This is a genomic window from Thiohalospira halophila DSM 15071, from assembly GCF_900112605.1.
Classification (GTDB): Bacteria; Pseudomonadota; Gammaproteobacteria; order Thiohalospirales; family Thiohalospiraceae; genus Thiohalospira; species Thiohalospira halophila.
The window spans coordinates 108,705-207,177 of record NZ_FOMJ01000006.1; the positions used below are offsets into that span (position 1 = coordinate 108,705).

Annotated in this window: 102 protein-coding genes, 2 tRNA genes and 1 CRISPR repeat array (1 of these 105 running past the window's edge); of the genes, 52 read left to right on the plus strand and 52 right to left on the minus strand. The window is 70.3% G+C overall.

Going from position 1 to position 98,473, the window contains the following annotated elements; all coding sequences use genetic code 11:
* The 4 genes from BM272_RS09345 to soxA form a co-directional block, all read left to right on the plus strand.
* Positions 1-1,116, plus strand: the 3' portion of a protein-coding gene (locus BM272_RS09345; RefSeq protein ID WP_093428522.1) for a sigma-54-dependent transcriptional regulator. 240 nt of this gene lie to the left of the window's left edge; only the last 1,116 of its 1,356 coding nucleotides appear in the window; its start codon lies beyond the left edge, outside the window; it ends in the stop codon at positions 1,114-1,116.
* A 151-nt stretch (positions 1,117-1,267) separates the two neighbouring features.
* On the plus strand, positions 1,268-1,732 hold the full coding sequence (gene soxY, locus BM272_RS09350; protein WP_093428523.1) for a thiosulfate oxidation carrier protein SoxY: 465 nt from the start codon (positions 1,268-1,270) through the stop codon (positions 1,730-1,732).
* Between the two features lie 42 nt (positions 1,733-1,774).
* Positions 1,775-2,098, plus strand: a complete 324-nt coding sequence (gene soxZ / locus BM272_RS09355; protein ID WP_317622790.1) for a thiosulfate oxidation carrier complex protein SoxZ — start codon at positions 1,775-1,777, stop codon at positions 2,096-2,098.
* A gap of 30 nt (positions 2,099-2,128) precedes the next feature.
* A complete protein-coding gene (gene soxA, locus BM272_RS09360; RefSeq protein WP_093428524.1) occupies positions 2,129-2,977 on the plus strand; it encodes a sulfur oxidation c-type cytochrome SoxA in 849 nt (282 codons plus the stop codon).
* A 106-nt stretch (positions 2,978-3,083) separates the two neighbouring features.
* On the opposite strand, the gene BM272_RS09365 is transcribed toward soxA, so the two are convergent.
* Positions 3,084-4,868: a GGDEF domain-containing protein gene (locus BM272_RS09365; RefSeq protein ID WP_093428525.1), complete on the minus strand. Its 1,785-nt coding sequence runs from the start codon at positions 4,866-4,868 to the stop codon at positions 3,084-3,086.
* Between the two features lie 161 nt (positions 4,869-5,029).
* Here BM272_RS09365 and BM272_RS09370 point away from each other — a divergent pair, with 161 nt between their 5' ends.
* The gene (locus BM272_RS09370; protein ID WP_093428526.1) at positions 5,030-6,922 is read left to right on the plus strand and encodes an SLC13 family permease; all 1,893 of its coding nucleotides are present in this window, start codon (positions 5,030-5,032) and stop codon (positions 6,920-6,922) included.
* Between the two features lie 90 nt (positions 6,923-7,012).
* Here BM272_RS09370 and BM272_RS09375 read toward each other — a convergent pair whose 3' ends face one another.
* From BM272_RS09375 to BM272_RS09450, 16 genes are all read right to left on the minus strand, one after another.
* Positions 7,013-8,146, minus strand: a complete 1,134-nt coding sequence (locus BM272_RS09375; protein WP_093428527.1) for an ATP-binding cassette domain-containing protein — start codon at positions 8,144-8,146, stop codon at positions 7,013-7,015.
* On the minus strand, positions 8,143-8,829 hold the full coding sequence (modB, locus tag BM272_RS09380; protein ID WP_093428528.1) for a molybdate ABC transporter permease subunit: 687 nt from the start codon (positions 8,827-8,829) through the stop codon (positions 8,143-8,145). Before modB ends, BM272_RS09375 begins: the two co-directional genes overlap by 4 nt.
* Positions 8,830-8,832: 3 nt before the next feature.
* On the minus strand, positions 8,833-9,570 hold the full coding sequence (gene modA, locus BM272_RS09385) for a molybdate ABC transporter substrate-binding protein (RefSeq protein WP_093428529.1): 738 nt from the start codon (positions 9,568-9,570) through the stop codon (positions 8,833-8,835).
* A gap of 85 nt (positions 9,571-9,655) precedes the next feature.
* Positions 9,656-10,180: a molybdenum cofactor biosynthesis protein B gene (gene moaB, locus BM272_RS09390; RefSeq protein ID WP_093428530.1), complete on the minus strand. Its 525-nt coding sequence runs from the start codon at positions 10,178-10,180 to the stop codon at positions 9,656-9,658.
* Positions 10,181-10,424: 244 nt separating this feature from the next.
* Positions 10,425-11,363 carry a sulfurtransferase gene (locus BM272_RS09395; RefSeq protein WP_093428531.1) on the minus strand — a complete coding sequence of 313 codons (939 nt, stop codon included), beginning with the start codon at positions 11,361-11,363 and terminating at the stop codon, positions 10,425-10,427.
* 72 nt (positions 11,364-11,435) lie between these two features.
* Positions 11,436-12,533: a porin gene (locus BM272_RS09400; protein WP_159433058.1), complete on the minus strand. Its 1,098-nt coding sequence runs from the start codon at positions 12,531-12,533 to the stop codon at positions 11,436-11,438.
* Positions 12,534-12,712: 179 nt separating this feature from the next.
* Positions 12,713-14,047 carry a sigma-54-dependent transcriptional regulator gene (locus BM272_RS09405; protein ID WP_093428533.1) on the minus strand — a complete coding sequence of 445 codons (1,335 nt, stop codon included), beginning with the start codon at positions 14,045-14,047 and terminating at the stop codon, positions 12,713-12,715.
* The gene (locus BM272_RS14185) at positions 14,044-15,426 is read right to left on the minus strand and encodes a sensor histidine kinase (protein WP_093428534.1); all 1,383 of its coding nucleotides are present in this window, start codon (positions 15,424-15,426) and stop codon (positions 14,044-14,046) included. The genes BM272_RS09405 and BM272_RS14185 overlap by 4 nt, the downstream gene beginning before the upstream one ends.
* Positions 15,423-16,289 carry a PhnD/SsuA/transferrin family substrate-binding protein gene (locus tag BM272_RS09415; RefSeq protein WP_093428535.1) on the minus strand — a complete coding sequence of 289 codons (867 nt, stop codon included), beginning with the start codon at positions 16,287-16,289 and terminating at the stop codon, positions 15,423-15,425. Before BM272_RS09415 ends, BM272_RS14185 begins: the two co-directional genes overlap by 4 nt.
* Before the next feature lie 4 nt (positions 16,290-16,293).
* Entirely contained in the window at positions 16,294-17,247 is a 954-nt protein-coding gene (locus BM272_RS09420; RefSeq protein WP_093428536.1) for an MBL fold metallo-hydrolase, read from the minus strand.
* A 25-nt stretch (positions 17,248-17,272) separates the two neighbouring features.
* On the minus strand, positions 17,273-17,506 hold the full coding sequence (locus tag BM272_RS09425; RefSeq protein WP_093428537.1) for a thioredoxin family protein: 234 nt from the start codon (positions 17,504-17,506) through the stop codon (positions 17,273-17,275).
* Positions 17,507-17,533: 27 nt separating this feature from the next.
* Positions 17,534-17,887: a hypothetical protein gene (locus tag BM272_RS09430; RefSeq protein ID WP_093428538.1), complete on the minus strand. Its 354-nt coding sequence runs from the start codon at positions 17,885-17,887 to the stop codon at positions 17,534-17,536.
* A gap of 29 nt (positions 17,888-17,916) precedes the next feature.
* Positions 17,917-18,870: a permease gene (locus tag BM272_RS09435; protein WP_093428539.1), complete on the minus strand. Its 954-nt coding sequence runs from the start codon at positions 18,868-18,870 to the stop codon at positions 17,917-17,919.
* A 2-nt stretch (positions 18,871-18,872) separates the two neighbouring features.
* Positions 18,873-19,307, minus strand: a complete 435-nt coding sequence (locus tag BM272_RS09440) for an arsenate reductase ArsC (RefSeq protein WP_093428540.1) — start codon at positions 19,305-19,307, stop codon at positions 18,873-18,875.
* Positions 19,304-20,383: an ACR3 family arsenite efflux transporter gene (gene arsB, locus BM272_RS09445; protein WP_205407789.1), complete on the minus strand. Its 1,080-nt coding sequence runs from the start codon at positions 20,381-20,383 to the stop codon at positions 19,304-19,306. Before arsB ends, BM272_RS09440 begins: the two co-directional genes overlap by 4 nt.
* Before the next feature lie 28 nt (positions 20,384-20,411).
* Positions 20,412-20,849: an ArsI/CadI family heavy metal resistance metalloenzyme gene (locus BM272_RS09450; RefSeq protein ID WP_093428541.1), complete on the minus strand. Its 438-nt coding sequence runs from the start codon at positions 20,847-20,849 to the stop codon at positions 20,412-20,414.
* Positions 20,850-20,968: 119 nt separating this feature from the next.
* Here BM272_RS09450 and BM272_RS09455 point away from each other — a divergent pair, with 119 nt between their 5' ends.
* Positions 20,969-21,403 carry an arsenate reductase ArsC gene (locus tag BM272_RS09455; RefSeq protein WP_093428542.1) on the plus strand — a complete coding sequence of 145 codons (435 nt, stop codon included), beginning with the start codon at positions 20,969-20,971 and terminating at the stop codon, positions 21,401-21,403.
* Positions 21,404-21,421: 18 nt separating this feature from the next.
* On the opposite strand, the gene BM272_RS09460 is transcribed toward BM272_RS09455, so the two are convergent.
* Positions 21,422-21,850: a hypothetical protein gene (locus BM272_RS09460; RefSeq protein WP_093428543.1), complete on the minus strand. Its 429-nt coding sequence runs from the start codon at positions 21,848-21,850 to the stop codon at positions 21,422-21,424.
* A 4-nt stretch (positions 21,851-21,854) separates the two neighbouring features.
* Positions 21,855-22,202, minus strand: a complete 348-nt coding sequence (locus tag BM272_RS09465) for a metalloregulator ArsR/SmtB family transcription factor (protein ID WP_093428544.1) — start codon at positions 22,200-22,202, stop codon at positions 21,855-21,857.
* 135 nt (positions 22,203-22,337) lie between these two features.
* Here BM272_RS09465 and BM272_RS09470 point away from each other — a divergent pair, with 135 nt between their 5' ends.
* On the plus strand, positions 22,338-23,633 hold the full coding sequence (locus BM272_RS09470; protein ID WP_240308084.1) for a sensor domain-containing diguanylate cyclase: 1,296 nt from the start codon (positions 22,338-22,340) through the stop codon (positions 23,631-23,633).
* Positions 23,634-23,701: 68 nt separating this feature from the next.
* Here BM272_RS09470 and BM272_RS09475 read toward each other — a convergent pair whose 3' ends face one another.
* Complete coding sequence (locus BM272_RS09475) at positions 23,702-25,297, minus strand: BCCT family transporter (protein ID WP_093428545.1); 1,596 nt, start codon at positions 25,295-25,297, stop codon at positions 23,702-23,704.
* Positions 25,298-25,430: 133 nt separating this feature from the next.
* Between BM272_RS09475 and BM272_RS09480 the strand changes: the two genes are divergently transcribed.
* The 3 genes from BM272_RS09480 (at position 25,431) to BM272_RS14305 (ending at position 28,272) form a co-directional block, all read left to right on the plus strand.
* Positions 25,431-26,027, plus strand: coding sequence for an SCO family protein (locus tag BM272_RS09480; protein WP_159433059.1), 597 nt, complete (start codon positions 25,431-25,433; stop codon positions 26,025-26,027).
* A 122-nt stretch (positions 26,028-26,149) separates the two neighbouring features.
* Positions 26,150-26,743 (plus strand): SCO family protein, encoded by a 594-nt coding sequence (locus tag BM272_RS09485; RefSeq protein WP_159433060.1) that lies wholly within the window; start codon positions 26,150-26,152, stop codon positions 26,741-26,743.
* The gene (locus BM272_RS14305) at positions 26,740-28,272 is read left to right on the plus strand and encodes a methyl-accepting chemotaxis protein (RefSeq protein ID WP_093428548.1); all 1,533 of its coding nucleotides are present in this window, start codon (positions 26,740-26,742) and stop codon (positions 28,270-28,272) included. Before BM272_RS09485 ends, BM272_RS14305 begins: the two co-directional genes overlap by 4 nt.
* A 13-nt stretch (positions 28,273-28,285) precedes the next feature.
* On the opposite strand, the gene BM272_RS09495 is transcribed toward BM272_RS14305, so the two are convergent.
* The 12 genes from BM272_RS09495 to BM272_RS09550 all read right to left on the minus strand — a co-directional run bounded on the left by BM272_RS09495 (position 28,286) and on the right by BM272_RS09550 (position 38,565).
* On the minus strand, positions 28,286-28,993 hold the full coding sequence (locus BM272_RS09495) for a polysaccharide deacetylase family protein (RefSeq protein WP_093428549.1): 708 nt from the start codon (positions 28,991-28,993) through the stop codon (positions 28,286-28,288).
* On the minus strand, positions 28,990-30,114 hold the full coding sequence (locus BM272_RS09500) for a glycosyltransferase (RefSeq protein WP_093428550.1): 1,125 nt from the start codon (positions 30,112-30,114) through the stop codon (positions 28,990-28,992). Before BM272_RS09500 ends, BM272_RS09495 begins: the two co-directional genes overlap by 4 nt.
* Positions 30,111-31,289 carry a sulfotransferase gene (locus tag BM272_RS14195; RefSeq protein WP_093428551.1) on the minus strand — a complete coding sequence of 393 codons (1,179 nt, stop codon included), beginning with the start codon at positions 31,287-31,289 and terminating at the stop codon, positions 30,111-30,113. The genes BM272_RS09500 and BM272_RS14195 overlap by 4 nt, the downstream gene beginning before the upstream one ends.
* 332 nt (positions 31,290-31,621) lie before the next feature.
* Positions 31,622-31,698, minus strand: a tRNA-Met gene (locus tag BM272_RS09510).
* A gap of 60 nt (positions 31,699-31,758) precedes the next feature.
* Complete coding sequence (ychF, locus tag BM272_RS09515; protein WP_093428552.1) at positions 31,759-32,850, minus strand: redox-regulated ATPase YchF; 1,092 nt, start codon at positions 32,848-32,850, stop codon at positions 31,759-31,761.
* 21 nt (positions 32,851-32,871) lie between these two features.
* Positions 32,872-33,444, minus strand: a complete 573-nt coding sequence (pth, locus tag BM272_RS09520; protein WP_093428553.1) for an aminoacyl-tRNA hydrolase — start codon at positions 33,442-33,444, stop codon at positions 32,872-32,874.
* Positions 33,445-33,456: 12 nt separating this feature from the next.
* The gene (locus tag BM272_RS09525) at positions 33,457-34,128 is read right to left on the minus strand and encodes a 50S ribosomal protein L25/general stress protein Ctc (protein ID WP_093428554.1); all 672 of its coding nucleotides are present in this window, start codon (positions 34,126-34,128) and stop codon (positions 33,457-33,459) included.
* A gap of 117 nt (positions 34,129-34,245) precedes the next feature.
* Entirely contained in the window at positions 34,246-35,184 is a 939-nt protein-coding gene (locus BM272_RS09530; RefSeq protein ID WP_205407791.1) for a ribose-phosphate diphosphokinase, read from the minus strand.
* A 76-nt stretch (positions 35,185-35,260) separates the two neighbouring features.
* Positions 35,261-35,335: transfer RNA gene (locus BM272_RS09535), tRNA-Gln, on the minus strand.
* Positions 35,315-36,178 (minus strand): 4-(cytidine 5'-diphospho)-2-C-methyl-D-erythritol kinase, encoded by an 864-nt coding sequence (gene ispE / locus BM272_RS09540; RefSeq protein ID WP_093428556.1) that lies wholly within the window; start codon positions 36,176-36,178, stop codon positions 35,315-35,317. The genes BM272_RS09535 and ispE overlap by 21 nt, the downstream gene beginning before the upstream one ends.
* Positions 36,165-36,800, minus strand: coding sequence for a lipoprotein insertase outer membrane protein LolB (gene lolB / locus BM272_RS09545; protein WP_159433061.1), 636 nt, complete (start codon positions 36,798-36,800; stop codon positions 36,165-36,167). Before lolB ends, ispE begins: the two co-directional genes overlap by 14 nt.
* Positions 36,801-36,804: 4 nt before the next feature.
* On the minus strand, positions 36,805-38,565 hold the full coding sequence (locus BM272_RS09550) for a tetratricopeptide repeat protein (protein ID WP_093428558.1): 1,761 nt from the start codon (positions 38,563-38,565) through the stop codon (positions 36,805-36,807).
* A gap of 170 nt (positions 38,566-38,735) precedes the next feature.
* Here BM272_RS09550 and hemA point away from each other — a divergent pair, with 170 nt between their 5' ends.
* From hemA to BM272_RS09580, 6 genes are all read left to right on the plus strand, one after another.
* Positions 38,736-40,004, plus strand: coding sequence for a glutamyl-tRNA reductase (hemA, locus tag BM272_RS09555; protein ID WP_093428559.1), 1,269 nt, complete (start codon positions 38,736-38,738; stop codon positions 40,002-40,004).
* Complete coding sequence (prfA, locus tag BM272_RS09560; RefSeq protein ID WP_093428560.1) at positions 40,001-41,092, plus strand: peptide chain release factor 1; 1,092 nt, start codon at positions 40,001-40,003, stop codon at positions 41,090-41,092. The genes hemA and prfA overlap by 4 nt, the downstream gene beginning before the upstream one ends.
* The gene (gene prmC, locus BM272_RS09565) at positions 41,089-41,928 is read left to right on the plus strand and encodes a peptide chain release factor N(5)-glutamine methyltransferase (protein ID WP_093428561.1); all 840 of its coding nucleotides are present in this window, start codon (positions 41,089-41,091) and stop codon (positions 41,926-41,928) included. Before prfA ends, prmC begins: the two co-directional genes overlap by 4 nt.
* A gap of 61 nt (positions 41,929-41,989) precedes the next feature.
* Positions 41,990-42,391 (plus strand): hypothetical protein, encoded by a 402-nt coding sequence (locus tag BM272_RS09570; protein ID WP_093428562.1) that lies wholly within the window; start codon positions 41,990-41,992, stop codon positions 42,389-42,391.
* A 43-nt stretch (positions 42,392-42,434) separates the two neighbouring features.
* Positions 42,435-43,187: a HesA/MoeB/ThiF family protein gene (locus BM272_RS09575; protein ID WP_093428563.1), complete on the plus strand. Its 753-nt coding sequence runs from the start codon at positions 42,435-42,437 to the stop codon at positions 43,185-43,187.
* The gene (locus BM272_RS09580; RefSeq protein WP_093428564.1) at positions 43,174-43,599 is read left to right on the plus strand and encodes a M67 family metallopeptidase; all 426 of its coding nucleotides are present in this window, start codon (positions 43,174-43,176) and stop codon (positions 43,597-43,599) included. Before BM272_RS09575 ends, BM272_RS09580 begins: the two co-directional genes overlap by 14 nt.
* On the opposite strand, the gene hslO is transcribed toward BM272_RS09580, so the two are convergent.
* The 4 genes from hslO to gatC are packed head-to-tail and all read right to left on the minus strand — an operon-like array spanning position 43,582 to position 47,691.
* Positions 43,582-44,460, minus strand: coding sequence for an Hsp33 family molecular chaperone HslO (hslO, locus tag BM272_RS09585; RefSeq protein ID WP_093428565.1), 879 nt, complete (start codon positions 44,458-44,460; stop codon positions 43,582-43,584). The two genes, BM272_RS09580 and hslO, sit on opposite strands and share 18 nt — an antisense overlap.
* A 27-nt stretch (positions 44,461-44,487) precedes the next feature.
* Positions 44,488-45,927 carry an Asp-tRNA(Asn)/Glu-tRNA(Gln) amidotransferase subunit GatB gene (gene gatB, locus BM272_RS09590; protein ID WP_093428566.1) on the minus strand — a complete coding sequence of 480 codons (1,440 nt, stop codon included), beginning with the start codon at positions 45,925-45,927 and terminating at the stop codon, positions 44,488-44,490.
* A 2-nt stretch (positions 45,928-45,929) separates the two neighbouring features.
* Positions 45,930-47,369, minus strand: a complete 1,440-nt coding sequence (gene gatA / locus BM272_RS09595) for an Asp-tRNA(Asn)/Glu-tRNA(Gln) amidotransferase subunit GatA (protein ID WP_399349512.1) — start codon at positions 47,367-47,369, stop codon at positions 45,930-45,932.
* 34 nt (positions 47,370-47,403) lie between these two features.
* Positions 47,404-47,691: an Asp-tRNA(Asn)/Glu-tRNA(Gln) amidotransferase subunit GatC gene (gatC, locus tag BM272_RS09600; protein WP_093428568.1), complete on the minus strand. Its 288-nt coding sequence runs from the start codon at positions 47,689-47,691 to the stop codon at positions 47,404-47,406.
* A 170-nt stretch (positions 47,692-47,861) separates the two neighbouring features.
* Here gatC and BM272_RS09605 point away from each other — a divergent pair, with 170 nt between their 5' ends.
* From BM272_RS09605 to BM272_RS09665, 13 genes are all read left to right on the plus strand, one after another.
* Positions 47,862-48,908, plus strand: a complete 1,047-nt coding sequence (locus tag BM272_RS09605) for a rod shape-determining protein (protein WP_093428569.1) — start codon at positions 47,862-47,864, stop codon at positions 48,906-48,908.
* A gap of 85 nt (positions 48,909-48,993) precedes the next feature.
* Entirely contained in the window at positions 48,994-49,881 is an 888-nt protein-coding gene (mreC, locus tag BM272_RS09610) for a rod shape-determining protein MreC (protein ID WP_093428570.1), read from the plus strand.
* The gene (mreD, locus tag BM272_RS09615; protein WP_093428571.1) at positions 49,878-50,363 is read left to right on the plus strand and encodes a rod shape-determining protein MreD; all 486 of its coding nucleotides are present in this window, start codon (positions 49,878-49,880) and stop codon (positions 50,361-50,363) included. The genes mreC and mreD overlap by 4 nt, the downstream gene beginning before the upstream one ends.
* 1 nt (position 50,364) lies before the next feature.
* On the plus strand, positions 50,365-52,218 hold the full coding sequence (mrdA, locus tag BM272_RS09620) for a penicillin-binding protein 2 (protein WP_093428572.1): 1,854 nt from the start codon (positions 50,365-50,367) through the stop codon (positions 52,216-52,218).
* The gene (rodA, locus tag BM272_RS09625) at positions 52,215-53,336 is read left to right on the plus strand and encodes a rod shape-determining protein RodA (RefSeq protein ID WP_093428573.1); all 1,122 of its coding nucleotides are present in this window, start codon (positions 52,215-52,217) and stop codon (positions 53,334-53,336) included. Before mrdA ends, rodA begins: the two co-directional genes overlap by 4 nt.
* Before the next feature lie 137 nt (positions 53,337-53,473).
* Positions 53,474-54,445, plus strand: coding sequence for a lytic murein transglycosylase B (gene mltB, locus BM272_RS09630; RefSeq protein ID WP_093428574.1), 972 nt, complete (start codon positions 53,474-53,476; stop codon positions 54,443-54,445).
* The gene (locus BM272_RS09635; RefSeq protein ID WP_093428575.1) at positions 54,442-55,293 is read left to right on the plus strand and encodes a septal ring lytic transglycosylase RlpA family protein; all 852 of its coding nucleotides are present in this window, start codon (positions 54,442-54,444) and stop codon (positions 55,291-55,293) included. Before mltB ends, BM272_RS09635 begins: the two co-directional genes overlap by 4 nt.
* An 85-nt stretch (positions 55,294-55,378) precedes the next feature.
* Positions 55,379-56,536, plus strand: a complete 1,158-nt coding sequence (locus BM272_RS09640; RefSeq protein WP_093428628.1) for a D-alanyl-D-alanine carboxypeptidase family protein — start codon at positions 55,379-55,381, stop codon at positions 56,534-56,536.
* A gap of 2 nt (positions 56,537-56,538) precedes the next feature.
* Positions 56,539-57,405, plus strand: coding sequence for a D-amino acid aminotransferase (locus tag BM272_RS09645; protein WP_093428576.1), 867 nt, complete (start codon positions 56,539-56,541; stop codon positions 57,403-57,405).
* A 9-nt stretch (positions 57,406-57,414) separates the two neighbouring features.
* A complete protein-coding gene (locus BM272_RS09650; protein WP_093428577.1) occupies positions 57,415-57,681 on the plus strand; it encodes a YbeD family protein in 267 nt (88 codons plus the stop codon).
* Positions 57,678-58,343, plus strand: a complete 666-nt coding sequence (gene lipB / locus BM272_RS09655) for a lipoyl(octanoyl) transferase LipB (protein ID WP_275886933.1) — start codon at positions 57,678-57,680, stop codon at positions 58,341-58,343. Before BM272_RS09650 ends, lipB begins: the two co-directional genes overlap by 4 nt.
* On the plus strand, positions 58,333-59,301 hold the full coding sequence (gene lipA, locus BM272_RS09660; RefSeq protein ID WP_093428578.1) for a lipoyl synthase: 969 nt from the start codon (positions 58,333-58,335) through the stop codon (positions 59,299-59,301). The genes lipB and lipA overlap by 11 nt, the downstream gene beginning before the upstream one ends.
* A 21-nt stretch (positions 59,302-59,322) precedes the next feature.
* Positions 59,323-60,069, plus strand: coding sequence for a YdcF family protein (locus tag BM272_RS09665; RefSeq protein ID WP_093428579.1), 747 nt, complete (start codon positions 59,323-59,325; stop codon positions 60,067-60,069).
* A gap of 21 nt (positions 60,070-60,090) precedes the next feature.
* On the opposite strand, the gene BM272_RS09670 is transcribed toward BM272_RS09665, so the two are convergent.
* From BM272_RS09670 to BM272_RS09690, 5 genes are all read right to left on the minus strand, one after another.
* Entirely contained in the window at positions 60,091-61,434 is a 1,344-nt protein-coding gene (locus BM272_RS09670) for a L,D-transpeptidase Cds6 family protein (protein WP_093428580.1), read from the minus strand.
* Positions 61,431-62,504, minus strand: a complete 1,074-nt coding sequence (locus BM272_RS09675; protein ID WP_093428581.1) for a tetratricopeptide repeat protein — start codon at positions 62,502-62,504, stop codon at positions 61,431-61,433. The genes BM272_RS09670 and BM272_RS09675 overlap by 4 nt, the downstream gene beginning before the upstream one ends.
* 74 nt (positions 62,505-62,578) lie before the next feature.
* Positions 62,579-63,040, minus strand: coding sequence for a hypothetical protein (locus tag BM272_RS09680; protein ID WP_093428582.1), 462 nt, complete (start codon positions 63,038-63,040; stop codon positions 62,579-62,581).
* Positions 63,027-63,713: an N-acetylmuramate alpha-1-phosphate uridylyltransferase MurU gene (gene murU / locus BM272_RS09685; RefSeq protein ID WP_093428583.1), complete on the minus strand. Its 687-nt coding sequence runs from the start codon at positions 63,711-63,713 to the stop codon at positions 63,027-63,029. Before murU ends, BM272_RS09680 begins: the two co-directional genes overlap by 14 nt.
* The gene (locus BM272_RS09690) at positions 63,710-64,723 is read right to left on the minus strand and encodes an aminoglycoside phosphotransferase family protein (RefSeq protein ID WP_093428584.1); all 1,014 of its coding nucleotides are present in this window, start codon (positions 64,721-64,723) and stop codon (positions 63,710-63,712) included. Before BM272_RS09690 ends, murU begins: the two co-directional genes overlap by 4 nt.
* Positions 64,724-64,895: 172 nt before the next feature.
* On the opposite strand from BM272_RS09690, the gene BM272_RS09695 reads away from it, so the two are divergent.
* The 9 genes from BM272_RS09695 to BM272_RS09735 all read left to right on the plus strand — a co-directional run bounded on the left by BM272_RS09695 (position 64,896) and on the right by BM272_RS09735 (position 73,500).
* On the plus strand, positions 64,896-67,181 hold the full coding sequence (locus BM272_RS09695; RefSeq protein WP_093428585.1) for an LPS-assembly protein LptD: 2,286 nt from the start codon (positions 64,896-64,898) through the stop codon (positions 67,179-67,181).
* 43 nt (positions 67,182-67,224) lie between these two features.
* Positions 67,225-68,460 (plus strand): peptidylprolyl isomerase, encoded by a 1,236-nt coding sequence (locus BM272_RS09700; RefSeq protein WP_317622792.1) that lies wholly within the window; start codon positions 67,225-67,227, stop codon positions 68,458-68,460.
* Entirely contained in the window at positions 68,457-69,443 is a 987-nt protein-coding gene (pdxA, locus tag BM272_RS09705; protein ID WP_093428587.1) for a 4-hydroxythreonine-4-phosphate dehydrogenase PdxA, read from the plus strand. The genes BM272_RS09700 and pdxA overlap by 4 nt, the downstream gene beginning before the upstream one ends.
* Positions 69,440-70,234 (plus strand): 16S rRNA (adenine(1518)-N(6)/adenine(1519)-N(6))-dimethyltransferase RsmA, encoded by a 795-nt coding sequence (gene rsmA / locus BM272_RS09710; protein WP_093428588.1) that lies wholly within the window; start codon positions 69,440-69,442, stop codon positions 70,232-70,234. The genes pdxA and rsmA overlap by 4 nt, the downstream gene beginning before the upstream one ends.
* A 235-nt stretch (positions 70,235-70,469) precedes the next feature.
* The gene (locus BM272_RS09715; RefSeq protein WP_093428589.1) at positions 70,470-70,961 is read left to right on the plus strand and encodes a hypothetical protein; all 492 of its coding nucleotides are present in this window, start codon (positions 70,470-70,472) and stop codon (positions 70,959-70,961) included.
* Between the two features lie 35 nt (positions 70,962-70,996).
* A complete protein-coding gene (gene apaG / locus BM272_RS09720) occupies positions 70,997-71,389 on the plus strand; it encodes a Co2+/Mg2+ efflux protein ApaG (protein WP_093428590.1) in 393 nt (130 codons plus the stop codon).
* Positions 71,389-71,991, plus strand: coding sequence for a class I SAM-dependent methyltransferase (locus BM272_RS09725; protein ID WP_093428591.1), 603 nt, complete (start codon positions 71,389-71,391; stop codon positions 71,989-71,991). The genes apaG and BM272_RS09725 overlap by 1 nt, the downstream gene beginning before the upstream one ends.
* 22 nt (positions 71,992-72,013) lie before the next feature.
* On the plus strand, positions 72,014-72,850 hold the full coding sequence (locus BM272_RS09730) for a symmetrical bis(5'-nucleosyl)-tetraphosphatase (RefSeq protein ID WP_093428592.1): 837 nt from the start codon (positions 72,014-72,016) through the stop codon (positions 72,848-72,850).
* Between the two features lie 77 nt (positions 72,851-72,927).
* Complete coding sequence (locus BM272_RS09735; protein WP_093428593.1) at positions 72,928-73,500, plus strand: YceI family protein; 573 nt, start codon at positions 72,928-72,930, stop codon at positions 73,498-73,500.
* Between the two features lie 265 nt (positions 73,501-73,765).
* On the opposite strand, the gene BM272_RS09740 is transcribed toward BM272_RS09735, so the two are convergent.
* The 7 genes from BM272_RS09740 to BM272_RS09770 form a co-directional block, all read right to left on the minus strand.
* Positions 73,766-74,266 carry a dihydrofolate reductase gene (locus BM272_RS09740; protein ID WP_240308090.1) on the minus strand — a complete coding sequence of 167 codons (501 nt, stop codon included), beginning with the start codon at positions 74,264-74,266 and terminating at the stop codon, positions 73,766-73,768.
* On the minus strand, positions 74,263-75,222 hold the full coding sequence (locus tag BM272_RS09745; RefSeq protein ID WP_093428594.1) for an OmpA/MotB family protein: 960 nt from the start codon (positions 75,220-75,222) through the stop codon (positions 74,263-74,265). Before BM272_RS09745 ends, BM272_RS09740 begins: the two co-directional genes overlap by 4 nt.
* Complete coding sequence (locus tag BM272_RS09750) at positions 75,223-76,065, minus strand: motility protein A (RefSeq protein WP_093428595.1); 843 nt, start codon at positions 76,063-76,065, stop codon at positions 75,223-75,225. It lies immediately after the preceding gene.
* 97 nt (positions 76,066-76,162) lie between these two features.
* The gene (locus tag BM272_RS09755; RefSeq protein WP_093428596.1) at positions 76,163-76,957 is read right to left on the minus strand and encodes a thymidylate synthase; all 795 of its coding nucleotides are present in this window, start codon (positions 76,955-76,957) and stop codon (positions 76,163-76,165) included.
* Between the two features lie 48 nt (positions 76,958-77,005).
* Positions 77,006-77,797, minus strand: coding sequence for a prolipoprotein diacylglyceryl transferase (gene lgt, locus BM272_RS09760; protein WP_093428597.1), 792 nt, complete (start codon positions 77,795-77,797; stop codon positions 77,006-77,008).
* A 9-nt stretch (positions 77,798-77,806) separates the two neighbouring features.
* Positions 77,807-79,003, minus strand: coding sequence for a class I SAM-dependent rRNA methyltransferase (locus BM272_RS09765; RefSeq protein WP_093428631.1), 1,197 nt, complete (start codon positions 79,001-79,003; stop codon positions 77,807-77,809).
* Between the two features lie 242 nt (positions 79,004-79,245).
* Positions 79,246-80,328: an EAL domain-containing protein gene (locus BM272_RS09770; RefSeq protein WP_093428598.1), complete on the minus strand. Its 1,083-nt coding sequence runs from the start codon at positions 80,326-80,328 to the stop codon at positions 79,246-79,248.
* A 137-nt stretch (positions 80,329-80,465) separates the two neighbouring features.
* Here BM272_RS09770 and BM272_RS09775 point away from each other — a divergent pair, with 137 nt between their 5' ends.
* Together BM272_RS09775 and BM272_RS09780 are read left to right on the plus strand one after the other, a co-directional pair.
* The gene (locus BM272_RS09775) at positions 80,466-82,514 is read left to right on the plus strand and encodes a thioredoxin domain-containing protein (RefSeq protein ID WP_093428599.1); all 2,049 of its coding nucleotides are present in this window, start codon (positions 80,466-80,468) and stop codon (positions 82,512-82,514) included.
* 118 nt (positions 82,515-82,632) lie between these two features.
* Positions 82,633-83,022: a rhodanese-like domain-containing protein gene (locus tag BM272_RS09780; protein ID WP_093428600.1), complete on the plus strand. Its 390-nt coding sequence runs from the start codon at positions 82,633-82,635 to the stop codon at positions 83,020-83,022.
* Positions 83,023-83,062: 40 nt separating this feature from the next.
* Here BM272_RS09780 and BM272_RS09785 read toward each other — a convergent pair whose 3' ends face one another.
* Entirely contained in the window at positions 83,063-83,974 is a 912-nt protein-coding gene (locus BM272_RS09785; RefSeq protein ID WP_205407790.1) for a LysR family transcriptional regulator, read from the minus strand.
* Between the two features lie 119 nt (positions 83,975-84,093).
* Between BM272_RS09785 and BM272_RS09790 the strand changes: the two genes are divergently transcribed.
* The 6 genes from BM272_RS09790 to BM272_RS09815 all read left to right on the plus strand — a co-directional run bounded on the left by BM272_RS09790 (position 84,094) and on the right by BM272_RS09815 (position 88,569).
* Complete coding sequence (locus BM272_RS09790) at positions 84,094-84,636, plus strand: cytochrome b (RefSeq protein ID WP_093428601.1); 543 nt, start codon at positions 84,094-84,096, stop codon at positions 84,634-84,636.
* Between the two features lie 72 nt (positions 84,637-84,708).
* Positions 84,709-85,326, plus strand: a complete 618-nt coding sequence (locus BM272_RS09795; RefSeq protein ID WP_093428602.1) for a YceI family protein — start codon at positions 84,709-84,711, stop codon at positions 85,324-85,326.
* 8 nt (positions 85,327-85,334) lie between these two features.
* Positions 85,335-86,204, plus strand: coding sequence for a pirin family protein (locus BM272_RS09800; protein ID WP_093428603.1), 870 nt, complete (start codon positions 85,335-85,337; stop codon positions 86,202-86,204).
* 41 nt (positions 86,205-86,245) lie between these two features.
* Complete coding sequence (locus tag BM272_RS09805; protein WP_093428604.1) at positions 86,246-86,839, plus strand: SAM-dependent methyltransferase; 594 nt, start codon at positions 86,246-86,248, stop codon at positions 86,837-86,839.
* Positions 86,840-86,932: 93 nt separating this feature from the next.
* Positions 86,933-88,135 (plus strand): cation:proton antiporter, encoded by a 1,203-nt coding sequence (locus BM272_RS09810; protein WP_093428605.1) that lies wholly within the window; start codon positions 86,933-86,935, stop codon positions 88,133-88,135.
* Positions 88,136-88,137: 2 nt separating this feature from the next.
* Positions 88,138-88,569, plus strand: coding sequence for a CBS domain-containing protein (locus BM272_RS09815; protein WP_093428606.1), 432 nt, complete (start codon positions 88,138-88,140; stop codon positions 88,567-88,569).
* Positions 88,570-88,579: 10 nt separating this feature from the next.
* Here BM272_RS09815 and BM272_RS09820 read toward each other — a convergent pair whose 3' ends face one another.
* The 3 genes from BM272_RS09820 to BM272_RS09830 form a co-directional block, all read right to left on the minus strand.
* Entirely contained in the window at positions 88,580-89,683 is a 1,104-nt protein-coding gene (locus tag BM272_RS09820) for an alkene reductase (protein WP_093428607.1), read from the minus strand.
* A 100-nt stretch (positions 89,684-89,783) separates the two neighbouring features.
* Positions 89,784-91,382: a BCCT family transporter gene (locus BM272_RS09825; protein ID WP_093428608.1), complete on the minus strand. Its 1,599-nt coding sequence runs from the start codon at positions 91,380-91,382 to the stop codon at positions 89,784-89,786.
* Positions 91,375-91,857 (minus strand): YbhB/YbcL family Raf kinase inhibitor-like protein, encoded by a 483-nt coding sequence (locus BM272_RS09830; RefSeq protein WP_093428609.1) that lies wholly within the window; start codon positions 91,855-91,857, stop codon positions 91,375-91,377. The genes BM272_RS09825 and BM272_RS09830 overlap by 8 nt, the downstream gene beginning before the upstream one ends.
* Positions 91,858-92,044: 187 nt before the next feature.
* Between BM272_RS09830 and BM272_RS09835 the strand changes: the two genes are divergently transcribed.
* The 6 genes from BM272_RS09835 to BM272_RS09860 all read left to right on the plus strand — a co-directional run bounded on the left by BM272_RS09835 (position 92,045) and on the right by BM272_RS09860 (position 97,850).
* Complete coding sequence (locus BM272_RS09835; RefSeq protein WP_093428610.1) at positions 92,045-94,429, plus strand: EAL domain-containing protein; 2,385 nt, start codon at positions 92,045-92,047, stop codon at positions 94,427-94,429.
* Between the two features lie 51 nt (positions 94,430-94,480).
* A complete protein-coding gene (locus tag BM272_RS09840) occupies positions 94,481-94,732 on the plus strand; it encodes a hypothetical protein (protein WP_093428611.1) in 252 nt (83 codons plus the stop codon).
* Between the two features lie 105 nt (positions 94,733-94,837).
* Positions 94,838-95,395, plus strand: a complete 558-nt coding sequence (locus tag BM272_RS09845; RefSeq protein ID WP_093428612.1) for an LPP20 family lipoprotein — start codon at positions 94,838-94,840, stop codon at positions 95,393-95,395.
* Complete coding sequence (locus BM272_RS09850) at positions 95,395-95,580, plus strand: hypothetical protein (RefSeq protein WP_093428613.1); 186 nt, start codon at positions 95,395-95,397, stop codon at positions 95,578-95,580. Before BM272_RS09845 ends, BM272_RS09850 begins: the two co-directional genes overlap by 1 nt.
* Before the next feature lie 4 nt (positions 95,581-95,584).
* Positions 95,585-97,555, plus strand: a complete 1,971-nt coding sequence (locus BM272_RS09855; protein ID WP_093428614.1) for a PEGA domain-containing protein — start codon at positions 95,585-95,587, stop codon at positions 97,553-97,555.
* Between the two features lie 16 nt (positions 97,556-97,571).
* Positions 97,572-97,850: a DUF2845 domain-containing protein gene (locus tag BM272_RS09860; RefSeq protein ID WP_093428615.1), complete on the plus strand. Its 279-nt coding sequence runs from the start codon at positions 97,572-97,574 to the stop codon at positions 97,848-97,850.
* 227 nt (positions 97,851-98,077) lie between these two features.
* Positions 98,078-98,472: a CRISPR direct-repeat array (repeat unit 29 nt; unit sequence CGGTTCAGCCCCGCGGGCGCGGGGAACAC).
* Position 98,473: the final 1 nt, after the last annotated feature.

Genomic DNA, 98,473 nt, shown 5'->3' on the forward strand with positions numbered 1-98,473 from the left:
ATCCTCCTCACCGGTTACTCCAGCGTCGATTCCGCGGTGGAGGCCCTGCGCCTGGGGGCCAGCGACTTCCTCAAGAAGCCCTTCGACATGGACGAGCTGCGCGCCCAGGTGGAGCGGACCCTGGAGCACCGCCGCCTGGAGCGGGAGAACCAGCAACTGCGCCAGGCCCTGGCCGAGCGCGAACAGCGCCACGGCATGGTGGGCCACTCCGAGGCGGTGGCGGCGGTCCACCGGATCATCGACAAGATCGCCGACATCCGCTGCAACGTCCTCATCGAGGGGGAGTCGGGCACCGGCAAGGAGCTGGCCGCCCGGGCGCTGCACGACCACTCCGACTACGTCGAGACCCCCTTCGTGGTCATCGACTGCGGGGCGCTTACCGACACCCTGCTGGAATCGGAGCTCTTCGGCCACGAGAAGGGCGCCTTTACCGGCGCGGTGAGTGCCAAGCAGGGGCTGCTGGAGACGGCCAGCGGCGGGACGGTCTTCCTGGACGAGATCGGCAACATCTCCGACGCCATGCAGATCAAGCTGCTGCGCGTGGTCCAGGAGCAGCAGCTCACCCCGGTGGGCGGCGTCACCCCGCGCCCCATCGACGTCCGCTTCATCGCCGCCAGCAACCAGCCCCTGGAACAGCGGGTGGCCGAGGGCACCTTCCGCGCCGACCTCTACCACCGGCTCAACGTGGTCAACCTGCGCATGCCGGCCCTGCGCGAGCGGCGCGAGGACATCCCCGCCCTGGTGGAGCACTTCGTGGCCGAGTTCGCTCACCGCTACGGCCGCGAGGTCACCGGCTTCGACCCCGCTTCCCTGGAGCGGCTCACCGCCGCCGACTGGCCCGGCAACATCCGGGAGCTGCGCAACACCGTGGAGCGCTGCGTGGCACTGGCCGACGGGCCGACCCTCCACTACGAGCCGGCCCCCGCCGCGCCGACGGGCGCCGGGGAGGCCATCGACGCCGACCGGCCCACCCTGGCGGAACTGGAGCGGCGCTACATCGAGAAGACCCTGGCCCGCTTCGACGGCAATCGCGAACGCACCGCCGCCGCCCTGGGGATCAACAAGACCACCCTCTGGCGGCGGCTGCAGCGCTACGAGGAGGGGGGAGAGGAATGAGCACGATGCAGATTGCACCGACGACCGTTGCAGAATGCACCGACCGGCCCGCGGGGCGTGTTATAAGTCACTGATTAGTGGAGCTCCGGGTTTGGCACGCAACTTGTAACTCGATGGGCGAACCTGACCACACCGCAACGGAGAAACGACCATGAACCGTCGCATTTTCCTCAAGGGCACCCTGGCCGGCTCGGCCATGGCCGCCGCCGTCGGCGCCGGCCTCGTCACCCCCGGCCGCGTCCTCGCCGCCTGGCCCAAGGAGGCCTTCGAGGCCGAGTCCGTCGATAACGCCCTCGACAACCTCTTCGGCGATACCTCCATGGAGGCCGCCGACAACATCAACATCAAGGCCCCCGACATCGCCGAGAACGGCGCCGTGGTCCCGATCACCGTCGATACCGACATGGACGGCGTCGAGTCCATCGCCATCATCTCGGAGAAGAACCCCACACCCCTGACCAGTAACTTCAAGCTGGCCGACAACACCCACGGGTTCGTCTCCACCCGCATCAAGATGGGCGAGACCTCCGACGTCATCGCCCTGGTTCGCGCCAACGGCACCAGCTACACCGCCCGCAAGGAGGTGAAGGTGACCATCGGCGGCTGCGGCGGCTAAACACACAGCCCGCGCAGACCCACCAGCAACCGAACGAGGTACATGACCATGGCCAGCAACACCATCCGTGCCCGCGCCTCCGTCCAGGGCGGCACCGCCAACGTCAAGACGCTGATCTCCCACCCCATGGAGACCGGCCAGCGCACCGACTCCTCCACCGGCGAGAAGATCCCCGCCCACTACATCGAGGAGGTGACCGTCACCCATAACGGCAACCAGGTCCTGGTCGCCCAGATGGGCTCCGCCGTCTCCAAGAACCCCTACCTCTCCTTCCGGTTCGATGGCGCCTCCTCCGGCGACACCATCTCCATCAGCTGGAACGACAACAAGGGCGAATCCGACTCCATGGAAACCTCCATCGGCTAGTCGTCGCCACGCAAGCGGGAGAACAAGATTATGCGTAAGATCATCGTTGCCGCCGCTGCCGCCGGCCTGCTCGCCGGCCCCTTCGCCGCGGCTACCGCCAGCCCCCAGGAAGACCTCAAGGACTTCCGGGCCTATTTCCAGCAGAAGTTCCCGGACACGCCCTTCGCGGACTTCAAGAACGGCGTCTACTCCGTGAACGAATCCCGGCGCATGGAGTGGCAGTCCATGGAGCAGTTCCCTCCCTACATGGCCGGTGTCGACAAGGGCGAAGAGCTCTACAACCAGCATGCCGACGTCTATCGCCAGTGTTTCGGTGAGGATGCCCCGGGCGTGAAGGCCGACTTCCCGCACTGGGACGAGGAGAACGAGCGCGTGCTCACGCTGGAACTCGCCATCAACGAATGCCGCGAGGACGCCGGCCTGGAGCCCTACGGCTGGAAGAAGGGCAAGCTCGCCGCGGTTTCCGCCTACATGGGCTACGAGTCCCGCGGTGACACCATCGACGTGGAGATCCCCAACGCCGCGGCCGAGGCGGCCTACGAGGACGGCAAGCAGTTCTTCTACGCCAAGCGCGGTCAGCTCAACCTCGCCTGCGCCAACTGCCACATGGACTCCGCCGGCCAGCAGATCCGGGCCGACATCCTCAGCCCCGCCCTGGGCCACCCCACCCACTTCCCGGTCTACCGCAAGAAGTGGGAGGCCCGCGGTGACGGCGACCTCGCCGGCTTCGGTACCATGCACCGCCGGTATGGCGGCTGTAACCGGAACATCCGGGCCAAGCCGTTCGCCGCCCAGAGCGAGGAGTATCGCAACCTCGAATACTTCCAGAACTACATGAGTAACGGCCTGGAAGTGAACGCGCCCGGCATTCGCCAGTAAGCGTATCCGGACCGGGCCCCTGGCCCGGCTCCTGGAGGGCCGCTCCCCGCGCTGCGGGGGCGGCCTTTTTTGATCCTTCCTGTACCGGGGATCGGCTACTCGGGGTTCAGGCGCTGTGAGCGGGCCGTTCGGACCGAGCCGACTCCGGGTCCGGACCTCCCCGCCGCCGATCGCGAAAGAGGCTGTTCCCGGGTTGTCGCTTGGCCTGGTGCTTGGCCTCTGAGGCCAGCGCGGCGACGTCGTGATGGGAGTCGCAACGCTCCGGGTCGGGATGGGCCACGCCGATAGAGAGGCTGAGCAGGGGAAAGAAGGTCTCGTTGCCGGCGCGGTCCTCGCACCGGATCCCGCCCTGCCTTCGATCCTCGTCGGAATAGAGCCGCCCCACCTCCCCCGCGAAGGCGTCGAGAAGCGCGCGACAGCGCTCCTCCCAGTCGGTGCCCCGCAGGATGATAATGAAGTCGTCGCCACCGATGTGACCCACGAAATCCAGCCGATCGTCCATGTGCTCCACCAGCAGGGCCGCCACCGTCTTGATGACCTCGTCCCCCTGGCTGTAGCCGTAGACGTCGTTGAAGGGCTTGAAGTGGTCGAGGTCGCAGTAGGCGATATGGAAATCGGCCCGTCGGCCCAGCAGGTCATCGATGAAGTCGTAGATGGGGACGTTGCCCGGAAGCTGGGTCAGGGGATTGGCATAGCGGGCGTTGCGGATCTGCAGGTCGGTGATCTTGCGCAGCAGATCCATGACGGCCCCCATGCCGAGATAGGCGCCGTTGCGCGCGATGATGAAGTCGTGCTCGCCCCCGCCGCCGTCGGTGATCTGCTGGGAGACCGCCTCCACCGGGGTATCGTGCTCCACCACCAGGGCCGGCTCTGCCAGGCTGCGAACCGGCTTCCGTCCATGGAGGTCGCGACCGTAGGGCGAGAGGAAGACATCCATGAAGCGGGACCGGCGGATGACCCCTGTCGGGGCCCCGACCTGGTCCACCACGGGGATGGTATCCAGCCCGCCGGCGTTGCGGAACATCTCGCCCACTGCCTCCACCCGGGTCTCCGACCCCACGGCAGGCGCCTCCCGCAGCAGGCTCGTCACCGCGTCGGACAGACGGAAGCGCGGTCCACTGGCCCCGTTGGTTCCGCCATGCAGCAGCTCCGGCGGGACATGGCGCGAGGGCGCCGAGGCCGGGGCACCGAAGAGATACCCCTGCCCCACGGCGATATCCAGGGAGCGGATGGCGCGCATCTCGCCCTCGGTCTCCACCCCCTCGGCGATACTCACGCAGCCCAGGCCGGTGGCGATCTCCTGAATGGAGCGGACGAACTCCCGCTTCACCAGGTCCTGTTCGATGCCGCGGATGAAGTGCTTGTCGATCTTCACGTAGTCCGGACGGAGTTCCGACCAGAGGCGCAGGCCGGCGTAGCCGGCACCGAGGTCATCGATGGCAATGGAGAACCCCATGGACCGGTAGTGGTTCGTGGCGCGGCGCAGCACGTCGTAATCGGGGTTGGGGAAGTGCTCGGTGAGCTCCACTACCACCCGCTCGGCCGGAACCCCGACACGGCGCATGAGTTCGCGCGTTATTCCCGGTCGGAAATCCTCCTGCAGGAGGGTATCCGGGGTCACGTTCACGAACAGCTTGCCGGGAAGGTCCTGGGCCGAGAAGGCCTCGATGGCGCGCCGCCGGCACAGGGTCTCCAGTTCCACCAGCCGGCCCTGCTCGGTCGCCGCATCGAACAGCACCAGCGGGTTGTGCAGGGGTGAATCGGCCGGCCCCCGGGAGAGCGCCTCGTAGCCGAGGATCCGCCCGGCGCGCAGGTCTACCAGGGGTTGCAGGACCGTCTCGACCTGCTCCCGGCGGAGTACGTCATCAATGGTCGGTAGATTGGAGAACATGCCTCATTCCCTGGGGATCGAATGCACTGCTCAGTGTTTCACCAGCACATGACGTCTTGGTTACATCGCGGATTACCGCGCTCAGCGTTTTGAGACAGGGCCCGCCCGTGGGATAATCCCGGGTTGATTTTCCGCCCATTGGCGAGAGGGGAGCGAGGAGAATGACCGAGACACTGACACTGACCCCCGAGATGATGCTTGTCCTCGGGATCCTGGCGGTAACGATCTTCCTGTTCGTTGCCGAAATCGTCCGCGTCGACGTGGTTGCCATCATCGTCATGGTCTCCCTGCCGCTGCTGGGGCTGGCCATCTTCCCGGACCAGGTGGCCCGAACCGCGGAGCGAGCGGAGGGGGACCTCTTCATCGCCTTCGACCAGGCCTTCTCGGGCTTCTCGTCCAATGCGGTCATCTCCATCATTGCGGTGATCATCATCGGCGCTGCGCTGGACAAGACCGGGGTCATGAACAAGGTCGCCCGGCCGATCATCCGCATCGCCGGTAACAGCGAATCCCGGCTCATTACCGGCATCGCCGGCACCGTGGGCGTCATCTCCGGCTTCATGCAGAACATCGGCGCCGCGGCCCTCTTCCTCCCGGCGGTGACCCGGATCGCCAAGCAGACCAACATCCCCATCTCGCGACTGCTCATGCCCATGGGCTTCTGCGCCATCCTCGGCGGCACCGTGACCCTGGTCGGTTCCAGCCCCGTCATCCTGCTCAACGACCTCATGCATACCAGTGGCGTGGAGCAGTCCTGGAATCTCTTCGACGTCACCCCCATCGGCCTGGCCCTCATCGCCACCGGCATCCTCTACTTCATCATCGCCGGCCGCTGGGTCCTGCCCTCCAACACCGATACCACCGAGACCCTGGCCACCGACTCCAGCGAGCTGGCCGAGACCTACGGCCTGCCCACCGAGACCTTCGAGGTGGAGGTCCCGCGGGGCAGCAACCTGGTGGGGATGGACCACGAGTCCGCCGCCTGGCGCACCGAGTACGGCGTCAGTGTCGTCGCCCTGGAACGCAATGGCGAGAAGGTCTATGCGCCGAGCCGGCGCACCGTCTTCGGCGCCGGTGACATCCTGGCCATGGTAGGCACTCAGGAAGATGTCCGCCGCGCCGTTGAGGCCTACGGCCTGCAGCAGCGCGACGACCTCACCGCCTTCGCCGACGACCTGAGCCCCTCCAATGCCGGCCTCGCCGAGGTCGTCATCGCGCCCCGTTCCCGGCTTATCGGCAAGACCATGCGGGAGCTCCAGTTCCGCGAGAAGTACAACGTCGACATCGTCGGAATTGCCCGGGGCCAGGAGGTCTTCCGCTCCGGCCTCTCGGACCGGCCCTTCCAGCCCGGCGATGCCCTCCTGGTCCACGGCCTCAACGAGAAGATCGGCTTCCTCCAGAAGGAGAGCCGGGACTTCCTCGTGACGACGCCGGTGGAGGTCGAGGAGATGCGCGAGCACAAGGCCCCCTGGGCCATCGGCTTCTTCCTGGTGGCCATCTCCATGATCCTCTTCACCGACATCCAGCTCTCGGTGGCCCTGATGACCGGGGCACTGGGCGTCATCCTCTCCGGGGTGCTGACCATCGACGAGGCCTACGATGCCGTGGACTGGCGTACCGTCTTCCTCCTGGCGGGACTGATACCGCTGGGAATCGTCATGGAACAGACCAGCACGGCGGCCTGGGTCGCCCAGGAGACACTGAGCATGCTCGGGGACGTGGAGCCCATTGTCCTGATGGCGACCATCGCCGTGCTGGCCACCATCTTCTCCCTGGTGATGTCCAACGTCGGCGCCACGGTGCTGCTGGTCCCCCTGGCCATCGCCATGGCGCGGGGGGCCGGCGGCGCCGAGGCCGGGGCCGATCCCATGGTCTTCGCCCTGGTGGTGGCGCTGGCGACCTCCAACTCCTTCATCATCCCCACGCACCAGGTCAATGCCCTCATCATGGGTCCGGGTGGCTACCGCAACGCGGACTACATGCGCGCCGGCGGGATCATGACCGTCCTCTTCCTGGTGGTCCTGATCACCATGCTCTACTTCTTCTACCAGTAGGGGTGGTCCGGGGTGTTGTGACACCCCGACACAGAAAGGGCCGGCCCCCGCGGGGGCCGGCCCTTTCTGATCGGCTGGACACTCCGGATTTCAATCCTTGATGGCTTCCTCGCCTCCTTCCTCCGAGAGTCGCTGGCTCTCCGCCTCCAGGAAGGCCTCCAGCCGTTGCTGGAGCTCGCGGTAGCTGGCCACGGCCCGCTCCCCGGCGGCGGTGAGCGCCGCACCGCCCCCACCCTTGCCACCGGCCTCGGTGGTCACCAGGGGGTCATCGGCGAACCGGTTCATGGCCTCTACCAGGTTCCAGGCGCGGCGGTAGGACATGCCCATGTGGCGGGCGGCGGCGCTGATGGAGCCCTTCTCGGCGATGGCCTCAAGCAATGCCACCCGGCCCTCGCCGAGCTGGACATCGTCGCCGCCGGAAAGCCACAACCGGGCACCGGCACGGACACCGGGGGACTCCTCTTCACTCATGCCGAGATCCTGCAGGGCTGTTAGGGACGACCCTACTATAGCACCCTCGCCCGCCACTTCGATGGTGGGCGCCTCGCCTGCATCCCCGCTCCAGTCGGCAACCGGCCGCGGTTCCGCGACCCATCCGCCGTCGACGGCCACCACCCGGTCGGCCAGCCGCTCCACCTCCCCGGCCTGATGGGAGACGAAGAGCATGGGCACGCCGGTCTCGTCCCGGAGCCGCTCCAGGTACGCGAGGATGGTCTCGCGCGCCGCCTGGTCCAGCGAGGCCAGGGGCTCGTCCAGCAGCAACAGCTCCGGCGCCGCGAGCAGGGCGCGGCCCAGGGCCACCCGCTGGCGCTGCCCGCCGGAGAGGGTCGTTGGCCAACGGTCGGCCAGGGGCCCGAGGTCGAGGAGTTCCATCACGGTCCCGGTATCCGGCGCGGCAACGCCGGTCGGCAGCCGGCGCCGACCGTACTCCAGGTTGGCAAGCACGCGCCGATGGGAGAAGAGCGCCGCCTCCTGAAAGACATACCCCAGGCGGCGGCGATGGACCGGCACGAAGGTAGCCGTCGCATCGTCCTGCCACACGGTCCCGCCGAGGGCGACCCGACCCCGGGCGCGTGTCAGCCCGGCGATGGCCCGCAGGAGCGTGGTCTTGCCGGATCCGGAGGGGCCGAACAGCGCCGTCACCCCGCTGGCCGGGAGCCGTAGGTCGGCCGCCAGCGAGAAGCCGGAGTAGGCCTGCGCCAGCCGTACCTCGAGGGCGGTCACAGAGTGGCCTCCGGGCGACGCCCCCAGCCGTAGACCGCCAGCAGCACCAGGAAGGAGAAGGCGAGCAGGCCGGCCGAGAGGACATGGGCACTGGCGTAATCCAGTACCTCCACGTGGTCATAGATGGCGATGGAGAGGACCCGGGTCTCGCCGGGGATGTTGCCGCCGATCATGAGGACCACGCCGAACTCCCCCACGGTATGGGCGAAGGCGAGCGTGGTCGCCACCAGGTAGCCCCGCCGGGAGAGGGGCAGGATCACACTGAAGAAGCGGTCCAGGGGCCCGGCGCCCAGGGTCTCCGCCGCCTCCAGCGGCCGTCGCGGGAGCTGCTCGAAGGCGTGCATCAGGGGCTGCACGGCAAAGGGCAGGGAATAGAGGACCGAGCCGATGACCAGACCGGTGAAGGTAAAGGTCAGCCGCTCTCCGCCGGCGCCCTCCCAGAGGGCGCCCACCGGCCCGTGGGGCCCCAGCATCACCAGGAGATAGAAGCCCAGCACCGTGGGCGGCAGGACCAGCGGGAGCGCAACAACCGCCTCTACCATCCCGCGCCAGCGCCGCTGGGTCCGCGCCAGCCACCACGCCAGCGGCGTACCCAGGATCAGCAGGATCACCGTGGTCACCGCCGCCATCTGCAGAGTGATGAAGATGGGCCCCGTCTCCACGGGGATGCCGAAGACGGTCATGCGCTACTCCGGAACCGAGTAGCCGAAGTCGCGGATGATGGCCGCCCCCTCCTCGCCGCGCAGGAAGGTCAGGAAGGCAGCCACCGCCTCGTTGTCTTCTCCGGACGGGAGGGTCACCGCCTGTTGCCGGATGGGCTCGTGGAGATCGCCGGGGATGGTCCACTGGCTGCCTCCGGCCTCGATGACCTGGGACAGGGCCACGACCCCGGCCTCGACATTCCCCGACTGGACGAAGTGCTGGGTCTGGCCGATGTTCTCGCCCCGGATGAGCCGGGGCTCCCAGGTGGACCAGACACCCAGGTTGGTCAGCGCCTGCTTCGCCGCCAGGCCGTAGGGGGCCAGCTCCGGGTTGGCGATGGCCAGGCGCTGGAAGGTGCCGGATTCGAGGGCATTGCGCCCGTCCTCAAAGGCCTCGGGATCGGGGCTGTAGAGGACGACCCGCCCCTGGGCGTAGGTGAAGCGCGAGCCCGCCACGGCGTGGCCCTTCTCCTCCAGCAGCCGCGGCCGGCGGCTGTCGGCGGCAAAGAAGAGATCGAAGGGAGCGCCGTTGCGGATCTGAGCGTAGTGCTTCCCGGTGGAGCCAGTACTCACCCGCACCTCGTGGTCACTGCCCGCCTCGAAGGCGGAGGACAGCTCCTCCAGGGTGCCGGCGAAATTCGAGGCCACCGCCACCCGCACCGTTTCCGCCGCCGCCGGCAGGCTCGCCAGGGCCAGCACCAGGCCCGGAATGATTGCTCGCATTCGAAACTCCCTCCTCCGTGAACGAGGGCCTACCCTAGCAAGGGCCGTCGTTATGCACAACCATGCACAACGACGGCAGCCGAGGTCACTCCTCGGTCAGGCGGGGGATGAGCTCGGCGAAGTTGCAGGGGCGGGTGCGATTATCCAGGGCGCGCTCCAGGATCTGGTCCCAGGCGGTGCGGCAGGCGCCGGTGGAGCCGGGCAGGCAGAAGACGAAGGTGCCGTTGGCCACCCCGCCCAGGGCGCGGGAGGCCAGGGTGGAGGTGCCGATCTCCTGCCAGGAGAGCCAGCGGAAGAGTTCGCCGAAGCCGTCGATGGTCCGGTCCAGCAGGGGCTCGATGGCCTCCGGGGTCCCGTCCCGACCGGTGACGCCGGTGCCGCCGTCGGTGATGACCACATCCACCGCCGGGTCGGCGATCCAGCGGCTCACCTCCCGGCGCAGGAGATAGATGTCATCGGCGACGATATCCCGCTCCGCCAGCCGGTGGCCGGCGGCGGTGAGCCGCTCCTCCAGGGCATCGCCGGAGGTGTCGTTCTCCCGGGTGCGGCTGTCGGAGACTGTGAGCACGGCGATATTCAGGGACTTGAAGGGGGTCTCGTCGGCGGACATGGCGGCGCTCCAGTGAGGGGATCTCCGCCGGATTCTACCTCGTTAGGCACACACGAATATAGCGGAAGCCGGGAAACGGCCCCTTCCGACCATCGCCCCGGCTATCGCTCCTTCAGGCAGTGTACGACCGGCGCGCAAAAAAACAGGGTGTCGGCCGAGCCGGCACCCTGGAAAGGGGAACGGGAGATGGGTGTGTTCCCCGGAGGGACCCCGAAGGGTCAAAATCGACCGTGACGGCCGAATGCTAGAGGTCGAAGGTATCGTCGAAAGGCTCGCCCCCCTCCACCACCGGGAGCGACAGCGCCCGCCCCCAGTGGGACCAGCCGCCGTCGTAGAGGCGGACATCCTCGAAGCCCAGGGCCTTGAGCTGCATGAAGGCCAGGGTCATGCGGAAGCCATCGTGGCAGTAGACGTAGACGGTCTTCTCCCGGGGCAGGTCGTCGTAGAGGGCCTCCAGCTCCTGCAGATCGTGCCAGGTCTGGGTCTGGCCATCGGTACCATCGAGGCTGACGATGTTCACCGCCCCGGGGATATGCCCACCCCGCGGGGCGCCAGCGACGGTCTCGCCGCTGTAGTGGTCCTCGGGCCGGGCGTCCAGGAGCACGATGTCCTCGTCCCGGCGGGAGACGACATCGTCGTAGACATCCGTCCACTCCACCACCAGGGACTCGTCCCGGGAATCCAGGGTGACACCCCCCGGCTCCACCTCGGGGGCCTCCTGGCTCAGGCTGTTGAAGACCGTCCACTCCACCGTCCCGCCCTCGAGCATCTTCACCTGCTCCATGTCGAAACCGTAGAGTTCCAGGAGGTAGTAGAGCCGCGAGGCCAGGGCCGTCCGCGAGTCGTCGTAGAGGACCACGGTGGAGTCGTCGTCCACGCCCCACTCCCGCAGGCTTGCCTGGAAGGCCGCCCGGGAGGGGAGATGCATGAGCGGCAGGCCACTGTTGTCCCCCAGGTCCTTGAAGCGCTGGACCTGTACCGCCCCGGGGATGTGGCCCACGGTGTAGTAGCGATGGGGGTGGTAGCGGACCTCCAGGAGGACCGTATTCGGATCGTCGATATGCTGCTCCAGCCAGCCGGCATCGACGATGAAGTCCGGCTTGGCCGCGAAGGCCGGGCCGACCAGCCCCAGGCAAAGGGCAGCCGGCAGGACCTTGTTCAACAGATGTCTCCAGGGCGCCATGGGGCACTCCTCTTCCGCAGGTGACTCCCTGCGGCCCCCGCAGGGACCGCATTACTCCGACGACAGGACGGACTAGAACTTCACGCGGAAGCCGCCACCGATGCCGGTATAGTCGTCCAGGTCCTTGGAGGTGGAGCGGATGACGCCGCCATGGAAGCGGGCCTTGCTGGAGAAGTGGTGCTTCCAGGCCAGGGCGGAGTAGGTGCCGCTGGCATCCGTATTGTTGTCATAGGTGTCGTCGTTGCCGGCGAGGCTGAGGATGACCTCGTTGCGATCGCTGAAGGCCCAGGTGGCGCTGGTATAGACGAAGTCCGCGGCGTTGTCGTAATTGGTGGCGAAATTCTCGGTGGACTCGTATTGCCCCACGAGGGTCAGGCTGCCGCTCTGGTGGCGCACAGCCACCTTGGCGCTGCTCGCCCCCTCGCCGGCGAAGTCCATATTGTCCCCCAGGTCCTGGTAGCCGATGGCCAGGTCGGTGCCGTCGGCCAGCGGGATGGTGGTGCCAAAGGAGTAGCCGTGCTCGCCGTTGGCCTCCCCGGCATTATCCGGATCTTCGCTCTCGTCCATGGTCATGGAGACCTTCACCTTGGCCCCACCAAAATTGTTGCCGTAGGCGATGGTATTGGGCAGGTAGGAGTTCTGGGCGCGGCTCATGCCGCCCTGCCCGCGGGCCTGCATGAAGGTCCCCTTGAGGGGGTCCCACTTCACGGTGGTGGACTTGTAGGGGGAGGACATGGTGCCGATGGTCACGGAGCCGAACGGGCCCTTGATACCGGCGAAGGCATCACGACCACTGAAGAGGCTGTCGTTGTTGGCGCCGGACGTTTCGGGCGAGGGCCCCTGGGGATCGCCGGTGTCGGAGAGGTACTTCGAGCCCTTGTTGAAGCCCCAGTTGCCGGGCCGCACCTTGAGCCGCGCCCGGGCAATGGCCGAGTAGCCGTTCCCGAGGTCGTGGCTCCCCTTGACCCCCAGCCAGGTCTCGTTACCGCCGTACTTGCCATCCCGGCGCATGGCATCGGTGACCATGAGACCTTCGTTTCCCCCGTAACCGTCGCCACTTACGCTGGCGACCTCGGCGTTGACCACGCCGCCCCAACTGATTTCGGCGGCGGCGGCGGGGGCGGCGGCGAAGGCCAGGAGGCAACCGGTGGCGATGACGTGTTTCTGCATGTTTGGACTCCTCTCATCCCTTGTATCGTTATCCGCGGAAACCGCGGTCGCCCTTCCCCGAGCGAAGAACATGCCAGGATCCGCATACGCGTAACTAGTTGATTCAAGGTCCCCGCCCAACCGACCGGCGGCAGTCCGGGCCTAGCGATCTGCAAGACCCTGGCAGGATGCAAGGGTTCTCAGGTGGGGACCGGGTCGTCGCCGAGGGAGCGGAGCTTGCGATGGAGAGTGGAGGGGTCAATGTCCAGCCGCCGGGCGGCCTCGCTCTTGTTACCACCGCAGCGCTCCAGGGTCTGGCGGATCCAGAAGGCCTCCACCTCCGCCAGGGTGGCATCCTCGGCGGGGAGAGCCGGAGCAGCCGATCGCGGCGCACCTGCCCCCACCGTCTCGGGCAGGGCCCCGACCGCCACGGCACCCTCGCGGGTGAGGACGGCCGCCCGACGGACGGCATTCTCCAGTTCGCGGACATTCCCCGGCCAGGCGTGGGCCTGAAGCCGCTCCATGGCGTCGGGGGTGAAGCCGATGAAGGCGCGCCCCAACTCCTGGCCGGCGGCGCGGAGGAAGCCCTCGGCCAGGGGGAGGATATCCTCCCGCCGCTGGCGCAACGGCGGGATGGTGACCGGGAAGACATTGAGCCGGTAATAGAGGTCGGCGCGGAAGGCGCCGTCGGCGACGACATCGCTGAGGGGGCGATTGGTGGCAGCGACGATGCGGGTGTCCACCTCCACCGCCCGACTGCCGCCCACGCGCCGCACCCGCCGGTGCTGCAGGAAGTCCAGCAGCCCGGTCTGGACCTCGGCGGCGGCGCTGTTGATCTCGTCCAGCATCAGAGTGCCACCGGCAGCCGCCTCCAACAGGCCGCGGCGCCCCTCCCCGGCGCCGGTGAAGGCGCCCTTTTCATGGCCGAAGAGCTCGCTGGTCACCAGGCTGTCGGCGATGCCGGCGCAGTTCACCGCCTCGAAGGGCCCCTGTGCACGGGCGCTGCGCTGGTGGAGCCACTGCGCCGCCACGCCCTTGCCGGTACCGGTCTCCCCTTCCAGGAGAACGGGGATCTCGGTCTCCGCCGCCTTCTCCAGCAGTTCGCGCACCGGGGCTAGCCCCGGCGTCTCCAGTCCCTCCGGGCGAGCATCGTCGGCGGCCATGCGCTCGTGGTGGCCCAACTCGGCGGCGAGGTTGGCCAGCCGGGCACGCAGGTCTCCGGCGTCGAAGGGCTTGGTGATGATGTCCCGCACACCACCCCGGAAGGCCTGGATGGCGCTCTCCGCGGTAGCGTAACCAGTGATCATCATCACCGGGAGGTCGGGTCGGGCGGCCCGGATCCGCTCCAGCAGCCCCATGCCGTCGCCCCCCGGCATGCAGAGGTCGGTGGCCACCGCATCGGTCTCGGCGAGGTGGGCCCGGGCGGCGGCCCCGTCGGCCACCAGGGTGACTGCAAAGCCGGCCTGCTCGGCCAGCCGGGCCAGCATCCGCCCCATGTCGGCATCGTCCTCGGCAATGAGCAGGCGCGGTGTCATCTCTCCTCCGGGGTGCAGGCGGTGGTCGGTGCCCCCCGTGGCAGGATCAGGCGAAACCGGGTCCCCGACGATGAAGTGGCCGCCAGCTCCAGGCGGCCGCCCAGGCTATCGGCAAGATTGCGGCTGACGTAGAGGCCCAGGCCGGTCCCCTCGCCGGCGCGCTTGGTGGTGGCGAAGGGATCGAAGAGGCGCTCCCGGAGCCCCTCCGGTATCCCCGGACCGTCGTCGATCACGGCGATGGCCACCTCCGCCTCGTCGGCCTCGTCGACGGCCACGCGCACCCGGCTCGCCCCGGCATCCTCGGCGTTGGAGACCAGGTTGAAGAGGATGTGCTCCAGGGCCGCCGTATCCACGGTGATCGCACCGGTGCCCTCGCCCGCGACCTCGACACTGGCCCCGCCCTGGCGACGGGCCACCGGCCCCAGCATGCCGGCCAGCCCCTCCAGCCACCCCCCCAGCTCCACTTCCCGGGCCTCACCCTCAGGATGAGCCATGGTCATGAGGTTCTCCACCACGCCGGCACAGAGTCCCGCCTGGCGCTCGATGACATCCAGGGCCTCGAGCCGTTCCGCCTCGCCCCCCTCCCGCGCCATCTGGGCATAGCCACGGATATTGCCCAGGGGGGTGTTGAGACCGTGGGCCAGGCCGGCGGCGAGCTGCCCCACGGCCGCCAGCCGTTGCTCCTGGCAGGCCCGCGCGGTGGCCCGCTCGGTCCGGGCATTGGCCCGGGAGAGGGCCGTGAGCTGGCTGCGGACCTCGGTGGTCATCTCCGCCAGCCGGTTGCGGATGAGGGCCACCTCCCGTGGCACCCGGCCTTCGGGCAGGGGCGGCGGAGGCGTGGTGGGATTCATGTGGCCCACCAGTTCCCCCACCGGCCGGATGAGCCGATGGCGGAAGAGGCGGCGCAGGAGGAGGAACAGCCCCCCCGAGAGCAGTGCCATGCCGCCCAGGCCGATGAGCAGCGAAGTCAGCAGGACGGGCGTCAGCGCCGGCGGGGCGTGGGCCAACTCCACCTCGCCGTAGTCCCGGCCCAGGAGGCGGATGGGCTCGGTCACCTCCACCGCCGCCTCCGGCCAATCGCCGGCAGCGGCCAGCTCCCGCCCCGCGGCGTCCCGGATACGGACGGCCGGGATACTCTCCTCGGCGACCAGGTCCCGGGCCAGGCGCTCCACGGTACCGTAATCGTGGATCATCACGGCATCCAGAGTCACGCTGGCAGTCTGGCGGGCGAGCATGCGCGCATGGTCGCGCAGGGTCTCCGCCTGGAGACCAGCCACCACCTGAAAGAAGACCAACCCCACCAACAGGACCAGGACCAGCATGCCCCCGCCGGCGTAGACGGTGACCATGGAGGAGAGGGTCCGCGGATAGGGGATCACGGTTCACCCTCCCCCGAACAGGGCCGTTCCACCGCTCGCAGGTGGTCACGCCCCACTTCCATGAGGTCCGCGTCCGGCGCCCGGAAGTGGGGGACGTAGGCGGGAATCCGGCCGCCGGCCAGAGGCTCCCGCAGGAGGCGGGCCACACGCTCGGCCTGCCCCCGGGACAGGGCCGGACCGGCCACCACCGCCGGCGGGGGTAGCGGCCCCGACTCCGCCAGGACCCGCAGCTCACCCCCCTCTTCAGTGAAACGCGCCGCCAGGGCCGCGTTTACGGCGCCAGCGGCGTAGTCACCGTGGATCACTGAGCGAGCCACCCTCCCCTGGCGATGGAGGAACTCGTAATCGGCGAGGTCGGCCAGGTGTACACCCGCGTCCGCCAGCAGGCGGCGCGGGGCGTAGTGGCTGGAGAGCGAGCGATAGGCGCCGAAGGCGAAGGTCTCATCCCCGAGGTCGGTGAGTGCCTCGTGAGGGCTGTCCCGCCGGACCACGACGGCCGCCCGGTAACCGGCCTCGGCCGCCAGTGGGCGGAATCCGCCACCATCCGGATACCGCCGCTCCAGCCGGATGAGGCCGGTGGCCCCCAGGTAGGCCAGGTCCGCTCGCCCCTCGGCCAGCATGCGCAGGGGCTCGGCGTAGTCGCGGCTGACGTGGAGCTCCACCCGCCGCCCCAGCCCCGCCTCCAGATAGGCCGCCAGGGGCTGGAAGCGCTGGGCGATGCGGCTCGGCGAGGTGTAGGGCAGGACGGCGAAGGTCAGCGGCGGCTCCGCCCCCGCGGACTCGGCAACCGGCGCCTCCTCCCCCCGACAACCGACCAGCGCCAGTGTCAGGCACAGCGCCGCGAACCATCCGCGCCGGTCCATGGGGTCACCCCTCGAACTGGAGATAGGTCCGGTTCATGTTGGTGGGGTGCCAGTCGTCGAAGTGGCGCAGGTGCTCGAAGGCCGGGGCCTCGCGGTAGCGGTCCATGACCTCGTTGATGGGGTCCCACGCCCGGGCGTCCGCACCGACGTTCTCCACCAGGAAGTCGAGGTAGTCGCCGGTCTCGGCGCGGACCTTGGCCGGATCGCTGACGCCGCCGTGGCCGGGGACGATGGTCTTCGGTGCCAGGGTCTCCATGGCCTCGTGATAGGCCTCCTGCCAGGCAGCGACATCGCTCCAGGGGTGGACGCCCAGGAGGCGGTCGACGTAAACCATGTCCCCGGTGAAGAGCACCTCCTCCTCCGGCAGCCAGACCACGGCATCGCCGGGGAAGTGGGCATCGCCGAAGTAGCGCAGCTCCAGGGTGCGCCCACCCAGCTCCACCCGGTGGCGGTCGCCGCTGGCGGGTTCATCGGCGTGGACCGGCTCGATGGCCGCGGCGGCCTCTTCGCCCAGGACCCGCTCCAGCCGCGGCAGGTGACGGTCGGCGAAGTCCTGCTGGGTCGCCACGGTCTGCTCCAGGGCGATGATCTCGGCCCCGCGCTCGGCGAAGTAGCCGTTGCCCAGCCAGCGGTGGTCCTGGCTACCGGTATTGATGACCCACTTCACCGGCTCGTCGGTGACCGCCCGCACGGCGCGGTGCAGGGTCTCGGCGGCCACCGGGGCGGCCCCGCTGTCGATGAGGACGGCACCCGCGTCGGTGACCACCACCCCGTAGTTGGCGTTGAGGGCGAGATTCTCCTCGGTGCGCGGCTCAGTGGGGCCGATGAGGGCGTAGACGCCGTCACCTGCCGCCTCGATGTTCAGCGGCCCCACCTGCTCGGGCGTGTCGCGTTCGGGGGCGGCACAGGCGGCCATCGTCAGGGCCACTCCGGCCAGTACCAGGTTTCTCGGGGACATACTGGATACCTCGCGTTATCGGGGTTCAGGAGAGCCAGCCGGCCACCGTCTTGTGGTCGGGCACGCCGCCGCTGTGGACGACCTGGCCGTCCACCACCACGCCGGGCGTGGACATCACCCCCCAGCTCATGATGTCGCCGATGTCCTCGACCTTCTCCAGCTCGATCGCCGCCCCCTGCTCGCCGGCGACCTTCTCGATGAGTTCCGCGGTGCGCTGGCAGTTGGCGCAGCCGGTACCCAGTACCTTGATGTTCTTCATGGTCCGTTACCTCCGTAAAAGATGAGTTCAGCAGCAGGACTGGCCACTGGCGGTGGTACCGCAGCAGCCGCCCTCGCTATCTGCGGCCGGCTCGGGCTCCGGTTCGGCGGGACCGCAACAACCGCCGGCCTCGGAGCCGGTCGTGGCCTCGGCCGCCGGGGTGCCGGCCTCGGCATCGAAGGCGGCATCCAGCTTGTCGCCGGCCTCGTCCCGGATGTGGCGGGCCACCTCGATGACGGTGTCGATCTGGTGCTCCGGGATCCCCAGCTCGCGCAGCTTGGATACCTGGCACAGCCCCATGGAGGGGTGGTTGGCGGCGATGGAGGCCCCCAGGGACACCATGGAGACGATGGAGGGGTGGAGATTCGGCTTGTCGGTCATGCGGTCCTCCTCGGGTTCGAAACGCCGTTTCAGGCGAAGAGATTGAACAGCCAGCCCACCAGCATGAAGGCCACCGCCAGCACGGCGGCGTAGAGGGCCAGGGCCTTCCAGTGGATGACCTTGCGCAGGATGAGCATCTCCGGCAGGGAGAGGGCGGCGATGGACATCATCAGGGCCAGTACCGTACCCACGGCCACGCCCTTGCCCAGCATGGCCTCGGCCACGGGGATGACGCCGGTGGCGTTGGCGTAGAGGGGCACGCCCAGCAGCACGGCCCCGGGGACGGTCCACCACTGGCCGCCGGCGAGGTAGGTGGTCACCCACTGCTCGGGGACGAAGCCGTGGAAGGCGGCCCCCAGGGCGATACCGGCGACCACCCACTTCCAGATCCGGCCGACGATCTCGCGCACCTCGCCCACGGCGAAGCGGTGGCGACCGGCCAGGCTGGTATCGGCCTCGGGTTCGGCGGTCTCGCCCATCTGGATCTTCCAGACGTAGTCCTCCACCCAGCGCTCGGGGCGGAAGCGCTCCATGACCCAGCCGCCCACGTAGGCGACCACCAGGCCGGCGGCCACGTACATGGCGGTGAGCTCCCAGCCGAGGATCCCCACCAGCAGGACCACCGCCACCTCGTTGATCATGGGGCTGGCGATGAGGAAGGAGAAGGTCACCCCCAGCGGGATCCCCGCCTCCACGAAGCCGATGAACAGCGGCACCGAGGAGCAGGAGCAGAAGGGCGTCACCGCCCCCAGACCCACCGCGGAGGTGCGCGCCGCCCACTTGGGCTTGCCGCTGACGTAGTTGCGCACCCGTTCCGGGCTGATCATCGCCCGGAGCAGGCCCATGATGTAGATGACCACCACCAGCATCACGAAGATCTTGGTGGTATCCATGACGAAGAACTGGACCGCCGGGCCCAGGGAGCCCTCGGCGGCGAGCCCCAGCAGGTCGTAGGCGAACCAGTCGCCCAGCGCCTTGAACATGATCAGCCTCCCGTTGCGTCGTTGGTTGCGGTCAGTCGGGCCACCAGCGCCCGGACCCGCTCCTCCACCTCGTCCCGGGTGGCGCGGAAGGTCGCCATGATCGCCTCCTCGCTGCCGGTGGCCCGGGCCGGATCCTCCAGGGGCCAGTGCTCCCGTTCCGTTCCCGGCGGCAGGACGGGGCAGTTCTCGTCGGCGTGGCCGCAGACGGTGACCACCCGGTCCGCCCAGTCCAGGAGGGCACTGCTCAGGCGGGTGGAGTGCTGGTCGCGGATGTCCATCCCGGCCTCCTCCATGACGGCGATGGCGCGCGGGTTCTGGCCGTGGGCCTCGATGCCGGCGGAGTCGAAGGCCAGGCCGGGGTTCGCCAGGTGTCGCCCCCAGCCCTCCGCCATCTGGCTGCGACAGGAGTTGCCGGTGCAGAGAAAGAGGATGTTCATGGCTGTTGTGCCTCCGGGAAGCGGCCTCGGGTACGGTTGGCGATCTTCACCAGCGCGAGCATCAGCGGGACCTCCACCAGGACGCCCACCACCGTGGCCAGCGCCGCGCCCGACTGCAGGCCGAACAGGGCGATGGCGGCGGCCACCGCCAGCTCGAAGAAGTTGCTGGCGCCGATGAGCGCCCCCGGGGCGGCCACCGCATGGGGCACCCGCCAGGCGTACGCCCAGCCGTAGGCGATGAAGAAGATCAGGAAGGTCTGGAGGATGAGCGGCACCGCGATGAGCGCGATGTGCAGCGGGTGATTGAGGATCACCTCGCCCTGGAAGGCGAAGAGCAGCACCAGGGTGAGGATGAGCCCGGCGGGCGTGATGTGGCCCAGCCGCGGCAGGAAGGTGTGCTCGAACCAGGCCTGGCCCTTGCGCCGGATGAGGGCGACCCGGGTGACATAGCCGGCGGCCAGCGGAATGACGATGTAGAGCACCACCGACAGGGCCACCGTATCCCAGGGGACGGTGATGTCCGAGATCCCCAGCAGGAAGACGACGATGGGGGCGAAGGCGACCAGCAGGATGAGGTCGTTGAGCGAGACCTGCACCAGGGTATAGGCCGGATCCCCCCGGGTGAGATAGCTCCAGACGAAGACCATCGCCGTGCACGGCGCCGCCCCCAGCAGGATGGCCCCGGCCAGGTACTCCCGCGCCAGGTCGGCGGGGATGAGCGGGGCGAAGATCACGATAAGGAAGAGCCAGGCGATGGCGAACATGGTGAAGGGCTTGATGAGCCAGTTCACCGCGGTGGTAATGACCAGGCCCCGGGGCTGTCGCCGCACCCCCAGGATGGAGGCAAAGTCGATCTGGACCATCATGGGGAAGATCATCGCCCAGATGAGGAGGGCCACCGGGATCGATACCTGGGCATACTCCAGGCGCGAGAGCGCCTCGGGCACCGCCGGGGCGAGCTGGCCCAGGGCCACGCCGGCAACGATGGCCAGGGCCACCCAGAGGGAGAGGTAGCGCTCGAAGGGGCCCATGCCTTCGGCGACATCGGGCACCGCGGTGGTCGAATCGTGGCGCATGGTCCGGTCCTCGCGGAGGGATCGGGAGTCAGCCGCAGCAGCCGGTGCTCGCCGGCTCTTCCGCGGCCGGTGTGCAGCAGCTGCTGGCGGGGTCGTGAAAGAGCTGTGCCTCGCCCAGGGAGTGGAAGGTCTCCCACGCCACCCCTGCCGGATCCGTGGCCCAGTACTTGTCGGAGACAGCATAGCAGCAGGTGGTCCCGACCTCGGCGAGGCCGGCGGCATCGGCGGTCCGGGCCCGCTCGGCCAGGTGGGTCTGCTCCGCTTCATCCGCCGCCTGGAAGCCGAGATGGTCGACCCCCGGCTCGCGCCCCCGGGCCGAGATGGCGAAGTTCACCGCCGGGTCGGTGAGCTCCCACTTGGCGTAGTCCTCCTTCTGCACGGAGGGCTCGGTACCGAAGAGGGCGTTGTAGAACGCGATCCCCTCGCCGAGATCGGCGACGGCGACATGGACGTGGAAACGGCTCATGGGTTCCTCCTTCCCGTCACGGGATTGTCATCACTCCTGTGGGAGCCTTTTATATTCGGTTAACCCGATATGTCGAAGAGTGTATATTCGCTAACCCATATACGCAAACGGAGTCCTCCATGACCAGCCCCGTCCGTGTCCTCTTCCTGTGTACCGGCAACTCCGCCCGCTCGCAGATGGCCGAGGCCCTGCTGCGCCGGTACGGCGGCGCCGACTTCGAGGTCCGCAGCGCCGGCACCGACCCCCAGGGGGTCCATCCGCTGACCCTGCGCATGCTGGAGGAGTGCGGGGTCGCCACCGACGGGCTCCGCAGCGAGCCACTGGAGCAGTACACGGGGGAGGCGTTCGACTACATCATCACGGTCTGCGACCGGGCGCGGGATAACTGCCCGACCTTTCCGGGGGATGCCGAGCGGATCCATTGGGGCTTCGAGGATCCGGCTGCGGCCAGCGGGGACGAGGCCGCCCGGCTGGCCGTCTTCCGGCGCGTCTACAACGAGATCGCCGGCCGGATCCGTACCTGGGTCGAGACGGCGCGCAAGGGCCGTCGCTAGGGCTCTACCCCGGAGTGCTCAGCCGCGCCCCATGAGCCGCTGCCACCAGCGGCGGCGGTTGCCGGGGACCGGGGCATCGTCGGCCACCGGCTCCGGCGGGATCCGGGTGATCACCCAGCGCGGGGGGATGCGCTTGCCGCTGCTGCCGCAGGAGGCACCGAGGTTGTTGGGGTCGTAGACCTTGATGAGGGCGGGGTCGGTGGGCTCGTCGACGTAGACGATGCCGCAGAAGTCCTCGTCGTGCTCCCGGCGCAGGAGGGCGTCGAGTTCCTCGATAAAGGGGATCAGCTCCCCGGCCGGCAGCGGCTCCTCGGGCACGCCCTCGCCGATCTGGTAGACGTACCAGCCTTCGGCATCGCCGCGCAGCCGCTCCCAGAAGGCATCCAGCTGGTGCCAGCGCAGGATCCCGGAGAAGGCGCCGTCGAAACGCTCGCTGAAGGTCGCCATGGTCTCAGGCACAGCAGCTGTTGGCCGGTCGATTGGGCATGGCGGCCAGGCGGGCGGCGTCGGCCGCCCAGGGCTCGCGGTGGAGGAGGCCATCGGCCGTAGCCGCCAGCACGGCCCGGGCCCACTCGGGCAGATCGGGGTGGAGGCGGTAGTGGACCCAGTAGCCGTCGCGCCGGTCCTGGACCACCCCGGCGCTGCGCAGATGGCCCAGGTGCCGTGAGATCCGGGGCTGGGGCAGGTCCAGGGCGTGGGTCAGCTCGCAGACGCAGAGTTCCCCCTCCGCCTGGAGCAGCATCAGGCACCGCAACCGGGTCCCGTCCCCCAGCGACCGGAAGAACTGCTCCGCCTCCATCTTCACCCTCCCACCTGTTCGTGAGAGCAACCTAATACACCACCGGGACGGGGTAAAGCCGAGGGTGCGGAGGGAATGGCCTTCGCCTACAATAACCCGGGCCCTGTCGGGTCCTGCTACGCCCAGGGGGAGATCATGGAACTCGATCCGGACCACCCGCTCCACGACCGCGAGATGGCGGGGCTTCTGACGGTGGCCCTGGAGCAGACCTTCCTGGGCGTGGTCATCACCGATGCCGAACTCCAGGCGCCCGGCCCCCGGATCCTCTGGGCCAACCGACGCTTACTGGAGATGACCGGTTACACCATGGCCGAACTGCGTGGCTCCTCCCCCCGGATCCTGCAGGGGCCGGAGACCGAGCCCGCGGTGATCCAGGAGCTGCGCCGCGCCCTGGCCGCTGGCGAATCCTTCCAGGGGGAGACCGTAAACTACCGCAAGGATGGCATCCCCTACACGGTGGAATGGACCATCTCCCCGGTCCACACCGACGACAGCGGCAAGCCCGCCTACTATGTCTCCTTCCAGAACGAGACCACGGAAAAGTGGCAGGAGCGACGTCAGCGCCAGCAGCTCTCCACGGCGCTGGAGCAGACCGCCGACTCGGTCATGATCACCGAACCCGACGGCACCATCCGCTACGTCAATCGCGCCTTCGAGAACTACACCGGCTACGGCCGGGACGAGGCCATCGGCCGCCAACCCTCCCTGATGAAATCCGGCGAACACGATGCCGAGTTCTATCGGGAGCTGTGGGAGACCATCCAGGCCGGCCAGCCCTTTCGCGCCACCTTCACCAACCGCAAGCGCAATGGAGAACTCTTCTTCGAAGAGACGACCATCACCCCGGTCCAGGACGAGACCGGCCGGATCCGCGCCTACGTCTCTTCCGGCAAGGACGTCACCGAGCGCGTGGAGATGGAGCGCCAGCTACGGGAGATGGCGGTCACCGACCCGCTTACCGGCCTGGCCAATCGCCTGCGCTTCGAACAGACCCTGGAGGCCGAGCTGGAGCGTAGTCTGCGCTACGACAACCCCCTTTCCCTGGTCATGTTCGACATCGACCACTTCAAGGCGGTGAACGATACCCACGGCCACGAGGCCGGTGATGACGTCCTCCGGACCCTCGCCGACTGCGTCAATAACCAGCTTCGTCGCAGCGACGCCCTGGCCCGCTGGGGCGGGGAGGAGTTCCTGGTCCTCGCCCCCCAGGTGGGCGCCGCCGAGGCCGCCGCCCTGGCGGAGAAGCTGCGCGCCGCCGTGGCCGCCCAGGACTTCGGCCTGAGCGATCCCGTCACCGCCAGCTTCGGCGTGGCGGAGCGGGCCCCGGGTGATACCCCCAAGCGGCTCATCCGTCGGGCCGATGACGCCCTGTATGCCGCCAAGGAGACTGGCCGCAACCGGGTCGAGGTCGCCGACGGACAGGTACGCTAGGGGAAGCCCTCCCCCCAGCACCCCCGTTACCGAACCGGCCCCGCACGAGGGAGCCGGTCACAGGGGGCTCAGCCCGCCTTGCGACGACGCTGCAGCGGGACCGGCATCTCGCCGCGGTCGACGTAGCTGGCCAGCCCCTTGTGCAGGCTCCAGGTGAGCAGCAGCAGGAGCACCGCGAAGGGCAGGCCGGTACTGATGGCGGCGGTCTGCAGGGCGCCGAGGCCACCGGCCACCAGCAGGGAAGCGGCGACCACGCCCTCGGTCACCGCCCAGAAGATCCGCTGGGCCACCGGCGGCTCGGTCTTGCCGCCGGCGGTAATCATGTCGATGACCAGGGAGCCGGAGTCCGAGGAGGTGACGAAGAAGGTGATGATGATCAGCGTCGCCACCACCCCGGCCGCGGCAGCGATGGCCGCGGCCAGACTGCCGGTAAGCACCGTGAAGGGGAGCATGTCCAGGAAGACGAACAGGGAGGTGGTCAGGTTGTCCTGCACCGCCTGGGCCATACCCTTGTCGGCGATCATCTCGAAGTACATGGCGGCGTCCCCGAAGATGGAGAGCCAGATGAAGGTCAGGGTCGTCGGCACCAGCAGCACGCCGAGGACGAACTCCCGGATGGTCCGCCCCTTGGAGACACGGGCGATGAACATGCCCACGAAGGGAGACCAGGCGATCCACCAGCCCCAGTAGAAGATGGTCCAGGCGTTCTGCCACTCCCCGGCGGAGTAGGTCTCGTTCCAGAAGGCCAGGCGGAAGAAGTCGTTGAGGTAGTTACCGACGTTCTCCACGAAGCCGTTGAGGATGAACAGGGTCGGGCCCAGGACCACTACGAAGAGCAGCAGCAGGCCAGCGGCGACCATGTTGATCTCCGACAGCCGCCGGATGCCGTGGTCCAGTCCCGCCACCACGGAGATCGTGGCCATGACGGTAATGATGGCGATAAGCCCCATCTGGACCGCCGGCCCCTCGGGGACACCGAAGAGGAAATTCAGCCCGCCGTTGACCTGGGAGACGCCCAGGCCCAGGGAGGTCGCCACGCCGAACAGCGTCGCCACGGTGGCGATGATGTCGATGAGGTGGCCCCAGAAGCCGTAGATCCGATCCCCCAGCAGGGGGTAGAAGATCGTGCGGACCGACAGCGGCTGCTTCAGGTTGAAGGTAAAGAAGGCCAGCGCCAGCCCCACCAGGGTGTAGACCGCCCAGGGGTGCAGCCCCCAGTGGAGGAAGGTGGTCATCATGGCATCTTCCGCCGCCTGGACGGTGCCCGGCTCGGCGCCGTGGGGCGGCGTGATGAAGTGGTACATGGGCTCGGCCACGGCGTAGAAGAGCAGCCCGATGCCCATGCCGGCGGAGAAGAGCATGGCGAACCAGCCGGCGTAGCTGAACTCCGGCTTGGCATCGTCCCCGCCCAGGCGGATGTGGGAAAAGCGCGAGAAGGCGAGATAGACCACGTAGGCCAGGATGGCGTTGATGGCCAGGACGAAGAACCAGCCGGTCTTGTTGGTGATCCACTGCTGCGTGGCCTCGAAGATGGCCGACATGGTGTCGAGCTTGATGAAGCTCAGGATCACGAAGCTGGCGATGATCAGCGACGAGGTGAGGAACACGACAGGGTTGAGGTCCAGGACGCGCGTCCCGTTGACCTTGTAGACCCAGTTCTTCATGGAAGAGCTCCTTGAGAGGACTGCAATGGGGTCAGCGGGGCATTGCGGGAGCCGTATCCGGCGATGCCCCCTGGCACGGGTGGTCTTTACGCTAGCACAATTACAGCCTTTCGCCATAAGGACGACACCGCCCGTGCGATGGTCCCGCCTCCTGCCGCCCCTGGTTCCGGCCCTCGCCCTGATGGGGGCCGGGGCCCTGTGGTGGACCGCTGGCGGGACTCCGGCGGAGCTCCGAGGTATCGCCCTGAACGAGCCCTGCCCCCTACCCACCTTCCGGCTGGGGAACGGAGAGGGCGAGGCCCTGGAGCGGGAAGATCTCCTGGGCCAGTGGCACTTCGTCTACTTCGGTTATACCCACTGCCCCGACGTGTGCCCGCCCACCCTGGCCCGGCTCGGCGAACTCGCCGACCTCCTGCCGGCCGGGGAGGCCGGCTACCTGTTCGTCTCCGTGGACCCGGCCCGGGACGACCCGGCGCAGCTGGCCGAATACACCGATTACTTCCACGAGCGACTGCAGGGCTATACCGGCACGCGGGCCGGGATCGACCGCCTGGTGGCCGCTGCCGGCGCCCATTACCGGCTGGGCGAGGGAGCCGACTACACCGTCGACCATTCCGCCGGGGTCTTCCTCGTCGGCCCCGAGGCCCGTGTGCGTGCGGTCCTGCCGCCGCCCCACCGGCCTGCCGAGATGGCCGAACTCTTCCGGGACGTGCAAAAATATTCCCCGTAGACATCATTTTCTGCGCGATTCTTGTCCTCCCCGGGGGAGCCGATTATGCTCCGCGTCTCGGGCCGGAGATGTCCGGTGTGCGGCAAGGGACTGCGCTTCCAACACCTCCCGGGAGGACGGACATGGGGATGCGCCTGCTCTGGGTGGCCGCCGCACTGGTCGCGGTCTTCGCCCTGCCCTTCCTGGGCAATCCCTTCTCCGCCTCCGACCTCCACGGCCGCGCCCTGGACCGCCCCGTACCCGACGTCTCCCTGCGGGACTCCGCGGGCACGCCGGCCTCCCTCGCGCGCTGGGAGGGCCACCCCGTCTACCTGATGTTCGGCTACCTGGGCTGCGAGGATGTCTGCCACAGCCAGGCCTTCACCCTCCAGGGGATCGCCGAACGCAGCGGCCGTGACGATCTGCGCTTCGTCTACATCGCCATGGACCCGGCCCGGGATGAGCCAGGGCAGGTCGCGGCCTACTTCGACGACCGCGGCGAACGCTTCACCAGCCTGCACGCGCCCGACATGGCGGCGATCCAGGCGGTGGCCAACCGCTTCAATGCCCCCTACAGCCGCGATGGCCGGGGCGAGTACGAGATCGACCATCCCGGCTTCATCTATCTCATCGACGCCCGGCAGCGGATCCGGGCGCTGTACAGCGGCGCCACCCCGAGCATCCCGCTGATGCTCGAGGACCCGGCCCACATCGCACCCCGAGGAGAGAATTCGTGAGCGAACAGCAACGCATCGATGCGGCCATCGCCGAGCAGACCACCGCCACCCGGCGCCGCTACGACCGGATCCTCTGGCTGCTCATCCTCGCCCACCTGCCGCTGACCATGGGCCTCGTGCCCCTGGGTTACGGGACGTGGGGCTTTGCCGCCGCCGGCTCCCTCCTCCTGGGCGCCATCGCCACCGGGGCCTGGTTCACCCTGGCCGGCACGCGGACCTTCGGGATCGTGGCGGCCATCCTCCTCATGGGGCTGTCGGCGGTGATGATCCAGTCGCAGCTCGGCCGCATCGAGATGCACTTCCACATATTCGGGGCGCTGGCGCTGCTGCTCATCTACCGTGACTGGCTGCCGCTGGTCGCCGCGGCCGCCGTCATCGCCGTCCACCACGTCGTCCTCACCTACCTGCAGCTGGAGGGTATCCAGCTCGGGGACATGCCGGTGATGATCTTCTCTTACGGCTGTAACTGGGGGATCACGGCGCTGCACGCCGCCTTCGTGGTCTTCGAGACGGCGATCCTCGTCTACTACGCCCACCTCCTCGCGGGCGAGCAGTACACCTCGGCCGGGATCAACGCGGCCGTCCGCGCCATCGAGGAGGACCGGGACCTGACCTTCAGCGTGCCCGGTGAGGAGAGCGACCCCACCGCCCGCGCCTTCAACCAGACCATGGCCGCCTTCGCCGGCCTCGCCCGGCAGACCCGGGAGTCTGCCGAGGACATCGCCAACGAGGCCGGCGGGCTGGCGGATAGTGCTCGCCACACCGACGAGCTCGCCCGGGGGCAGCAGAGCCAGGCCAGCCAGGCCGCCTCCTCCGCCACCGAGATGTCCCAGTCCATTCAGGAGGTGGCCGCCAGCGCCCAGGCCACCGCCGACGCCGCCTCCACCGCCAACGACCACGCCAATGCCGGGGCCGGCACGGTGGAACAGTCGGTGGCGGACTCCCGCAAGCTCGGCGACGCCATGTCCCGGGCCGGGGACTCGGTCAATCAGCTGGCGGACAAGGCCGGGAACATCAACAAGATGGTGGAGGTCATCCGCGGGATCTCGGAACAGACCAACCTCCTGGCGCTCAATGCCGCCATCGAGGCGGCCCGGGCCGGGGAGGCCGGGCGTGGATTCGCCGTGGTGGCCGACGAGGTCCGCAACCTCGCCCAGCGCTCCCAGCAGTCCACGGAGGAGATCGAGCAGACCATCAACGAGGTCCAGGGACAGACCCACACCACCGTGGAACAGATCGAGGAGGCCCGGGGCATTGCCGCCACCAACGCCGACAACATGCAATCGGTGAACGAGGCCTTCCAGAACGTGGTCGATGCGGTCTCGGACATCTCCCAGCGGACCTCCGCCATCGCCTCGGCCACGGAAGAGCAGAGCACCGCCGCCGAACACATCGCCGAGACCGTGGAGACCATCTCCGGCCAGGGGGCCTCCCTCACCAGCACCGCCGAGCAGGACAGTCAGCGGGTGGAGACCCTGCGAGAGCTCTCCCGGACCCTGGCGGAACGGGCAGGCGCCTACCGGACCTGAGCGAGGGAGAGCCCTACCCGGGCAGGTATTCGGCGTAGCGCGGGGTCGCCTTCCCGCGCGCCAGGAGGACCCGAAGGTGTCCCGCCAGCGCCAGTTCGGCATCCCGGGGGTGGATGGCCACGCGCAGGGGCCGCTGGCTGTGTAACGCCCGCCCCTCCTGGATTCGATTCCAGCCATCCAGAAAGAGGCGGCGGATCGGGGTATCCGCCTCGTAGCCGGCCAGCGGCAGGCGCCAGAGGCGGTTCTGACGCACCTCCAGCAGGCCGCCGGTAACCTCCACCCGCCGATAGGGCAGGCGCGCCAGGGCGCCCCCCTCCACCCGCCCCAGGGCCCAGGCCGGCGGCACGTAGGTGGTCGGCATGGCCAGGCCGTGGGCGGGGAACCAGTCGGCAGCGGCGCGCATCCGGTCGAGGATGGCCTCCGGGCTCAGGGCCAGGTGTTCGGCGGCGCGGCGGGAGAGCAGCGCGCCGTGCAGTCGATGCCAGAGGCCGCCGAACTGCCACACATGGTGGTACCAGCCGTGGGCGGCCAGCTCCACGCCGTCGGCCTCCCAGGCGGCCAGCTGCGCCAACCCCTCGCGATCCCAGTCCCGGCCGGGTACCACCAGCAGCGTGGGCCTGTGGTGGCCGGCCGCCGCCAGTTGTTCCATCAGGGTGCGGATCCGGGGCAGCGTCTCCGGCATCACATCGTGGATGGAGACGAGCAGATCCGGCGCGTTCATGGTCGGGCGTGCCGTAGCAGGACCGTCAGCCACTGCTCCAGGGTATCGCCGTTGAGGCGCTGGGCCGCCCGGCGGGCACAGCCGGCCACCGCCTCCAGGGTCCCGGCGGGCCGTCGCCGCAGCCGCTGAATGGCGGTGGACAGCGCCTCGCCCGGGTGGAGGGTGAAGAGCCCGGGCGCCAGCCCCGGCCAGTCCTGGATGCCGGCGCTGGCCGCCACCAGGGCGGGGCGGCCCCGCGCCATGGCCTCCAGGGCCACGGACCCGAAGGTCTCCTGGTGGGAGGGCAGGACCAGCAGCGAAGATTCGTCCAGCAGTTCCCGCAGGCCGTCGCGATCCAGCCAGCCCCGGTATTCGAGGTTTTCCAGGCGGGCGGCGGCCTCCTCCACCCGGGAGCGCAGCGGGCCATCCCCCCCGATGAAGAAGGGGATCGACGGCAGCTCCCGGGCCGCCTCGAGGACGGCATCGATATTCTTCTCCGCGGCCAGCCGGCCGGCGAAGCAGATCCGCATCGGGGCCGGGGGTGGCGAGACCGGGCTGGCCAGGAAATCCCGGGCCAGCGGCGTCCCCATGACCTCCACCGCCGGGGCGCCCAGGTCCCGGACCACACTGGCCAGGGCGCGGTTGTTCACCAGGACCGAGGCGCTGCGGCGGAAGAGGTGGCGGTTGGCCCCGCCCAGGGCGCCGACCACCAGGCGCCGCGTCACCGGGCCCCAGTAGAGGTCGGCCAGCCCCTCGAAGTGGGTGTGGAAGGCGCTCAACAGCCCGCAGCCCTGGCGCCGTGCCAGCCACGCACCCAGCAGGCCGTAGGGGCCCGGCGTCACGCTGACCACGACGTGGGGCTGTAACTCGGCCATGGTCCGGCGCAGATGCCACGCTCGCGGGATGGCCAGGCGCTGGGTGGGATCCCCCGGCAGGGGGAGCGAGACCCCCCGCCAGTCCTCGTCCCCGCCCGGCTGGACCACCCGGGCCTCCGCCACGCGCGGCGCCAGATGGCCGAGGAGATCGTGGTAGTAGGCGCCGGTGCCGTTGCGCTCCGGCAGGGCATCCGAGAAGAAGGCGATCCGGAGGTCCTCCGGCCGGGTGGTGGCCTCCGGCTCGACCAGGGCGGCAGCTTGATTCAAGGGTGACTCCCGACGCGATGGGGTTGTTGCAGCAGATGGCGATAGGGCGGCTCCAGACGGGCGTCCATCTCTGCCGGTTGCAGCGCCAGGGCCGAGACGGCGTGGCGATGACCACTGGTCCCGCCCGCGGGGAGCGCGGCCAGGCGCGCCGCCAGCGCCGGCCCCGGGGCCTCGCCCAGCCGCTCCAGCGCGGCGCGCAGCGTGGCCCCCGGGGCGGTACGCAGGTCCGCCATGTCGATGACGGCCACCGTCCCCGTGGGCCAGTCGGCGACCGTCCGGCCCAGATGGCCCAGGGTCTCTTGATAGCCCTCCAGGAAGAGGCGCTGGAAGGCCTCGCCCCGGGTGGCCGTCCCGAAGAGGCGCTCCGCGGCCGCCACCGAGCTGATCTGGGAACTCAGGGCGGTGCCGGGCTCGCGGAGGCAGAGGAGGAAGCGGGCATCCGGGAAGGTCTCCCGCAGCCCCGTGACCCAGCCGCCGAAGGCCGCATTCTTGGAGAGCAGCCGACGAGCGCCGCCATCGGCGTAGAGGTGGCGCTGCAGCAGGCGGCGGTAGAGCCGTAGCAAACGGCCGCGCCGCCCGGCCCCCAGGGCGGTATCCAGCCGCCCCAGCTCCGCCGGGCCGCTCTCCCCGGGCAGGGCCAGGACCGGCAGGAAACAGCCGCCAGCCGGGAGCAGCAGGAGGTAGTCCTCCTCCGCCGCAGTGAGGCCCACGGCGTGGATGGCCTCCATGCCCCCCGTGAGCCGGCGGGTAAGCGCCGCCAGTGCCCGCGCACCCAGCCCTCCCAGAGCGCCATCCGCGCGCGCCAGGAGGCCGACCAGCCGCCGCTGCAGGATGGAGGGGGCGAGCAGCGCCTCCCAGGTAGTGACGGTGGTGAAGGTCTCGCCCTCCCCCGCCAGGGTGCGGTGGACGAAGGTCGTCCCGCTGCGCGGGATCCCGGTAATGAACAGCGGCCGCTCCACCGCCGTGCGCCGGTAGGCCGGGAAGAGGACCTCGTCCAGGAGCAGGCAGAGGATGTGAACGAACTGGAGTAGCAGGAAGAGCGGCCCACCCGCCAGCAGGACCAGCAGACGCCGCAGGGTCATGGGGGCCCGTGGGTCCCGCCAGCTCACCAGGGCCCGCAACCACCAGCGCAGTTGGTGACCCATCCCCTCCAGGAAGGTATAGAGCGTCAGCATCACCGGACCCGGTTCCAATACGGACCCGACTCTAGCCGGATCGGGTTACAGGGCTGTTACGAAGGCAACAGTGCCCAGCGTCCACCGTTCCTGGCGCAGACAGGAGATCGCGACTCGCCCTTTTCCGCCCGCCCCACCACATGAGGGCGTCGCTTTTGGGGAGGACTTCATTCAGGAGGCAAAGGGGCTTGAACGCCCCTTCGAGCCGTTGCAGTTTACGAAGCGCGGCGCCTCGCAAGACGTGGCGCGTTACAGGAAGGGCACAAAGTGGGCACAAGATGGGCACAGGCCCGGAACGAGAAAAGGGTTGCCGAGGCAACCCTTTGATTTACTGGTGGCTACGCCCTGATTCGAACAGGGGACCCCATCATTATGAGTGATGTGCTCTAACCAGCTGAGCTACGTAGCCAGGGGGGGAAGTTCTTCTGAAGCCCGGCATTTTCTTCGCCGGGCCCTGTTGTGTCAAGGTTCAGACGTTGAAGAGGAAGTGGATGACGTCGCCGTCGACGACCACGTACTCCTTGCCCTCGGAGCGCAGCCGGCCGGCCTCCTTGGCTCCTTTCTCGCCACCATGCTCGACGAAGTCGTCGTAGCTGATGACCTCGGCCCGGATGAAGCCGCGCTGGAAGTCGGTGTGGATGGCCGCGGCGGCCTCCGGGGCGGTGGCGCCCTGGCGGGTCGTCCACGCCCGGGCCTCCTTGGGCCCGGCGGTGAAGTAGGTCTGCAGCCCCAGCAGGTCGTAACCGGCCCGGATCACGCGGTTGAGTCCCGGCTCTTCCTGGCCGATCTCGGCCAGGAATTCGGCGCGCTCCTCGCTGTCCAGCTCGGCGATCTCCGACTCGATGGCCGCACAGACCGGCACCACCCCGGCCCCCTCGGATGCGGCGTGGGCCCGCACCGATTCCAGGTGGGGGTTGTCCTCGAAACCGCCCTCGTCGACGTTGGCGATGTAGAGGGTCGGCTTGATGGTCAGCAGGTGGAGATCCCGGAGGTGCTCGCGCTCCTCCTCGGTAAGCCCCAGGGCCCGCACGGGCTGGCCCTCGTCCAGGGCGGCCTGCACGCGTTCCAGCACCGCCAGCCGGGCCTGCGCCTCCTTGTCCCCGCTCTTGGCCGCCTTGGCGGTCCGTTCGCGGTTGCGGGTGACGGTATCGAGATCCGCCAGGGCCAGCTCGGTGTTGATGACCTCGATATCCCCCACCGGGTCCACCTTGCCGCCCACGTGGACCACGTCGCTATCCTCGAAGCACCGGACCACATGGCCGATGGCATCGGTCTCCCGGATGTTGGCGAGGAACTGGTTCCCGAGCCCCTCGCCCTGGGAGGCCCCGGCCACCAGGCCGGCGATGTCGGTGAACTCCAGGGTGGTGGGGATCACCTTCTCCGGCTGCACCAGCTCCGCCAGCTTGTCCAGTCGCGTATCCGGTACCGGCACCACGCCGACGTTGGGCTCGATGGTGCAGAAGGGATAGTTCTCCGCCTGGATCCCGGCACTGGTGAGGGCGTTAAAGAGGGTGGACTTGCCCACGTTGGGCAGGCCCACAATGCCACAGGTAAACCCCATTGAAGGACTCCGGTGGTGGTGTCAGGTGGTGTGGAGGCGATTCATGGTGTTGGCAAAATCGCCGGTCACCATGGCCTCGAGTTCGCCGACGGCGGCCTCCACCGCCTCGTCGATGGCCCGGCGCTCGGCCTTGCCGGGGCGATCGAGGACGTAGCGCACCACGTCCCCGCCGGTTCCCGGGTGGCCGACGCCCAGCCGCAGGCGGTGGAAGTCCCGGCTCCCCAGGGCCCCGATGATGTCGCGCAGACCGTTGTGCCCGCCGTGGCCGCCGCCGGTCTTCAAGCGGACGGCACCGGCGGGCAGATCCAGCTCATCGTGGGCCACCAGGACCGACTCCGGCGCCAGGCGGTAGAAGCGCGCCAGCGCTCCCACCGCCTGCCCGGAGTGGTTCATGTAGGTCGTAGGCTTCGCGACCCGGAGGTCCTGGCCGGCCACCGAGATCCGGGCGACGTCGGCGCTGTGCTTCGCCTCGCGCTTGAAGGCGCCGCCAAGGGCGGCGACCACGGCATCGGCGAACCAGTAACCGGCGTTGTGCCGAGTGCCGGCATACCGGTCACCCGGGTTTCCCAGACCGGCGATGAGAGCCAGGGCCACGGCGCCGCCGGACTACTCTTCCTCGCCTTCCTGGTCGCTCTCGCCACCCTCCTCGGCAGCCTCGGCCTCTTCCTCCTCGACTCCGGCCGAGGTGGCAGTGGCGCGGGTGGCCTCGATGGCGGCGACCTGGGCATCGTGGTCGGCCCCCTGGGTCAGGGCGATGATCTCCACCCCCTTGGGGAGCTTCAGCTCGGAGAGGTGGACGGAGTCACCCACCTTGAGCTTGCTCATGTCCACGCGGATGGACTCGGGCAGGTCGCCGGGGAGGCAGCTGACCTCCACCTCGTTGAGGGCGTGGGTGGCCACGCCGCTCTGGCGCTTGATGCCGGGGGCCTCCTCCTCGCCCTCGAAGTCCAGCGGCACGCTCACGCGGATGGGCTCCTTGGCGCTGACGCGCTGAAAGTCGGCGTGGACGATCTTGGGCTTGGCCGGATGGCGCTGCAGATCCTTGATGATGGCCGGGATCTTCTCGCCGTCCAGCTCGATGTTGAGGATGCTGGAGGCGAAGGCCGGATTGTGGAGCTGCTTCTCCAGGACATTGTGGTTCAGCGCGATGGCCACCGGATCGGCATCCGCCCCGTAGAGGATGGCGGGCACCTGGCCGTTCCGACGCAGGCGGCGGCTCGCACCCTTGCCCTGCTCGGACCGCTTCTCGGCGCTGACGATGATGGTGTTCTTGCTCATTTCGAGTGACTCCGTGATTTCAACTGGAACGACCGCCCGAAGGCGGCCGCCGCCTCCCCCGCGACCAGGTTCGGCGTACCCGGGGCGCCGACGGCGCCCCTGCAGGGATTCTTGCGGTCAGTCCATGTAGAGGGAGCTGACCGACTCCTCGTGGCTGATCCGGCGGATGGTCTCGGCCAGCATCTCGGCGATGGAGAGCACCCGGATCTTGCCGCTCTCGCGCCCCTCGCGGGAGAGCGGGATGGTGTCGGTGACCACCAGCTCGTCCAGCCGCGATTCGACGATATTGTCGATGGCGGGACCGGAGAGCACCGGGTGGGTACAGTAGGCCAGTACCCGCGCGGCGCCCTGGTCCTTGAGGGCGCCGGCGGCCTTGCACAGGGTCCCGGCGGTATCCACCAGGTCGTCCACCAGGATGCAGGTGCGGTCCCGGACATCGCCGATGATGTTCATTACCTGGGATTCGTTGGCCCGCGGCCGGCGCTTGTCGATGATGGCCAGCTCGGCATCGTCCAGCCGCTTGGCCACGGCGCGGGCGCGGACCACGCCGCCCACGTCCGGCGAGACCACCATGAGGTTCTCGTACTTCCGCCGCCAGATATCGCCCAGGAGGATGGGCGAGGCGTAGACGTTGTCCACCGGGATATCGAAGAAACCTTGGATCTGGTCGGCGTGGAGATCGACGGTCAGGACCCGGTCGCAGCCCACTGATTCGATCATGTTCGCCACGACCTTGGCGGAGATCGGCACCCGGGACGATCGCGGCCGACGGTCCTGGCGGGCGTAGCCGAAGTAGGGCAGGACCGCGGTGACGCGCCCGGCGGAGGCCCGCCGCAGGGCGTCGATCATTACCAGCAGTTCCATGAGATTGTCGTTGGTGGGCTCGCAGGTGGGCTGGACCACGAAGACGTCGCGACCGCGGACGTTCTCCATGATCTCCGTCATGCTCTCGCCGTCGCTGAACTTACCCACCACGGCCCGACCGAGGGGGATCTTCATGAAGCTGACAATGGCCTTCGCCAACTGCGGGTTGGCGTTGCCGGCAAAGACCATCATGTTCGTGTCCGCCAAGGTCTGTCCCCGAATAAGCTGTAGCCGGAACGGGAAACGGCCCCCGAAGGGGCCGGATGAATGGCTGGGGCGGCAGGATTCGAACCTGCGCATGGCGGCACCAAAAGCCGCTGCCTTACCGCTTGGCTACGCCCCAGTAGTCGATCCACTCGCCGTCCAGAAGCGGCGAGCGGTTGCAGCCGCGGGCCACGAAGCCGGACCAGCGCGTCGGCAGCCGGGCGGCCACCGCCTCGGCCGCGGGCTGCTGGTCGAAGGCGGCAAACAGGCACGCCCCGGAGCCGGTCATCCGCGCCGGAGCGAAGGCGCCCAGCCACTCCAGCGCCGCGGCCACCTCCGGCTCTCGCGCGGCGACCACCGCCTCCAGGGCGTTGCCACCGCGGCCCGCGAGATAGTCATCCATTGTAATGGGGGGCATGGCCCGGTTCAATTCCGGATCGGCGAAGATGGCCGCGGTGCTCACCGCCACCGGCGGCACCACCACCAGGAACCACGGCTCGGGGAGCTCCACCGGGGTCAGGGCCTCGCCCACCTCCTCGGCCCAGGCGGCCTGGCCGCGGACGAAGACCGGCACATCGGCCCCCAGCTCCAGCCCCAGGCGCGCCAGGGCCTCCTCGTCCAACCCGGTCTCCCAGAGCCGGTTCAGCGCCACCAGGGTGGTGGCGGCGTCGGAGCTGCCACCACCCAGGCCACCCCCGGCGGGGAGGCGCTTGGTCACCGTGAGGTCGGCCCCCTGGGTGGCACCGGTCGCCGTCTGGAGCCGATGCGCGGCCCGGGCCACCAGGTCCTGCTCCGGATCCAGCCCCTCCAGGCGGTGGTGGATCCGGATGGCGCCGTCCGTGCGCGGGGTCACGCGGACGGTGTCGCCGTAGTCCAGGAACTGGAAGACGGTCTGCAGGCGATGGTAGCCATCCGGCCGGCGGCCGACCACGTGGAGGAAGAGGTTGAGCTTCGCCGGGGCGGGCCAGTCAGTCGGCGTCACCACTCGCCTCCGGGAAGTGCCAGTCGTGGATGGCCAGGCGCAGACGGACGGAGCCGTCACCACGGGTCGCGGTGAGCGCCTCCGGCAGGGCCCGGCCGCCGTGGTCACCGTAGGCGGTGTACCGGACCTCCCAGCCGCGCTGGGTGAGCGTGGAAAGCCGGCCCCGATCATCCAGCTCCCGCGCGCGAACATCGCCAGGAGCGGGCAGACCGCGGACCCAGTACTCCAGGGCGGCCACGGGGAGGATCAGGCCGGTCCGGCGGTAGAGCAGGGCGCGGGCGTCACGGTCGAAATAGGTCCCCTGGGAACCCTCCAGTACCGCCCCGTCGGGCCCGCCCCGGAGGACGACCTCCCCGGTCCCGAAGGGGCCGTAGAGGGCCACCCGCCAGCGCTCTCCGCGCTGGCTCCAGTCCAGGGAGGCGCGGCTGCCCTCCTCCCCGGCCCGGATGGCCACGCGGCCGCCCAGCTCCCAGCGCTGGACCTTGCTCAGGCTGTCGCGATGCCGCTCCCAGGCCGCCTCCCGGTCCTCCACGGGTTCCGGGCTCGGGGCCGTGGCACAGCCGGCCAGCAGCAGGAGGGCCAGCGCGGGCGCGGCCAGCATCGGGCGAAGGGGGTTCGGCACCGGCCTACTCCAGATACCGGTGCATGGTCTCGCGGAGGATCTCCGCATCGGGGTCCTCGGCCAGACCCGCTTCCCAGATCCGGCGCGCCTCCTGCTCGCGGCCGCTCTCCCAGAGGACCTCGCCGTAGTGGGCGGCGATCTCCGGGCCCGGGGCCGCCTCCCAGGCCCGCCGGAGCCACTTCTCGGCCTCGGCGAGGTTCCCCAGGTGGTATTCCACCCACCCCATGCTGTCGAGGATGTTGGGGTCCTCGGGCTCCAGCTCCAGGGCGCGCTGGATGTATTCCCGCGCCTCGGCGTGGCGGTCGGTCTGGTCGGTCAGGGTGTAGCCCAGGGCATTGAGGGCGTGGGCGTGGTCGGGGGCCTGCCGCAGGAGCTGGCGCAGGTCCTGCTCCACGCGCTCCACGCGCCCCAGCTCGGCGGCGGCCATGGCCCGGCCGTAGAGGAGTTCGGCCTGGTCGGGGAAGTTGGCCAGGGCGGTGTTGTAGACCTCGAGAGCGGCCTCGGGGTGACCGTGGCGGACCAGCAGGCGCCCCTCGGCAAGCCCCAGCCGCACCGACTCACCGCGCTCCCGGGGCTCGGCCGCCTGGAGATAGTGGCGCGCCGCCACCAGGTCCCCTTCCTCCGCCATGAGCCAGGCGGCCCGGATGCGTGCATCCACGGCGTGCTGCCCGCCGGCCACCTGGCGGTAGGCGGCCAGCGCCTCCGCCTGTTCGTCCTGCTCCTCCAGGGAGAGCCCCAGGTAGTAGGCGGCCTCCTGCCCCCGTTCGCCGGCCGCAGGCCCCTCCACCAGTTGCCGGAAATGCTTCTCGGCAGCGGCCCAGTCGCCCTGCTCCAGTCCCAGCAGGCCCAGGGCGAAGCGGACCTCGGGATCCTCCGGGTCCTCCTTCGCCAGGTGGGAGAACTGCCGGCGGGCCTCGGCCACTCGCCCGCTGTCCACCAGATAGCGGGCGTAGGTCAGCCGCAGGCCACGGTTGTCAGGTTGCGCCGCCACGGCCTCCTTGAGGTCCGGCAGGGCGGCGGTCGCCTCGCCGGCGCGGGAGCGCTGGATGGTGGCCCGCAGGAGGAGCGCCCGGGTCCAGTCCGGGCGCTCCTCCAGGACGCCCTCCACGGCCTCCAGGGCTTCGTCATGGGCGCCCAGCGAATTGGCCAGGCGAGCCCGCGCGAAGCCGATATCGAGGTTCTCCGGATGGCGGCGAACCAGCTCGCCCATGACCGCCAGCGCCTGCTCGCGATGCTCGCGGCTGTCCAGCAGGCCACGAAGGGCCTCGAAATCCAGTTCCGCGCCCTCCAGGTCCAGCAGGATCTCCAGCTGTTCCACCGCCTGCTCCTGCTCGCCGTCCCGAATGAATAGGGCGGCCAGGGTCTGCCGGGCGCGGGCGTTCCCGGGGGCCACCTCGACCCAGAGCGGGACGGCCTCCCGGACCATCGCCTCGTCGCCGGCGAAGAAGGCGATCATGGTGGCCCGCGCTACCACGGCCGGGTCCCGGGTGGCCTGGGCGGCCCGTAGATAGTATTCGGCGGCGACGTCCAGCTGGTGGAGCTGGCCGGCGATCTCGGCTACCAGGAGGGCATAGAGGACCTCGGCGCTTAGTTCGGAATCGGGAACCTCTTCGACCTCGTCCTCTTCGACCGCCGGCTCCTGGGCCGCCGGTGGCGGCTGCTGCACCGCCTCGTCCCCGGATTCCGGAGACACGAGGCCCGCGCAGCCGGTGGCCAGCAGGGGGAAGAGCAACAGCAGGAGGCGGGCGGGAACGGCTAGCGGCATGAGGCGGACGGCGTCCCTGAACAGCGGCGGATGATCTTCACACTATAGTGAATCATGATCGCCCGGGACACCTCCATGACGCGGGGGAGCCGCAGAAGACGGGCGGCCCGGGAAGTTGAGTTCGGCTGACCCTTGCCCCAGAATGACCATATAAGAGAGGGTCGGGTTCCATGTCGCTGATCGCATTCGGTCTCAATCACAGAACGGCCCCGGTGGCCATCCGGGAGCAGGTCGCCTTCCCGCCGGAGAGGCTGGACGAGGCGCTGGCCGATCTGCGCGCCTCGGTGGGTGTCGAGGAGGCCGCCATCCTCTCCACCTGCAACCGTACCGAGATCTACTGCGGCGGCGACCGCCCTCCGGCCACCGAGGAGCTGGTGAGCTGGTTCTCCCGCTACCACGACCTGGAACCGGCCAACGTCGCCCCCTACGTCTACGTCCATCCGGACCGCGATGCGGTGCGCCAGGTCATGCGCGTGGCCAGCGGCCTCGACTCCCTGGTCCTGGGCGAGCCCCAGATCCTCGGCCAGCTCAAGGGCGCCTACGAGGCCGCCACCGCCGCCGGCTCGGTGGGCGGGCAGCTCAACCGCCTCTTCCAGCAGACCTTCGCCGCCGCCAAGCAGGTCCGCACCGACACCGCCATCGGGGCGAGCGCCGTCTCCGTCGCCTACGCCGCGGTGAGCCTGGCGCGCCAGTTCTTCGACGACCTGGGCCACCACACCGCCCTGCTCCTGGGGGCCGGCGAGACCAACGACCTGGTCGCTCGCCACCTCCACGAGGCGGGCATCGGCCGGGTCATCGTCGCCAACCGGACCGTGGAGCGGGCGCGGGACGTGGCCCACCCGGTGAACGGCTTCGCCATCGGCCTGGACGAGGTGGAGGCCCACCTGGCCGAGGCCGACCTGGTGGTCTCCGCCACCGCCAGCGAGGAGCCGCTGATCACCAAGGCCATGGCCAAGCGCATCGTCAAGAAGCGCCGTCACCGGCCGGTACTCATGGTGGACATCGCCGTGCCGCGGGATATCGACCCGGCCGCCGGCGAACTGGACGACATCTACCTCTACGCGGTGGACGACCTCCAGGCCATCATCAAGGAGGGGCTGCGCTCCCGTCAGGCCGCGGCCATGCAGGCCGAGGAGATCATCGACGCCCGCGCCGACCACTACATGGCCTGGCTGCGCGCCCAGGATGCCGTGGGGACCATCCGGACCTTCCGCGAGCACACCCACCAGCTCCAGGCCGAGGAATTCGACCGCGCCCGGCGCCAGATCGCCGCCGGTCGCGATCCCGAGGCGGTCCTGGCCGAATTCGGCCGGCGCCTGACCAACAAGTTCATCCATACCCCCACGGTGGCGATGAACCAGGCGGCCCAGCGCGGCGATGAAGAGATCGTCCGGGCCGCCCGCCACCTCTTCGACATCCCGGAAGACGACGCACAGTGAAGGCCAGCATCCGCGACCGCCTCGACCGCCTGGTGGATCGGCTGGAGGAGGTGGACGGCCTCCTCGCCGATCCCGAGACCCATACCGATCCCGACCAGTTCCGCCGGCTCTCCCAGGAGCACGGCCAGCTCTCGCCGGTGGTGAGCACCTACCAGGACTACCTGGGGGTCCTCGACGACATCGAGGCCGCCCGCACCATGGCCGCCGAGGACGATGCCGAGATGCGGGAGATGGCCGAGGCCGAGCTGGAGACGGCGCAGACCCGGGCCGAGGAGCTGGAGTGGGAGCTGCAGCGGCTGCTCCTGCCCACGGATCCCAACGACGAGAAGAGCCTCTACCTGGAGATCCGCGCCGGGGCCGGCGGGGACGAGGCGGCCCTCTTCGCCGGCGACCTCCTGCGCATGTACAGCCGCTACGCGGAGAATCGCGGCTGGCGCACCGAGGTCCTCTCGGAATCGGAAGGTGAGCACGGCGGCTACCGGGCCGTGGTGGCCCGCATCGACGGCCGCGGCGCCTTCTCCCGGCTGAAGTTCGAGTCCGGCGCCCACCGCGTCCAGCGCGTGCCGGAGACCGAGTCCCAGGGCCGGATCCACACCTCCACCTGCACCGTGGCGGTAATGCCGGAGGCCGATGAACTCGCCGACGTGACCATCGACACCAACGACCTCAAGGTGGACACCTTTCGCGCCTCCGGCGCCGGCGGCCAGCACGTCAACAAGACCGACTCCGCCATCCGGCTCACCCACCTGCCCACCGGTATCGTGGTGGAGTGCCAGGAGGAGCGGTCGCAGCACAAGAACCGCGCCCGGGCCATGTCCTTTCTCCAGGCCAAGCTCCAGCAGCAGCAGGAGGATGCCCAGACCCAGGAGCGCGCCGAGACCCGGCGCGCCCTGGTCGGCACCGGCGACCGCTCCGAGCGGATCCGGACCTACAACTTCCCCCAGGGCCGGGTCACCGACCACCGCATCAACCTGACCCTGCACAAGCTCGAGGCGGTCCTCGCTGGCGACCTGGATCCGCTCATCGACGCCCTGACCAGCGAGCACCAGGCCGACCAGCTCGCAGAGCTGGCCGGCGCCGAGGCATGACCATCGACGGTCTCCTGGCGGAGGCCGTAGCCGGACTCACCGCCACCAGTGACTCCCCGCGCCTGGACGCCGAACTCCTCCTGGCCGAGACCCTCGGGCGCAACCGGACCTGGCTGCGCACCTGGCCGGAGGTGACCGTGGAGGCTCCGCTGGCGACCCACTTCCGGGAACAGGTGGCCCGCCGCGCCGCCGGCGAGCCAGTGGCCTACCTGCTGGGCCGAACGGGCTTCCACGCCATCGACCTGGCGGTGACCCCGGCCACCCTCATCCCCCGCCCGGAGACCGAGGAACTGGTGGAGCGCGCCCTGGAGCTGGGTGGGGCAGCGGGCGCCGACCGCGCTCGAGTCCTGGATATCGGTACCGGCAGCGGCGCCATCGCCCTGGCCCTGGCCGCCGCCCGGCCGAACTGGACCGTGACCGCCACCGACAACAGTTCGGCGGCCCTCGCCGTGGCCGCCGCCAACGCCGCCGAACTGGGCCTGGAGCGGGTGGAACTGCACGCCGGGGACCTCTTCGCCGGGCTGACCGGCCCCTGGGAGCTCATCGTGAGCAACCCGCCGTACATCGCCGCCGACGACCCCCATCTGGGGGCAGGCGACGTCGGCTTCGAGCCCCGTGGCGCTCTGGCCGCCGGCCCGGACGGGCTCGACTGCCTGCGCCGACTGGCGGCGGAGGGCCCGGCACACCTCGTCCCCGGCGGGTGGCTGCTGGTGGAGCATGGCTGGGACCAGGGGGCGGCGGTCCCGGATCTCTTCACGGAAGCGGGCCTGGCGGAGGTGGCGACCCACCGCGACCTGGCCGGCCAGGAGCGGTTCACGGAGGGGCGGCGCCCTTGAACCGCAGAGCCCAGCGGCTATGCTGGGAGAGCCATTCCCGGGACTGGAACGAGGGAGCGCGATGGAAGACCGCATCAAGGTTCGGGAGATCGCCTTCCAGATCCCGCACCCCGATCCCGATCAGGCACGTACGGCGCTGGAGTCGGTAACGGCCATCGACGGGGTGCTGGAGGCGATCCACCACGGACCGCAGCTGCTGGTGGTGCACTACGACGTGCGCTACATCACCCTGGAGGAGCTGGAGGGGCTCTGCCAGGAGTTCGGCCTGCACCTGGACAACAGCCTCCTCTACCGGCTCAAGCGCGCCCTCTACCACTACACCGAGGAGACCCAGCGCGCCAATCTGGCCGGCTGCGACAAGGGCCAGCACAACTGCACCGAGCACGCCTTCATCGTCACCTACCAGCGCCACCGCCACGGCCGTCGGGACGAGCGCCCGGAGTACCTGCGCAACTACCTCTGAGCCGCTACCATGGGGCCTTCGCCAGCCCCGACGGCCCTGCCCCATGAACGACGAACAGCTCCTGCGCTACGGCCGCCAGATCCTCCTCGACGGCGTCGACATCGCCGGCCAGCAGCGCCTGGCCGACAGCCGCATCCTCATCCTCGGCCTCGGCGGCCTGGGCTCCCCCGCCGCCCTCTACCTGGCCGGGGCCGGGGTCGGCGAGCTGGTCCTGGTGGACGACGATGTCGTCGAGATCTCCAACCTCCAGCGCCAGATCGCCCACACCACCGCCGAGGCGGGCGCGGCCAAGGCCGAGTCCGCCGCCCGACGGATCGCGGCACTCAATCCGGAGGTCACCACCCGCCCCGTCACTCGACGGCTGGACGAGGCCGGGCTGGCCGCCGAGGTCGCCGGCGTCGACCTGGTCCTGGACTGCTCCGACAACTTCCCCACCCGCTTTGCCCTCAACCGCGCCTGCGCCGCCGCCGGCCGACCCCTGGTCTCCGGGGCGGCCATCCGCCTGGAGGGCCAGGTGGCGGTCTTCGACCATCGCACCGGCGGCCCCTGCTACCGCTGCCTCTACCGCGAGGAGGGGGCCGAGGCGGAGCGCTGCAGCGAGGCCGGGGTCCTGGGACCGGCGGTGGGGATCGTGGGGAGCTGGCAGGCCGCGGAGGCACTGAAGCTGCTACTGGGAGTGGGGACGCCGCTCACCGGCCGGCTGCTCATGCTCGACCTGGCAGCCGGGGACTGCCGTACGCTGACCCTGCGCGCCGACCCGGCCTGTCCGGTCTGCGGGGGCCATGGCGACGCCTGAGGTGCCACCCGGGCGGCTGCTGGCGACGCTGCTGGAACGGGCGCGGCGCTCGCCGGGGCAGGAGATCTGCGGCCTGCTGGTCCGCGATGGTGACGGCGCCTGGCATCACTGGCCGGTGACCAACGCCCACGAGTCGCCGGAGCGGGCCTTCCTCATGGAGCCGGGGGAGCAGATCGCCGCCTTTCGCGCCCTGCGGGAGCGGGCGTGGACCCTGGCCGCCATCTACCACTCCCACCCGGAAGGCGAGGCGATCCCCTCGGCCACGGACGCCGCCGAGGCGGCGTGGGAGACCCTGCACCTGCTGGTTGCCCCGCGGGCGGCAGCACCGGTTCGCGGCTGGTGGTGGGATGGTGGGCGATTTACCGAGGTAGCGCTGCCACCGCCGGACGGGGACTCAATGCCGGGTCGGTGAACCACCCAGGGGGTCGTCGGCGGCGAAGAGCTGCTCGGCGTCCACCGGGTCGAAGTGGAAGTGGCGATTGCAGAACTCGCAGTTCACGTCCACGGCACCCTGCTCGGCGATGATGGAGCGGACCTCGTCCACGCCCAGGGAGCGCAGGGTGCCGGCCACCCGCTCGCGGCTGCAGGAGCAAGCAAAGCGCACCGGCTCGGCCTCGAACAGCCGCAGGTCCTCCTCGTGGAAGAGGCGGTGCCGCAGCCGGTCCCCGTCCAGCCCCAGCAGTTCGGCCTCGGTCACGGTATCGGCCAGGTGGCAGGCGCGCTCCCAGGTATCGCTGTCCTCATCGCTCTGGCCGGGGATGCGCTGGAGCATGAGGCCGCTGGCCCGGCGGCCGTCCACCGCCAGCCACAGCCGCGTGGGGAGCTGCTCGGACCGATCCAGATAGCCCTCGAAGGCGCCGGCCAGATCGGCCCCCTCCAGGGGGACGATGCCCTGGTAGCGCTCACCGCCGTCCTCCGGCTCCAGGGTGATGGCCATGCGGCCGTCGCCGAAGGCGGCTGCCAGGTCCGCCCCCTCGGGAACCCGGGCGTTGGATTGCGCCATGCCGCGCAGGGTCCGCTGGGCGGTGGCCTCGGCCACCAGCAGGTTCACCGGCCCGTGGCCGCTGACCTGCACCACCAACCGGCCGTAGCCCTTGAGAGTGGACCCCATCAGGCCCGCGGCCACCAGGGTCTCCCCCAGCAGGCGCCGCACCGGGGTGGGATAGTCGTGGCGGGCAAGGATCGCCTGCCAGGTCCCGTCCAGGTGGAGGTACTGGCCGCGCACCGCGGCGTGCTCGAAGAGGAAGCGCTGGAGGGTGTCCTGGCTGCTCATTACCTTCCGCCAGAGCCGCGATGCGGCTCAGCCATTGAGCTTCTCCTTGAGCCGCTCGTTGACCTGCTGGGGGTTCGCCTTGCCGCCGGAGGCCTTCATCACCTGGCCGACGAAGAAGCCCATGAGCTTGTCCTTGCCGCCGCGGTAGGCCTCTACCTGCTCCGGATTGGCGGCCATGACCTCGTCGATGACGGCATCGATGGCGGAGGTATCGGTGATCTGCTTGAGCCCCCGCGCCTCGATGACCGTATCGGCATCGCCCTCACCGGCCCACATGGCCTCGAAGACCTCCTTGGCGATCTTCCCGGAGATGGTCTCGTCCTGGATCCGGTTGAGCAGGCCGGCCAGCCCCTCGGCGGAGACCGGGCTCGCGGTGATGTCGAGGTCGTCCCGGTTCATGGCTGCGGCCAGCTCGCCGGTGACCCAGTTGGCGCAGAGCTTGGGGTCATCGCCTACGGCGGCGACCACGGCCTCGTAGTAGTCGGCCAGGGCGCGGGTATCGGTGAGCACCGCGGCGTCGTAGCGGGAGAGGCCGTAGTCGGCCATGAAGCGATCGCGCTTGGCGTCCGGCAGCTCCGGCAGGGCGGAGCGGGCCTCGTCCACGAAGGCCTGGTCGATGGCCAGCGGCAGCAGGTCGGGATCGGGGAAGTACCGGTAGTCGGTGGCCTCCTCCTTGCTGCGCATGGAGCGGGTCTCGTCCTTCGCCGCGTCGTAGAGGCGCGTCTCCTGGACCACCCGGCCGCCGCCCTCGAGGACGTCGATCTGGCGCTCCACCTCGAAGTCGATGGCGCGCTCCAGGAAACGGAAGGAGTTGACGTTCTTGATCTCCGTCCGGGTCCCGAAGCGGTGCTCGCCCACCGGCCGCACGGAGACGTTGGCGTCCATGCGGAAGGAGCCCTCCTGCATGTTGCCGTCGCAGATCTCCAGGTACTGGACCAGGGCGTGGAGCTTGCGGGCGTAGGCGGAGGCCTCCCTGGCCGTGCGCATGTCCGGCTCGGAGACGATCTCCAGCAGCGGCGTCCCGGCCCGGTTGAGGTCGATCCCGCTCATGCCGTGGAAGTCCTCGTGGAGCGACTTGCCGGCATCCTCCTCCAGGTGGGCCCGGGTGATGCCGATGGTCTTGGCCTCGTCGGCCCCCTCCGGCTCGATGGCCATCTCGCCATGGCGGACCACCGGCAGCTCGTACTGGCTGATCTGGTAGCCCTTGGGCAGGTCGGCGTAGAAGTAGTTCTTCCGCGCAAAGACCGAGGTGGGCGCGATCTCGGCGCCGATGGCCAGGCCCAGCTTCACCGCCATGCGCACCGCCTCGTGGTTGAGCACCGGCAGCACCCCGGGCATGGCCAGGTCGATGGCGCAGGCCTGGGTGTTGGGCTCGGCGCCGTAGGCGGTGGAGGCGCCGGAGAAGATCTTGGTCTGCGTGGCGAGCTGGGTGTGGATCTCCAGCCCGATGATGGTCTCCCACTCCATGATTACGCCCCCTCGCCGTTGGCCGTGGCTCCGGGCGCCACGCGCTGGTGCCAGTCGGTGACCTGCTGATAGCGGTGGGCGGCGTTGAGCAGGCCCGGCTCGTCGAAGTAGTTGCCGATGAGCTGCAGCCCCACCGGGCGGCCGTCCACCAGTCCCGCCGGCACCGACATCGCCGGCAGGCCGGCGAGGTTGGCGGCGATGGTGTAGATGTCCGACAGGTACATGGAGACGGGGTCGGTCTTCTCGCCGATATTGAAGGCCGGCCCGGGGGCGGTGGGCCCGAGCAGCAGGTCCACCTCCTCGAAGGCGGCCATGAAGTCGTTCTTGATGAGCCGGCGCATGCGCTGCGCCTTGAGGTAGTAGGCGTCGAAGTAGCCGGCGGAGAGGGCGTAGGTCCCCACCATCACGCGGCGCTTGACCTCGTCGCCGAAGCCCTCCCCGCGGGAGCGCTTGTAGAGGTCCTCCAGGTCCTCGGGATCCTGGCAGCGGTGGCCGTAGCGCACGCCGTCGAAGCGCGAGAGGTTGGAGGAGCACTCCGCCGGGGCGATGACGTAGTAGGTCGGCACGGCCAGCTCAGCATGGGGCAGGGAAACCTCGCGGATCTCGGCGCCCAGGCCGCGGAACTCCTCGATGGCGGCCTCCAGGGCGCGCGCGGTGCCCGCATCCAGACCACTGCCGAAGTACTCCTTCGGCAGGCCGATGCGCAGCCCCTCGAGACTGCGCCCCAGCCCCTCGGTATAGTCCGGCACCGGCTCCTGGAGGCTGGTGGAGTCGCGCTCGTCGAAGCCGGCCATGGCGCCGAGCAGCAGCGCACAGTCCTCGGCGGTGCGCGCCATGGGGCCCGCCTGATCGAGGCTGGAGGCGAAGGCGATCATCCCCCAGCGGGAGACGCGGCCGTAGGTGGGCTTGAGCCCGGTCACGCCGCACAGCGCCGCCGGCTGGCGAATGGAACCGCCGGTATCGGTCCCGGTGGTGCCGGGGACCAGGCCGGCGGCCACCGCCGCCGCCGAGCCGCCGGAGGAGCCACCCGGCACCGCCTGCGGGTCCCAGGGGTTGCGCACGGGGCCGTAGTAGCTGGTCTCGTTGGACGACCCCATGGCGAACTCGTCCATGTTGGTCTTGCCCAGGTTCACCAGCCCGGCGCCCGCCATCCGTTCCACCACGGTGGCGTCGTAGGGGGCGACGAAGGAATCGAGCATGCGCGAGCCGCAGGAGGTCTTGAGCCCGTCGGTGCAGAAGATGTCCTTGTGGGCCATGGGCAGCCCGGCCAGCGGCCCGGCCCGACCGGCGGCGCGCTCGGCATCGGCGGCCCGGGCCGCGGCGCGGGCGCCCTCGGCATCCACGGTAATGAAGGCGTTGTGCGTATCCGCGTCGATCCGCTCCAGCGCCTCGGTGACCAGCTCCTCGCCGGAGCAGTCGCCGGCGGCCACGGCGTCGCGCATCGCGCGCAGGGTCTTCGGTTTATCAGCCATGGTCCTACTCCACCACGCGGGGAACGAGGTAGAGGCCATCCTCCACCGCCGGGGCCAGCGCCTGGAAGCGCGGCCGGTCGACGGTCTCGGTGACCTCGTCGGCGCGCAGCCGCTGGGTCGCCTCCATGGGGTGGGCCAGCGGCTCCACTCCCTCGGTGTCCACGGCGTTCATGCGCTCGACGAACTCCAGGATCTCCGAGAGGTTGCGGGCGTAGTCAGGGACGGCCACCTCATCCAGGGCCAGACGGGCCAGATGGGCGACCTTTTCGACGTCGGATCGGTCGAGGGCCATGGTCGGAATTTCTCCGGGATACGCGGATTTCAGGGGCCAGAAAACAGGCCGTGAAATCTATCACACCCCCGTGCTTGCCCCAATCCCCCCCCGTTGATAGAGTCATCGGCTTATCCGCGCCGGATCCTTCATCCGGACCTGTTGCGCACGCCGCGAGAGAGCACGCTTCCATGCTAGGACGTTTCCGGGGACTCTTCTCCAACGACATCTCCATCGATCTGGGTACTGCCAACACCCTCATCTATGTCCGGGGCAAGGGCATGGTTCTGGACGAACCGTCGGTCGTGGCCATCCGCCAGGACCGGGGGCCCGGCGGACCCAAGGCCATCGCAGCGGTGGGCGTCGATGCCAAGCGCATGCTCGGCCGGACCCCTGGAAACATCGTCGCCATCCGGCCCATGAAGGATGGCGTCATCGCCGACTTCACCGTGACCGAGAAGATGCTCCAGCACTTCATCCGCAAGGTCCACGAGGCGCGCTTCTTCAAGCCGAGCCCGCGGGTCCTCATCTGCGTACCCTGCGGCGCCACCCAGGTGGAGCGCCGGGCCATCCGGGAGTCGGCCGCCGGGGCCGGGGCCCGCGAGGTCTACCTCATCGAGGAGCCCATGGCGGCGGCCATCGGCGCCGGCATGCCCATCACCGAGGCCCAGGGCTCCATGGTTCTGGACATCGGCGGCGGCACCAGCGAGATCGCCGTCCTCTCCCTCAACGGCATCGTCTACTCCTCCTCGGTCCGTGTGGGCGGGGATCGCTTCGACGAGGCGATCATCAACTACGTCCGGCGCAAGTACGGCTCCCTCATCGGCGACGCCACCGCCGAGAGCATCAAGCAGGAGATCGGCTCCGCCTATCCGGGCAGCGAGGTCCGCGAGATCGAGGTCCGCGGCCGCAATCTGGCCGAGGGCGTCCCGCGCTCCATCACCCTGAACTCCAACGAGATCCTGGAGGCGCTCCAGGAGCCGCTCTCGGGTATCGTCGAGGCGGTGAAGACCGGTCTGGAGCAGACCCCGCCGGAGCTGGGAGCGGACATCGCCGAGCGCGGCATGGTCCTCACCGGCGGCGGCGCCCTGCTGCGCGACCTGGACCGGCTCCTCATGGAGGAGACCGGCCTGCCGGTGCTGGTGGCCGACGAGCCGCTGACCTGCGTCGCCCGCGGTGGCGGTCGCGCCCTGGAGATGATGGACGAGTACGACGGCGAGCTGTTCAGCCTGGAATGATGATGGCGGTACGCCCTCTCGGGGCCTCCCCTAGCATCGACAGCCTCAGGGGGCATACGCCCTCGGGGGGTCGTTCATAAAGTCCCTGTTCGTCCATGGCCCTTCGGTCACCGCCCGCCTGGTCCTGGTCACCCTCCTCTCGGTGAGCCTGATGGCCGTCGACCATCGCCAGAATCACCTGGAGACCATCCGCGGAATGGTCTCCACGGTGATCTATCCCCTGCAGCTGGCTGCCGACGCACCCGCCTCACTGGCCGGCATGCTGTCCAGCGCCATGACCTCCCAGCGCGATCTCCGGCGGGAGCTGGCAGAACTCAAGCGGGAGCGCCTCTTCCTGGAGGCGGAGCTCCAGCGCATGGCGGCCCTGGAGGCGGAGAACGAGCGCCTGCGCCGACTGTTCGAATCCAGCCGCGCCCTGGACGAGCGGCTGGAGATCGCCGAGATCCTCTCCGTGGACCTCGACCCCTTCAGCCGCCAGGTCGCCCTGAACAAGGGCAGCCAGCAGGATCTCTATCGCGGCCAGCCCGTGCTGGACCGGGACGGCGTCATGGGTCAGCTCACCCATGTGGGCCCGCTCTCCAGTACTGCCATGCTGCTCACCGATCCGGCCCACGCCATCCCGGTCCAGATCAATCGTACCGGTCGCCGGGCCATCGCCGTGGGCACCGGTTCGGCGGAGCGGCTGGACATCCCCTACATCCCCAACAACGCGGATATCCGGAACGGTGACCTGCTGGTCACCTCCGGCCTGGGAGGGCGCTTCCCGTCCGGCTATCCGGTCGCCCGGATCACGAACATCGAGCCGCGCCCGGGTGAATCCTACGCCCGCGTCGACGCCGAGCCGCTGGCCCGGATCCACCGGGTCCGCGAGGTCCTGCTGGTCTGGTCCGACCAGGGCGACAACCCGGCCGGGGAGCCATCGGTGCCGGCCGAGACGGCGCCGGCCGGGGCGGCCGACGAGGAGGCGCCATGAGCACCGGCCGTCGCGGCATTGGCCTCATCTTCGCCACCTTCGTGGCCGCACTGGTCCTGACCCTGGTGCCCATGCCGGACTGGAGCCGGCTGCTGCGCCCCGAGTGGACCCTGCTGGTGCTTACCTACTGGGCCATGGCGACCCCGGATCGGGTGGGCGTGGGCGTGGCCTGGCTCCTGGGGCTCTTCCAGGATGTGGCCGTGGGGACCCTGCTGGGCCAGCACGCCCTGACCTTTGCGCTGGTCACCTACGTGGTCCTGCGGCTGCATCCGCGGCTGCGGATCTATCCCGTGTGGCAGCAGGCGGTAAGCCTGCTGGTACTGGTGGCGCTGCACCTGCTCGTCACCCGCTGGATCATGGGCTTTACCGGGAATGCCCCCGAGACCCTGTGGTTCTGGGCCCCGGCCGCCACCAGCGCCGTCCTCTGGCCGTTGATCTTCGTCTTCCTGCGCCGACTGCGTCGGCGCTACCGTATCGCCTGAGATGGCCGATAATCACACCCTGCGCGACAAGGTCCGGGAGAGTCGGGTTGCCACCGTGCGCATCATCACGGCAGGCGTCATCGCCGGCCTTTTGCTGGTGGCACTCGGGGGCAGGCTCTTCTACCTCCAGATCCTCGACCATGAACGGCTGGCCACCCAGTCCCAGGCCAACCGGCTGAACCTCCAGCCGCTGCCGTCCACCCGGGGCCTGATCTACGACCGCGACGGCCGCCTGCTGGCGGAAAATGTCCCCACCTACAGCCTGGAGGTGGTGCCCGAACGGGTGGACGACCTGGGGGCCACCCTGACCGCTCTGCGCGAGGTCATCCCCTTCAGCGATGCCCAGCGCGAGCGCTTTCTGGAAGAGGTCGAGCGCAGCCGCTCCTTCGAGAGCATCCCCCTGCGCCTGCGACTCACCGAGAAGGAGGTCGCCCGCTTCGCCATCGACCGCCACCGCTTCCCCGGAGTGGATATCGAGGCGCGACTGTCCCGCCATTACCCCCTGGGCGAGACCACGGCCCACGTGGTCGGCTACGTGGGCCGGATCTCGGCCGAGGAGGTCCGCCAGGCGGAGCCCGGTGCCTACCGCGGCCGGACCCACGTCGGCAAGGTCGGCATCGAGGCCGCCTATGAGGAATCACTCCGCGGGGAGACCGGCTTCGAACGGGTGGAGACCAACGCCCAGGGTCGCGTCCTGCGCGTGGTGGAGCGCGAGGACCCGATCCCCGGCCGCGACCTCCACCTGACCATCGATGCCGAGCTCCATCGTGCCGCCCACGACGCCTTCGGCGAGGAGAGCGGCGCCCTGGTCGCCCTGGAGCCGGAGACCGGCGACGTCCTCGCCCTGGTCAGCTCCCCCGGCTACGACCCCAACGGATTCGTACGAGGCATGGAGCGGGAGGCGCTGAACGTCCTGAATCTGTCGCCCAACCAGCCCCTGTTCAACCGCGCCATCCGGGGCCGCTACCCTCCCGGCTCCACCATCAAGCCGCTGGTGGGCCTGGCCGGCCTGGAGACGGAGACGGTGGATCCCGACGATACCGTGGACTGCCACGGCCACTACGAGCCGGAGTTCGAGGACGAGCGGACCTACCGGGACTGGAAGGAAGAGGGTCACGGCCCCACGGATCTCCACAAGTCCATCGCCCAGTCCTGCGACGTCTACTACTACGACCTCGCCTACCACCTGGGCATCGACCAGCTGGCCCCCTTCCTGGAGCGCTTCGGCCTGGGCCGGCCCACCGGCATCGACCTGGAGGGGGAGCGCGCCGGCGTGGTCCCCTCCCGGGAATGGAAGGAGGAGAACCGCCACGTCCGCTGGTTCCCCGGGGAGACCCTCATCACCGGCATCGGCCAGGGCTACATGCTGGCGACCCCCCTGCAGCTCGCGGAGGCCACGGCCACGCTGGCCAACGGCGGCCACCGCATGCGCCCCCGGGTGGTCGCCCGGGAGGAGGGGCCCGAGGAGACGACCCCCCATCCCCCGGAGGAACAGGCCGACCTGGAGCTGGATCCCGGCAATGTCGAAGACGTCCGCGAGGGCATGGAGGGCGTCATCCACGGCCTGCGCGGGACCGCCCGCTCCATCGGCTGGCGCATCAACTACCGGATGGCCGGCAAGACCGGGACGGCCCAGGTCTTCGGCCTGGAGGAGGGCGAGGAGTACGTGGAGGAGGAGATCGTCAAGCGCCTCCGGGACCACGCCCTCTTCGTCGCCTTCGCCCCCGCGGACGATCCCGAGATCGCCGTGGCCGTCATCGTCGAGAACGGCGGCAGCGGCGGGGCCGTCGCGGCCCCCATCGCCGAGCGGGTCATCACCCGCTTCCTGGAGTCCCGCGCCGAGGAGGGCTCATGAGCAGCTCCGACCTCCCGGATACCGGCATGCTCTACAAGCGGCGCCTGAGCGATCGCCTGCACGTGGACATCCCCCTGCTGGTAGCGCTGCTCATCATCCTGGGCGGCGGTCTGGTGGTCATCTACAGCGCCAGTGACGAGAATCTCGGCCTCGTCTGGCGGCACGGAGCTCGCGCCGGTGCCGGTCTCCTCGGCGCCCTGTTCCTCGCCCAGATCCCCCCCGAGCAATTGCGCCGACTGCTGCCCTGGATCTACGGGCTGGGACTGGTCCTCCTGGTACTGGTCCTCTACCTGGGGGATGCCAGCAAGGGGGCCCAGCGCTGGCTGGATCTCGGTTTCGTGCGCTTCCAGCCCTCGGAGCTGATGAAGCTCGCGGTCCCCGGCATGGTGGCCGCCTATCTGGCCAACACCGGCCTGCCCCCCGGCTTCCGCCATACCATGCTGGCACTGGCCCTGGTGGCCCTGCCCACCGGCCTGGTCATCCAGCAGCCCGATCTCGGAACGGGCCTGCTTATCGCCTCCTCCGGCTTCATCGTCCTCTTCCTGGGCGGGCTCCACTGGCGCTGGCTGGCGACCGGGGCCGCCCTGCTGGCTGCCTCGCTCCCGGTGGCCTGGAACCTCATCCACGACTACCAGCGCAGTCGCGTGCTGACCTTCCTCAACCCGGAGCGGGATCCCCTGGGGGCGGGCTACCACATCATCCAGTCCAAGATCGCCATCGGTTCCGGCGGCCTCTACGGCAAGGGCTGGCTCAACGGCAGCCAGTCCCATCTGGAATTCCTGCCGGAGCGCTCGACGGACTTCATCTTCGCGGTGCTCGCCGAGGAGTTCGGCTTCGCCGGCGGCCTCGCCGTCCTCGCCGCCTACGCCTTCGTCATCGGCCGCGGCCTGATGATCGCCCTGCAGGCCCAGGACGTCTTCGGCCGCCTGCTGGCCGGCGGGATCAGCCTCGGCTTCTTCGTCTACGCCTTCGTCAACATCGGCATGGTGGCCGGCCTTCTTCCCGTAGTCGGCCTGCCCCTGCCCCTGGTGAGCTACGGCGGCAGCTCCCTGGTCTCCCTCATGGCCGGTTTCGGCCTGCTCATGTCCATCCAGACCCACCGCCGCTTCATCCACTAGCCCTGCAATCAGTTGGTTACGCGATCTCATTCACGATCCACGAGAAAAGGTTCGATGAAACCCACGCCAGTCGCGCAATTCCGTCTTGCACGGGGGCGGCGTTGCGCTACCATGGGGCCGTTCCCCGGAGGGCCTCCATGCGCGTTCTGATCCTGCTCCTCGCCCTGCTGACCGGCCTGCCGGCCGTCGCCCAGCCCATTGCCGAACAGCCCGGCTTCGACGCCTTCGTCGAACGCATGGAGCGCGAGCACGGCTTCAATCCCGAGCGGCTGCGCGCCCTCTTCGACGGGGTGGAGATCCGCGAGGACATCATCGCCACCATCAAGCGGCCGGCGGAGAGCCTCCCCTGGTACCGCTACCGGCCCATCTTCCTCACCGAGGAGCGCATCCACGCCGGGGCCGAGTTCTGGGAGGAGCACCGGGAGACCCTGGCGCAGGCGCAGGCGGAATACGGCGTGGACCCGGCGGTCGTGGCCGGGATCATCGGCGTGGAGACCTATTACGGCCGCCACAAGGGGGACGACCCCCTGCTGGAATCCCTGGGCACCCTGGGCTTCGCCTACCCGCCCCGGGCCGACTTCTTCCGGGGCGAGCTGGAGGAGTTCCTGCTCATGGCCCGCGAGGAGCAGCTCGACCCCGCGGAGGTGACCGGGTCCTACGCCGGAGCCATGGGGCGTCCGCAGTTTATCGCCAGCTCCTTCCGCGCCTTCGCCGTGGACTTCGACGGCGACGGCCGCCGCGACCTCTGGAACAGCTGGCCCGACACCATCGGCTCGGTGGCGCGCTACATCGCCGACCACGGCTGGGAGGCGGGCGAACCGCTGCTCCACCGCCTCCCCGAGGATACCGAGGCGCCGCTGGAAGAGCTGGCCGAGGAGGGGCTCAAGCCCTCCCTCACCGTCAACGAGCTCCGTGAGAGGGGGCTGGCGCTGGAGGGTCTGGCCGGCGATCGCAAGGCAGCGGTGGTACGGCTGGAGCAGGAGGAGGGCCACGACCACTGGCTCGCCTTCGGCAACTTCTACGCCATTACCCGCTACAACCACAGCGAACTCTACGCCATGGCCGTCCATCAGCTCGGGGAGGCCATTCGGGAGGAGGTCGACGGGTGAGCACCCTGGGCCGATGGGTGGTCGGGCTGGCCGCCCTCCCCCTCCTGCACGCCTGCGGTTCGCTGCCCACCGAACCCGGTGACGGCCCGCCGGAGAAGACGGTGGACGTCTCCGGTGTTCCCGAGCCGGTCCCGCGGGCCGAGCCACCCAGCCGCTACGGCAACCCGGATTCCTACGAGGTCTTCGGCGAGACCTATCACGTCATGGACTCCAGCGACGGCTACCGCGAGCGCGGTCACGCCTCCTGGTACGGCACCAAGTTCCACGGGCAGCGCACCTCCAGCGGTGAACCCTACGACATGTTCGCCCTCACCGCCGCCCACAAGAGCCTGCCGCTGCCCACCTACGTGGAGGTTACCAACCTGGACAACGGCCGCTCCCTGGTGGTGAAGGTCAACGACCGCGGCCCCTTCCACGAGGGCCGGATCATCGACCTCTCCTACGCGGCCGCGCGGCGGCTGGGCGTCTATGCCACCGGGACCGCCCCCGTGGAGGTCCGGGCGCTGAACCCCGCCGCCGACGAGGAGAACCCCGAAGAGGGCGCCACCCCCGAGCAGCGACCGGACGAACTCATGGAGCTGGTGCAGAACGCCGGCTCCGTCGGGGAACGGGCGGAGGCCGGGCCGGTCTATCTCCAGGTGGGCGCCTTCCGCGAGGCGGACAACGCGACCTCCCTGCGGCGACGGCTGGAGGCGGCCGACGGCATCGGCCCCGTGGCGATCCGGGAGGAGGCCGGCATCCACCGGGTCCGGGTCGGACCCCTGGACGATCGCGGCCACGCCCGGCGCCTGGGCCAGCGGATCGCCGACCTGGGACTGCCGCCCCCGGTGGTCGTCCCGTCGCGCTAGCGTCTACTGTCTCTCGATTCCAGCAGGTAGAATGGAACACGAACCTTCCGGAACCCCGGCAACCATCACCGACACCGAGCACACCATGCATCGACGCCCTGCCCGCTTCCCGCTACTGGCCACCCTCCTCCTGCTCGCGGCGTGGCTGCCGCCGGCCCTGGCGGCCCCGCCCTCCATGGTCCCGGCGCCCCCCGAGGTGGAAGCCGGCGGCTGGGTACTGCAGGACTTCCAGAGCGGCCACGTCATCACCGAGAACAACGCCGAACAGCGCATGGAGCCGGCGAGCCTCACCAAGATGATGACCGCCTACGTGGTCTTCAACGAACTGGAATCGGGCAACATCGCCCTGGACGACGAGGCCCGGATCAGCGAGAAGGCCTGGCGCATGCCGGGTTCGCGGATGTTCATCGAGGTGGACACTCGGGTCACGGTGGAGAAACTCCTCAAGGGCATGATCATCCAGTCGGGCAACGACGCCAGCGTCGCCCTGGCCGAGCACGTGGGCGGTTCCGAGGAGGCCTTCGCCGGCATGATGAACGGCCACGCCGACCGACTGGGCATGGACGGCACCCACTTCGTCAACGCCACCGGCCTGCCCCACGAGGAGCACTACTCCACCGCCCGGGACATGGCACGGCTGGCGCGCGCCCTGGTGCGCGACTTCCCCGACCACTACGAGTGGTACAGCCAGCGCAAGTACACCTACAACGGCATCACCCAGTACAACCGGAACAAACTGCTCTGGCGGAACCCCCACGTGGACGGGCTGAAGACCGGCCACACCGAGAGCGCCGGCTACTGCCTGGTGACCTCCGCCCAGCGCGAGGAGATGCGCCTGGTCTCGGTGGTCATGGACGCCGAGAGCGAGGAGGCACGGGCGCGGGAGAGCGACAAGCTCATCAACTACGGCTTCCGCTTCTTCGCCACCCACAAGCTCTACGACGCCGGCGAGACGCTCACCGAGTCCCGGGTCTGGAAGGGCAAGACGGAGGCCCTGCCCCTGGGCATCGACGAGACCCTGTGGGTAACCATCCCGCGCGGCCGCTACGATGCCCTGGATGCCTCCATGGAGCTGGACCGGCCCATCATGGCGCCGGCCGCCGCCGGCGAGCGTTACGGAACCCTGCATATCGAGTTCAACGGCGAGACGCTGGAAGAGCGTCCCCTCCGGGCGCTGGAGGGGGTCGAGGAGGGCAGCCTCTGGACCCGGCTGGTGGACAACGTCGTCCTCCTGTTCCGCTAGGCATGAGCGAGCCCACCGTCTACCTCGACGGCCTCTACCTCCCCCAGGGGGAGGCGCGGGTGCCGGTCCTCGATCGCGGCTTCATCTTCGGTGATGGCGTCTACGAGGTGCTGCCGGTCTATGCCGGCGAACCCTTCCGGCTGGCCCAGCACCTGGAGCGGCTGGAGCGCAGTCTGCGCCTCACCGCCATGGCCAACCCCCACGGCCGCGAGGGCTGGGAGCGGGTCATCCGCGAGGTGGTCCGCCGCAACGGCGGCGGCGACCAGTCGGTCTACCTCCAGGTGACCCGGGGCGCTGCCCGGCGCGACCACGCCTTCCCGGACGACACGCCGCCCACCGCCCTGGTCATGAGCAGCCCGCTGACGCCGCCGAGCGCGGAGGATCTGGCCCGGGGGGCCGAGGTCATCAGCCGGCCCGATCCGCGCTGGCTCCACTGCGATATCAAGACCACCTCCCTGCTGCCCAACGTCCTGCTGCGCCAGGAGGCGCTGGAGGCCGACGCCGACGAGGTGATCCTGGTCCGCGACGGCGTGGTCACCGAGGCGGCTACCGCCAACCTCTTCCTGGTCCGGGATGGCCGGCTGCTCACCCCGCAGCAGGGGCCCCACCTCCTGCCCGGGATCACCCGGGACCTGGTCCTGGAGCTGGCGGCCGACCAGGGGATCCCCGCCGGCGAGGCGGCCCTGGACCGGACCGATCTCGCCGCCGCCGACGAGATCTGGCTGACCTCCTCCACCCGCGAGGTCCGGCCGGTGACCCGCCTGGACGGGCGGCCGGTGGGTACCGGCGAGGCAGGCCCCCTGTGGCGCCGCCTCCACACCGCCTACCAGGCCTGCAAGGACCGCATCCGCGCCGGCGAGGCACACTAGGAGGGGGACATGAGCGAGGAAGAGACCGCCTTCGAATTCCCCTGCACCTTCCCGTTGAAGGTGATGGGCAGCCATGACGAGGCCTTCGAGAGCGAGGTGCTGGCCCTGGTCCGCGACCACGTGGGCGAGCCGGGCGAAGAGGCCATCCAGCGCCGTGCCAGCCGCAACGGGCGCTACCTCTCGCTGACGGTGACCTTCACCGCCACCAGCAAGGCCCAGCTGGACGACCTCTATCGCGCTCTGAACGCCAGCGACCGGGTCCTGATGACGCTGTGACCGGGACGGTGAGCGGAACCGGCCTGCTGCTGCGGCGCCTGGGCCAGCGGGAGTACGAATCCACCTGGGCCGCCATGCGCGCCTTCACCGAGGGCCGCACCGAGGCGACGCCGGACGAGCTCTGGCTGCTGGAGCACCCGCCGGTCTTCACCCTGGGGCGCAATGCCGCCCGGGAGCACCTCCTGGACCCCGGCGACATCCCCACCGTCGCCGTGGACCGGGGCGGCCAGGTCACCTACCATGGACCGGGCCAGGCGGTGCTCTACACGCTGGTGGACCTGCGCCGCCGCGGCCTCGGGGTCCGGGCGCTGGTGGACGCCCTGGAGGGCGCCACCGTGGACTGGCTGGCCGCACAGGGCATCGCCGCCGCCACCCGGCGCGACGCCCCCGGGGTCTACGTGGAGGGGGCCAAGATCGCCTCCCTGGGGCTGCGGGTCCGCCACGGCCGCGCCTACCACGGCCTGGCGCTCAACGTGGATGCCGACCTGGCCCCCTTCGATCGCATCAACCCCTGCGGCTACCGCGGCCTGCCGGTGACCCGGCTCGCGGACCTGGGGGTCGAGACCACACCCGAGGCGGCCGGTGCCGGGGTGGCCGGTAAACTGGCCGAACGCCTGGGCTCACGCATCCGCCCCACCGAGGGAGCCGACCATGCCGGATAACACCCCCGATCCCGCCGCCCCGAGGACGCCGCACCCCGGCAAGGGCGCCTCCAAGACCAGCCGTATCCCCATCAAGGTGGTGCCGGCGGAGCGGCCCCAGCCCAAGCCCCACTGGATCCGGGCCAAGTCGCCGACCAGTCCGGAGGTCGCCCGGCTCAAGGGCGTGCTGCGGGAGCAGGAGCTGGTCACCGTCTGCGAGGAGGCCTCCTGCCCCAACCTGGGGGAGTGCTTCGCCCACGGCACCGCGACCTTCATGATCCTCGGCGAGGTCTGCACCCGCCGCTGCCCCTTCTGCGATGTCGCCCACGGCCGGCCGGAGCCGCCGGACCCGGAAGAGCCCCGCCACCTCGCCGATACCGTGGCGCAGATGGGGCTCGAGTGGGTGGTGATCACCTCCGTGGACCGGGACGACCTGCGCGACGGCGGTGCCCAGCACTTCGTCGACTGCATCACCGCCCTGCGGGAGACCAGCCCCGGCACGGCGGTGGAGATCCTGGTTCCCGACTTCCGTGGCCGCCAGGAACGGGCCCTGGCGATCATGGGCGGCGGCGTTCCCGATGTCTTCAACCACAATCTCGAAACGGTTCCGCGCCTCTACAAGGCGGCGCGCCCGGGGGCCGACTACGAGGTCTCCCTGCGCCTGCTGGCCGACTTCCGCGCGGCCCATCCGCAGGTCCCCACCAAGTCGGGACTCATGCTCGGGATCGGGGAGGAGATCGACGAGGTGGAGCAGGTCATGGCCGATCTGCGGGACCACGGGGTGACCATGCTCACCCTGGGCCAGTACCTCTCCCCGGGCCCCAACCACCTCCCGGTCCACCGCTACGTCCACCCGGACGAGTTCGATGACCTCGGCCGGAAGGCGAAGGCCATGGGCTTCGAGCAGGTGGCCAGCGGCCCCATGGTCCGCTCCTCCTACCACGCCGACCGCCAGGCGGCGGGCGAGACGGTCCGCTAGGGCCCGCCCCGGGGGCGACCGATGCAGCGCCTCCTGGAGGCCCTGATCCTGCCACCGGGCAGTGGCCTCCTGCTCCTGCTGGCCGCCCTTCTGGCCCTGCGCGCCGGCTGGCGCCGGAGCGCCCGGGCGGGTCTGGTGGCGGCCCTCCTCCTCCTCTATCTGCCTGCCACCCACTGGGGTGCCGCCATGCTCATGCAGGCCGCCCAGGGACCGGCGGTGGCCGAGCAGGCAGGGGCCCGGGCCGAGGCAGGGGCCATCCTGCTCCCCGGCGCTGGTCGCGCCCCGACGCCGGCCGGGTCGCGATATCCGGCCCGACCCTCGGCCCTGGCGAAGGAGCGGCTTCTCCGGACCGCCCAGCTGGCTCGGGAGACCGGACGGCCGGTGGTCACCTCCGGTGGTGATCTCGATGGACTGGGCGAGCCGGAGGCCGAGACCCTGGCGCGGGAGCTGGTGCAGCTGGGGATCCCGGTGCGCTGGCGGGAGGGACGCGCCGCCAATACCCGGGAGAATGCGGTTCGAAGCGCGGCCCTGCTGCGCGAGGCGGGGATCCGGCGCGTCTGGGTCGTCACCCAGGCCTGGCACATGCCGCGCCTGCGGGCGAGCTTCGCCGGCACCGGCGTGGAGCCGGTCCCGGTGGCGATCGGTCGGATCCCGGCGATCCCGCCAACCCCGGATAACCTCCTGCCGAACGCCGGTGCCCTGCGGCGCAGCGCACTGGCCCTGCACGAGCTGGCCGGCCAGGCCTGGTACGGCCTGCGTTACGACTGAACCCGTCGGCTCGGGGGTACCTCAGGGCGCCGGCCCCTCGTAGAGGACGGACCAGTCACCGGCCTCGCGGCGAAGGTAGAGCTGCTTGTCCATAACGCCGCGGTAGTTGTTGGAGTCGTAGTCCTGGCGGAACCGGGCCACGACCAGGTTGCCAGCCCGGCCTGCGGCGGAATCGGGATAGGCGAGGAGGGCACGGCGTTCCAGCCGGATGGCCTGATCGGTCTTGGTGGCCAGCACCCGGCGCTTGTAGTCGGTCCACCTCGCGCGCTCCCCGCGCGGGCTCCAGAAGTCGGCATCGTAGTACGCCAGGTACCGCTCCACCGCCATGGCCTCCCAGCTGCGGCGCCACCCCTCCACGGCCTGCCGGGCCGCGCGGCGCCGCTGGCGCCACTGCTCGTGGTCGATCCAGTCCAGCCGCTCGGCGATGATGACCGGCGTCCCCGCGGACACGGAGCCGCGCAGATCCTGCAGATTGAGGTTGGGCAGGACGACGCAGCCCTCGCTGTCCAGCGGCGGCCGGCTGAAGAAGCGCCGATCGGTGCCGTGGAGCCAGATCCCGTAGCCGGTCTTGCCACGTCGGCGATCCAGGGGGTTGGGATAGTCCAGGGTGAAGGCGCCCAGGCCGTACTCCGCGGGGAGTTCGCCGTCCTCCAGGAACTCCTGCACGAAGTAGACCCCCTCCGGCGTGCGGAGATCCCCCTCGCGCTCCTTGTCACCGCGGGCCTGGCCGGTGCTGACGTAGTGGTCGCGGATCCGGCGTGGCGGCCGGCCATCACCACGACGCTCGTAGACGTAGAGCCGGTTGTGGCGCTTGTCCACCAGGAGCGCCACCGGGTTCTCCGGGGAGAGCTGGAGGAGCGCGGCGGGGACGCGAGCGGTGCGCAGGGTCTCGAGATAGCCCTCCAGGCGCGCCCGGGCCTCGGCGCGAAGGGCATTGCGGCTGAGGTCGCCCTCTCCCTCCACGGCCGCGGCGACGCCGTTACCGCCCAGCCCGGCGACCACCCGGGAACGGCTCAGCAGCAGATCACCGCGCACCAGGTGGGCGAGCTGGAAATCGGGCGCGCGCCGGACCACCTCGTCCAGGGACTCCAGCGCGGCCGCGTAGTCGCCCTCACGGAAGTGGATCAGCCCCAGCAGCAGGCGCGCCTCGGTATCGCCGGGATGGCGCCGGACCCGCTGACCCAGGCGCTCCCGGGCCCGCTGCAGAAGGTCGCCGTCGGCCTCTTCGGCAATGACACGGGGGGAGAAGCCGCTGCCGGGGTAGTCGGCGGCGCGGTTGAAGGCCAGCTGCTCGGCAACGGCGGGGGCGAGAAGGCCGATAACGAGAACCAGACCCCCGAGGGAACCCGCGAGGAAACGAGTCATCGCTCCAGGACTTTGAGGGTCTGTTCGTTACTGATGACCCAGCGTCCCTCCTCGAGCACCATCTGGAGGGACTTGAGAGTGACGTCGGCGTAGGAGTCGGCGTCGTAGTGCTGGCGAACGATGGCCGTGGCGGTGTCCGGGCCGGTGTCCCAGACCTCGATGCGGTCGAGCTCCACCTGGATCCACTCCGGCCGCTGGATGCGCCGGCGCCGCTGCTCCTCCCACTCCTCGCGGTTCAGCCCCTCGGGAGAGTAATCCGCCGCATAGGCGGCGACATACTCCGCCACCGCCTGCTCCGACCAGGCGCTTGCCCAGTCATGCAGGCGGCGGGTGACGGCCCGTGTGACCGCCTCATCGGCCCGGACCTGCAACGCCTCGTTCTCGCTGCGCGCCGAACCACCCTCGTCGGCGGCCGCGGCGCCCTCCTCGTCGGCCGCATCCTCCGCCGGCTGCGGATCAGCGGGCTCTGCCGCCTCGCTACCGGCATCGGCATCGGCATCGTCCTTGTCCTCGACGCTGGCCATGAGCGAGACCCGACCGCGACGGGGCTCTTCCAGGGCGGCCAGCTCACGCAGGCCGGGCTCTTCCCGCTCCTCCTCGGGATCGAGCTGGAGCGCATGGGCGTAGGAGCGGCGCGCCATCTCTACATAGACGGTGCTGAGGTTCTCGTAGAGAGTGGAGTAGACCTTGCTGGTCGCCAGCCCCTTTTCCAGGGCGTCCCGGGCGGACTCCAGCTTGCCCTGGCGGGCCAGGAGGACCGCCAGGTTGTTGTAGGGCTCGGGCATCTCGGGATGGTCGGCGACGAGCGCCTCGAGGCGCTCGATGGCGCCCTCCTCGTCCCCCTCCCGGGCCAGGATGCGGGCGCGGACGAAGCGCGCCCCCGGATGGTCCGGCTGCTCCGCCAGGATGGATTCCACTCGCTCGCGCGCGGCCTCGAGATCCCCCTGCTGGAGGGTCTCCTTGACGGATTCCAGATCCAGCGGAGGCTCCGCGACCGCTACGGCCGGGGAAGCACCCAGCAGCAGGGCCAGCAGGCCGGCCAGGCTGTATGTACGTAGCGGTCTGTCCACGATCCCTCCTCCACGGCGCTACCCTATCCTAACGGAAACCGGCGGGAAAGCCCCCATTCTCGGGGGCCTGCGGGTCAGGGTGACTCCGTGTCCTCGTCTTCCTCCCCCTCATCGATCGCCGACCCCGCCTCGAGGATCGCGGCCCAGCGGGTCTCCCGGGGCTCCAGGGTCGCCTCCAGGGTCGCCCGCAGCTCGCCGAATCGGGCGACGAAGGCCTCCCGGTCCGCGCCGCCGTCCAGGCCCTCCAGGCCCCGCTCCACGGTCTCCAGCGTGTCCCGGAGCTTGAGGGTGGTGGCCAGGGCCGAGCGCAACCGCTCCCGGGGCGGCAGCCAGTGGGCCGCCTCCAGGGAGCTGCGGGCGGACTCGCCCAGCTCCAGGATCCGCTTGCGCAGCCGCGGCAGGGCTCCGACCCGGGCGGCGTGGAGATCCAGCCAGACCGCGTCCCCCATGAGCGCCCGCCAGGCGGACTCGATGGCCGCCCGCTCCGCCTCGGTAAAGTCGAAGGCATCGGCCACATCGGCCTCACTCACCGCCATATCGGGCCTCCCTGGGGTCGTCGTGGCGCTGACGCAGGGCCGACAGCCGCTCCGGGGTCCCCACGTCGTTCCACTCCCCGGTGAACAGCTCCCCGGCCAGCTCGCCCCGTTCCGCCGCCTCCCTGAGCAGCGGCCCCAGCGGGAAGGGCTCCGGCCGGCAGCCGGCAAAAAGTGCCGGCCGCAGGACGGCGATCCCGGTATAGGTAGAGTGCGTCCCGCCAGCCGCGCGCACCCGACCCGCCTCGAGGGCAAAATCGCCGCCGGTATGGTGGTCGGGATTGGGGGTCAGGACCAGGTGGCCCAGCCCGTCGGGCTCCTGCGGCAGCCGCTCGAAGGGATAATCGGTGAAGACATCGCCGTTGACCACGAGGAAGGGGTCCTCTCCCAGCAGCGGCAGGGCGGCGGTGATCCCGCCCCCGGTCTCCAGGGCGGGATCCTCCGGGGAGTAACGGACCGCCAGGCCCCAGGTACGGCCATCGCCGACTGCCGCCTCGACCTGCTCCCCCAGCCAGGCGTGGTTGATGACCACCTCCCGGATACCGGCCGCGGCGAGCCGGCGCAGATGGCGAGCCAGCAGGCTCTCGCCGGCCACCTCCAGCAGGGGCTTGGGGGTGGTGTCGGTAAGGGGGCGCATGCGCTGCCCCCGCCCGGCCGCCAGAAGCATGGCCCTCACGCGCTCGCCTCCACCGTGGCCCGCTCCAGCGGGAGGTGGTCCCGGAACCAGGTGGCCACCGGTGTCAGCTCCGGCGCGGCCAGCTCCTCGGCCAGCAGCCGCCGGACCCGGGGCAGGAAATCCAGATAGCCGGGCTTGCCGTCGCGCCGGGCCAGGCGGGTGAAGATCCCGAGGATCTTGGTGTTGCGCTGGGCGCTCAGGGTCCGGCAGGCGCGGGTGAAGGCCTCGCCATCCAGCTCCGGCCGGCCGGCGAGAAAACGCGCCTCCATGCGCGCCGCGAGTTCCGGATCCACGTCCCGGCGGGCATCGCGCAGCAGGGAGACCAGATCGTAGGCCGGGGAGCCGAGGACGGCATCCTGAAAGTCCAGCAGGCCGCAGGCGGCCACGCCGCTGCGCTCCGGCAGGACCATGAGGTTGTCGGCGTGGTAGTCGCGCAGGACGATGGTGGCCGGGAGGTCGCCGATGCCGTCCAGCGCCGCCTCCCAGGCCTCGAACCAGGCCGAACGCGCAACCGGTGGACAGGGCTCCCCGGTCACCGCCGGGTGGAACCAGTCCACCAGCAGGGCGCACTCCGCCAGCAGCCGGTCACGGCCGTATTCGGGGAGGTCCGGCTGCCCCGCCGTGCGCTGGAGGTGGACCAGGGTGTCCACCGCCCGGGCGTAGAGCGGTTCCGGGTCGGCGCCGCTGTCCAGGGCCCGGCTCACGGTCTCGTCCCCCAGATCCTCCAGCAGGAGGAAGCCCCGGGCCGGGTCGCCGCTTACCACCGCCGGGGCAGAGAGGCCGGCGTCGCGCAGGAGGTCGGCGACCCGCCAGAAGGGGAGGACCTCCTCGTGTTCCGGCGGGGCATCCATGGCCACCCGGGGGCCCTCCGGCGTCGCCACCCGGAAGTAGCGGCGGAAGCTGGCATCGGCGGCCAGGGGGCTCTGCGGGAGTTCCGACCCCGGAGCCACCTCTTCCAGCCACTGCGCGAGTCGTTCGCGCCGGGGATCGATTGCGGTTTCGGCATCCATGCCGGGCATTCTACACGCCCGGGCCAACCCGTCCCCAGGCGTTGGCCCTTCATTGAATGCCCGCCCGGCATATGCGAATTTAGCGCGCTCGCCCTCCCGCCAGGCACCCCCGCGAAGGGTAGGCCGCGCGCCATCGTCCGCGGGAGGTCCGTAACCCGGGGACCCACACGCCTTGCCGAGCCGCATCTCCACCCTCCTCGCCCTGGCCCTGACCCTGGGCCTCGCCGACGAGGCCACCGCCGAGGTCCTGGCCAGCGAGCGCTTCGGGCTCTGCACGCCGCTGACCTTCCCCCCGGCGGCCCTGGAGGCGCCCCCGGCCGGGGGCATGGCGGCGCGGGCCCGGCGCATGGAGCTGGTGCGCGACGGCGTCTCCACCCTGGAGGGGGACGTCGCCCTGCGCCGGGGCGAACGCCAGCTCACCGCCGACCGGGTCACCCTCGACGCCACTACCGAGCGCGCCCGGGCCGAGGGGAACCTCCTGTTCTGGGACGACACCTTGGTCATCGAGGGTGAAGAGGCGCGGATGTCCTCGGCGCTGGATACCGGCGAATTCACCGGCACCGACTTCCGCGTGCCGGAGCCCCACGCCCGGGGTGGGGCCGGCCGCATCCGACGGTTGGCCGACGGCCGCACCCGGATGTGGGACGTGCGCTACACCACCTGCGACCCCGGCCGCCAGGACTGGCTGCTGGATGCCTCCCGGGTCACCCTGGACCACGACAGCGGCCGCGGCTACGCCCGCCACACGGTGCTTCGGGCGGTGGGGGTGCCGTTCTTCTACCTCCCCTGGATGACCTTCCCTATCACCGAGGACCGGCTCACCGGGCTGCTCAGCCCGACCTTCGACATCGATAGCGACGACGGCAGCTACGACATCATGCTGCCCATCTACCTCAACCTGGCGCCCAACTACGACGCCACCCTGGTCCCGCGCTTCTTCGACGACCGCGGGGAGATGCTCGGCGCCGAGTTCCGCTACCTCACCGAGGACAGCCAGGGGGAGATCCGGGGCAACTACCTGCCCAACGACCAGGTCTACGGCGACGACCGCTACAGCTATAACGTGGAGCACCGCTCGACCCTCGGCGCCGGCTTCTCCACCCGGGCCAATATCGAGGGCGTCAGCGACGAGGACTACCACGAGGACATCAGCAAGGGCTTTGCCAGCACCTCCGCGCGCTACACCGAGCAGACCGCCGAACTCGGCTGGGCCAGCGATTGGCTGAACGTGAACGCGCGCCTGGAGCGCTACCGCCCCATCGACGAGGACCAGCCCACCCCCTACGAGCGCCGCCCCCAGGTGACCTGGGAGACGCCGCGACCCTGGGCCATCAACCGGCCCACCTGGCAGCTGGAGGGGGAGTATGTCGACTTCGCCAGCAACGACGAGGCCGACCCGGTGGGCCGCCGCCAGGACCACACCCTCACCCTGGGCTGGCCCCTGGAGACCACCGCCACCTTCTTCCGGCCGGAGGTCGCCCTGCGCCATACCGCCTGGGACCTGGACGAGGACCCCGCCGACCCCGCCGCACCCACGGAGTTCGAGCGAAACCTGCCCATCTGGACGGTGGACACCGGGCTCTTCCTGGAACGCCCCTTCGAGCTGGGCCGGCCGCTGCTGCAGACCCTGGAGCCGCGGCTCTACTACGTCGACATCCCCTACCGGGAGCAGGATGCGATCCCGACCTTCGACACCGGCGAGCAGACCTTCAACTTCGGCCAGCTCTTCCAGCCGAACCGCTACACCGGCCCAGACCGCATCGGCGATACCCGCCGGGTCACCACGGCGGTGACCACCCGCTTCCTGGACCGGGCCAGTGGTGAGGAGTACCTGGCCGCCAGCGCCGGCCAGATCCGCTACCTGGCGGACCGGCGGGTCACCCTGGGCAACGAACCGCGGACCACCACCGAGAGCGATATCGCCATGGAGCTGCGCGGCGGCGCCGGCCCTTGGCGGACCACCGCCTCCGTGCTCTACGCCCCGGAGGAGGATCGCCCCCGCCAGCGCGCCCTGCGACTCCAGTACAAGGCGGCCCCCCGCCGGCTGGTGAGCCTCAACTACCGCGACCGCATCAATGACTTCGATGCCGAGGAGGCGGTGGACGAGTACCAGCTCCGCCAGACCGGCGCCTCCGCCATCTGGGCCTTCAACGACCGCTGGCACGTCATCCTCCACGACCGCTACGACCTGCGCGAGCAGTTCCACCGCGAGGTGCTCTTCGGCATCGGCTACGACAGCTGCTGCTGGGGAGTCCGGCTGGTGGGCCGGCGCTACCAGGAGCAGGCCGAGCCGGAGCCCGGGGAGACCCGTGCCGACCTGGTAGATCGCGGCGTCTTCCTGGAATTCGAGCTGAAGGGGCTGTCGGCCATCGGTAGCCGCGTTGACGAGATGCTGCATGATAGTATCTACGGCTATGAGCCACGCTTCGAGCAAGACGATGACGACCCCAACCAATAGAGGCCCCATGTACCGGATCCTCGCCCCCCTGCTGGCCATTCTGATGGCCCTGGCCCTGTCCGCTCCCGCGGCAGCCGAGACCCTCGAGCGCATCGTCGCCGTGGTCAACGACGAGGCGGTCCTGGCCAGCGAGCTTGAACGGGAGATGCGAACCGTCCGCCAGCAGCTCCAGCAGCGGAACATCCGCCCCCCCTCGCAGGAGGCACTGGAGAAGCAGGTCCTGGACCGGCTCATCACCCAGCGGCTGCAGCTGCAGATGGCCGAACGCACCCGGATCCGGGTGGACGACGTCACCCTCAACCGCGCCCTGCAGGACATCGCCTCCCGCAACAACCTGAGCCTGGAGCAGTTCCGCAACGTCCTGGAGCGCGACGGTATCGACTACGCCGCCTTCCGCGAGGACATCCGCGACGAGATCACCATCTCCCGCCTGCAGCAGCGCCAGGTCCAGCAGCAGGTCCAGGTCACCGAGGAGGAAGTGGAGAACCATCTCGACAATCTCCGCGCCCGGGGCGCCCTGGACGAGGAGTACCGTCTGCGCCACATCCTGGTGGCGGTCCCGGAGGCGGCCAGCCCCGACGAGGTGGAGGCGGCGCGTGAGGAGGCCGCCTCCCTGCGGGAACAGCTCGTCGACGAGGGTGCCGATTTCGCCCGCCTGGCCACCCGCGAGTCCGATGGCCAGAACGCCCTGGAGGGCGGTGATCTGGGCTGGCGCCGCGGCGGCCGCCTGCCGGAGACCCTCGCCGAGTCCCTCCAGGGCCTGGAGGCCGGCGGGATCAGCGAGGTGGTACGTACCCCCAGCGGCTTCCACCTGCTCCAGCTGGAGGAGCGGCGTACCACCGGCGGCGAGACCGAGGAGCAGACCCGGGCGCGCCACATCCTCCTCCAGGGAGACAACGCCCGTAGCCGCCTCCAGCGCCTGCGCCGCCAGATCGAGAACGGCGCCGACTTCGCCGAGCTCGCCCGCGAGCACTCCGAGGATCCCGGCTCCGCCGAGCGCGGCGGCGACCTGGGCTGGGTGGGCAGTGGTGCCCTGGTCTCCGAGTTCGAGAACGTCATGGACGGACTGAATCCGGGTCAGGTCAGCCAGCCCTTCGAGACCCAGTTCGGCTGGCACATCGTCCGGGTGGAGGACCGCCGCCGCCAGGCCGCCGGGCTGGAGTCCCGGCGCAACGAGGCGCGCCAGCTCATCCGCCAGCGCAAGAGCGAGGAGACCATCGACCGCTGGCTGCGCCAGCTCCGCGCCGAGGCCTACATCGAGCGCCGCCTGGGCGAATGACCGAGCGCACCCTCGCCCTGACCCCCGGGGAACCGGCGGGAATCGGCCCCGACCTGGCCCTGGCGCTGGCCACCGACCCGCCCGCCGGCGCCCGCCTGGTCGCGGTGGCCGATCCTGACCTGCTCGCCGAGCGCGCCCGCCTGCTGGGCTGGCCGGTGACCATTACCGAGTGGGCACCGGACCGACCCCGGTCCGCCCACGGCGGCCCGGTCCTGGAGGTGCTGCCCGTGACCTGCCCGGCCCCGGTCCGCCCCGGCCATCCGGATCCGGCCACCGCCGGCTACGTCCTCGAGACCCTGACCACCGCCGCCGACGGCTGCCGCGACGGCCGCTTCCACGGCCTGGTCACCGGCCCGGTCCACAAGGGCGTCATCAACGCCGCCGGCATCCCCTTCACCGGCCACACCGAATTCCTGGCCGAGCATGCCGGGGTCGAGCGCGTGGTCATGTGCCTGGCCGTCGGCGACCTGCGCGTGGCCCTGGCCACCACCCACCTGCCCCTGGCCGAGGTCCCCGGCGCCATCCGTCGGGACGAGCTGGAAACCACCCTGCGCATCCTCCACCGCGACCTGGTGGAGCGCTTCGGTATCCATGACCCGCGCATCCTGGTCTGCGGCCTCAACCCCCACGCCGGCGAGGGCGGCCACCTGGGGCGGGAGGAGATCGAGACCATCGGCCCGGTGCTGGAGGCCCTGCGCACCGAGGACATGGACCTGCGCGGCCCGCTGCCGGCGGACACCGTCTTCACCCCCCACCACCTGGAGGGGGCCGATACGGTCCTGGCCATGTACCACGACCAGGGGCTGCCGGTGCTCAAGTTCCACGGCTTCGGCCGGGCGGTGAACATCACCCTGGGCCTGCCCTGGATCCGCACCTCCGTAGACCACGGCACCGCCGTGGACCTCGCCGGTACCGGCCGGGCCGACGCCGGCAGCCTGCGCGAGGCGGTGCACCAGGCCCTGGCGCTGGGGGCGCGCACGTGAGCGACCACCGACCCCGCAAGCGCTTCGGCCAGAACTTCCTCCACGACCCCCACATCATCCAGCGCATCGTGGATGCGGTGGCACCCGGGCCCGACGAGACCCTGGTGGAGATCGGCCCCGGCGAGGGGGCGCTCACGGGGCCGCTGCTCGCCGCCGCCGGCCGACTGACCGCCGTGGAGCTCGACCGCGACCTGGCCGCCCATCTGCGGGAGCGCTTCGGCGAGGCGCTCACCGTAGTGGAGGCGGACGCCACCCGCGTGGACCTGCGGGAACTGCTCCCGGAGCAGGAGGGAGGTGAGGAGAGGCCCCTGCGCCTGGTGGGCAACCTGCCCTACAATGTCTCCACGCCCCTGCTCTTCCACTTCCTGGGCTACCGCAATGCCATTCGGGACATGCACTTCATGCTCCAACGGGAGGTGGTGGAGCGCATGGGGGCGAAGCCCGGCAGCCGCCAGTACGGCCGGCTCTCGGTAATGGTGCAGTACCACTGCGCCGTGACGCCGCTCTTCCGGGTCCCGGCGGGGGCCTTCCGGCCGGCGCCGAAAGTAGAGTCCATGGTGGTCCGGCTGGTCCCCCACGCCGAGCCACCGGTGGCGGTGGCCGACGAGGCGCGCCTGGCGGCGGTGGTCACCCGCGCCTTCGGCGCCCGGCGCAAGACCCTGGCCAACGCCCTCAAGGGCGAACTGGACGCGGAGGCCATCCGCGCCGCCGGGGTCGACCCCGGCGCCCGGGCCGAGACCCTGGACCTGGCCGCCTTCGCCCGGCTGGCCAATGCCAGCGTTGCGGGATAACTCGCGGGACCCGGATTCCGGGATGGTTCCCTCTGCGAGAAGGTATCGCCAGGCCGCGGTCTTTCGACGCGGCAAGGGCGGTGCCGGTCCCGGTTCGCGGGGTTTCGACAGCAGGGATGCTGTCGTAAAGCCTACATGGATGTATGTACGGCGTCCCCGCGAACCGGACCGGCATCGCCCGGAACGGAGCGAAACGTCGAATAAAGGACCTGCTGTAACAGGAGAGACACCCCCGTTGACCGACGTCCTCACCTGCGCCGACCTCGGCTGGGCGCCCCTGGAGGCGCTGCTGGACCGCTACGGCCTGGCCCTGGCGCCGGTGGCCGCGGGCGCGCCCATCCCCGGGACCTTCTGGGGCGAGCCGGAGGCCGGCATGATCGGGACCACCCTCCATGCCCGGCCGGACACCCCGGTCCATTCGCTGCTCCACGAGACCGCCCACGTGGTCTGCATGGACAGCGACCGGCGCGCCGGCCTGCATACCGACGCCGGCGGCACCGCCCTGGAGGAGTGCGGCGTCTGCTACCTGGAGATCCGGCTGGCCGACAAGCTCCCCGAGGTCGGGTCCGACCGGATCATGGCCGACATGGACGCCTGGGGGTACTCCTTCCGGCTGGGCTCCACCTCGGCGTGGTACGCCGGGGATGCCGAGGATGCGGCGCAATGGCTTACCGAGCACGGGTTGATCGACGAGTCGGGCGCCCCAACATGGCGGCTGCGTACCTAATACCCATTCCAACGAAATCGCGAGAATCGCAGACCATGACCCAAGAGCAGGAAGACCCGCGCTACCAGATCCGCGTGGACGTGGAGAGCCGCTTCATCCCGGAGCAGTCCGAGCCGGACGAGGGGCGGCATGTCTTCGCCTACACCGTCACCATCCACAACGAGGGTAGCGAGGCGGCCCAGCTCCTGGATCGCCACTGGATCATCACCGACGCCGACGGCCAGACCCAGGAGGTCCAGGGCGAGGGCGTGGTGGGCGAGCAGCCCCGCCTGGAGCCGGGGCAGAGCTACCAGTACACCTCGGGCACGGTGCTGCGCACCGCCGTGGGGAGCATGCACGGGACTTACGGCATGGTCGCCGACGACGGCCACCGCTTTAACGCCTCCATCGCCCCCTTCAGCCTCCAGGTGCCCGGGAAGCTCCACTAGTGTCCCTGGCCGCCGCCTATCGCCTCTGGGCGCCCCTCTACGACCCCGTCCTGCGCCGGGCCACGGCGCCGGTGCGGCGACGGAGCCTGGAACGGCTGCAGGCGGAGCCGGCCGATGACGTCCTGCTGGCCGGCGTGGGAACCGGCCTGGACCTGCCCCATCTGCCCGCCGGCCCCCGCTACCGCGGCTGCGACATCACCCCGGCCATGCTCGCCCGGGCCACGGGCCAGCGGGCGGTCGCCCTGGACTGCGCCGACGTCCAGGCCCTGCCCTATGCCGAGGCCGGTTTCGATGCCGTGGTGGCCCACCTCATCCTGGCGGTGGTGCCGCGGCCGGCCGCCGCACTGGCGGAGATGAGCCGGGTAACCCGGCCCGGCGGCCGGATCCTGATCTTCGACAAGTTCCTGCAACCGGGTCAGCGGGCCCCCCTGCGGCGGCTGGCGAGCCCCCTCCTGGGGCGGCTGGCCACCCGCACCGACGTGGTCCTCGAGGAGCTGCTGGCGGAGCGACCGGAACTGGGGGTGGAGGCCGACGACCCGGCCCTGGCCGGGGGCTGGTTCCGCCAGATCACCCTGCGCCGCCATCCGGACGAGGCCCACTGAGCCTGTAGCGCGAGGAGGACGCATGGCCGTCTACGCCATCGGAGACATCCAGGGCTGCGCCGAGGAGCTGGACCGGCTGCTGGAACACATCGCCTTCGACCCGGCAACCGACCGGCTCTGGTTCGCCGGCGACCTGGTCAACCGCGGCCCCGGCTCCCTGGATGCCCTGCGCCGGGTCCACGAACTCGACGCGGTGGCCACGGTAGTGCTGGGCAACCACGACCTCCACCTGCTGGCGGTGGCCCGGGGCGCCGGCCGGGAGAAACGCGGCGATACCCTGCGCCCCATCCTGGAAGCGCCGGATCGCGAGGTCCTGCTGGAGTGGCTGCGGCGCCGCCCCCTCTTCCACCAGGACCCGGAACTGGGCTTCAGCCTGGTCCACGCCGGGCTGCCCCCCATCTGGGATACCGGCACCGCCGCCCGCCTGGCGCGGGAGGCCGAGGCGGTCCTGGGCGGCCCCGATCCGGACCCCTTCCTGCACGTCATGTACGGCGACCAGCCCGACCGCTGGGACGAGGCGCTGGAGGGATGGCCGCGGCTGCGCTACATCGTCAACGCCCTGACCCGGCTGCGCTACGTGCGCGACGACGGCCGACCGGCCCTCGCCGCCAAAGGGGCGCCGGGGAGCCAGCCCAGCGGCTGCCACCCCTGGTTCGACCACCCCGAGCGCGCCAGCCGGGGGCAGCGCGTCGTCTTCGGCCACTGGTCCACCCTGGGGCTGCACCTCACCCGGGACACCTTCGGCCTGGACACCGGCTGCCTCTGGGGCGGCCGCCTCACCGCCCTGCGCCTGGACGGGGAGGAACCCCGGGTCTTCCAGGTGGACTGCCCCGGCGCCGTGACGCCGGGGACCGTCTGACGCCCCGGGGAAACCTGGGGGCAGACCCGGGCCCTGTGCTATCTTGCGAATACAAACTGCCTGCAAGGAGACCCGCCATGAAACGACTCTTCGCCCTCGCCCTCGGCATCGCCCTCTCGGCGCCCGCAGCCGCCGAGTGGACGCTGGACAACGAGGCTTCGGACCTCAACTACATCTCCATCAAGGCCGGCCACACCGGGGAGGTGAACGAGTTCGAACAGCTCTCCGGCAGCCTGGAGGAGGGCCGGGCCGAGGTGACCATCGACCTGGCCAGCGTCGACACCGGCGTGGATATCCGCGACGAGCGCATGCGCGATATGTTCTTCAAGGTGGACAACTTCCCCACCGCCGAGCTCACCGCCGAGTTCGAGGCGACCCTGGTGAAGAACCTCTTCCCCGGTGACATGACCCGGGCGCGGGTCTCCGGCGAACTCACCCTCCAGGGTGACAGCCAGGAGCTGGAGATGCCGGTGCGGCTGCTGCGCCTGGACGAGGACACGCTGGTGGCCACCAGCGCCGCGCCGGTGGTCATCAACGCCGCCGACTTCGGGCTCACCGAGTCCCTGAAGGCGCTGCGCGAGGTCGCCGGGCTGGACACCATCAGCCGGGCGGTCCCGGTCCACTTCAACCTGGTCTTCCGCCGCGACTGAGCCCGCCCGGAACGACAGGATAGTCCCACCGTGGCCCTGAACCACCTCCACGGGCCCGTTCTCGGGGTTCCGGACTGGCGCTGACGCGCCATCCGGAACGACGGGAATGGTCCATGAACACCGTCGTTCCCGCGCAGGCGGGAACCTCGATAACCCCGCCACCCGGTCCCGAAACACCTCCGAAGGCCTGTTCTCGGGGTTCCGGGTCGGCGCTACGCGCCGCCCGGAATGACGGGGATCTCCGATTGAACGGGGAGGGTCGCGCCTATCCGGCCGGGTCGTAGACCTCGAAGGTCATGGGATGGGGATTCTCGGCGTCCGCCGGGTACTCCCGGGCTTCCACCCGTTGCCACTGCGTCCAGTCCACCTCGGGGAAGTGCGTATCTCCCTCCAGCCGGGCATGGATCCGGGTAACGATGAGGCGATCCGCCCGGGGCAGGAACTCGGCGTAGACCTGCGCCCCGCCGATGACCATGGCCCAGTCGGTATCCGTCGGCACGGCCGCCAGGGCCGCGTCGGGACCGGTGACCGGGACCACGGCCTCGGGCAGGCCGGCCGGGTCCCGGGTGATGACGATATTGGTCCGGCGGGGCAGCGGCCGGCCGCCGAAGGAGTCCAGGGTCCGCCGGCCGACGATGACCGGCCGCCCCTCGGTCCACTCCCGGAACCAGCGCAGGTCGGCGGGCTGATGCCACGGCATGTCATTGCCGGCGCCGATGACATCATTGTCCGCCATGGCCCAGATGAGGGCGATGGATGCAGTCACTGGCTGCTCCCCCCGAGCCCCTCCGGCATCTCGCCGTGTTCGAGCTCTTCCACCGTGGTGCTCCCCTCCTCCTCGGCGGCGTCCAGCCGCTCGGTCTGCAGGACGATAGCCACGCGACGATTGCGGGCCCGGCCCTCGGCGGTGTCATTGTCGGCGATGGGGCGGGTATCGGCGTAGCCCACCGCCCGCATCTGCTCCCGCGGGATCCCCTGCCCCTCCAGGAAGTTGACCACCTCCACCGCGCGGGCCGCCGAGAGGTCCCAGTTGGAGTTGTAGCGGTCGCTGCGGATGGGCCGGTTGTCGGTATGGCCCTCCACCGAGATGGAGCGGCCAGTGGCCTCCAGGATGGGGACCAGGTCGCCGATGAGGTCATTCCCCCCCGGGTTGAGGCGCGAGCCACCGGTATCGAACAGCAGCTTGTCGTCCAGGCGCAGGGTGATCCGCCCCTCGTTGAAGGCGACCTCCACCCGCTCCAGCATGCCGGACTCGCGCATCTCCTGCAGGAACTCCCGGGTGCGCTCAGTCGGGCTCTCATCTGCCTCGCGGCCATCCACCGGCCGCTGGTCGCCCACGATGGCGCCGGGCTTGTCGCCCACCGTCTCCCCGATGGGTTGCGGGACGATCTGGGGCCGGCTCACCGCCCCCTCCAGGGATTCCGCCACCTCGCCGAAACCGGCCTGGTCGAAGTTGGCGTAGGCCAGGAGCATGACGAAGAGGGTGAGCATGAGGGTGATGACGTCCAGGTAGGTCTGCATCCAGGCCTGGTCGTCATCGGTGTTGCTGTTGGCCGGCTCCATGCCGCCCTGGGCCGAGCGGAGCTTGCGGCGACCGTTCCCGCCGCGGCCCTGGGGCGGCTGCTGCCCACCCGAATGGCCCCCGGAATGATCCTGGGGCCGCTGGCCGCCACCCTCGTCGCCGCCGACCATGTCCCCGAGGCTGCCGCCGGATTCGGCCATCTAGCGCCCCTCCTGCCGCTCCGATTCGCGAGCGGCCTCTTCTCGGGCGGTCTCCAGGGCCTCTTCGACATCCGACTGGCGCAGCTCGTCCTCGTAGTGGGCGATGAAGTTCTCCAGGTAGGCCTTCACGAAGGCGGGGCTACGCTGCTGGCCGATAAGGCCGATGCCCTCCATGACCAGGTGCATGAGCATAACCCGCTGTTCGGTACGGCGCTCGAACTTCACCGCGATGGGCTTGAAGAAGAGATTGGCCAGGAGGATGCCGTAGAAGGTGGTCAGCAGCGCCACCGCCATGCCCTGGCCGATGTAGGCGATATCACCGCCGCTCATGCCCTTGAGCATGTTCACCAGGCCAATGAGGGTGCCGAGCATGCCGAAGGCCGGGGCGTAGGAGGCCATGCTGCGGAAGAGCTGGGCCTCGGCCCCCTCCCGCGCCTTGAGCCGCTGGAGCCGCCACTCCATGAGCTCCTGGACATCTTCCAGCGGCACGCGGTCCACCAGGAGCTGGATGCCGGTCCGGAGGAAGGGATTCTTGATGGTCTCCATCTCCTCCTCGGTGGCGAGGATGTCCCCACCGAACCAGAGCCGGGAGACCTCGATGATCTCCTCCAGGTCGTCCTGGGTGTAGAGCCGCTCGTTGCGCAGGACGATGAGAACCACGTGGAAGACCCGGACTACCTCCTTGAAGGGGTAGCTGATGAGCGTAGCCGCCAGGGTCCCGCCGAGGACGATGAACAGCCCCGGCACATTCACGAACGCAGTGACATCCTCGGCGGTGGTGTAGATCGCGGCAACGAGCAGCGCCACGCCGCCGAGCATGCCGAGCAGGGTTGTCGGGTTCATCCGCCGGTCTCCAGAAGTGTCCGAACAGGGGAATCCCTCCCCCCGGTCACAGGTTTTTCACGCTAGCACGGACCCCCCTCAGGGGCCACCACCCCGGCTAGACCGCCACCGGCGCCTTGATGGCCGGGTGGCTCTCATAGCCCTCGAGCTGGATGTCCTCGAAATCGAAGGCGAAGAGGTCGTCGACCGCGGGATTGAGGCGCAGGGTCGGCAGCGGCAGAGGCTCCCGCGCCAGCTGGGTCCGCGCCTGCTCCTCGTGGTTCCGGTAGAGGTGGGCATCCCCCAGGGTGTGGACGAACTCCCCCGGCTCCAGGCCGGTGACCTGCGCCACCATGTGAGTAAGCAGGGCGTAGCTGGCGATGTTGAAGGGCACGCCCAGAAAGAGGTCGCCGCTACGCTGGTAGAGCTGGCAGGAGAGCCGGCCGTTGGCGACGTAGAACTGGAAGAGCAGGTGGCAGGGCGGCAGGGCCATCTCGTCGATCTGGCCCGGATTCCAGGCGGTGACGATGAGCCGCCGGGAGTCGGGGTTGGTCCGGATGGCCTCCACCACCTCGGCCATCTGGTCGATGGTCTCGCCGTAGGGGGTCGGCCAGGAGCGCCACTGGGCGCCGTAGATGGGGCCCAGGTCGCCGTCGGGGCCGGCCCATTCGTCCCAGATGGTGACCTTGTTCTCGTGGAGATAGGCGAGGTTGGTATCCCCGCGCAGGAACCAGAGCAGCTCGTGGATCACCGATCGCAGGTGGAGCTTCTTGGTGGTGACCACCGGGAAGCCCTCGGCAAGGTCGAAGCGCATCTGCCGGCCGAAGAGGGAATAGGTCCCCGTGCCGGTTCGGTCTCCCTTGGGCGTGCCGTGCTCCAGGGCCTCCCGGAGCAGCGCCAGATAGGTCTGCATGGTCCTTCTCCTCCCGGGGTCCGTCCCCCGCTCGTTATCGCCGCGCCCTCAGGCTCGCGCCCCGGTGCGCCGGTAGGCCAGTGCCAGCATGGCCGCCCCGATCAGAATCATGGGCAGGGAGAGGACCTGCCCCATGGTGAGCCAGTCCCACGCCAGGTAGCCGAGCTGGGCATCCGGCAGCCGGAAGAACTCCACGAAGAAGCGGAAGCCACCGTAGAGCACCAGGAACAGCCCCGAGACCGCCATGGCCGGCCGCGCCCGCCGGGAGAAGAGCCACAGCGCCACGAACAGCACCACCCCCTCCAGGGCGAACTCGTAGAGCTGGGAGGGGTGGCGCGGCAGCGGCCCCGCCCCGGGGAAGACCATGGCCCAGGGGACCTCGCTCACCCGGCCCCAGAGCTCACCGTTGATGAAGTTGCCCAGCCGCCCGGCGCCCAGACCCAGCGGCGTGAGCGGCGCCACGAAGTCGGCCACGTCGAAGAAGCCGCGTCCGGTGTGGCGGCCGTAGAGGGCCATGGCGACGATGACCCCCACCAGCCCCCCGTGGAAGGCCATGCCCCCCTCCCAGATGGCGAGGATCCGCCAGGGCTCCGGCAGATAGGTCCCGGGCTCGTAGAAGAGGGCATAACCCAGCCGTCCGCCGACGATGACGCCCACGGCGCCGTAGAAGAGCAGATCGCCCAGCTCCGCCGGATCCCAGCCCGAGCCGGGGCGATTGGCGCGGACCCGGCCCAGCCACCAGGCGCCCAGGAAGCCGACGAGATACATGATCCCGTACCAGTGGATCTGCACCGGCCCCAGGTCCAGGGCCACCGGGTGGATGGCGGGATACTCCAGCACGGCGGCCTCCTACTGGGTGGGCAGGATCCGGGCGAAGACGGCCTTGAGGTACTCCGTCTCCGGGATCGCCGGGTGGATGGGATGGTCCGGCCCCTGGTGGCCCCGCGCCAGCACGGCGGCGTCGCGGTCCAGGTGGCGCGCCCGGCCGCGGACGGCATCCTGAAGCTGGTCCATCCCCAGGTGGTGGGAGCAGGAGGCGGAGAGCAGCAGGCCGTCCTTGGACAGCAGCTGCAGCGCCAGCTGGTTCAGGTGGCGATAGCCCTCCAGCCCCGACTTGATGTCGCGCTTGCGCTTGATGAAGGCCGGCGGGTCCAGGACCACGGCGTCGAAGCGCTCACCGTCCTCGCGCAGCGCCTTGAGGACCTCCAGCGCCTCGCCGTGCAGCGGCGCGACCCGGTCCTCCAGGCCGGCGACCTCGGTGTTGTCCTGGAGGTGGTCCAGCGCCTCCTCGCTGCGCTCGATGGCCACCACCTCCTCCGCCCCGGCCGCGGCCGCCCGCAGGCCGAAGCCGCCCACGTAACTGTAGACGTCCAGCACCCGGCGGCCGTGGCTCCAGGCGGCGAAGCGGTCGCGGTTCTCGCGGTGGTCGAAGAACCAGCCGGTCTTCTGGCCGCCCACGCCGGGGACGCGGAAGGTCATCCCGCCCTCCTCCACCGTCAGGGTCTCGGGGGCCGATCCCACCGCCGTCTCGGTGTAGCGCTCCAGCCCCTCCTGCTCGCGCACGGACGTGTCGTTGCGCAGGATGACCACCCGCGGCCGGATCACCTTCTCCAGCGCCTCCAGGATCGCCTCCCGGGCGCGCTCCATGCCGGCGGTGCCCATCTGGACCACGCAGACATCGTCGTAGCGGTCCACCACCAGGCCCGGGAGGAAATCCCCCTCGCCGTGGACCAGGCGGTAGAAGGGCCGGTCGAACATCGCCTGGCGCGCCGAGAGGGCGACCTTGAGGCGGTGGACCAGCAGGGAACGGTCCAGCCCCTTGTCGGCGTCGCGGCTCACCAGCCGGGCGCAGATGAGGGAGTGGGGATTGGCGTAGCCGGCGCCCAGGGGCTTACCGTTGCTCGCCTGGATGACCACCGGCTGGCCCGGCTCGAGGTCAGTGAGCGGCGTGGCGGCGGTATCCACCTCGTTGCTGAAGACCCAGAGGTGGCCGCCGCGCAGGCGCCGCTCCTCGCGCGGCTTGAGCTTCAGGGGGGCGTGTTCCATGGGCTCGGCTTCTTCCGGCGGCAAAGCCGGGATCCTACCACGCGGTTCCAGGGCCGTGGACTCCGCGGGTAGGGTACCTCCCGGGCGGAGACCCCTTGCAGGCGGTCGAGGGCGAGGGAGGCGGGGCCGGTCACCGGGACCTCGGCGGCAGGGATGCCGCCGTGGAGGCTACAGGGACGTATGTACGCCGTGTCCCGGTGACCGGCCCCGCCTCCCTCGGCCCCCGAAAGCCGAGTCGAGCCTCAAAGTCCGCCAGTAACGGTTCTCGGCTCCGGCGCGGGTCGGGCGAGGTAGAAGCCCTGAATGAGGGTGGCGCCGTGCTCGCGGACCCAGTCCAGCTCGGCGGCCGTCTCCACCCCCTCGGCGATGGTGGGCACCCCGATCTCCGTGGCCAGCTCCAGGAGCTTGCGGGCGATGGCCGCCTTGTAGGGGGTGCTGTCCACGTCGCGCACCAGCTCCATGTCCAGCTTGATGAAGTCGGGCTGGAGCTGGTGAAGGATATTCAGCGAGGAGTAGCCGGAGCCGATGTCGTCCAGGGCCACCCCGCAGCCGTGGGCGCGGTAGGTATCGACGATGCGGCGGAGCTTGCTCACGTCATTGATCTGGTCGGATTCGATGATCTCGAAGACCAGCTGTTCCGGGCGCAGATCGGTCTCCTCCAGCGCCGCCATGGTGGTCCGGAGGCAGTACTCCGGGTCGTAGATGGAGGCCGGGGAGAAATTGATGAAGACCCGCCCGCCAGCCCCGTGGCGGCTCGCCTCCTGGATGGCGGCGCGCCGGGCCGCCAGGTCCAGCTGGAAGAGCAGGTCGGCATCCCGGGCCGCGCCGAGCATCGGCCCGGGAGAGATGATGCCCCCCTCCCGGTCCAGCCCCCGCATGAGGGACTCGTGGGCGACCACCTCGGTCGGGTCGGCGGCGCTGAACATGGGCTGGAAGTGGACCGTCAGCCGGCCCTCGCCGAGGAGCTCGATGAGCCAGCCCGACCCCGAGTAGGCGACGAACTGGGCCAGGGAGGTGACCCGGCCGTAGTCCTCCAGCCCCGGCTCCTGCCCCGGCGGCACGAACAGCGCCCGCGTGTCGCTGAGCTCCTGCCGGGAGAGGTCCGCGGCCAGCGTCTCCACCTGCTCGCTCCGGCGCTCCAGCGCCACGCACAGCCCCTGGCCGCCCTCCAGCATCTCCGGCGCCAGGCCGGCCGCCTCCAGGGCATTCCGGAGCTTGCCCAGGGTGTGGCCCAGGGGCGGCCACAGCCACAGCCGGCCGGATTCCCGGGGCGCATCGGGCAGGCGCTCACAGCGCGGGCAGACGGAACGGGATTCAGTGGACATGGGCGCGGGCTTCCTGGTCAGCCAATCATTCGGGTCCGCCATCCGGACCGGTTTCGATCCCAAGGCTAGCACGATGCGCGGCACCCGGCGCCAGTGCTATCGTTGAGTGAAATACCCGGGCTTCCGCGGAGAACGCCATGACCAACCGCCTGCGCCACGAGCCCAGCCCCTACCTCCAGCAGCACGCCGACAACCCGGTGGACTGGTACCCCTGGGGCGAGGAGGCGCTCACTCGCGCCCGGGAGGAGGATAAGCCCATCCTCCTCTCCATCGGCTACTCCGCCTGCCACTGGTGCCACGTCATGGCCCACGAGTCCTTCGAGGACCCGGCCTCCGCCGAGGTCATGAACCGGCACTTCATCAACATCAAGGTGGACCGGGAGGAACGCCCCGACCTGGACCGGATCTACCAGCTCGCCTTCCAGGTCCTGAACCAGCGCGGCGGCGGCTGGCCGCTGACGGTCTTTCTCACCCCGGACCAGACCCCCTTCTTCGCCGGGACCTACTTCCCGCGCCAGGAGCGCCACGGCCTGCCGGCCTTCACCGACCTGCTGGAGCGCATCGCCGGGATCTACCGCGAGCGCCAGGGGGACATCCACGCCCAGAACGCCGAGCTGCGCCAGGTCCTGGAGTCGGTACGCCCGCAGGGCGATCCCGGGGCCACGCTCACCGCCGCGCCGCTGGACGCCGCCCGCAGCGCCCTGGAGAAGGAGTACGACGGCCGCCACGGCGGCTTCGGCGAGGCACCCAAGTTCCCCCACCCGACCCACATCGAGCGGCTGCTGCGCCACTACCGCCACACCGCCGAGACCGGACGGCCCGACGACCGCGCCCGGGCGATGGCGCTGGACTCCCTGCGCGCCATGGCGGACGGCGGGCTCTTCGACCAGGTCGGCGGCGGCTTCTTCCGCTACAGCGTGGACGCCCACTGGACCATCCCCCACTTCGAGAAGATGCTCTACGACAACGGCCTCCTCCTGGGCCTCTACGCCGATGCCTTTACCCTCACCGGCGACGAGGACTTCCGGCGGGTGGCGGCGGCCACCGGGGAGTGGCTCCTCGGGGAGATGCAGGCGCCGGAGGGGGGCTTCTACGCCAGCCTGGATGCCGACAGCGACGGCGGCGAGGGCGCCTTCTACACCTGGATGCCGGCGGAGGTGGAGGCGGTGCTGAGCGAGGGCGAACGCGCCGTGGCCGCTCCGGTATGGGGCCTGGAGAGCGGCCCCAACTTCGAGGGCCGCTGGCACCTGCGGGTGACTCGCCCCCTGGCCGATGTCGCCGCCGCCCTGGGGGTCGACGAGGCCGAGGCCCGGGCGCGGCTGGAGCGCGCCCGCACCACCCTGGCCGCCGCCCGCAACCAGCGCCCCCGGCCGGGCCGGGACGACAAGGTCCTCACCGCCTGGAACGGCCTCGCCATCCGGGGACTCGCCGTGGCCGGCGCCCGTCTGGACCGGTCCGACTTCGTGGACGCCGCCGCCGGGGCGGTGGACTTCCTGCGCGACAACGTCCTGACCGACGGCCGCCTGGCCGCGGTCTTCGCCGGCGGCGAGGCCCGGGAGGCCGGCTACCTGGACGACTACGCCTACCTCCTGGAGGGGGTCCTGAACCTCCTGGCGGTCCGCTGGCGGGATGCCGACCTCGCCCTGGCCCGGCAGCTCGGCGATGCGCTACTGGAACACTTCCAGGACACCCTCGACGGCGGCTTCTTCTTCACCGCCGACGACCACGAGGCACTCATCACCCGCCCCAAGACCAGCCTGGACGAGTCCACCCCGGCCGGGGCCGGCGTGGCGGCCCGCAGCCTCCTCCGGCTGGGCCACCTGGTGGCGGAGCCGCGTTACCTGGAGGCCGCCGAGGCGGCGGTGAAGGGGGCCGGTCGGAGTATCGAGGAGATCCCCCACGGCCACGGCAGCCTCCTGGACGCCCTGGAGGAGATCCTCTACCCGCCGCAGCTGGTGATCCTGCGCGGGGCCGAACCGGCCATGGCGCCCTGGCACCGGCGCGCCCTGGTCGACTACGCCCCCCGGCGCCAGACCGCCGCCATCCCCGAACACGCCGCGGACCTCCCCGAGGCCCTGGCCGCCCGCCAGGCGCGGGGGCCCGTGACCGCCTGGGTCTGTCGCGGCCACGAGTGCCACGCCCCCACCGACGATTACGGCGCCTTCGAGCAGGCCCTGGCCGACTGACCGGCTCCGCTCGGACCATTCCCCCGGCAGTCGCGTGACTTCCCGAGCCCGGGCTGCGTGGTAGGATGGGGTGTGTATTTGCAACCCATCCACGCATTCAGCAACAGGAGCCCGACCCATGGCCATGAAGCTCAAGGATTTCGTCTCCGAGGCGCGCAGCCAGATCGAGGAGATCAAGCCGGACGACGTCGACCGCCTGCGCAGCGAGAAGCCGGACCTGCTCATCCTCGACGTGCGCGAGCCCGGCGAGTACGAGGCCGGCCACCTGCGCGACGCCCTGAACGTCCCGCGCGGGGTCCTGGAGCCCGCCGCCGACCCCGACTACAAAAAGCCCAACCCGACCCTGTCCACCGCCTACGAGCGGCCCGTCATCGCCTACTGCGCCACCGGCGGCCGTAGCGCCCTGGCGGTGAAGACCCTCAACGAGATGGGCTTCAGCGAGGTCTACAACCTCGGCGGCGGTTACGAGAACTGGGAGGCCGAGGACCGCGAGACCGTCACCGACTGACTCGCCCCTCCCGCGGCCCCGTCATCCCCGGCGGGGCCGGCTACCGGCCCACCTCCCAGGCCGGTTCCCGGAACCACTCCACCAGGAAGTCCACGAAGGCGCGCACCCGTGCCGAGAGATGGCGCGTCTGCGGATAGAGCGCCCAGGCATCCACCCGCGACCAGTCGCAGTCGGTGAGTACCGGCACCAGCTCCCCCTCCGCCAGCGCCCGGTGGACGATGAAGCGCGGCTGAAAGACCACGCCCAGGCCGGCCACCGCCGCCTCCCGTAGCAGGTCGCCGTTGTTCGCGCGCAGACGTGACCGGACCGGGATCCGGTGCTCCCGCCCCTGGGCATCGGTGCAGTGCCAGGCATCGCTCTCCGGGGCGTTGGCGTAGGTCAGGCAGTCGTGCTCGGCCAGCTCCGCCGGCGTGGCCGGGGTGCCGTGGCGGGCCAGGTAGTCGGGGCTGGCGCAGACCACGTGCTCCACCGTGGCCAGCCGACGGGCCACCAGGCTGGAATCGGCCAGCGGGGCGATGCGGATCCCCAGATCGAAGTTCTCCGCCATGAGGTCGACCTGGCGGTCATCCAGGTCCAGGTCGAAGCGCACGTCGGGATGCTCGGCCAGGAAGGCCTCCACCGCCGGCTGCAGATGGGCGATCCCGAAGGACAGCGGCGCGGCCACCCGCAGCTGCCCCGCCAGTCGGCCGTGGACGTCGGAGACCGCCAGCTCCGCCTCGTCCACGTCGGCGAGGATGCGCACGCAGCGCTGGTAGAAGGCGTGGCCGGCATCGGTGAGGTGCAGGGTCCGCGTGGTCCGCCGCAGCAGCTGAACCCCCAGCCGACCCTCCAGCTCCGCCAGCCGCCGGCTCACCGCCGACTTCGCCACTTCCAGCCGCCGCGCCGCCCCGGTGAGACTCCCCGCCTCCACCACGCGCACGAAGGTCGCCATCTCCTCCAGCCGGTCGCTCACCGCCCCTCCATCGTTGCGAATTCATCAACACCCTTTTCGAATCGTGGCCCTTTATTTCCCTTCTGGCAACTACCATTCTTTCCTCCCATCGAACGGCACCGTCGTTAAGGAGCGAGCAGATGCAGTGGCGTAACGGCAGGGACTCCTACGGCCTGGTGGCCATCATCTTCCACTGGGTCGTGGCGGCGGGGGTCATCGGGCTCTTCGCCCTGGGGCTGTGGATGGTGGAACTCACCTACTACGACCCCTGGTACAAGACCAGCCTGGACTGGCACAAGGCCTTCGGCGTCCTGCTGTTCGCGGTCATGCTCGCCCGGCTTATCTGGCGGCTGACCAATCCGCGCCCCATCCCGCACGGCCACCGCTGGGAGCGGCGCGCGGCGGAGGTGGCCCACCTCGGCCTCTACCTGCTGATCTTCGCCGCCATGGTCGCCGGCTACCTCATCTCCACCGCCGACGGTAGCGACATCGACGTCTTCGGCCTCTTCTCGGTCCCGGCCACGCTCACCGGCAAGGGGCAGGAGGATGTCGCCGGGGATATCCACGAGATCCTGGCCTGGACCCTCATCGTCCTGGCCTCCGTCCACGCCCTGGCGGCGGTGAAGCACGCCGCCGTCGACCGCGACGGGACCCTGCGGCGGATGCTCCGCCCCGGCCCCTGACCCATCGAGCAACCACCGAGCAACGAGCGCCGGGCGAGGCCCGGCATACCACAACGAGCGAGGAGCACGACCATGACCACCAACCGCACCCGGAACACCCTCCTGGGCACCACCCTGGCCACCGCCGTCCTCGGCACCCTGGCCCTGGCGCCGACCACGGCCCTGGCCGAGAAGGAGCAGTACGTCCTCGACACCGATGGCCAGCACGCCTTCGTCCAGTGGCGGATCCAGCACCTGGGCTACAGCTGGCTCTACGGCCGGTTCAACGACTTCGGCGGCGAGTTCACCTACGACACCGAGAACCCGGAGAACTCCTCCATCGAGGTGAACATCGACACCACCTCCATCGACTCCAACCACGCCGAGCGCGACAAGCACCTGCGCGGCGAGGAGTTCTTCCACGTGGACGAATACCCCGAGGCGCGCTTCGTCAGCACCAACATCCGCGGCATGGGCGACGGCAACGAGACCTTCACCATCGTCGGCGACCTGACCCTCAAGGGCGTCACCAAGGAGGTGGAGATCGAGGCCGAAGAGGTGGGCCACGGCAAGGACCCGTGGGGCGGCTACCGTCGCGGCTTCCAGGGCACCACCGAGATCCGCCTCAAGGACTTCAACATCGACTACGATCTGGGCCCGGCCTCGCGCACCGCGGAGCTGGAGCTCGCCATCGAGGGGATCCGCCAGTAGGAGGCGCCATGAACCAAAGACCGGTCGTCCGCCAGGTAGCGGCCCGGTCCCTGCAGGAGGGGGCCGGCGTCCGGGTCCACCGGACGCTGGGCACCCCCGAATGCCGGAACCTGGATCCCTTCCTGATGCTGGACCGCTTCGAGAGCGATGACCCCGAGGACTACGGCGCCGGCTTCCCGGACCATCCCCATCGGGGCTTCATCACCTTCACCTACATGCTCGACGGCCACATGGCCCACGGCGACAGCATGGGCAACCGGGGTCGCCTGGATCCCGGCGGGGCGCAGTGGATGAAGGCCGCCAGCGGCGTCATCCACTCGGAGATGCCGCGCCAGGAGGCCGGCCTCATGCGCGGCTTCCAGCTCTGGATCAACCTGCCGGTGGCGGAGAAGATGGCCGCCCCGGACTACCAGGAGATCCAGCCGGACTCCGTCCCCCTGGTCGAGGCCGACGGTGCCCGCGTGCGCGTGCTCATCGGCCCCTGCCAGCTGGGAGACCAGTCGGCCACCGGCCCGGTGGTCGACCCGCACACGGACGTCCGCTACCTGGATATCGCCCTGGAGCCGGGGGCCACCCTCGAGCAGGCCCTGCCGGCGGGCCACCACGCCTTCGCCTTCGTCTTCGAGGGCTCGGCCACCGTGGCCGGGGAGGCCGTGGCCACCGACCACCTGGCCCTCCTGGGCGACGGCGAGGGGGTGACGGTGACCGCCGGGGACAACGGCGCCCGCCTGCTGCTGGTGGCCGGCGCCCCGCTGCGCGAGCCGGTGGTCCAGCACGGGCCCTTCGTCATGGACAGCCGCGAGGCCATCCAGGAGGCCTTCGACGACTTCCGCGCCGGCCGGCTGGTGCGCGAGCGCGCCGGCTTCCACGAGACCTGAGCCGAGTTCTCAAACAAGCACCGCGAGAGGAGAACCGCCCCGTGTGGGATGACCGCTATTCCGATACCGACTTCGCCTACGGCACCGCGCCCAACGCCTTCCTGGCCGAGGAGGTTCACCGGCTGCCGCCGGAGGGCCCCATCCTCTGCCTGGCCGAGGGCGAGGGGCGCAACGCCGTCTGGCTGGCCGAGCAGGGCTACGCCGTGACCGCCGTGGACGGCTCCTCGGTGGGGCTGGAGAAGGCCACGAAGCTGGCCCGGGAGCGCGGCGTCGCCATCGAGTGCGTCTGCTCCGACCTGGCCCACTACACCATCGAGCCCGGGAAGTGGGCCGGGATCGTCTCCATCTTCGGCCACCTCCCGGCCGATCTGCGCCCCCGGGTCCACCAGCAGGTGGCCGAGGGGCTCATGCCCGGCGGCACCCTCCTCCTGGAGGCCTACACCCCGCAGCAGCTGGCCTACGGCACCGGCGGGCCGCCGGTGGAGGAGATGATGATGGACCTGGCCCGCCTGGAGTCCGAACTCCCCGGCCTGGAGTTCGACGTGGCCCGGGAGATCGAGCGGGAGGTCATCGAGGGCAAGTACCACACCGGCGCCGGCCACGTGGTCCAGCTGGTCGCCCGTCGACCGGTCTGACCCCCGGTGCCACGGCCGGACTGGTCTCCCCGGCGGTGGCGATCCAGACTGGGGCCATGACACGTCCCACGCCAGATCGGCCCGGCTGATCCCGTGACCGAGCCGGGCCCCCTCTTCGATATCGGCCTGCTGCTGGCCGTCGGCATGGTCGCCGGGCTCATCGCGGCCCGCTTCGGCCTGCCGCGGGTGGCGGGCTACGTCCTGGCCGGCGTGGCCTTCTCCCCGGGGCTGCTGGGGGAAGCGCTGCGGCTGGAGGTCGCCGCCTGGTCGCCGCCGCTCACCGATGCCGCCCTGGGCATCATCGCCTACCTGGTGGGCGGCTCCATCACCACCGGCCAGCTCCGGCGCATGGGCCGGCTCATCGTCACCACCACCCTGGGCGAGAGCCTGGGCTCGGTGCTGCTGGTGGGCCTTACCCTCTCCGCCCTGCTCTGGTTTACCGGGGCGGAATCCCTCTCCCTGGCCCTGGCGCTGGCCTCGGTGGCCGGGACCACCGCCCCCGCCGCCACCGTGGCGGTGATGCACCAGTACCGCGCCGACGGGCCGCTGACCCGGACCCTGCTGGGCGTGGTGGCGCTGGACGACGCCCTGGGCATCATCGTCTTCTCCCTCGCCCTGGTCCTGCTCACCGGCAGCTCCCTGGTGGGCGCCGGCGAGCGGGCCGCCATGGAGATCGGCGGGGCGCTGGCCCTGGGCGGGCTCGGCGGCTGGCTCCTGGCGCGCTTCGCCCACCTGTTGCGGGAGGACAGCCTGCGGCTGCCGGTGGTCCTGGCCGCGCTGCTGCTGGTCCTGGGAGTGGCCTCGGCCGTGGGCGCCTCCGCCCTGCTGGCGAGCCTGACCCTGGGCTTCGCCGCCCGCCACTTCCAGCGCTCCGGCGGCGAGCGCCTCTTCGCCCCGCTGGAGGCGATGGAGGAGGCGGTCTTCCTGATCTTCTTCACCGTGGCCGGCAGCCACTTCCAGCCGGGGATCTTCGCCGCCCACCCCGAGCTGGTGGCCGGCTACGTCCTCGCCCGCCTGGCCGGCAAGACCAGCGGGGCCTTCCTGGGGGCACGGCTAGGCGGGGCCCCGCCGGTGGTCTCGCGCTGGATCGGCTTCGGCCTGGCGCCCCAGGCCGGCGTCGCCGTGGGCCTGGCGCTGACCCTGGCCGAGCGGCCCGCCTTTGGCGAGGCCGGCGACATCGTGGTGAACGTCATCCTGGCCTCCGTCCTGGTCAACGAGGTCATCGGCCCGCTGGCCGCCTCGCTGGCCCTGCGCCGGGCGGGCGAGGCCGGCGAGGCCCCCAACGGGGAGGATTGAACATGCGCACCGACGAATGGCTCCGCGACCACCCCCGGGACCCGCTGCTGGTCCCCCACGACGCGCCGACGGCCGAGGCCGCCGCCCGGCTGCTGGAGGACGGCCACCGCGACCTCTTCGTCACCGACGACCAGGGCCGCGTCTGCGGCCACATCGGCCACCTGCGCATCGCCCGGCTATTGCTGGCCGAGCAGCGCCCCCGCCTCTCCCGACGCCACCTGCTGGAGCGGGTGGCCGGGGGCACCGCCGCCGACCTCATGGAGCGCCACTTCGCCCACGCCGGCCCCGACGAGGCCCTGGAGGACGTCATCCACCGCCTCCTCGACCACGATCAGGACGAGCTGGCCATCCTGGCCGACGACCATCGGCCCCTGGGCGCCATCGACCTCACCGCCGTCCTGCGCGCGCGCCTGGCGGAGGACGGGGGAGACTGAACCGGCGGCCTCAGCCGTTACCGGGGAGGAAGGGGTAGTCGGTGTAGCCGCGCTCGTCGCCGCCGTAGAAGGTGGACTCGTCCCACTCGTTGAGCGGGGCGCCCTGACGGAAGCGCTCGGGGAGGTCGGGGTTGGCGATGAAGGGCCGGCCAAAGGTGACGAGATCGCAACGCCCCGCCCGGATCCGCTCCCGGGCCTCGTCGGCGGTATAGGCGCCGTTGCCGATGTAGGTCCGGCTGAAGGCGCCCCGGATGGCGTCGATGACCGGCTCCGGCCGGCCGCCGGCATGGTTGCCCTGGAAGCTGTCCTCCACCACCTCGATGTAGGCCGGCCCCCGTTCCTCCAGCGCCCGGGCGAGGACGGTGTAGGTATCCACCGGGTCCTCGTCACGCATGCCGTTGAAACTGCCGGTGGGGCTCACGCGCAGCCCGGTTCGCTCGGTCCCCCAGACCTCCATGACGGCGTCCAGGACCTCCAGGGCCAGCCGGGCACGGTTGGCCGCGCCGCCGCCGTAGGCGTCGGTGCGCCGGTTGCTGTCACTGCGCAGGAACTGGTCCAGGAGGTAGCCGTTGGCGGCGTGGATCTCCACGCCGTCGAACCCGGCCTCGCGGGCGTTCTCCGCCCCGGCCCGGAACTGGTCGATGATCCCGGGGATCTCCTCGGTCTCCAGGGCGCGGGGCTCCAGGACGTCCACCATCCCCGATTCGGCGCTGACAAAGACCATGGCCCCCTCCGGCTGAATGGCCGAGGGCGCCACCGGCCGCTCGCCGCCGGGCTGCAGCTCCGGCCGGGAGATCCGGCCCACATGCCAGAGCTGGGCGTAGATCCGCCCGCCCGCGGCGTGCACCGCCTCGGTGACCCGCTGCCAGCCCCGGATCTGCTCATCCGAGTGGATCCCCGGGGTGAAGGCGTAGCCCTTGCCCTGGGGCGAGACCTGAGTGGCCTCGCTGAAGATCAACCCGGCCCCGGCGCGCTGGCGGTAGTACTCGGCCATGAGCTCCGTGGGCACATCCCCCTCCCCGGCCCGGGACCGGGTCAGGGGGGACATGAGCACGCGGTTGGGCAGCTCCAGGTCGCCCAGGGTGCAGGGCTGAAAGAGGGGATCATCGGTCATGCAGTCGCTCCCGGAAGGGGGTGGTCCAGATGGGGTCGGCCCGACGGGCCGCCCTCCCAGAATAGTACGGCCGGGCCCCGTTCGCCGAATCCGTCGCGAGTCAGGTGCCCCAGGGGGGCCGGGCCCCCTCCACCCGATACTCCCGCTGCAGGGAGCGCAGGAGGCTGAAGCAGGCAAAGACCAGGATCACCGCCACTGGAAGGCCGGCCGCGATGGAGCCGGTCTGCAGGCTGGCCAGGGCCTGCTCGCCCCCGACCACCAGCAGCGTGGCGGCCACCGCCCCCTCCAGGATCCCCCAGATGACCCGCTGGCGCTTGGGCGAGCGGGTACTCCCCCGGGAGATCAGCGCATCCACCACGTGGGTCCCCGAATCCGAGGAGGTGACGAAGTAGGTGGCGATGAGCAGGGTCGCCACCGCCGAGGCCAGCGTCGGCCACGGCAGCTCCGCCAGGGTGACGTAGAGGGCGGTGGTCGTGTCCTCGGCCACCGCGGCGGCGATCCCGGCCTCACCGCCGAAGAGCTCCAGGTGCAGCGCCGTCCCGCCGAAGGTCGCCATCCACAGCCCCACGAAGAGGCTCGGCAGGGCCAGGACGCCGACGATGAACTCGCGAATGGTCCGCCCCCGGGAGACCCGGGCGATGAAGATCCCCACGAAGGGGGACCAGGCGATCCACCAGGCCCAGTAGAACATGGTCCAGTCCTTCTGCCAGGTGGAGCCACCCACGGCGTCGGCGGTAAGGCTGAGCTCGATGAGCTGCTGGAGATAACCGCCGGTGGCATCGAGGAAGAAGCGGATGATGAACAGGGTCGGCCCGGCGAGCAGCACGAACCCCAGCAGGGTGAGCGCGAGCCCCAGGTTGAAGACGGAGAGCCACTTGAGCCCCCGGTCCAGCCCGGAGATCACCGACAGCACTGCGATGGTGGTGATAACCCCGATGAGCCCCACCTGGTGCCAGTGGGAGACCGGCATCCCCACCAGGGTATGCAGGCCGGTATTGAGCTGCATGACCCCCAGGCCCAGGGAGGTGGCCAGACCGAAGAGGGTTCCGAAGACGGCCAGGACGTCGATGACGTGGCCGAAGGGGCCGTAGATCCGGTTGCCCAGCAGGGGGAAGAAGATGGAGCGGATGGTCAGCGGCAGCTGGTAGCGGAAGCTGAAATAGGCCACCGACAGCCCCAGGACCACGTAGACCGCCCAGGCATGGAGCCCCCAGTGGAAGAAGGCGTAGACCATGGCCTGCTCGGCCGCTGCCGGGGTCCCGCCCTCGCCGGCCGGTGGATTCTGGTAGTGGAGGATGGGCTCGGCCACGCTCCAGAAGACCAGGCCGATCCCCATGCCGGCGCTGAAGAGCATGGAGAACCAGGCGACGAAGCCGAAGCGCGGCGCCTCGTCCGGCGAACCCAGCCGGATCCGGCCGTAGCGGCTGAGCCCCAGCCAGATCAGGAAGGCGAGGAAGAAGGTCACCACCACCAGGTACAGCCAGCCCAGGTACTCGGTGATGAAACCCTGGATGCTGGAAAAGACCCGGTTGGCCTGTTCCGGCAGGAGGACCCCGTAGAATACGAAGGCGAGGATCACCCCGGCGGAGGCGGTGAAGACCGCCGGGTTCACCGTGGCGAAGAAGGCGCGGAACCAGGCGAGCGGGCCGGTCTTCGCTTCGGCCGGCGGCCCGGGTGGCGGGGTCTCCGGCTCACTCATCGCCGGGCGCCCCTTCCCCCCCGGCCTCGTCGATGTAGTTCTCGTAGACCCCGGTCAGCTCCGCCTCCGCCAGGATGCGGCCGTCCACGGCGCGATTGAACTCGGACCGCGTCGCCCCCTCGGCCAGTGCCAGCTCCCCGTCCAGTGCCAGCACGCGGAATCGGTAATGGTGGCGCCCCTCCGGCGGATTGGGGCCGGTATACCCCACCTCGCCGAAGCTGTCCGTCCCCAGCCGGACCCCCTCCGGCAGGGCGCTCGCGTCCAGGTGACCCGTCTCCGGCGGGATGTTCCAGGCGAGCCAGTGGGTCACCTCTGCACCCAGGGGTGAGTCCTGGTCCTCGATGACCACCGCCAGGCTGCGCGCCTGGGCCGGCACCTCCCGGAACTCCAGGGGCGGGAGTTCATTGTGATTCACCGGCGTGTAGCGCGCCGGAATGGTCTCGCCATCGTCGAAGGCCGGGCTGGTCAGGCGCATGCTGCCTCCTGCGCGGATGCGGTCCGGCCCTTGAGCATACCTCCTGCTCCGCCTCCGCCAAAGGGGAACCCAAGGATCCCCGATATCCGTGTCATTGCAATCCTGCAACACCTGTGAGAAAAAACTGGCCACCATCGACCCCCTCCCGGGCAAGGGACTGTTCGAGCAACCGGAGAGTTGTATCAGCTTGGACTCGCAAACCGACGTCAACGGCATCCCCGTGGAGTGGCACGCCGACGGGGAAGGCCTCCGCTTTGCCGGGGTCGAGGGGATCATCCTGTGGAAGGATCCCTCCCTGCGCGGCCTCCTGGCCCCCCTGCGGGATGCCCTGGGCGAGGCCCTCTACGCCCGCCTTATGGCGCGGGACGTCGCCGCCAGCAGCCGGGCGGACAGCGACCTCATCGCCGCCGCCCCGGACCTGGCCAGCGGCTTCCGGGTCTTCGCCGACACCGTCGCGGCGGCGGGTTGGGGCCGCTTCCGCCTGGAGACCCACGACGCCGGAGCAGCCACCGCCCGGGTCACCCTGGAATACCCCTGGGAGCTGGAACTCTTCCCCGACGCGACGCCGGAGCACGCCCTGCCCTTCGCCGAGGGCAAGCTCACCGGGATCTTCTCCCACCTGTTCGCCACCCCCTGCCGCGCCACCCCCGAACAGGTCACCACCAGCGGCGCTCCGCGGGCCGTCTTCAGTGTCGCCCCGGCCCAACGCGACCTGGACAAAGAGCTGCGCGATCTGGAGAAGACGGACGGCCTCACCGTCGAAGAACAGCTGCGCGCCGCCAACCAGTACCTGCGACTCCACCAGGAGGAGCTGGAGAGCCGCGTGGAGGCGCGCACCCGTGCCCTGGAGCAGGCCGATCGCTACAACCGCCTCCTGCTGGACGCCATCCCCGAGGGGATATTCGGCGTCGACCGGGAGGGTCGGTTCACCTTCCTGAATCCCGCGGCACAACGGCTGCTGGGCCACGACCCCGAGGCGATCCGGGGCCACGCGGCCTGGACCCTGCTACAGCCCGGGCGGGCCGATACGGACAACGGCCCCGGGGCACCGGAATGCCCGGCCCACTGCGTCCTGGGACGCGGCGAGGCGTGCCACGTCGACGATGACACCTTCCGGACCGCTGACGGCGCGGACATCCCGGTGAGCTACTACTGCGCGCCCCTCTACCAGGAGGGCGAGGTGACCGGCGCCGTGGTGACCTTCCGCGACATCCGCGACCAGAAGGCCGCCGAGGCGGAGCAGCGCCACCTGCTGGAGGTCCTGAGCGCCCGCGCCTACCACGACGACCTCACCGGCCTGCCCAACCGGCGCCACCTGGTGGAGCGACTGGACGGCGCGCTGGAGAGCCCTGGCGGCGACGAGCTGGCCCTGGTCCTCCTGGACCTGGATCGCTTCCAGGAGGTGAACGACAGCCTGGGCCACGCCGCCGGCGACTGGCTCCTGCAGCAGGCCGCCGGCCGCCTCCACGCCCTGCTGCCCACCGGCGGCGAACTGGCCCACCTGGGCGGCGACCTCTTCGGCATCCTCCTCCACCCGGCCCCGGAGGCGGGCACCGTGGCCAACCTGGTGGAGGGCATGCTCGCCACCCTCCACGAGCCCTTCACCCTGGACGGCGAACCGGTGCGGGTCTCCGCCTCCGCGGGCATCGCCCGCGGCCCGGGGGATGGCCTGGGCGGCGAGTCCCTCCTGCGCAGCGCCGACACGGCCCTGCATCGCGCCAAGGATGCCGGCCGCGGCACCTGGCGCGCCTATACCTCGGAGCTGACCACCGCCGCCCGGAACCACCTCAAGGTAGCCACGGAGCTGCGCGAGGCCGTGGCCCAGGGGGACCTGGTGGTCTACTACCAGCCCCTGGTGGATGCCTCCACCGGCGACATCATCGCCGCCGAGGCCCTGGCCCGCTGGCACCACTCCGACTACGGCTGGGTGCCGCCGGACCAGTTCATCCCCGTGGCGGAGGAGACCGACCTCATCCTCGGTCTGGGCGAGTGGGTCCTCACCACGGCGGTGGCCCAGGTGGCCAGCTGGCGCCGCCAGGGGCTGCGACTGCCGCGCCTCTCCGTGAACCTCTCCCCCCGCCAGCTCCACCAGCGGGACCTGGCCGACACCGTGGGCGGCATCCTCGCCCACAGCGGCCTGGAGCCCTCGGTACTGGAGCTGGAGATCACCGAGAACGCCTTTCTGGAGGAGCAGATCCGCACCGGCGGCCTGCTGGACCAGCTCCACGGCCGCGGCGTGACCCTGGCCATCGACGACTTCGGCACCGGCTACGCCTCCCTGGCCTACCTCAAGCACCTGCCGGTGGACCGCATCAAGCTGGATCGCTCCTTCGTCCAGGGCCTGCCCACGGACAACGCCGACCTGGCCATCAGCCGCTCGGTGGCCGCCCTGGGCCAGAGCCTGGACGTGGGCATCGTCGCCGAGGGGGTGGAGGGGCCGGAACAGGCGGGCTGCCTGGCCGACCTGGGCATCGCCGAACTCCAGGGCTTCTACTTCGGCCGCCCGCTGCCGGCCGGCACCTTCACCGACTTCCTCCAGTCCGGCCCCCGGCGTCGACCCGAAAGCTGCTAGCTGCGGCCAGTCCTGCTAGCCTGCCCCCATCATTCCCGACGGAGCCCGATAATGGCCGACGACTACCGCCCCGCCCTGGCCGACTACTTCGACGAACTGGAGGCGCGCTACGCCGACGCCAATGGCGACTTCTCCTTCGATTCCCTCAGTGACGAGGAGCTGTTGAAGATCGAGGAGCTGGCGCGCCACGCCATCTACGAGGATGGCCAGGTAACCACCCAGGAGAAGCTCAACCTCCAGCCCCTGCTGGACCTGGTGGGCAAGCAGCGCGCCAAGCGCGGCCTGCCGCCGGCCACCCACTGAGGCCGCTGCAAACTTGCAAGGTAGCAACGCGGCCGCAAACCGTGGCAGATTATCCACCAATGATCGTGATCCTTTGCGGACCGCCCACTCAGGGAGAGAACACCCATGCGCACCACCTCGCTCGTAGCCATCACCTTTGCCGCCCTGGTCGCCGCCGGCTGCGGCTCCACCCCGGAAGAGGAGCCCGCCCCCTCCGGGATGCAGGAGGTCGCCATGCCGAGCTGGTATGACACCACCCGCACCGCCGACGAGGGCGAGGGCATGATCTACGGCTACGGCATGGGCGAGAGCTCCAGCCGCCGCCTGGCGGTGGAATCCGCGCAGGCCGAGGGCCGCCGCGCCATCGCCGGCTACATCGCCACCGAGGCGGCCGGCCTCATCGAGGAGAGCACCACCGAGATGGGGAGCGAGGCGCGGGAGACGGCGCGGGCCGCCTTCGAGACCTTCGTCGATCAGCGGGTCCACGGCATCCGGCCGGACCGGAGCGCCCTCTACAAGGATGAGGACGACAACTTCGTCGCCTACTACCGCATGGCCGTGGACCAGGCCCTCTTCGACGAGATGCTGGACGAGGCCATGGAGAGCGAGCAGGTGGCCGAAGAGCTCGGCCCCGATCACCAGGAGGCCATGGAGAGCCTGAAGAAGCGCCGGGAGGCGAACTGATGTACAGGACCCTCCTGCCTGCCAGCCTCGCCGTGCTGTTCGCGGTCACCGGCTGCTCCTCGCCGGAACCCGTCGAGGACGGGATGGACCAGCAGCGTCAGCACGAGCGCGCCATGGATGAACTCGACCAGCGCCGGGACGACGCCCTGGACGATATGGACGAACGCCTCCAGCGCGACGACTAGCACCATGCCTCGCACTCTGCCCCTGGTGGCGGCCCTTCTGGTCGCCACCCTCCCCGGTTGTGCCCTGCTGCCGGCGACCGGCCCCGATGCCGGCCAGCTGGCCGACCAGGGCCGCCAGGCCGTACCCGATACGGCCTCCACGGTGTACGGCCACGGCACGGGCCCCACGCGGGAGGCGGCCCGGCAGGCCGCCAGCCGGGAGCTGGCCCGCGCCCTGCTCACCCACGTCCGCGCCGAGCTGCGCATCCACGAGCAGGAGCTGGCCGACGGCGGCGGCGCCCGCAGCGGCCGCCGGCTGGAGAGCGCCACCGCCTCCCTGGCCAATGTCACCCTGGAGGGCGTTACCGTGGACGCCGCGCGGGAGGGGCGGAACGGCTGGTACGTCCGCGCCGCCATCGAGCGCCAGCGGCTGGACGAACTCCGCCAGCGCGCCCGGCGCCAGGCCGCCGCGCTAGCCTGGTTCGAGATCACCGTGGCCGAGGAGCAACCGGGCCGCGCCATCCGCGCCGCCCTGCGCGGGCTCACCGTGGCGGCGCGCACCGGCGTCATCGAGGAGGCCGTCTACCACCCCGAGGTGGGGAACACGACCTTCGGCGCCTGGTTCGAGCAGGTCATCCTCGAGCGCAGCGGCGACCTGCGCATCCTGCCCCTGGTGGAGGAGGACGGGGTCCGGCTGGCCGTGATCCACGCCGACAGCTACCGCCCCCAGCCCGGCTTCCCCCTGGAGGTCGACGGCCAGCGGCTGACCACCGACGAAGAGGGCATCACCGCCGCCCTCAAGGGCAAGACGCTGGCCGGGGGCACCGCCGTCCGCATCCCCGACAGCCCCCTGCCCACGCGCTACCGCCGGCTGGCCACCCTCAACCCCGACCGCTGGGCGGACCTGGAGCGGGGCGAACTCTTCATCCACACCGAGCCGGCCGGCGCCACCGCCCTGGTGGACGGGCGCGGCACTACCACTCCGGGTCGCCTCCCCCTGGAGCCGGGGGAGTACACGCTGGAGGTCACCGACGCCGGGGAGCGGCGCGGGGCCGAGACCACCATCGACCTGGCCGAGGGCGCACCCTACGCCTACGCCACCCTGGAGCTGGCCGAACGCCACTTCGGCCGGCTGGACCTGCGCGTGGCCGACGACGACGCCCGGATCCGGATCACCCGGGGTCCCCGCAAGGACGCGACCCGGCACGAGGCCCGAGGCGCCCTGGAGAGCCGCCTGGACGTGGGCCGCTACGACGTCGCCATCGACTACCCCGAGGACGAGGACTACCAGACACTGACCGACGACATCCTCCTCCACGAGGACGAGACCGTCGCCCGGGACTACATCGCCCCGCCCTCCCGCCAGCCCTACACCGAGGGCTCCCGCGGCGGCTTGACCCTGCTCTCCCTGGGCGACCAGTTCGGCCAGGAATTCGCCCTGCCCGGCGAGAACGGGGGCGAGGACACCCTGGGCGAACTGGAGGAAGAGCACGGCGCCAGCCAGGACAGCGTGGGCTTCATGCTGCTGGGCCAGCTCCAGGGCTTCTGGTCCAACCACCTCACCCTCTCCGGCGAGGTGGGCATCGCCATGAGCAACATCAGCGCCGACCACTTCGAGGAGCAATACGGCGAGGGAGAGCTCACCGTCTTCCAGGTCCGCAGCGCTCTGGGCGCCGGCCTCTGGTTCCCGGCCGGCGAAAACCGCGCCTTGTGGGCCACCTACAACCTGGGCGTGGCCAACGCCTCCTGGTCGGAGCCGGAAAGCGGCTACCCCTACGACGACCCGCCCGGCGGCTCCGTTACCAACAACCTCGCCTTCGCCGAGGTCGGCCTCGCCGGCTCCGGCTACAGCGTCGCCCTGCGCCTGCCCCTGGACGAGCGCACCGGCGCCCACTTCACCCTCACCTGGCCGCTGATGTCCACCGACATCGAGCGCGGCTACCGACGCGAGGCCACCCGCCCGGCGCGGGAGGGCGAGGAGTACACCAAGCCCTGAACACCAAGGAGAGCCCATGCCACGGAAGCGCACCCTCGCCGCCCTTACGGCGACCCTCCTCATCCCCCTGGCGCACGCCGAAAGCCTGCGTTGCGGCAACGACCTCGTCCGCCCCGGCGACACCCGTGGCGAGGTTCGCGCCGCTTGCGGCCCGCCGGACCGGACCTACAATCTGGTGAATGAACGGGGCGCCACCATCGGCCAGCGCGCCATCTACGCCCCCGACCCCAACCGCCACGCCCGCGCCGTGACCTACGACGGCGAGGAGGTCACCAGGGTGGAGCGGCTGGAATAGCAACAGCTTTCTCTGTTACTTTGAAGGGGCGATGGCGTCGGTGGGCCGCTCCCCATAACCGGCGCCGGGCCATCGGGCCGGGGCGGCGGCTTTCGATGCTTCCTCCCCCAGCGCCACATCTCGCTCACCCTGGGTGATGCCCCCCGATTACTTGTTGCCCCTTATGGATCTGGAATCCCGCGGGCATGGGGACACCAATTCCGGCTCTTCGCGGCCCAGATTCAGTTCGGTTCATCCCCGCCGGCGCGGGGAACACAGCGCCACGGCGCCGCCGGTGCGCTTCTTAACCGGTTCAGCCCCGCGGGCGCGGGGAACACGCATCGGCCAGGGCTTTCGATTCTTCCTCGCCCGGTTCAGCCCCGCGGGCGCGGGGAACACTCGGGCGGCGCCAGGATATTGAACGATTCCACCGGTTCAGCCCCGCGGGCGCGGGGAACACCAGCTCCTGGTCGCACCAGTCGCGCACCTCCGCGGTTCAGCCCCGCGGGCGCGGGGAACACGCGGCCGCGATCAGGGCTGCAATCCGCGTTGCCGGTTCAGCCCCGCGGGCGCGGGGAACACAGAACGACACGAACCGTCATCGCCGACAAAATCGGTTCAGCCCCGCGGGCGCGGGGAACACG

Bases quoted from the DNA above. Each gene is read 5' to 3' on its own strand.
- BM272_RS09420 (WP_093428536.1), bottom strand. From the start codon at position 17,247: ATGTCCCCGAGAAACCTGGTACTGGCCGGAGTGGCCCTGACGATGGCC.
- BM272_RS09575 (WP_093428563.1), top strand. From the start codon at position 42,435: ATGAACGACGAACAGCTCCTGCGCTACGGCCGCCAGATCCTCCTCGAC.
- mltB (WP_093428574.1), top strand. From the start codon at position 53,474: ATGCGCGTTCTGATCCTGCTCCTCGCCCTGCTGACCGGCCTGCCGGCC.
- BM272_RS09440 (WP_093428540.1), bottom strand. From the start codon at position 19,307: ATGAACATCCTCTTTCTCTGCACCGGCAACTCCTGTCGCAGCCAGATG.
- BM272_RS09435 (WP_093428539.1), bottom strand. From the start codon at position 18,870: ATGTTCAAGGCGCTGGGCGACTGGTTCGCCTACGACCTGCTGGGGCTC.
- BM272_RS09550 (WP_093428558.1), bottom strand. From the start codon at position 38,565: ATGCCGCTAGCCGTTCCCGCCCGCCTCCTGCTGTTGCTCTTCCCCCTG.
- BM272_RS09450 (WP_093428541.1), bottom strand. From the start codon at position 20,849: ATGAGCCGTTTCCACGTCCATGTCGCCGTCGCCGATCTCGGCGAGGGG.
- hemA (WP_093428559.1), top strand. From the start codon at position 38,736: ATGTCGCTGATCGCATTCGGTCTCAATCACAGAACGGCCCCGGTGGCC.
- BM272_RS09525 (WP_093428554.1), bottom strand. From the start codon at position 34,128: ATGAGCAAGAACACCATCATCGTCAGCGCCGAGAAGCGGTCCGAGCAG.
- BM272_RS09475 (WP_093428545.1), bottom strand. From the start codon at position 25,297: ATGAAGAACTGGGTCTACAAGGTCAACGGGACGCGCGTCCTGGACCTC.
- BM272_RS09495 (WP_093428549.1), bottom strand. From the start codon at position 28,993: ATGAACGCGCCGGATCTGCTCGTCTCCATCCACGATGTGATGCCGGAG.
- BM272_RS14195 (WP_093428551.1), bottom strand. From the start codon at position 31,289: ATGCTGACGCTCTATACCTTCCTGGAGGGGATGGGTCACCAACTGCGC.
- BM272_RS09690 (WP_093428584.1), bottom strand. From the start codon at position 64,723: ATGGATGCCGAAACCGCAATCGATCCCCGGCGCGAACGACTCGCGCAG.
- BM272_RS09795 (WP_093428602.1), top strand. From the start codon at position 84,709: ATGACCACCAACCGCACCCGGAACACCCTCCTGGGCACCACCCTGGCC.
- modB (WP_093428528.1), bottom strand. From the start codon at position 8,829: ATGACCGTCTTCGGCATCCCCGTGGAGACGGGGCCCATCTTCATCACT.
- BM272_RS09855 (WP_093428614.1), top strand. From the start codon at position 95,585: ATGCCTCGCACTCTGCCCCTGGTGGCGGCCCTTCTGGTCGCCACCCTC.
- lipA (WP_093428578.1), top strand. From the start codon at position 58,333: ATGCCGGATAACACCCCCGATCCCGCCGCCCCGAGGACGCCGCACCCC.
- BM272_RS09830 (WP_093428609.1), bottom strand. From the start codon at position 91,857: ATGCGCCTGACCAGCCCGGCCTTCGACGATGGCGAGACCATTCCGGCG.
- BM272_RS09405 (WP_093428533.1), bottom strand. From the start codon at position 14,047: ATGACACCGCGCCTGCTCATTGCCGAGGACGATGCCGACATGGGGCGG.
- moaB (WP_093428530.1), bottom strand. From the start codon at position 10,180: ATGTCCGCCGACGAGACCCCCTTCAAGTCCCTGAATATCGCCGTGCTC.
- BM272_RS09730 (WP_093428592.1), top strand. From the start codon at position 72,014: ATGGCCGTCTACGCCATCGGAGACATCCAGGGCTGCGCCGAGGAGCTG.
- BM272_RS09755 (WP_093428596.1), bottom strand. From the start codon at position 76,957: ATGCAGACCTATCTGGCGCTGCTCCGGGAGGCCCTGGAGCACGGCACG.
- BM272_RS09765 (WP_093428631.1), bottom strand. From the start codon at position 79,003: ATGGAACACGCCCCCCTGAAGCTCAAGCCGCGCGAGGAGCGGCGCCTG.
- BM272_RS09850 (WP_093428613.1), top strand. From the start codon at position 95,395: ATGTACAGGACCCTCCTGCCTGCCAGCCTCGCCGTGCTGTTCGCGGTC.
- BM272_RS09700 (WP_317622792.1), top strand. From the start codon at position 67,225: ATGGCCCTGGCCCTGTCCGCTCCCGCGGCAGCCGAGACCCTCGAGCGC.
- BM272_RS09735 (WP_093428593.1), top strand. From the start codon at position 72,928: ATGAAACGACTCTTCGCCCTCGCCCTCGGCATCGCCCTCTCGGCGCCC.
- pdxA (WP_093428587.1), top strand. From the start codon at position 68,457: ATGACCGAGCGCACCCTCGCCCTGACCCCCGGGGAACCGGCGGGAATC.
- BM272_RS09370 (WP_093428526.1), top strand. From the start codon at position 5,030: ATGACCGAGACACTGACACTGACCCCCGAGATGATGCTTGTCCTCGGG.
- BM272_RS09825 (WP_093428608.1), bottom strand. From the start codon at position 91,382: ATGAGTGAGCCGGAGACCCCGCCACCCGGGCCGCCGGCCGAAGCGAAG.
- BM272_RS09530 (WP_205407791.1), bottom strand. From the start codon at position 35,184: ATGATGGTCTTTGCCGGCAACGCCAACCCGCAGTTGGCGAAGGCCATT.
- gatC (WP_093428568.1), bottom strand. From the start codon at position 47,691: ATGGCCCTCGACCGATCCGACGTCGAAAAGGTCGCCCATCTGGCCCGT.
- BM272_RS09400 (WP_159433058.1), bottom strand. From the start codon at position 12,533: ATGCAGAAACACGTCATCGCCACCGGTTGCCTCCTGGCCTTCGCCGCC.
- BM272_RS09670 (WP_093428580.1), bottom strand. From the start codon at position 61,434: ATGACTCGTTTCCTCGCGGGTTCCCTCGGGGGTCTGGTTCTCGTTATC.
- prmC (WP_093428561.1), top strand. From the start codon at position 41,089: ATGACCATCGACGGTCTCCTGGCGGAGGCCGTAGCCGGACTCACCGCC.
- BM272_RS09770 (WP_093428598.1), bottom strand. From the start codon at position 80,328: ATGTCCACTGAATCCCGTTCCGTCTGCCCGCGCTGTGAGCGCCTGCCC.
- BM272_RS09580 (WP_093428564.1), top strand. From the start codon at position 43,174: ATGGCGACGCCTGAGGTGCCACCCGGGCGGCTGCTGGCGACGCTGCTG.
- soxZ (WP_317622790.1), top strand. From the start codon at position 1,775: ATGACCATGGCCAGCAACACCATCCGTGCCCGCGCCTCCGTCCAGGGC.
- BM272_RS09430 (WP_093428538.1), bottom strand. From the start codon at position 17,887: ATGACCGACAAGCCGAATCTCCACCCCTCCATCGTCTCCATGGTGTCC.
- BM272_RS09775 (WP_093428599.1), top strand. From the start codon at position 80,466: ATGACCAACCGCCTGCGCCACGAGCCCAGCCCCTACCTCCAGCAGCAC.
- gatB (WP_093428566.1), bottom strand. From the start codon at position 45,927: ATGGAGTGGGAGACCATCATCGGGCTGGAGATCCACACCCAGCTCGCC.
- BM272_RS09605 (WP_093428569.1), top strand. From the start codon at position 47,862: ATGCTAGGACGTTTCCGGGGACTCTTCTCCAACGACATCTCCATCGAT.
- BM272_RS09790 (WP_093428601.1), top strand. From the start codon at position 84,094: ATGCAGTGGCGTAACGGCAGGGACTCCTACGGCCTGGTGGCCATCATC.
- BM272_RS09780 (WP_093428600.1), top strand. From the start codon at position 82,633: ATGGCCATGAAGCTCAAGGATTTCGTCTCCGAGGCGCGCAGCCAGATC.
- BM272_RS09640 (WP_093428628.1), top strand. From the start codon at position 55,379: ATGCATCGACGCCCTGCCCGCTTCCCGCTACTGGCCACCCTCCTCCTG.
- BM272_RS09680 (WP_093428582.1), bottom strand. From the start codon at position 63,040: ATGGCGGTGAGTGAGGCCGATGTGGCCGATGCCTTCGACTTTACCGAG.
- BM272_RS09840 (WP_093428611.1), top strand. From the start codon at position 94,481: ATGGCCGACGACTACCGCCCCGCCCTGGCCGACTACTTCGACGAACTG.
- BM272_RS09460 (WP_093428543.1), bottom strand. From the start codon at position 21,850: ATGGCGACCTTCAGCGAGCGTTTCGACGGCGCCTTCTCCGGGATCCTG.
- BM272_RS09415 (WP_093428535.1), bottom strand. From the start codon at position 16,289: ATGGACCGGCGCGGATGGTTCGCGGCGCTGTGCCTGACACTGGCGCTG.
- BM272_RS09665 (WP_093428579.1), top strand. From the start codon at position 59,323: ATGCAGCGCCTCCTGGAGGCCCTGATCCTGCCACCGGGCAGTGGCCTC.
- mreD (WP_093428571.1), top strand. From the start codon at position 49,878: ATGAGCACCGGCCGTCGCGGCATTGGCCTCATCTTCGCCACCTTCGTG.
- BM272_RS09470 (WP_240308084.1), top strand. From the start codon at position 22,338: ATGGAACTCGATCCGGACCACCCGCTCCACGACCGCGAGATGGCGGGG.
- BM272_RS09745 (WP_093428594.1), bottom strand. From the start codon at position 75,222: ATGGCCGAATCCGGCGGCAGCCTCGGGGACATGGTCGGCGGCGACGAG.
- BM272_RS09395 (WP_093428531.1), bottom strand. From the start codon at position 11,363: ATGGCGCCCTGGAGACATCTGTTGAACAAGGTCCTGCCGGCTGCCCTT.
- BM272_RS09455 (WP_093428542.1), top strand. From the start codon at position 20,969: ATGACCAGCCCCGTCCGTGTCCTCTTCCTGTGTACCGGCAACTCCGCC.
- BM272_RS09650 (WP_093428577.1), top strand. From the start codon at position 57,415: ATGAGCGAGGAAGAGACCGCCTTCGAATTCCCCTGCACCTTCCCGTTG.
- BM272_RS09465 (WP_093428544.1), bottom strand. From the start codon at position 22,202: ATGGAGGCGGAGCAGTTCTTCCGGTCGCTGGGGGACGGGACCCGGTTG.
- soxY (WP_093428523.1), top strand. From the start codon at position 1,268: ATGAACCGTCGCATTTTCCTCAAGGGCACCCTGGCCGGCTCGGCCATG.
- hslO (WP_093428565.1), bottom strand. From the start codon at position 44,460: ATGAGCAGCCAGGACACCCTCCAGCGCTTCCTCTTCGAGCACGCCGCG.
- BM272_RS09570 (WP_093428562.1), top strand. From the start codon at position 41,990: ATGGAAGACCGCATCAAGGTTCGGGAGATCGCCTTCCAGATCCCGCAC.
- BM272_RS09815 (WP_093428606.1), top strand. From the start codon at position 88,138: ATGCGCACCGACGAATGGCTCCGCGACCACCCCCGGGACCCGCTGCTG.
- BM272_RS09485 (WP_159433060.1), top strand. From the start codon at position 26,150: ATGGGGATGCGCCTGCTCTGGGTGGCCGCCGCACTGGTCGCGGTCTTC.
- BM272_RS09860 (WP_093428615.1), top strand. From the start codon at position 97,572: ATGCCACGGAAGCGCACCCTCGCCGCCCTTACGGCGACCCTCCTCATC.
- BM272_RS09845 (WP_093428612.1), top strand. From the start codon at position 94,838: ATGCGCACCACCTCGCTCGTAGCCATCACCTTTGCCGCCCTGGTCGCC.
- BM272_RS09365 (WP_093428525.1), bottom strand. From the start codon at position 4,868: ATGTTCTCCAATCTACCGACCATTGATGACGTACTCCGCCGGGAGCAG.
- BM272_RS09800 (WP_093428603.1), top strand. From the start codon at position 85,335: ATGAACCAAAGACCGGTCGTCCGCCAGGTAGCGGCCCGGTCCCTGCAG.
- BM272_RS09750 (WP_093428595.1), bottom strand. From the start codon at position 76,065: ATGAACCCGACAACCCTGCTCGGCATGCTCGGCGGCGTGGCGCTGCTC.
- gatA (WP_399349512.1), bottom strand. From the start codon at position 47,369: ATGCGCGACGCCGTGGCCGCCGGCGACTGCTCCGGCGAGGAGCTGGTC.
- apaG (WP_093428590.1), top strand. From the start codon at position 70,997: ATGACCCAAGAGCAGGAAGACCCGCGCTACCAGATCCGCGTGGACGTG.
- modA (WP_093428529.1), bottom strand. From the start codon at position 9,570: ATGCGAGCAATCATTCCGGGCCTGGTGCTGGCCCTGGCGAGCCTGCCG.
- BM272_RS09645 (WP_093428576.1), top strand. From the start codon at position 56,539: ATGAGCGAGCCCACCGTCTACCTCGACGGCCTCTACCTCCCCCAGGGG.
- arsB (WP_205407789.1), bottom strand. From the start codon at position 20,383: ATGCGCCACGATTCGACCACCGCGGTGCCCGATGTCGCCGAAGGCATG.
- BM272_RS09425 (WP_093428537.1), bottom strand. From the start codon at position 17,506: ATGAAGAACATCAAGGTACTGGGTACCGGCTGCGCCAACTGCCAGCGC.
- BM272_RS09820 (WP_093428607.1), bottom strand. From the start codon at position 89,683: ATGACCGATGATCCCCTCTTTCAGCCCTGCACCCTGGGCGACCTGGAG.
- ychF (WP_093428552.1), bottom strand. From the start codon at position 32,850: ATGGGGTTTACCTGTGGCATTGTGGGCCTGCCCAACGTGGGCAAGTCC.
- mrdA (WP_093428572.1), top strand. From the start codon at position 50,365: ATGGCCGATAATCACACCCTGCGCGACAAGGTCCGGGAGAGTCGGGTT.
- soxA (WP_093428524.1), top strand. From the start codon at position 2,129: ATGCGTAAGATCATCGTTGCCGCCGCTGCCGCCGGCCTGCTCGCCGGC.
- rodA (WP_093428573.1), top strand. From the start codon at position 52,215: ATGAGCAGCTCCGACCTCCCGGATACCGGCATGCTCTACAAGCGGCGC.